Here is a 115,343-nt window from a genome sequence, read left to right as displayed (position 1 = left end):
CGCGATATACATGAGCGTTTGCTGCTGTGCATTAGGTGGCATAACAATGTGCCGACCTTCTAGTGCGAGGGCAAAAAAACCAACACTAAACTGATAGCTTGATTGATGAAATAACAACACACTGTCGGCATGCGTTTGGCGGATCACCTGCCGAGTATGGCTAATATCCGCATTAAATTGCTCAAAACTGTAGGCTTGCTTGTTAAGGTAAAAGCAAATATCACGCTGACATAGCGACAGTTCCGTCATTGCTTAAGCTTCCTTGTTCGCAGTTTCAATGCTTGAGTTGTCACTGATTTCGGCATTATCCTTGGCGTGCTGACGCTGTACAAACAGGCGCACAACAAATTCAACCGCACATAGACTGCCAATCAGGATATAAGCAATGAAACCGTTATAAAGAGTCCACACTTTAAATGAGCAATATAACGCCGTGTACAATGAAATACTGGCATTAATGATGAAGAAAGCACACCACACTAAGGTAACTTTACGGGTGTAATTAATCGCATGTTCAGGTAAGTTCGGATCTTGTAATCGCGCAAACGTTTCAATGACGGTGGGCGGTTTAAGGTATGAATACGCAAATACCGCCAGCATGGCAAAGTTGACCATCAGTGGGTATAACTTAAAACCAATATCAGAGTCCGTGAATAACGAGGTAACTATCGCTAAGCCACCCAGTGCGGTAGCAGGTAACAACCACGGCATTTTATTTAAGACCCCACGTAACATCACTAAACGCGACATTAACAAGGCTAACAAACCCAGGGCAAGCCAAAAAGGACTAACATAATTTAGTCCTAAATAGACAGCAAAGGGATAGAGCAATAAGCACAATCCCAACAGCACAGTAACTATTTTTTTCAACATAAAGTCTTCAACATATGACTCACCGATGCACTAAGCGAACAACGATTATTTCGTTAACGTTAGTTTTTCGATTTCGTTTACAACGTCTTCTACTGTACGTACTAATTTAAACACTTCAGGTTCAATTTTTTCGTTAGTAATGTCGCGTAATTTAATCACTAAATCAATGGCATCAATACTGTCTAAGTCTAAGTCAGTATATAAATTAGCTTCCAAGCTAATATCATCGGCTTCAATTTCAAATTCTTCAATTAAGATATCGGCTAGTGTTTGGTAGATCTGTTCTCTAGATTGCATGGAAAATCCTTAATTAAGCCGCTGTGCGAGTCTGAGTAATGAATGCACTTAATGCATTAATCGATGAAAAATGGTGTTTAATCTCTTCCGAGTTTGCATCGATTTTGATGTTGTAATGTTTCTTTAGGATCAGACCTAATTCAAGCGCATCGATACTATCTAAACCTAAGCCTTCAACAAACAATGCATCCGCATCGTTAATATCTTCAACTTCAATATCTTCAAGGTCTAGTTCCGCAATAATAAGCTGCTTTAGCTCAGTTTTTAATTCAGTCATGGATCTGTAGTTCCTGTTTAAAATAACTTTCAAGTTCACGGCAATAATGGCGAACTTGTTTACTCATAGGTGTTGCTGCAGTTGAAATTGACGGTACATTACGTGTTAACTGCAGCATAAATTTAGCTTTTTCGCTTGGGATCTGATACCAAGATTCTGCTTTGGTTAATGTACTTGGCGTGACATTAATTAATACTGTGGTAATTGGTACCTGACAACGTAAGGCGATATTGGCTGCTCCACGTTGAAAAACTACTTCTTTTCCCGGTACGGTACGTGTACCTTCAGGGAATATAATCAGATTATTACCCTGATCTAATGATGATTTACACGCATCGAGCAAGGCTTCGGGGTCAGCGTTACTGATATAACCGGCATTTTTTATCACCCCACGAATAAAGGGATTGCTAAATAAATGGGCTTTTACCACGCAATCAGCATTGGGGATAATAGACAGCAATACCACCACATCAATCAACGAGGGATGATTAGCAAGCACTAACTGACCTTGCAGTTGAGCCAACGTTGCTCTATCACGCAGATCAAATGCGAAGATCCGCGTAAACGCCATGGTGGCAATAAAAAGCCGGAAACTATAATGTACGGTTTTACGGGCTGCACGTTTTTGCGCTTGCTCACCACGAATACACAATTTCTGTAGCGGAAATACCAACACCGTCAGTATCAACCCACCCACGCCAAATAAGCTAAAGCACGTAGCCGTAGCAAATAAACGCCAAAGATAATTAAGCGCTTTATAAACATAGTTAAGTGCCTTAAACATTCATTGATCCGGAGATTAAATCACAAGTCCAAATATGGCGATCAGACGTATATTGTAACGTTGATTTTGATACTATTTTTGGTGTTAAACCTAAGTTGGTATCAAACCAGTTAATAAAACACAAGGCTGCGGGCAAATTCAATTCAGCCGTATCTTGTTGAACGCCTTGCTTATCGCCGTTGTCAGCGCCCGAGAAGGTGCTAAAATTAATGTCGATATTGGCAATTGTCGCTGGCGTAGGCGTTAGCGTCACCACCATAGCAACCGCATGATCCACTTGCTGTTCATCTTGAAACTGGGAATACAATTCTGGCAGTTCACGGTCAACATGCACGATAAGTAGCTTATTGGCTCGACCTGATTTTAGTCGCGCGTAGGCATCAACAAACGCATAAAAGAAGCTATCTTTACCTGCAGATATGGCGTTAATTGCTTGTTTATTTTGCTTGAGGATACTGTATAAGCCCGGCACCGCATTATGAACAGAAGTACTGAATGCGGTCGGTGAAATATCTTGCTCTGCAGCAAGATCAGTCAGTAATGTTGATGTTTTGTGTAAATCACCATGACGACTCGAGAATACAATATCAATTTGTGCTAATTGTTTTGATATTTCAAGTTCTGACATTTCAAGTTCTGGTGCTTCAGACACTGATGTTTCAGCCAATGTAGACGCTGCAGAGAGCGCATTTTCAGCCGTATACAGTGCAATCTTAGCGAAAGGGCTTAAACGTCGACGTTGCATTGCCGGCACAAACTCTAACTTTGGCCAAACTGATGATTTTTTTTGCATGCCGTCAGTATTGTTAGTTTTTTCAGCGCCGGAAGTTGACCAAGAGCTAATACTTTCTAGATGTAACTTCAACGGTTTCTCCTAAAACTAAAATGGCGGCAATAAATATGCCGCCATAATAATTAATCGTGAACAATAAATCAACAGCTAAATTTAAAACGCAATAACTATCAACTGGTTACATCGGATGGTTTATTCTATTTTATAAGCTGATAATGACTATTTGATTGTAAATGCAACAATAACAACGCTTACTTTCGCTTACAAAATATTACTGTCAATATTCTCGATTATTTCTTTTTACAAGCGAGAAGCGTATGGCCAAGACCCAAATCATCGGTATCTTGGTCAATATACATACCCGCTTCTTGGATCAAACGCATCATATCTTTAGAGTGATACATACGACTATTGCCATTGGCCATAGCAGTAAAGTAGATAGACGTAGCATTGACACAATAAGCACCCGCTTCGTAGGGCTGTCTATCCCAGAACGTTTCTAAGATATATAAACGACTATCGGCTGTCATAACGTCAGCAGCACGTTTAAGAATACTTAAGATCTCGCTTTTGCTAAAACAGTCTAAAAACTGACTCATCCAGATGGTATCGGCACCAGCAAAGAAGGTGCGGCTTTCATCAAGTAAATCGGTTTCATGGCCGTGAATACGATCGTCAACACCCGCCTCTTTCGCATTTGCCAATGCCACATTAAGCTGCCCCGGTAAATCCATGATAGTAACGTTGACGTTTTCATCATGCTTGGTACACGCTAATGACCATTTACCGGTATTGCCACCCACATCTAAAATGTGTTTTGGCTTGTGTTCAAACAATAATGCCAGTACTTCAGGAAAGGCATGGTCTGAATAGTAATGATCAAATTCAAACCAACTTCTTTTCGCTTCTTCGGGTAATTGACTCAGACCCGGATAAATCGTTTTCCAATCACCAAATACATGCAGGCCAGCAGGCGTGCCGGTTTCAATGGCTTTATCTAAATCAAACAGACCTTGGTAACAAACATGGTGGGTAAAATCGAGATTCTTTAATGCCATATCATCGTGAAGCAAAAAGTAACCCACTTTATCTAAAATAAAGTTGTCATCTTGTTGCCACACTAGCCCCATGCTTAATCCCATATCAAGCAATACACTGATACCGTATTCACTGGTATCAAGCTTGTTTGTCAATGCTGACAAACTAATGCCTTGCTTACCTTCGTCATCAACCGCTTTTAAAATACCAAACTTTAATAGGCAACGCGCCACCTGAAATGCAACGGGTGCAAAGGCAATCTTCTGTGCTTCAAACTTTGCATTAAACGCTGAGACTTCAGCTGGTTTATCATAAAAAGCCATTATTACTCCATGAGTTAATTCAACACGCTAATATATGTTTACGAGTCTAATATAAATAACTATTCGTTTCCTTATTAACATCATGTTTTCCGTCATAAAAAAAGCGATGACCACTAAAACTGTAATCATCGCTCATTCATTAATATATGAATTCACCTCGTTAAACTCAATAATTTACCTCACGGTACAATGTCGGTTCCGGTGTACATAACAGACAATGCCAACGGTATGACCAAGATTATGTCGATACAAGCGGGTTAATTACTTAAACCATCCGCGTTTAATACCTATTGCATTAACTAAGTGGTACTGGATTCAAGCAATAAGTACAATTGGCTCGGTGCGAGATCTAAGTAATTATGTTTAACACTCGAAAAGCTGTCATACTAGGTCGATAAAATTTAGTATTTTGATGACGAAGATTAAAGTGAGAACAAAATGATCAATATTTACCGTGTATCTTTTCCTGATGGTAGTGTATATATCGCAGCGAAAAAAACGCCACCAGCAAACGCAGTAAAAAGCTATGAATGGGCTAAAAATCACGCAGACCCAACACGTCCATTAGTTGTCGCGTACCTGAAAAGTAAAGGTCAAAGCACATTAGAAATGTTGCATTCAGATCTAACACCAGACATGGCTAAAAAGCTAAAAAGAAGATATATCGTTGAAGCAAGACAAGCAAAACAATACGTAGTTGTTTAATTAGGCGATACCGTCTGCAGCAATGCACACCGAAAACACACATGACAAGGGAACTGTATGTGTGTTTATGACTGCCACTGATTATTTGTGTTTAATGATTACTGAGCCATAGTTAGTTACTGACTCATTTTCACACGCCCTCCCGTTGAAGATAAACTCGGCATGTTCTGAAAAAGAATATAAACCAGGTAACAATCCCGAATAACTTCAAGCCATCCTCGAGCAAAAATTCAAACCCTTGTTGTTCTAACAATAAATCAGCCAAAACTGACAGTGCAAAGAAGCTAAAAGCGATAAATAAAGTTGCGTACTCGTGGTTCAATATTTCAGTTCTGAATTTAACCAGATAAACTAGAACGATTGTTACGTAGCCTAAGTAAACCAGTTTTTCAGGTATCATCAAATGATTAGGTAGCAATGAATCATGCAACATAAACATATCATCCAATAACAACCACAAGGTAAGTAACCCTGAATAGAGCAAAAATTGAGAGGTCGCTTGGTTATTGCCTTGCTTATGAATAACTGAAGAAAAAAGACAGATCGCCGCAGTAAAAGCCCAAAATAATATACCTATGTTAGATATAAAACCAATATACGAAGGCCCCCCCAGCACCACAGTTGGATCACGGGTAAACGACGAGATCGGTATATTGTAATAACCGCTTATCATCGTGATAGTAAACAATAAGCCAAACAGTACAATGTAGGTTGCAGATAGCAGCTGAACACTACGTTTCACTTGCGTGATGATGTTTTCAGTTGATAGCATATATACTCCTAACGTTTGAATATATGATTCAAAGATAGCAGCAGACCATTTATGTCGCTATAAATAATAAACTTGTAGGTAAGAAGTAAAGACATGTGGATGAGTAAACGCAGCCTGTTCATTACAACATAAGCCACGTTCACAGGGAGAGTTAATTAAAGATCAGCAAGCGTGATGTCATCAAATTGATACAACTGACCACCGAATTCCTGCATAAAGACTTCAGCATCCGATTTAATACTAAAGCTCGCTAACGTTTTCCCCATTGCACCAGTTTTAGTGGAACCGATGACAAACCAAGCCTGTTTGGCATCAATGAAGTACTCGTCGTTCGGTTGACCCCAAGGTGTTTTACTCATGTCATGAACAAACACCTCTTTCACTTGGCGTTTATTTTCGGGTTGTAGAATAAAACCAAACAGATCCCGTGTAGAGCAAAATTTATTAATATCGTCTTGGGTTGATGCATAGCTTTCCCCCTTCGGCCCTGGGAAATTACTGATTATCATGCCACATAAATGACAACTATCCGCTTGTTCAATCTTCATCGCTTGCTGTACCATCGCCTGCTGCTCAGTTTGTTCTCCGCAGCCAACAGCAAATGCCAGCAACATCCCGAGAGACAAGATTCTTAATTTTGAGTTAAACATAAATATTCCTTCATTAATTTAATGCAATTTTGTAATTATAATTTTTTATTCGCAAACACAATTCTCGCCACCGTCAACGGCACCACTATCCACGCCACCATGATCGTCATTAATACGGTAATAGATTGACTCGAATTAATCGCCACCGCGATCACGCCATTAACATCACCGCGATCAAGGGCGGCAAGGTTAATCAACCTAAACACATCGGCAGGATTAAACATCATCACATTCACTAGCCCCTGCTGGGTCAAACCATCGTCCACACTCACGAGTGCAGCCAGCACAGCCAGATCAAATACCAATACAAAGAAAAACCACACCAATAATGCGATACCTGCGGCTTGTGATTTCTCATTCACGGCAATGCTGATCACGTAAGCCACACTGATAAATACCAGCCCGAGCAAGGTGGCGGTAACAATAAATAACCCAAAGGCAGCAAATACCCCCTCAAACCCAGATTGAAAGCCCATCATCACCGCGGCACTACCAAAACCCAGCGCCGTCGCTAACGTAATAATAGCCCCTTGCCCGACAAATTTACCCAGTAACAGCTGTCCCTTACTCAGCGGATAAGTCAGTAACAATAACAAGGTGCCCGCTTCCTGCTCGCCGACAAAACTGTCGTAACTCAGTAATAATGCAATGAGCGGGATCAGAAATACCGCAAGACTAGACAAACTCGCAATCGTTGAAGACAGCGAACCGCCCCCTTCTCCGCCAGATGCCGCAGCGCCGTAATAACTCAGTCCTAACGATAAAATGGCAAACACAGCAGTAATAGACACAAACCAACGGTTTCTTAATCCATCTTGAAACTCTTTACTCGCAACCGCTAAAATTGCATTCATGATGCGGCTCCTTGAATTGGGGTACCATTCGCTAAATAGTACTGATACAACTGCTCTAAACTGGCCGGTTCCACACGCACATCAACCACGCTGTCATATGACATAATTTGTTTTAATACGGCCATCTTTTCGTGCTCCTGCACATGTAAGCTATCCTTGTCGCCCTTGTAACGCGTTAACAATGGGTCTGAATTTAACGGTTCCGTGATACCTAGGGTATGGATCACCACAGGTAAACTGGCTTGTGCACGTAATTGCGCCAAACTACCAATCGCGATCACTTGCCCTCCCGATAAGATCATCGCACGGCCAATATGTTGCTCAACCCCAGGCAATACGTGGGAGCATAAAATAATGCTGGCGCCACGCTGTTTCAAGCGATCAACAGAATGATAAAATTCTTGGGTCGCAGTGGGATCTAAACCTATCGTGGGTTCATCCAATAACAACAGTTTTGGCTCGCCAAGAAAGGCTTGCGCTAACCCTAATCGTTGTCGCATGCCTTTGGAATAGGTTTTAACCTTACGCTGCATTGCGTGAGTCAGCCCCACTAATGCCAGTAACTCGGCAACTTGTCGACGTGGTACCGATTTTAACTTGGCAAAATAACGCAGTACTTCTACACCGGTTAAGTGATCATAAAAACTCACGTTCTCAGGTAGGTAACCGATATGACGGCGGTCTTGCCATGCTTGTTTCGATTGCGGATCACGACCAAAAATAGTGACATCACCACTGCTGGTTTTTTCAATCCCTAAGATAATTTTCATCATGGTGGTTTTGCCTGCACCGTTATGGCCAAACAACCCCAGAACTTCACCTTCTGCAAGCTGTAGTGAAACATTGTTTAATGCTTTTAATTGCTGAAAATGCTTGCTTACATTTGTCATTGATACGATTGAAGCGGTCATAATAAGTCTGTTGCCTCGCTACTTGTTGTGAACGTATTTTTTGTTAAAGTATTGTTTGTTACAAAAGCGCTATTTTGTACAACATGATTGTTAGCTATCGCACTTTCTGGATCTAGGATGGTGACAATACGACTCGGCGTCATTAATGGATGGCTGTCTTTTACACCGCCGGGTTTTAATATCGGGAATTGATTTTGAACCCAACGTAATAACAGCACAGCAGGACTATCAAGCAAGACTTTCGCTTCTGGATATTGCCATATCATCTTATCAATACCGTCATTCGGCTCAAAGGCGGTATCACCTTTACCGTCACCATCGAGATCCCAGCCCAAATAGTTACTCCAGTAATTACCGACGCCATCAACACTCCATTCTTGGCGTTGGTTGGACACATATTTCACTTGGATGGGGTTATTAATAAAGTTATTACCGTATACCTTTGAATGCTCAGAACCCGCGGTTAGGTGAATACCAATCTCGGCAGTATCAACCGTATTATATTTGATGGTGTTATAACCCGAGTTATAGATGAATAAACCTTTACCATCCCGACCTAAAACCTTATTTTCAGGCTTGGTCCACACGTCTTTTATATGATTGTTGGAGATTTCCGAAAAGGTAATAAAATTGAGTAAAAAACCATAGTTTTCAGTATTCAAACTGCGATTACCAGACACAACCAACTGACGAGAGCTCATTAAGGCATAACCAACTCGGTTATTATAAGAAAAGTTATTCAATACCTTGTTGTTATGCGAATACATGTAATGCACACCAAAACGCAGATCGTGCAGGGTATTGTTTCTCAGCTCATTATCTTGGCTGGAAATAACATACAAACCATCTCGAGTTTCGCTCACCGTATTGCCTACTACTAAGGCTTTTTGAACCATAGAAAGCTGAATACCATTGCCGCGATCAGACGAACGTAATTTGGCATTCCCTTTAATGGTATTGTTTTTAACGACGACATCTTGGCTACGTTGGATCCAGATGCCAAAGCCATCACCACTGAGCTTATTATCTTGTATGGTGATGTTAGTGGATTTTTTATCCGTGTAGATACCTGAATTCTGCTCTGTTAAGTCACTGCCCCAGTTAATGATGGTCAGGTTTTGAATGGTAATATTTGAATTTCGTAACTCAATGGCATGACCTTCACCATTGGCATTAATCACAGCCCGTTTTTCACCGGTGACAGCATCCATTTCACCAGTGACAGTAATAGCATGATCAACGGTAAAATTACCGATATATTCACCCGCAGCAATTACAACGACATCACCATCATCCGCCAGATCTAACGATGTTTGCAGATTATCATCGCTGGTAACATAAATATTTGCCGCAAAAACAGCCAATGGCAAACAGAGGAATAAAATAAATGATGTTAATACGGTAAATGCATGTTTAGCCATTAACACTCTCTTTTCTATAATTAATATAACAACCATAATTAAACATAATAGTTAAATACCACAAAGGGGAGCAATAATAATGCGACTCCCCCTCATTTATCCAGCCTATTACTCGACCTTATTACGCCTTATTAACGGTTATGCTTCCACTAGCATACGACCACGCATTTCCATGTGTAGCGCATGGCAGAACCAGTTGCAGTAATACCATTGCACTCCCGGTTTATCCGCAGTGAAGGTAATTGAAGCAGTGGCTTGTGGACTGATCTCCATTTGTACACCGTGATTGGTCATACAGAAACCATGGGTAACGTCTTCAACCATATCTAAGTTAGTCACCACAACCGTGACTTCATCACCTAATTTAACCTTGAACTCGTTCAAGCCATAAACGGGCGCAACAGAAGTCATGTACACACGTACTTTGTTGCCATCACGAATAACTTTGTTATCCGCCATCACGTTAACACCGTCCGCTTGTGCCATAGCCACCGTTTCAGCAAACATAGGATCATCACGCGTCCACAGTTTATGTGGTTTCACTTTACTGCGATGAACAATGATAACGTCATGCGGTTCAGCGAACGCGGGACCATCATGTACCAGCTTCATTTCGTCACCAGAAATATCAATTAACTGATCGTTTTCTGCACGTAAAGGTCCCACATTTAAGAAACGGTCTTTCGAGAATTTACATAAAGCGACTAACCATTTACCATCAGCGTCACGCGTTTCACCTTGTGACGTGTGGTTATGGCCGGGTTGATAATGCACATCCAGTTTTTGTTTTATATAATTAATTTTTTCACCATTGTGGGCACGGATCGCTTCTTCTACATCCCATTTCACAATTTGGCTATCAAGGAATAACGTTGTATAGGCAAAACCACGGTTATCAAATGCCGTATGCAGTGGCCCTAAACCTAATTCTGGTTCTGCTACAATGGTATCCCGCGGTTTGATCTTATCACTGAACAAAGCATCCAGCTTATCAACAGCAATAATTGAAACCGTTGGCGATAACTTACCATTAGACACAAAATATTTACCATTTGGGGAGATATTAATACCGTGCGGTGATTTAGGTACTGGGATATAACGGGTAAGCTCAGAGCCTTTACGACCATCTAAAACAGGCACATTATTGCCATTATAAGTTTTGAATTTACCGGCTTTTAGCGCCGCTTCACAACGCGCTAGGCTGAATACCACCACATGGTCACGCTCAGAAGAGATCATTTCCCCTAAGCTCATGCCCATTTCGGAGTTATAACAGGTTGAGGCGAAATATTTACCATCGTAATCAGCATCGGTATTATCAAGGTTACCGTCTACCATCACCTGGAACGCCATTTCCATTGTTTCTGCATTTATCACATTAAACAGCGAACGGTATGTGCTTACGTCTTCCATCAATGCTTTACCATCATTGTCCATTGGAATTTCGAACTCACCATTACAGATCACGTATTTAGTGTAAGGTACTTTTTGCACACGTAAACCATGCACACCTTGTACGTTTGGAATAGTGAGCATTTTATCTGTTTTCATGACATCACAACGAATACGAGCAATACGTGAATTGGCTTTATCATTAATGAACACATATTTACCGTTATAACGACCATCCGTCATACTCATGTGGGGATGATGCGCATCACCCGCCAGAATATGCGCGCTTTCGCCTTTAATGCGTTTACTTTCGTTTGTTAAACCCCAGCCTGTCGCGCTGTCGATATTAAAAACAGGAATACGCATTAATTCACGCATTGAAGGTAAACCCATGATACGTACTTCACCAGATTGACCGCCACTCCAGAAGCCATAATATTCATCCAGTTCCCCTGGGTGTACTACTGGGCTATTTGCATATTCGACACGTTTTGCTTGTGCCATTGACGAAAACATTGCTGCTGACATCGGTGCTAATACCGCACCCGCACCTAACATAGCCGTTTTGCTAAATAAACTACGACGATCTGCATTCTCTAACGTTGTTTCTTCAGATACTTCAATATTGTTATTTTTAACATCTAGCATAAGATTCTCCGTGATATTAAAATTGTGTTTATTTCGATGCGATTAACTTCTATTTATGAGGTGTTAGCTGCTCTTTATTCAGTATTCGTAATGGCGATAATTTGCTCATCGCTTATTTTTCTTTTCTTTCTGGCCAATTTTTTCAATGGTGGACATTTTTCCTCGTTAAAATACGTCACCTGGCAATCCAGACAGTAATGGCACTCACGCATATTGATCTCGCCGTTTGGTTGTATGGCCTGGATCTCACATTCTTTGGCACATGTTTTACAGGGCTGACCACATTCAGAGCGGCGTTTAAGCCACTGGAACAAACTCAGTTTGCTGGGTACGGATAATGCCGCACCTAACGGGCATAAATAGCGACAGAATGTTTTACGATTAAATAAACTCGATAAGAGTAACAAGCTTGCCCAAGCAACGAATGGCCATTCACGATCAAATTTTAATAAGAACGTGGTTTTAAAAGGTTCAATTTCAGCAAGCTGTTCTGCGGCTGCCAGTGACTCGAGTGATACACCAAATAAGGCGAGTAAAATTAAGTATTTGATTGCCCACAAACGTTCATGCACGGCGTACGGCAATTCGATTTGCGGTAATTTAATAAAGCGGCCAAACACGTTGACCAGTTCTTGTAAGGCGCCAAATGGGCATAACCAACCGCAATATACTGCGCGGCCCCACAACAGCACGGTGACAGCCGCTGCGCACCATAAGATAAAGATGATCGGGTCAAGCAAGAACAGATCCCATGAAAAGTCATGCATCAGGGCTTGTAAGAAGGTAAACACATTAACAATGGATAACTGTCCGCCCCATGACCAACCGATAAGTACGACGGTGACCACCAGAAAACCATGACGCAAGTTATGCATGAACTTAGGATGCCTAACCAACACATCTTGGAAAAACAAGATCAGCAGTAATACCACCATGAGTCCAATAAGGAGGATGACTTCGGTATTACGCTCTTGCCATACCTGTTGAGTCAGGGTTAACTCAGGTGGAGGTATAATAGCTGGCGGGGTATCTACATACTTATCCAGCATGTCATACTGACCTCTAAAGCTATTAAACAAACTATCAACAGGACCGGTTTGACGGCGAACTAACAGTTCAAACGCCCACTCGGCACCGGGATCAAACTCGTGGTGTGCTGCGATTCTAAATACCGACATCTCTTTAAATTTCGGTGCCCCAGCAATAAAAATATCGGTGACACGTTCATGCTGCAGATCCCGAAAAGAGATCGAATTATCTTGTTGATGAACTTGGATACGGTCAAAAATACCACCGCGCACATAACCTGAGCCTTTAAATGAGTAACCGTTTCCAAATACCCCAACCAGATGCTCACCAGATTTAAGGTTGGCGGTTAGCCATTGGTAATCAGAAGCACTGAATAAGTTTTTACCTATGGTGGGAATATCAACAAGGGTGAAATAGATCTCAGCAAACATATCTTGCTTTTCATCACTATCGGCTTCGTCTACATGCTCTGCAGCAGTGCCGACAAAACTGTTATCAACGGCTTCACGGTTCAGGTATAACTTACGAATAGAGCCATCACCGGTTAGTTGCGTCCAGTCAGCGGGCTCAAATAACTCGGTTTTAATGGTTGAAATAGGTTGGATAATACCACTGGATTTTTTGATGATAGCCAGTGCTTGTGCGACTTTCTTGGCGGCCTTGGTGATCCCGACGTTCATCACCATTACGGTAACAGTTGCGCCTGATAGACCATCAATAGCGACGTAATTCTCACTATTATTACCACCCACTTTTAGCCTATCTCGCACCGATAAACCAGCATATTGATCAGTGAAAGCCCATAGTTTACTCTCTGGAATACCCGCTAGAATAATGGGTTCGTGATGTTCTAATACTTTTGCAGTAAGGTATGTGCCTTGTGGATCGATTGCCACCAACATATTAACTGGCTCACCAGAATAAGCAGGGATCCTAGCGATATCGTTGGTTTCAAAGGCATAACCTAAGACTTCATCGTTTTTACGAATAGTCCAGATAGGATAACCACCAACTTCCGTTGGGGTTTTATCAGAAATAGCGGTAGCATCGGGGAATAGCGCCTGAATAAACGGCATCGGATCTTTTGGCGGACTAACAAATAATGCATAACTTGGCGGTATAAAGAAAGTGGTCATCAGCATCATCACAGTGATACAAGCCGATACCCATTGCTGGAATCTACTTTTTTTATTAACTAAATAACTATAATTAACCACAATCGCCCCTTAATTTTGCAACTTATTACGAGTAAGTTGCAGTCATAAGGAGCATCATAAGTACCTCTTTGGAGATGACGAATGACTTAAGTCAATTTATCACTAACATATTTATTATTTCACTCACTATTTATAAATATGTTGAAGCTGATCACTGTTTCTGGAACGATGAGTACTTAATGCCTATTACCTCCGACCCCACCGTTGGCCAGTAGCGCCCTTGCCATTCGGATTATCTTTCCCTTAGTCAGGGTGACTTCACTTTCTTGCAAATGAACGGGGTTGCCAGCTTTGCTGGGCAAACAAAAAAGCCTGCTATTAACTAGGCTATATGCTAAAGATCACGATGTTATATTTCGGCTATATTAATGCCTCAACGCTATTCATCAGATTACATATTTCGTCAATTTTTTCATTCGCTTGCACATACGATTTTTGCAGTTCTTCTTCACCTGCCGCACTAAGTGTCATATTAATCATTTTCAATTCGCAGCCCATACAGGTTGTTAACCACAATTTTAGGTATTTAATAACAAAGTCTTCGTCTTCAGGCGTCCAGTTAAAGGTTAACTGAGGTTGAGTAACAACATCGATATAATGTTTCAAAACATAAGGTATACCCCAGTTCCAAGTCGGCGCAGCAATAATCACTAAATCTGCAGCGGCGAATCGATCGATATGTTCAGTCAAAGCAAACCAACTTGCCTGCTGCTGTGCTGTTAATTCCTGACCAGAAAAAATAATATACTTTGCATCTAAGATATCACCATTCATATGCGGTAATTCAACGTCCCACAAGTCAATATGGTCGACTATGTATTCAGCGCCTTACCAATAAAGTTATCGCACTTCGTTACAGGATTAGAGGTATACTACACGGGCTGTTACTGATGATGGAATATCAAAAATAGAACAATAGGATGTGAGAAAATGTACAACTTAAATTGGGGCTTGATCCGTTATGCTCTCTTCACTTATCGCAAAGGATCTGCATCAGGTGCAGCAGAAGCACTTAATGTGACTCACGCGACTGTGATTCGTGGATTAAAGAAATTAGAAACCGAAACCAATACAACATTATTTAATAAGTCACCCTCAGGTTATACACCCACAGATAATGGTAAGTTGCTTATTGCTGCTGGTGAAAAAATGGAGGCCGAAATATATCAGTGGAAAAGGAATATAGAGAGTGAAAATAACCACCCGAGCGGCTTACTGCAGATAACAACAACAGAAGCCATTCTAAACAGCTTGATCTGTCCACACCTAAGCTCATTCAATCTGCTATATCCAGACATCAAACTCGAGTTCAGCACATCATATGAATTCAATACAATTACTAATCATGCGTTTGATATTGCAATACGCTCAACATCCACACCGCCCGAGCACTTAATTGGTCGAAAAGTAAAACACGTTCAGTGGGGCGTTTATCATCACGTTTCAAATCACGCTGGAGATGACGAATGGGTTGGCTTTAATAATAACTCGGCTCCTGCATCTCAATGGCTGAGTACGCTTTTTCCTAACGCCAACGTGAAATGCAGTGCGTCCTCAATTTTAAGTCAACTTGAAGCGGTGAAGGCCGGTATAGGGCAAGCGATACTACCTTGCTTTCTTGCTGACACGCACGCTGATATTAAAAAAGTACAGTCTCTACCCGACGATTTCACGACTGAGATTTGGTTATTATACCATCGTGAATCCAGAGATAGTCCAAAAATACAAGCCTTTATTAACTGGTTAAAAACGTATATTTTTTAGTAACAGTCATTACGCATTAACGTCCTTTAACAGTTAATTATGCTGTTAATGGAAGCATACTGTGACTGCGCCCCACTTTCGTTAACTTAAGTGAAAAGTAAAACTGCGTATAAGGTGCACTTAAGTGATCATGCAATGCTTGTAGATCTACCCAGCGTTCCCAAAGCGTAAAGTTAAGCGGCACTTCCGTTGACTGACTAATTGAGAATTGAATATTACCCGGTTCTTTTTCTGTTGCCGTCTGTAGCTTCATTAGTTCGTTTTTTGCCTCGTTGAGCAGATTTTCATTAATAACGATGAGTTCAATCGACTTCCATATTTCAGACATTTTTATTCCTTTAAATACCAAGACAATAAAAAGATGGGCTAGTACCCACCTTGTTATTAAATTTAACTCATTAACTCATTAACTCATTAACTCATTAACTCATTAAACTCTGTGCTAATGCGTTATTTAAGACGGCCAAGTTCTGACACCAGTTCTTCCACAAAATTATCATGCAACCATGCAGGTGTAGAACGACGGTTTAGCGTTGTACTCCAGATAATCTCACGTTCAAACGCAATCACTTTATTATTACGACCAACAATAACCCAGCCCCAAGCACCCAGTTTTTCGAAAAAGAATTTAACTCTGACACCAGTCACTAGACATTTATGATCATTTTCATCTCGGAATGGGAACGGACTCTCATGCGGTATCTTGTTCGGTTCTTCGAGTTGGCGCATGATCCATTTGACTTCATAGCTATCAACTAAATCAGCTGCTACTTGCGGTAAAAACTCGATAGCTAGCTGTCTTGCCACATCATCTGTAGGTAAGCCAGGGCCACAATGCTGCTTTTCGATATGCATGAATCCCATCACTTTGGTCGCGGCTAGATCAATACTGACTGAAAAATGCTCACCACCTAATCCCTTACATACGCCATTTACATGCTCGTAACGGAATACGAATATAGGTTGATCATCATGATTTAAAAGCAAACAATTCACTAAAGCATAATCGTCAGGAATTTGAATGATACTTTCGAGTAACGTTAACGCTTTGTCCTGCTGTACTGCGATATTGTTGTTCTGTAACATAATTAAGATCCTAGATAATAATTTAGAAAAGAATGCCACCACGCGCTACACCACCTTGTGTTGTGCCGTAAAGTGGAGAAAACTCAGGTGCTAAATCTCTACCGGCGTAAGCGGCTAACCACAATCTCATTAGCAATCTAGATTGTGCTTTACTATCGGTATAGGCGTTGCGTGAATGGCATATGGTAAAGTTATTAATGAATTGCATGTCGCCTTCATCAAAGGCAAGGTTTAGACAAACATCTTCTTTTTCTAATCTTGCATCTAAATAATCTAACGCTTCAATTTGCAATGCCGTAAATCGCGGCACTTCAGGGTGATCTTGACCTAATTCAATAAATCGACGTAAGTAACGACTAGCAAACTTGCCCTGATATTCTGTAAATATGGGTAATGAATACCAAGGTTGCAACCCTCCACGTTCGAAGGGCGCTCGCCCATGAAAATAGGGAGAACAGAGAGTTTCTGCTAAGTCAGGTCGCTCAATTTTTATTTTGTTAAATACATTGGTTAAACTGGCTAATTTACTCTCGCCACCGGTCTCGGATTTACTAATACAAAGTAATGAGACAATATCACTTCGGTCGGTATGCCACGGTAACGGGTCACTGGAGTTAGTACCACGACCAGTGTTCGCGTAAAGGCTTTCACCTTTGTTATATACTTCTTGTAGCAGCTCGCCATCTAAACTTTGGCGTAGGGGATAACCTAAATAAACACCAATGCCGGTAAAAATCAGTGTTAATTCGTGACGTGAGTATCTGGCCACAGGTAAGCCTTTAAGCACTGTAATACCGCGGTCACTTTCAATCGCACGACGAATGTCTTTTAATTTCAAACCTAAACTAGGTAGCACAAAGTTATCCATGCTCATTAATTCGAGCGTAATATTATTGCTCACCACATAAGCCAACGCATTATCTAGTTCAGTGATATCTGCAGGCGTAAGATAATACTTCCAGCTGTCTTCACTTAGTAGATCCTGAGGTTCCCAAGCAGAACGGTTATTAACAAAGTCAATCATATTACTCATACGGCAACCTCACCTATTAACAAGTCATTCATAAAATCTTCGATTACCACGTCACCCTGTATAAAATCTAACGTTCGATTCGTTCTATGCGGGGTAATTATTGCAGCTAAAATAGTACTGACGACATCATCACGGGTAATAGTTGAATTAGTATTTTTAATATCATTCCAATCAAAATTGCTAGTGATCTTGCCTGTACCTTCGGTATCAAGTAACCGGCCAGGACGCAACAAGGTATAATTTAATGTGGAATTAATTAATCTATCGTCAGCACGGTTTCTTGCTACTAGATAATGACGAATTGGTTGGGGACCGCGAAGGGGATCGCAGGATTTTAATGAACTGACCATGATGAAATGTTTAATCCCTTGCTTTTCACTCTCTTCAACAGCGCGAATAGAGCCCCATAGATCAACTAACAAGGTTTTTTTAGGACAACTTTTAGACCCTGAACCAGCACTGAAAACCACCTGCTCACAACTATTGAAAGCATGGCTAATATCACCTTCTAGATCACCTACAACAGCGTCGACACCCAATCTTGTGAAATAGCTCATTTGGCTTTCATCACGGATCATCACGCGTATATCCAAACCTAAATCAATACATTCAGATACTAGTTTTTTACCAATCTGTCCGTTAGCACCAATAATAAGTGTTTTCATATTTCCCTCGTCTATAAACTAAAGTTATCGTTATGAAGCGAGGTTAGTATGTATAAAAGTATGCCTTTACTGAATGGTCATTATTAAAAAGGCGTTGTTCATTTTTGCACAGCGTTAACGTAGATTTCGGTAAGAAAAAAGGATATAAGAAAAGCACAGTATAATGACGGATATCGGGCGTCAGCTAAGTGACTAACAAAGATTATAACTTCAAATATGTAGTGGTATTACACGTTGATTCAGCAGGTGGAATGCCAATGATGACGAAGGGCACTGTTTCTAGAATAATGAGTACTTAATGCCTAGTACCTCCGACCTGCTGTAATAGGCATTTTTATATTTATCTTACAATCAATACATCATCACGAGCCATTAAACGCGAGTTACTTTATCCTTTTCCACACTCGGCTGATCACTTAATACTTCGACCAGTGTAGAGCGACACAAGTGCCCCTCAACCTCACCATCCTCGTTTAATACAGGCAGTGGTAATTGATTATCCAGCATTTCAGGAATCACACTTTCCAGTAACGCATCGCTTTGCACCGCAGGCACATCATCTAATAACGACGCATCAAGCGTATTGTTGTAATCACTTTTTTCAATATTATCCAAGGTATCTTGTGTGATCACGCCTTGATAACCATCCGCATTAATAACATAACCATAATCTTGTTTTGACTTGCGCATTTGTAATACTGCTTCACCGATTGTTGCAGCAGAGATACGACAAATTTGCGGCTGCATCACCGTTTCCACCGTCAATGCGCGCGCGCGATTTACATCTTTAACAAAGGCTTCAACATAATCATCAATCGGGTTAAGCAAAATATCAACCGGTGTCCCTTGTTGTACTAATACCCCATCACGCAAAATAGCAATGCGATCACCTAAGCGTAATGCTTCATCAAGATCATGGGTAATAAAAACGATAGTTTTATGTAGTTTTTCCTGCAACTCAATCAACTGGTCTTGCATTTCGCTGCGGATCAAAGGATCCAATGCTGAAAATGCTTCATCCATTAACAGAATATCGGCATCGGTACACAAGGCGCGGGCTAAACCGACACGTTGCTGTTGCCCACCAGACAGCTGTCTTGGGTATTGATTAGCATAACCATCCAAACCTACCGTTTCCAACCACTGTGTTGCGCATCGCTTCCATTCCGCCTTCTTGACGCCTTTCACTTGCAAACCATAACCAATATTTTCTAACACGGTGCGATGTGGCATTAAGCCGAAACGTTGGAATACCATCGACATTTTATTACGACGAAAACCTTGCAGATCTTTACTCGACAGTTGCATGACATCACTACCCGCGATTTCTATTTCCCCGGCAGTTGGTTCAATTAAGCGGTTAAAATGACGGATCAAGGTTGATTTACCCGAACCTGACAACCCCATGATCACGAATATTTCGCCCGGATAAATATCTAGGTTAATATCCGATAAACCCACGGTATGACCCGTTTCGGCTAGAATAGCATCTTTGGATTTACCCGCTTTGACTAGCTCCAGCACCTTTTTCTCATTTTTACCAAAAATTTTGTATAAATTCTTAATACGAATTAACGGGCTTTTCTGCTCATTCGAACTGCTCTTGTCATGCGAATTCATCTTACTGCCCTCCAAAATTTTGTAACGTACGTTTTGCGTAACTTTGCGAGATCCGATCAAAGATAATCGCTAGCGCGACAATGGCCAAACCATTCATCAAGCCAAGGGTGAAATATTGATTGGTAATTGATTTCAATACCGGTTGGCCTAAGCCTTTCACACCAATCATAGATGCGATCACCACCATAGCCAGTGCCATCATAATCGTCTGATTGATACCGGCCATAATATTAGGCATCGCCAGCGGTAACTGCACACCAAATAAACGTTGCATAGGGCTAGCACCATAAGCCGTCGCCGCCTCTAATACTTCTTTGTCTACCAGACGGATACCTAAGTTCGTTAAGCGAATAACAGGCGGCACGGCGTAGATAATAACAGCGATAACACCGGGTATTTTACCTATGCCTAATAACATCACCACAGGGATCAAATACACGAAGGCTGGCATGGTTTGCATAATGTCTAAGATGGGCGTCACGACGGACTGAACACGATCAGAGCGTGCCATCGAGATCCCGATCGGAATACCGATGATCACCGCGAGCATAGTAGAGATGAGAATAATACTCATGGTTCGCATCGTATTGTCCCACATACCAAAAAAGCCGATGAGGAAAAAGGCCACAACAACGCCTAAGGTTAATTTCCAAGAGCGACTAGCAATATAAGCAAACACCGCAAGCACCGCAATCACTAACCACCAAGGGCTGCTGAGTAATAATTTTTCAAACCAGATGAGAAAAGTAAGCAAGGGATCAAAAAATGCTTCAATACTATCACCGTATTCACGCGAAAAACTGCGATAAGCGCCATCCAATGTTTTTCTAATACCGAGTAATTGGTGACGATCTAGCTGCGGTATTTCCGAAAGCCATGAACTGTCTGACATATTATTGTTTCCTAAGATGAAAAAGCCCGAATGATTCGGGCTATATATACTCAAGCTACTTCAATCTGCATAATCAGCAAACTGAAGTAGTTTGCGTATAATGAAAGGCTATAGTGCTGAGACTGCTTTCTTGATTTTCTTCGCGGTTGCTGAATCAACCCACTGTGACCAGGTATCTTCATAATTGATAATGAAGTGTTCAACACTGTATTCACCATCAGCTTGTTGATCTTCCATCCAAGCAAGTAATTCATTCATCTGAGCATTCTTAAATGAACGGGCTGCAAGGTAAGCCATTACTTCAGGTGCTCTCGCTGCAAATGCTTCGGTAACTACAGAGTCTACTGCAGAAGGCGGATACATGGTTGCTTTAGGGGTTAAGCAATCATTTTGGGTGATACATTCCTTGAAATGTTTTTCATCGATACCGGTACCAAAATCAACCTTAACCATGTTGTATTTACCCAATACAGCGGTCGGTGCCCAGTAATAACCAAACCAAGCTTCTTCGCGCTCATAGGCTTTAGCAATAGAACCCGATAAACCCGCACCGGAACCGGGATCAATTAAATCAAAACCAGAAGCGGCTAAATCCATCGCCTCAAAGAGTTGCGATGTTGATATTTGACAGTTCCAACCTGCAGGGCAGCCCATAAATGCCGACTTACTCGGATCTTCAGGGTGTTCGAATAGTTTCGCATTAGCTTTAATGCCAGCAATAGTCGCTAAGCTTGGGTCTTTCTCAACCATATAGGCTGGCACCCAGAATCCTTCTTCACCGCCATCACTAAGAGTGACACCGGCATAACGAATACGCCCATCTTTAACACCTTGATCAAGCGCCGATTTCATCGAGTTACTCCAGAATTCAGGGGCAATATCAGGTTGGCCTTTTTCAATCATAGCGGTGCCCGTTGGCATCGTATCGCCGGGAACAAGTTCAGCGTCACAATCAAAACCATGTTCGAGAATGAAGCGGTCAATATTGGCAATTAAGGTGGCTGAATTCCAGTTCATGTCAGCAATGGTAACACTGCCGCATTCACTCGCATTAGCGAAGGTAGAAAGAGATGTAGAAGCAAGAAGTAGTGAGGTAGCGAAAATTTTCTGCATATTAATAATATCCTTATTATTGTAATGAAGTACCACTAATATTACAGGAAATAGCGACTAAAAGCTTATACAAGTACTAAAAACCGCAAACATGACTAAAACATCTCACGGCAATTAATACTAGAAAAAGGTAAAAGTGTTATAAAATCAGTTAAGTAAAAAAGTTATTCTTCCGCCTGAATTTGACCAACCAATAATACTGGCGCAGCATCTAATTTTTCTGCATCCATCATTGAGGCTATACGTTCGACAGCGGACAATAGCTGACTTTGTTCCCACTCTTCAAGATTTTGATAACGCTTGATAAAATGGTCTTGAAGCGGCTTGGGCGAACTACTCAGTAATAGTTTACCTGATTCACTCAGTGACAAATGCACTTTACGTTTGTCGGTTTTACTTCGCGTCCGGATCACCAACGTCCGACTCTCAAGTCTGTCGATAATCGTAGTGACGGTCGCGGCACTTAAGGCGATCTCTTTGGCTATGTCTTTCGCTAGTGGCGCATCAAGCGCTGCAATATTTTGCATCACCATAAGCTGAGGACCCGTTAAACCGGACTGTTTATTCAGCTGGCGAGAATGTATATCAATGGCTCTGATCACTTGGCGCAATGAAACTAATAATTCTTCATACTTTTCCATAACTCTTCCAAAATTCGCCCCTATTTTTCGAAACAATAACAGAAATGTGCACCAGACTCATACTGCAAATGTGAAAAAAGCAAAATAACACCTAAACGTTATTTTGCTTTTGTTGTATTCCTAACCACTATCGAACCAATTTATGCGTTCAAACGAGCGTGGAGACTATGTTAGTTCACTAATTCAATTTTATTAAAATCAATTTTATTTTCTTTAGGTGAACATTCAATCGCTGCAACCTGCTTGTATTTTTTCGCCATAATATAACCGAAACAGCCGATAATAAGTGCGATTGCTAATGCACCAACCCACTGAATTTGTAAGAAATCCAGTTTAAACAATAACGTCAAGCCACTCATTAATAGCACATTACCAATAATGTATTTAGCCTTACCGAAACGTTCTACAGTTAAGTTTAAATTATCAGTATAAAGTCGCACTAATGAATCCAGTGAGTTAATCACAAAGGTGATGCCCACTAATATCATCGCCAGGTTATAGAAACCAGTTGTCGCGATCTCATTCACACTGTAGTAGTAAAGTACCGAGAACCACACTGCGATTGGAATAGACGGGAATACCATCATTGCAATCAGTACTTGATAGGTTTTCATGCCACCAACAAAACGAGAGGTGAATTGACCAATCATGATGCTCCAAGAGAACCACCAGAATAAGTAAAATTCATGGTAATCATTCATAGGTAAAACAAAGTGATGTATATTACCAAAATAATCGCCAATCAACGCAAAGGTAGTTGCAAACTCACTGACACTTGATCCTTCAGATAAGAACGCGCCAGCCCACATCACGACGATCAGACCTAAGAATAACCAAGTACTAGCTAAACTTAATATACGCACATAACGAATACTGGTACTTGAATAAACCGCCGCTGCGATAACAACAAACACAATCAGATAGAAACTACCTACTATCGTTTCGCCATCACCTAGCTCTGGTAAATACCAAGGTAGATTGGTCAGTAACAAGTAAGCAGTAAACGCACAAGTACCAATAATAATAAAGTTATTGATGAATTTAATTAATGGGATCTCAAAGAATTTCACTCTTGGTTCAATAACACAAAAATAGAAACACGTTAAAAAGTAAAACGCCCAGATCAGGAATGCCCAGAAACCAAATTCAATGGCCAGCGGATTACTAAAGCTGTATTCAGGGCTTGCCGCAAGATTTGCATAACCAGCAAATTCGGTCAGCGGAAACATGATCAGTCCCACGTCCAAACCCGAGGTAAATAAAATAGCGATAAAGGTAAACGTACGAACAGGCGTAACGCCGACACAGCGCACATTACCCCAACGAAAAATTACAAATGCAATTGCAGCAAAGGTAAATAAAATACCGATGCTAAGCCAGGTAGTCATCATTTAAACTCCATGTAAATATCATATAAAGCACAAGCTTAATCCGTCTTGTGTTTTAAAATCCGCCCTCAACGTTTAAGCTAGCAACCTTTTTTAGATAGCATTAACCCTCAAACCTTAAATATCGTATTACCGATATTTAAACCCTGATAAATTGAGTTTGGTATTAAAAGACCATTCAGCCAGAGTGGCTTAGGCTGGTCTGATACCTATACCAAGCTACTTTCGGTTGCTGATTTTGCATCTTGAAGTAACTTGGTTATATATTGCTAATGCGCCGTTTACACAACGCATTAGGTCTATTTCATTAAAAATAGTTTTAAACAGTCTGCCGTTTAGGATCCTGTAACCTTTGTGTTTTCTGCCACTCAGGGGCCAAGGTTACATTGGCAGTACTTGCTGCAAGTGGTGTATTGCCCAAGATAAGATCAGCGGCGCGCTCTGCCAGCATAATAGTCGGTGAGTTAAGATTGCCATTGGGAATGGAAGGGAAAATAGAGGAGTCAACCACCCTTAGCCCGTCAATACCATGCACTCTGGTTTCTGAATCAACCACCGCCATTGGATCTTCGCCCATCTTGCACGAACAAGAAGGATGATAAGCACTTTCTACCGCGCTTCTGACAAAACGATCGATCTCTTCATCCGTTTGAATATCGATTCCCGGTTGGATCTCTTCACCGCGGTATTCATCCAGTCCTGGTTGATTAATGATCTCACGCGTTAACCGTACACAAGCCCGAAAACCTGCTATATCTTCAGCATGAGAGAGATAGTTAAACTGAATATGCGGCGCAACATGTGCATCGTTAGAGACCACTTTTACAAAGCCACGGCTCTTCGGTTTGTTATGACCAACATGCACCTGAAAACCATGCCCAGCAAACGCTTCTTTACCGTCATAACGCATTGCGGCAGGTAAAAAGTGGTACTGTATATCAGGCCACTCTAATCCCGGTTTTGAACGAATAAAACCACAAGACTCGAAGTGATTCGTTGCCCCTAACCCTGTCTTAGTAAAGAACCAGCGGGCACCAATAAACAGTTTGTTTAACGGATCGAGTTTGCCATTAAGGGAAATCGGCTTTAGACACTTGAATTGGAAATAGAATTCGAGATGATCTTGAAGATTCTCGCCTACTCCCGGTAATTCATGTACTTGCTCAATACCAGCATCAGCTAGCGTACTTGCTTTACCGATACCCGATAATTGCAGGATATGCGGAGAACCAATAGAACCAGCTGAAAGGATGACTTCTTTATTGCAATGCAGTGTGGTTAGCTTGCCCTTACGTTCAAACCGTACCCCTACCGCTTGTTTGCCCTCGACCAATACCTTGTGTACCAAAGCATGGGTGATCACAGTCAAATTACTGCGGTGCATGACAGGCTTTAAATACGCATTCGCTGTCGACCAACGCACACCATTCTTGATGGTCATGTGCATCGGGCCAAAACCCTCTTGCTGCGACCCGTTATAATCATCGGTCGCCATATAACCGGCATCAACACCGGCATCGACAAATGCTTTATACAATGGGTTTTTCATGTTGTTGCCGTTATTGACAGCAAGTGGTCCTGTGTCACCACGATAATCATCGCCACCAAATGCCCAGCTTTCCGCTTTTTTAAAGTAAGGTAAGCAATGGGCATAATCCCAATCCTTTGCCCCGCTTTGCTGCCACTCATCAAAATCACGGGCATGACCACGCACGTAAACCATGCCATTGATAGAAGATGATCCGCCTAATACCTTGCCTCGAGGGCAATGCATACGGCGATTATCCAAATAAGGTTCAGCTTGGGTTTCAAACTGCCACGCATATTTCGCACTATTCATCGGAATAGATAACGCAGTTGGCATTTGAATAAAAATACTTTTATCACTGCCACCGGTTTCTAATAACAACACCTTGTTGGCTGGATCTGCTGATAAGCGGTTGGCTAATACACAACCCGCACTACCCGCGCCAACAATGATGTAATCATACCGTTCCTGTACTTGACTCATATGCGCTCCTTAAAATGGACTTTCAAGTGGTTGCATACCAACATACACAGCTTTAATCTGGGTATACGCTTTTAAGGTTTCGCTACCGTTTTCACGACCAATACCAGACATTTTATATCCGCCTACAGGCATTTCTGCAGGTGACGCGCCATACGCATTGATCCAACAGATACCGGCTTGCATTTGATGAATAACACGGTGAGCACGGGTAATGTCTTGCGTAAATACACCAGCCGCTAAACCTAAGCGGGTATCATTAGCACGGCGAACGACTTCATCTTCATCTGTGAAGGTGAATACCGACATGACAGGACCAAAGATCTCTTCTTTGCTTAATGTCATCTCATCAGTGCACTGGGTGAAAATAGTGGGTGCAACAAAGTAACCATTCGGCGCATTGTCAGGTTGTAAGGCATGACCACCGGTAAGGAGTTCAGCACCTTCTGATTTACCTATTTCAATAAAACTCAGTACCTTGTCTTGATGCTCTTTCGAGATCAACGCACCAAAGTTAGTCTTAGGATCCATCGGATCGCCACAGATGATGTTGTTCTCGGTACGTTCACGTAATTTTTCGATAAAGCGCGGGTAAATGGCGTCTTGCACAAATACACGCGTACCGTTGGTACACACTTCACCTTGAGTATAAAAGTTTGCCAGCATCGCAGCCGATACGGCATTATCAATGTCAGCGTCATCAAAGATGATAAGCGGTGATTTACCACCTAATTCCATCGTCACTTCTTTCAGTGAGCCCGCCGCTGCTGCCATCACTTTTTTGCCAGTACCGACTTCACCAGTGAAAGATACTTTAGCAATATCGTCATGTGTGGTTAACCAAGCGCCAACACGACCATCACCTTGAACAACGTTGAACACGCCATCTGGTACGCCCGCTTCGGTAAATATTTCAGCCAACTTGATTGCGCCGCGTGGTGTTTCTTCTGATGGTTTAAAGATCATCACATTACCGCAAGCCAATGCCGGCGCGGCTTTCCAACATGCGATCTGCAGTGGATAATTCCAGGCGCCAATACCAGCGCAAATGCCTAATGGTTCACGGCGGGTATAATAAAAATCATCACCGACCTGTTGTTGATTACCTTCGATGCTTGGTGCGATACCAGCAAAGAACTCAATTGAATCGGCACCCGTTACCACATCTACCACTGAGGCTTCTTGCCAAGGTTTACCTGTGTCTTGCACTTCGATAACAGCCAGTTCGTCATTACGCTCACGTAACAAGGCCACTGCTTTTAATAAAATACGGTTACGTTCCATCGGCGTCATTTTAGACCAAGTAGCGAAACCCACTTTTGCACTTTCAATTGTCGCTTGCTGAATACTCGCATCAGCAACTTCGACGAGATAACTTACTTCTCCGTTAGCCGGATTAATGACTTCAAAGGTTTCACCCGAGTCATTGGAGAGAGGCTGTCCGTGGACATAATTTTTATAAGTAACTAACGACATTTATTTTCTCCGTGCTGCATGATCACAGCCTCGATAAAGGCTTTACATAAAATTTGGGCTTGTTCGAATTCTTTTTCAGGGCAACTACTCAAGGCACTTCGCAGCCAAAAGCCGTCAATCATCGCTGCGGTTTGTTTCGCAGCATTAATCGCCACGTCATCAGGCATTAATTGTTTAAATGCAAAGGCGAGGTTGCTATACAAACGCTGGCTGTTGATGTGTTGCAGTCTGGCTAATCCAGGATCGTGGACTGCTTGAGACCAAAAACTTAACCAAGTTTTAGTCGCTGCAGTTGAGCGTTGAAATTCAGTAAAATTAGACTCGACGATCATCGACAAGCGTTCCGCTGCTGATAAGTTTTTTCCTAAAATACGGCTTAATAATGCTTGTTTAAGTTCATCGAGTAAGTATTTGAGCGTTGCTTCAATAAGACCTTGCTTACCACCAAAATAATGGCTGATAAGGCCAGATGACAGTCCAGCTAAACCACTAATGGTATTGATTGTGGTGTGATGTAAACCGTAACGTTCAACAGAGATCAACGTCGCGTCAATCAGCTGTTGTTGTCTTACCGTTTTCATTGCTGGTCTGGGCATAAAAAGTAATTATCCATGTTTGGTTGTTGATAATTAAATGCTTAACTGTTGTTAAAAATTGTTAATTGAACGCTCAATTAACTACAACTATAATAGTTAGAGCTGTAACTATCAACCCCCAACCTTGTCGCTCAGATGCTTACAATAAAATAACTCATACATAAACAACCGATAAACAACAGGTTAAACAACTGTTTTAAAAGCATATTACCCTGTCGTAAAATCTATGTTAATCAGTGGTAAAATAGTCGTAAATAAATTAATAGTTTCAACCGTAATCATTAGAAATGTAACTATTAGGCGAGATTGCAACAAAGCACTAACACCAATGTTGATAGGTCAATTTTATTTAGAAAGGGAATATATTTTAATACTGCTTAGCGTTTAACTTGGTGAATATAACGTTGAGGAATTAAAACGACAAAAGCCTGCTTTCAAACAGGCTTTATCGTTATTTGTATCTGCATCGATCTAGGTTTAAAAAACTAATTCAATGCCAGTTTTAGTCTATTCATGCGATTGAACACAAGCCAATCAATAAACAATACTAAGGCTATAACGCCACCAGCCATAGGCAACATAAACGATAATACGGTGATAGTGATTAACCCTACTTTCCAAACACCCTCATGTTCAAATCGTGGTGGCGCACCAAGCACTTTCTTTCCTGTAGGACGGCGGATAAACCACATCACAGCACCGGATATTGCAATAAAGATAAACGCTAAACAAAAGAGTACATTAACGACTTTATTCAATACGCTGACATCACCTTGATGAAGTGCAATACCCGCCGCCATGAACTTGGCCATTGGGTTGTATTCATTCCAGGTTACATCTGCTAAGACCCGACCTGAGTACTGATCGATATGCGTGGTTCTATCTAATCTTGGATCGGAAATATCCCCGCTCATGGTATTCGCTGCTAGCGTATAAACCCCAGTCTCACTGCGAGGGAAGTTAAGCTTAAACTGAGTAAACCCAAGCATATCAGCTTGATCTAGTATTTCATCGATAGCAATTTTAGCCTTTGTGTGCATATTCATATCATGAGCCATCTCTGTATCATGCTGCATCGACCCCGCTCCTGCTGCTAACATCGCGGCATGATCATGTGATTCAGGCATCAGTGTTTGCTCTAAATTCCACGGCATTTCTTCTTCACTACCGTGGTTCATTGACGCATGAGTTTGTGTCGACAGTGGCACATCATCCCACTTTTCTGCAGGGAAACTACTCCACGCTTGCACAAATTTACCACCCCAAACACTTGCCCACGCGAGGCCTGAAATAAAGAAAAATAGCAAAACAAAAGACAACAATCCGCCAATATTGGCATGTAGGTCGCGCATGAGAATACGTGATCCACTTGTCATTCTCACTTTAAGAAAACCGGCTTTGCTGGCATTGTCTCGTGGTATCCACAAATAAACCCCTGTCACTAATAAGATCACGCCTAAGCTCGCCGCTATTTCAATAAGGTAATCACCCCAATCCCCCAGCAATAAAGTACCGTGTATATCATTCGCTAATTCATACCAGCTATCACTGCGATCAATCGTGCCGAGTATATCTCCGTTATAGGGATCCACAGTAACAAACACCGTTTTTCCTGATTCAAGCGTAATAGAAAAACGGTTAGCAAGATCGCGGCTTGGCGCCGGTATAAACTGAGTTACCCTTGCATTAGGATAAGCAGCAAGTACATTTTCCATTTGCAGAGATGTAGCTACGGTGGATACTTGTGGTGACACTTCTAATAATGACTGATAACGACTAAATTCAATTTCATCATCAAACAACATGACTAAACCGGTCAGGCTCAGCATTAACATAAACGGGATCACAAATAACCCGGCATAAAAGTGCCAGCGCCAAGTTAAAAAGTAACGTAATTTTGAGCGTGCAAGTGCCTCGCGGTTAGACGGCGCGATATTTACAGGCTGATTAATGGTCGACATTTTTTGCATTTTCCTTTCTACAAAATCCCTATCGAGTGAACGACGGTCATCCGTATTAATACCAATCACAATAAATAGATGGTCATTCTTTCTGGTTAAAACTGCCACTAACTGCGTTGTTAATTTTGTAATTAGAATAACTAGTTACGGCAATTAACGTCTGGTTATTGTCACTTTTTCCGGCGAAATAATTGATCACTTATTTAATGCAATTGGTATAACTAAATTTTTTCATCATCAATCCCCGATTAAACGCAAAGGTTTAACGGTACATTGATAACGTCAGTGTTGTAGTACAGTGATAATTTAAGTTACGAAAGAATGACAGGCGGTGCGCGAGGAACTTGCCATTGATAACGCACGTTATGCGCTAAAAACGAGTAATAATCTTGAATTGAAACACTAACACGACCCAATACAGGCAGGGTTAATAACGCAAGATCATGAAAAGAAGAATAATGGCTGAATGGGCAAGGTTTCCCCTCATGGGTTTGAGGTTTACCTTCTTCGATCTGAACCAGTTCCAATCCATTAACGGTACACAACGTCGCCCATACACCAACACCATTATTGGCGTTAATCACCGGCATCAGCGTGACTAAAACCCAACTAAGCAGGCTAGCAAGCAACATTGATTTTTTAAAATAAGAACTGTGTTTCATACGATACTCTATAGATTTGTATGGAGTGTACACAAATCTATAATATATCGCAAAATTAGTAACATATGGTTAACGTTTAGACATTAAAGTATTACAAGAACAAAAAAGCCTCGATTGAAATTTTACGTGGTTGCAATGCTTCTGGTACATTGCGATCTAGCTATAACGTAAGTAAGCCATTCGCCAGATCAGCCCCCTTCACTTCGATGTCTATTTCACTTAATTCAAAGCCAGCAACTGCGAGGGTAATTTCGTATTTGTTTTCTGCTAATTGAGCAATATTTCATGTGACATAAACCAGAACCAGTTTTAGTTTATAGCTTGGGCCTTAAGATTCTCGGTCGGATTATAAACATCACCAGCGCGCTGAGGTTGCAGAATATCGTCGATCGGAGCCGGTTTTCCGATCCCATAACCTTGGGCAAAATCGACGCCCATATCCTGTAATCGCTGCCTGATAGCGTCATTTTCAACAAATTCAGCTATGGTTTTCATGCCCATGACATGACCAATATCATTGATTGATTTAACCATAGCTTCGTCGATCGGATCGTCCAAAATATCTTTAACAAACATACCGTCGATCTTCAATGTACACACAGGTAGATTTTTCAAGTAAGCAAATGAAGATAAACCACTGCCAAAATCATCCAGCGCAAACTGACAACCAAACTCACTTAATGTTTTGATAAATAAGGTCGCATCGCGCAAGTTACTGATCGCCGCAGTTTCTGTAATTTCAAACTTGAGCATACTTGGCGGTAAGTTATGCAATGTGATCTGCTGCATAATATGATTAAGCAGCGTATTACTGCCTAATGATGCACCAGACAAATTGATCGCCAGATGATCAACATCATCGAGTTGCTGAAAATGCTGTTCCATCCAGGCAAAGGTATGATCAACAACCCAACGGTCGATAGCATTTGATAGATTATAACGTTCTGCAGCAGGCAAAAATGCACCGGGGGGCACTATGTCACCACTGCGTGTACGCAGGCGAAGTAGCACTTCGTAAATACGCTTTTGCGAAGGGTCTGAGAGCGACACGATAGGTTGTGCATAGAGTTCAAATCTATTTTCATTTAATGCATATTTTAGCTCATTAACCCAACGAAATTCACCATCGCGTTTGGCTAACAATTCATCCTCGGCGTGATAGATATGAATACGGTTACGACCTAAATCTTTAGCTGCATAACAGGCTGAATCAACACCAATTAATATTTCTGTGGTGTTTTTAGTTTGACTGTTAATCTCAGCTAAACCGATGCTCGCACCGATACTGAATATATTTTTTTCCCACATAAACTGAAAATTAGCAATTAATTCCAATATATTCTGCGCAGTTTTCTCGGCCTGCGCGAGGCCACATTGCGTCATTAAAATGGCAAATTCATCACCGCCTAAACGGGCTAATGTATCTTGGGGTTTAATATTTTCAGCTAACAGCAGGCCTAACTGGCGCAGCAGTTCATCTCCGGCCATATGCCCACAGGTATCATTGATAATTTTAAACTGATCCAGATCTAAAAAACATAATACATGAGTAGTATCGTGTTGTGCAGACGTGATGCTTTGCGCAAGTAGTCTTTCAAATTCATAACGGTTAATTAATCCGGTCAGCATGTCATGCGTTGCCTGATAGGATATTTTTTGCGACGCAATTCTGGCCTCGGTCACATCGGCTTGGATACCAATAAAATGGGTTATAACACCATCATTTGTGACTGGTACAATACAGACTTGAGCCCAAAATAGTTCACCATTTTTCTTGCAGTTTTTTAATTCTCCACGCCATTCTTGGCCTGATAATATCGTTGCCCACATATTTTTGTATACACGATCAGACGTATCCTTCGAACGAAAAACATTGGCTTTTTTACCGAAAACTTCGGCTGCAGTAAAACCGGTTATTGCGGTAAACTTAGGATTTACATACTCAATAATACCGTTAATATCAGTTATCAATATACTCTCAGGACTGTATTCAACAACCATAGACAGCTTTTTTAAATTAGCAGTACTGCGCTGTATTTCCGTTGTATCATTATATACGCCGATACCGCCTTCTATCTCTCCAGAACTGGAATAAAGCGGGACAAAATTAGCTTGTAAATGCATAAACCGTTGACCGGATACGGATGTATAAGGGCCTTCATAAACACTCACTTTACCTTGTAGTGACTGCTGCACCATGTTGAGCAACTCGGTCTCTTCAAGCAGTTCTAGCATATTAAAACCAATAAGTGTATCCCTGTCAGAATCGAGAATTTCTTCGAAACGTTTGTTGGTTTTTTGGATTATACCGTTATGATCATAGTGGAAAATGCCAACAGGAGAATACTCAAAAATGGAAGTGAGCTTAGCTTCACTTTCAACCAACTTAGACGTTTGTTTTGTTACCTTTTTTGCCAAAATTTTGACCTGCCGACGAGGTTCTAAACAGAGCACAACAAATAACGGACAGGCAAATAGTAGAAATAATGCCGAAACGATTAAGGTGTAATATAGGGTTTCATTTAATAGCGTATCAATATGACCAATTGAAAGATCGGCACCCACAATATATACGCGACCATCACCTGCCTTAATAGGAATGAGGATACTGCGAAAATCGCCCCACTTATCACGACTCTCATGAATTTGGCTTTGGTTTTGTTTAAAAATAGCCGCAATGTCCGGCGCCGCGTCGTCGTAATACTCAAAATAGTTAAACGCAAGTTTATTGGCATTTAGCTCAGTATCAGAAGCACTTGAAGAGGTATATAAAATTTCATTATCCCGCAAGATAAGCGTATAGAGATAAACAATATCAGAGCGTCGAGTATATTCTGATAACGCTAAGGTAATAGCAAGATCCTGTTGCTTAGACAGATCGACTTTGTTCATGTCCTTATGATGAAATCCCTTGGGTAAGATGGCGGGAATGATCAGCGCAGCATCTTCCAACCTTTGGTCCAGCTCAGAGTAAAGGTGTTGCTTTTCTTTCACATAATTAAATGCCGAAAAAACGATCACCCATATCACGTAGATCGCGATAGCAAAGTAGATCCGAAGGCTATTTTTTACTGGCGGGAACAATATAATATATCACTATGTATCATAAAAATGCATGTTGCCTTGTTTATAATAATATTGCAAATGACAACCGCGAATAACACACGTGAATATCCTACAATTATGATCTCGCACAACAATAATCTCGCACAACTATAATATTTTTGTTACAGCTTGAGATATTCAGTAGCTCAAACTACAAAACAGCAACTTGCAAGCTTTGTTGTTTACTTTCAATCATTCTTAACCAAGCTAAAGCGCGTTTTTCTACAGCGATGCTTAGTTCGAATTTACTGAAATAACCATCTTGGTCGCCACTGCTATTTTTACCGGTAATAACCCCACAGTTGCAGATTAGCTTTAACCACTGGCACTCTGCCATCAATTCAACCTGCGTCGATTTTCCTTCCGGTAAACTATTCGCAATATCTTTTAATACTTTGGTTTCCTGTCCCCAACTACGTCCCCAAATACGCAACGTCGCATCGCCTTTAAGCATTCCAAATGCCTAGATCAATTTATGGATACCTTTCGCGGGAATATCAGTACCGATATAACCGAAAGCAAATGATTGACCTACTATTCACGTGCGATTTTTCATGCGCTGGCGGTCAATTCCATAATCTAAATAGATGCTTTTATCCGCAGGAAGTCCAAAGTCATTTTAATATCGTTGTTTCAGATATTTTGCTAGTGAGATAAATAGATCTAGCTGATCAACAACCCCCTCTCAATCAAATCATAAAAGAAAGGTCGCTATAGCTACATATTTCTCTTTATCCATTTTATATATTTAACAATAGTTTGAGAACCACCTTGACGATATCCTTGCCACACAGCTAACAACAGAAACAATGATGACCCAAAACCAGAAAAGTCATCGCTTAACATTACCCATTCAGAAAATAATGGATTAATGGCGATGACTTAAACCGAACTGAGACTAAGTAATATTACGAAATGACGCCTAACGAATTAGCAATCTCATTCGTTAACAAAGGGTCACGAATAATACTTTGATGGTCACCAGTCAATATAGATATCGATACTGAGCCATAATCTTGCCACTCATTCTCTTTTGCACCTAACTGATACTCTCTATCGGTTAAAGTACCTGTCGCCCACCAGACTGCCATTGGAACTGAAACAGGCTGTAATCTATGGCTTTGCATTAATAGGTGACATTTCATAAACAGTTTCATCTGCATATAATGCATTTCACTGGCTCCCGAGTCTCTATTAATCAGAGGCTTATGGATAGCCAATAAATCACTTAAATATTCAAATGCAATGTCATCTCTCTCCTCTGTTTGTACTTGTTGTAAATCCGCTTCCAACGAACCTAATTCTAACCTGTATTTATCTAGTAATAACTCGCGAGTCTCATTATCTAAACAAGCTAGGTACCTTGCTACTATTGGAAACGCAGGTAAGTTAAGCTTGGCACGATGCGCATCGGCTCTAGCATCCACAATACCTAACCACTCCACAGTCTGACCAGACGCTTCTAGTTGATTGGTTACAGCAATCGCTAACCATGCGCCAAAAGACCAGCCCAATAGGCGGTAGGGTCCTTTAGGTTGAACAGACTGCAACGCTTTTACATACAATTTAGCAAACTCATCAACGCTATCTGGCACTAAAGATAAATCAAGTAACTGAGGTGACTGAATACCATATACTGTATTTTCAGGCGGTAATGACGCAACTAGCTCCGCATAAGCCTGAACGTGGCCTCCTGCAGGGTGAAATATAAATAAGGGTGATTGCTGTTGGCCATCGTCATTAACACCTTGTTTAAGTGCTACAACTAAAGAAGAGGCTGAAATAAGTTCTGATTTATCAACCTGCATAATAGCGGCAGCAAGATCACGTAGCACTGGATAGCGAAATAACAGCGTTAAATTCAGGTTTATATTTTTCTGCTGTTTTAATAATGCGATCATCCGCCCAGCAAGTAATGAATTCCCGCCTAAAACAAAGAAGTCATCATCAGCAAAAACCGATCCCCCCCCTAATAAGCTACCCCATGTGCTGGCTAACCAAAGCTCCATTTCAGAACTCGGCGGTAATCCGACCTTGGTACTTTGCTCCGGATTTGGTAAGGCTTTACGATCTATTTTATTATTCGCATTTAATGGCATTGCCTCTAATACGACAATGGACTGCGGAACCATATAAGATGGTAACGCGTCTCGGAGTTGAGCCATTAACGAACCAATATCAAGATGCATACTTTGAATCGCAGTCACATAGCCCACTAAACAAGCATGTGGCGTGTCGACATAACAAAGTTGAATGACGGCATCCTTCACGCCTGGGTACGCGTTTAAAATAGCCTCAATCTCCCCTGCTTCAATTCGATAACCACGCAATTTCATCTGGAAATCTTTTCGGCCAATAAATTCCATATTGCCTTGGTTATTTATGCATACCACGTCTCCTGTTTGATACATTCTTGCACCAGCAATAGTACTAAACGGATCGGGCATGAACACCTCTGCAGTTAAACTAGGTTGGTTAGTATAACCCCGAGCTAGACCTTCGCCTCCAATAAACAACTCGCCTTCAACACCGTTAACAACGGGATTGAACCAGTCATCCAATACATAGAAATCAGTATTTGCAATTGGCGAACCTAAATGTGGTTGTGCAGCACTGTGCTTATTTAGCGCTACAGCTGATGACCAAACAGTCGTTTCTGTTGGGCCGTAAACATTAAATAACCTTGCCCCCTTTGCCACAATACTCTGTGCTAATGACGGCTGTAGCGCCTCACCACCAGTGATAACGGTGAGGTTTGACCAATTTAAAGATGCTTGCTCTGTCAACATTTGCCACGTTATCGGTGTTGCCTGCATAACAGTGATGCATTGCTGTTTAATCAGTTCTGCCAGTTGCTGCCCATCACGTGAAGCATCATAACTTGCCATCACCACTTGGCCACCAACAAGCAAAGGTAAAAACAGCTCTAACCCAGCAATATCAAAGCCCAAAGTCGTGACAGCAAGTAGCTTATCTTTAGCACTAAGTCCTGTGATTTCCATCATACTCTGTAGGAAATTAGCAAACGCTCGTCGTGAAATTTGCACGCCTTTTGGAATGCCTGTCGAACCCGACGTGAAAATCGTGTATGCCAATTGTTCAGGGTGCGGTAATGGTTGTGCATCCAACCATGATTCATCCTTCGTACAATTTTGTAATAAAGATGCTAACGTCGTCTGTACACTCCCCGTTGATAGTTCGATAGCTTGCTCATCGACTAAAATGATATCCGGTTCTGCTTGCGCTAAAATCAATGCTAATCTTGCACTTGGTTGATTAGGATCGAGAGGGATATAGGCCGCGCCAGACCACAAAACAGCTAATAATGAAACGAGGAGTTCGGTATTTCGCTGCTGGCAAATTGCAACTGAACTATTCACCCCAATACCCCGCTCACTAAGCGCCTGGGCAAGGTGAGTCACTCTGCTTATCAACTGCGTATAAGTGAGTTCACAATCTTGATCACATATAGCGATAGCATCAGGCGAATATTTCGCAACATTGAGTATCTGCTTTTCAAGACACCAATTATCTGCCCACTGCTTTTGACTTTCACCCACAAATTCATTGCTAGCGCTGGCACCCTCAGCACCTAATAATAAGCCTAATGGTTGAGACTCTGCTTCAACCATCTGGGTCAAAATCGACTCTAAACTCGCCAGCATATGCTTAGATGCAATATAAGAAAGTTTGTCTCCATTACAACCGACTCTGAACACCAACTGCTGATCAGGCATAATGGTAATCGTTAGCGGAATGCTATTACGCTCATATCCACTTAAAGGGCGCACAGATAAGTGCTGTGATATTTCAGATGATTCAGACATAGCTTCATTTTCGAATACCAATAACGTATCAAACAAGCTTTGCCCTGCACTCAACTCACTTTGAGCATGAATATCAACCAATGGCGTATATTCATGTTCTCGTAATTCTGCACCTTGTTGATGAGTATTTTGCAGTAGCTGTGGCACTGTCATTGTCTCAATAAGGTTAACTCGAACAGGCAGCGTATTAATAAAAATACCAATGATCTGCTGAGCCTGCTCAAGATCTGCAGGTCGACCCGATGACGTCATTCCAAAAACAACATCATGCTTACCACTATGTCGTGCCAACGTTAATGCCCAAGCCGATTGGATAACCGCATTCAGCGTTACCCCTTCGCGCTTGGACATATCTTTGATATTTTGAGTTAATGACGCTGACAACTTATAATCATCAAGATAAAAACCATCATCTTGATTGCCTTTAGCTAATACTAACGGTGTATTAAAATCGGCTAATTGGTCACGCCAAAACTGGTGACTTTGTGTCATATCTTGACGCGCTAACCAATTAAGGTATAGCTCAAATTGCGGGCGTACCGGCGGCGTTGAAAGTACTTGCCCAGTTAAATTCAAATAACGATGCAGTACATCTTTAATCACTAATGAAGAACACCAAGCATCGACGATTAAATGATGACGGCTCCAAATTAACCAATACTGTCCCTCGGCTATATGGATCAAGTGCAATCTCATTAAAGGTGGCTGAGCTAGATTAAAGCCTTGCGCGCGATCTTCTATACACAAAGCATCAAGACGCTGTTGCTGTTCCCTTTTATCTAAACCGAGCCAGTTATAACGATGAACGGGTAATTCTGCGTCCTTAGCAAACCACTGTACTGGTTCTCCATTACTGGTTTCCTCAAATACCGCTTTTAGCGCTTGTTCAGCATTGACAGTTTGCAGCCATGCTTGAATGAATGCCGAAGTATCTAATTCGCCATTCAGTTCTACCACTGTTTGATTAAAATACAAAGATTCTGACGAAGATGAGCTATGTAAGAACATGCCCTGCTGCATTGGTGTTAGCGCATAATGTGGATTTAATGTCGGTGCTATAAGGTTACTGAGTTTCTCCTCAAATAACTTAACTAACCCAGCTAATTTGTTGTTAAGCACACCAGGGAATTGCCATGATATTTGCAACTGGCCATCTCTAATTTGCGCAGTTACGTCAATGAGCTGACGACGAATGCTTGATGGATGGCGAGACTGACCAGAGCCATTACTAACAAGTTGCCATTCACTACTATTTGTTCCCACTTGCCCAAGGAAATTGAAGACCAATTGTGGATGTTCAAAAGCGAACTCTTGTTGTAAATAACGTAGTACGCCATAACCAAGACCTTGATCTGGCACTTGAGATAACGATTTACCGACAGCTGATAACGAACAAGATTCAGCATTAAATGAAACCGGATAGCGCGTTGTAAACCACCCAACCGATTCACTAAGGTCTTGATCTTCAAGCCATGGATAACGGCCATGTCCTTCTAATTCAATCATTACCTTATCTTTATTAAATACCTCGCATAACGTTGTTGATAACGCCGTAAGCATCGCAACTTCGCAGCCAGAACGTTGTTCAATAATACCCATCTCGATGAGTGACTGAGTTAACGACGTACTAAAGATCTGCTCTATTTTTTCTGACTCAGCAATCGTGCCATTTTGTGCTCCAGGAATAAGTATGCCATCCAAAGAACGAGCCGCCATAGGAAGCCAGAACTGTCTAGCCAGATCTAGTTTATCTTTAGGGTAATGGGTTAAGCTTCGTTGCCATTCTGCCATCGACATATGTTCTGAACCTAGTTCTATATACTCACCACTGAGGTAAGCTTGATAGGCTCGCTGCAGATCATGACCAATAATACGCCAAGATACACCATCAACGACAAGGTGATGAGCAATCAGTAATAATCGCGCACTACCATCTTGTAAGTTGAACGTGACAACTTTAAATAATGGACCAGATGTTAAGTTTAAACTTTGCTGACATGCCTGTACCAAACTATCAATATTAGCTAATTGCTGATTATCAAAAGCGGCATAAATACCTGCGGTTTCACCACTATCCAACTGGCGGTACTGACGATGTTTCTCATCAAAAGTAAACCTTGCAGCTAAAGCTGGATGCTTTGTCACTATTGCGTCAATTGCCTGAGCCATTGCGCTATGGTCAACTTGTTCCGGTAATTTTAACATCACTGCTTGATTCCAGTGATGCATAACAGGTTGTTCAACTTCAAAGAACCAATGCTGGATAGGTAATAAATCAGACTCGATAGGTAAAGAAACAGGAACAACGCTATCTACAGTGATACTTTCTTTTGGCTCGACCACAACTTTCGTCATCATTTTTTCAGCTAATAGACTTAACTCACTGACCGTAGGCGCATTAAATATTTGCTTAGGTGTAAATTTAAACTGATGTTTACGCGCTTTAGCGATAAATTGTAAACATACAATTGAATCTGCGCCTAAGCTGAATAAATTGTCGTTTAATCCGACTTCACAACCTAATAAACCTTGCCAAAGTTCAGTCATAATATCGCTTGTTGATTTCGCGTCTTCAACAACCATTGTGACTTGGTTAATTTCAGCCTTAACAGGTATGTTCACTGTGATGCTTTCTTTTGACTCAATCACAACTTTCGCAATCATTTTGTCAGCCAATAGACTTAACTCACTGACCGTAGGAGCGTTAAATATTTGCTTCGGTGTAAATTTAAACTGATGTTTACGCGCTTTAGCGATAAATTGTAAACAGACTATTGAATCAGCGCCTAAGCTGAATAAATTGTCGTTTAATGCTATTTCACAACCTAATAAACCTTGCCAAAGTTCAGTCATAACATCGCTTGTTGATTTGGACTCTTCAACAACGGCTTTGACTTGACTAAGCTCAGCCTTAACAGGCGTATTCAGCAGCGCTATCACTTGTTGACGATCAACTTTACCATTACGATTTAAGGGTAGCGATTTAGCAACGTGCCACAGAGTAGGCACCATGTAATCAGGTAACATGCTTGATAACTGGTGCTTAATTTTGTCTAGTAACGCACTATCACTAAGTCCTCCCTGCATCACTTCATTCAGAACAATACAGGCTGCCAGTCGGTTTCCTGATGGACCCGGAACAACGACCGCAATTGCATCCACTAACATATCAATGTCTAATAGTTGCGCTGAAACCTCATTCAATTCAACTCGATAACCTCGGATCTTAACCTGATCATCCATTCGACCCAGGTAAACAAGTTCACCTTCTTGTGTTTGGTAAACCTTGTCGCCAGTTTTATAAACACGTATAGAACCAACCTCTTCACCTTCTTGACCTAGCTCAGGCATAAGCGGAATATTGACAAAACTAATCGCCGTCTGCTCGGGTTTATTCAAGTAGCCTTTCGCAATACCATGTCCTGCAAGCCATAATTCACCAGCCACACCTTGCGCAACGGGAATGCCATGACCATCAACAACCATCGCAGTGCTATTACTTAATGGTTTACCGAGTAATACTGGTTCTTCATTCTTGATAACTTTAGCTATACAACCAATCGTCGCTTCCGTCGGTCCATAGTGATTAACAATCGTCATCTTAGGTGCTTGCTTGGATAACCATGTTACCAGCTCTTCAGTCAAAGACTCACCACCAGAAATAAGACACTGACGCGGTAATAGCCGCTCTGGTTCATCTACGGCTAACATTGCTTTTAGATGGGAAGGTACAATTTTCAATACATCCACAGGATAACGAGCCAAATATTCAGCCAGTTCAGGTGGGTTGAAATTCAATTCAGCGGGTATCAGCATTAAGGCTCGACCCGTTGCTAATGCACCAAGTACCGAAGTAAGCCCTAAATCAGCAGAGACGGTAGCGAGCGTCGTCATACTGGCATCACTTGCAATATCAATTCTTGCGAAAAATGCATCAATATAACTAAGCGCATTACCATGGCTTACCGCTACGCCTTTAGGCTGCCCCGTTGAACCCGAAGTATAAATTACATACGCAGTATCAGACATATTCAATGGGGTGGCAGGGATTATACTGGCCACAGCGCCCGTGGTTTGAATCAAGGCTGCAGATGAAACATCGAACCAAGGGGTCGATAGTTGTTGCCAATATTCAGGCTGTTCAATACCAAGTACATAATCAACACCCGCATCCTCAAGCATGTATTTAATACGCTCGACAGGTAGCTCAGCATCAATGCATAACCATGCGGCCCCTTTCCACCACGCCGCCAACATAGCAATAATTTGTTCTTGTTGACGTGGTAAGCATATCGCAATAACAGACTCTTTATTGTTGAGTTCCGGTAACTTAGATGCGAGTAATCCGGCCTGAGCAATAAGTTGTTGGTAACTCATGCTCAATTGACTATCATCTTGACTAAATAGCAACGCCGGGGTCTCTGCAGGCTGACATCTGATCCGTTCTAATAAGGTCCCTACCGGAGCATCAGGTAAGTTGACCACGGTTAAACCAGAAACTAAACCGGTTAAGTGTGCATTTAACGATTTATCAAGCGCATTCTTCTCCGTCAGTACCATCTCAATGAGTTGTATTAACGAAGTAACCATTTGCGTCGCAAGCGCTAAATCGACCCTTTCTCTATCAATCAATAGATCAAATTGTAACTCTGTTTTTGGCACTACACGTAAGGTCAGTGGGAAGTTATTCCGTACATGATGTTCTTCCAATGCTAAAGACAAACCTTCTTGAGGTTTATTATCACTTGCTGGTAAGTTTTCAAACACTAACAAACTTTCAAATAAGCTCATTTCTTGAGGCACCGATGTCACCCGATGAATTTTAGCCAAAGGCGTCTGTTCAAAGTCTCTCATTGTGAGATTTTCAGTCTGGATATCAGTTAACCAATCACCTAATTTCCTCTCTGTGTCTAGCTTTAGGCGCAGAGGTAATGTATTAATAAATACACCCAGTATTTTGTCTGCACCCGGTAAATCAGCGGGGCGACCAGAGGTGGTAACACCATAAACAATATCAAGGCTCCCCATATAACGGGACAGAACCATTCCCCATAATCCCTGAATCATCGTATTTAAGGTCAGCGCATGATGTTGGCAAAGTGCATCTAGCTGACGAGATTTATCTTCACCAATCATATGATGTGAAATGCTATAACATTCCTCTGGTAGACAAGTGTTAGAAACAGGTTGTACATATGCTGCAGGTAACCTATTAGGTTGTTCAATACCGGCTAATTGCTGACGCCAATAATCCTCGGCGGCAGTTTCATCTCTCTTCTGTAACCAAACCATAAAGTCGCTAAACGGCACCGCGGGTTCTATTTTTTGCAAAGGGTTAGATTCTGGATTCGACTTTTGATTCGGCTCTTTATTCGACAATAAAGCATACCCTTGCATGACTTCACTGACCAATAAATTCAAGCACCAGCCATCCATAATCAAATGGTGAATAGTCCAGACCAATTGGAAGTCATCTTTAGCATGACAAATTAAAGCAACTCGCATTAATGGCGCGATATCCAACTCGATAGCGGCTAGCTCGGTATTACGTAATTCAGCAAGGGCTTCGGCTTTACGTTCAACAGAAAGCCCCTGCCAATCGTATTCAACAACAGATAAATCAGCCTGTTTTAGTACAACTTGATGCGGTTCATCAACACCATCGATAACCAATTCGGTGCGTAATGCGGGGTGATTATCGACAACCGCCTGCCAAGCTTGAGCAAAGACCGACGTATTTAACTCACCTTCGCATTTAACGATACTTTGGCTAATGTAAGCATCACTGTGATCTAAACAATGGAATAACATGCCTTGTTGCACCGGTGTCAACGGGTAGAGATCTTCCACAACTTGGTTGCTATATTTCTCAACGAGCGTTTGAGCTTGGATATCAGTGATGTTGGCAAGTGGAAAATCAGCCGCAATCGCACCCGGTAAACATTGAAGATTATTGCTAACTTGATTCACCCCACAGAGCTCATTAAGCATATGTTCTAAATGGCTTTGGTATGCTTGGGCTAAATATTCAATCGTTTCAGGTAAAAAGGCCTGTTGTGCATATTGCAGATTAACCTTTAACAACCCTGCTTGCATAAAGACATTTACTTCTAATAACCACGCTAATGGGTTAGCTAGGTCTCTAAATTCAGATAATTGTTCAGGCGCTTTCTGCATAAAGCCTTGCTGAGTATCAAGCTGACCTAAATAATTAAATACGATTTGTGGTTTAACCTGTGTAGTAAGCAAAGGCTGCGCTAAACTAAAAGGTACTATCTGCTCCGGTAACGCACTGAGTTGACGACGAGTTTGTAATATCTGTTCTCGCCAGCTATTTGGTTCAGCGCTAAGTACTGCTGGATATAAACGCGTAAACCAACCAACGGTTTGGCTCACATCCATATCTAATAGATCGCGACCATGACCTTCTAGGTTGATCAAATGATTGGGATTTGTGGTCCACTCAGTTAATGTTTTAGACAGCGCAGCTAAACATAATTCATCAATACGAGCGCGAAGAGGTTGTCCAGCCTCACGTAACAAGCGTTCAGAATGCGCTAAGCTTAAACTAAATCGCTGATTAGCCTGCTCTCCAGGTTGGAAACTGTTAACAATACGATCAAGCGGTAACTGTGACTTAATCGCTTGTCTATTCATGGTATTGCTCACCCATGCATGCCAAAGTGCCACGCCTTCAGCATCTATCGATTGCAGCAGTCCTTGTTCAGCCCAACGTTTAAAGGGGGTGGTTTGATAGACGATATCGGCCAATTTTCCGCCGCGTTCTAGACGCTGATAATCATGGCTGAGTTGATCTAATATGATCCGCCACGATACACCATCGATAACCAGGTGGTGGGCAACAAGCAGTAAGCGATAGTCCGTACGTCCATCTTGCAAAGATCCAAAACGTAGTAATGATGCACGGAAAACCGCACCTGTTTGTAGCTGTAGCTGCGTCTGCTCACGTTGACATAATTTGGTTATTTCAGCCTGTTTCTGTACCGAGCCACAATCAGAAAAATCAATAACATTGAATGCTATCGTCATTTCGTCATCAATAGACGTATTTTGTGTCCAAGCTTGTCCTTGCTTATTTTTAGACTCCATAAATCGAGCAGCCAGCATAGGATGAGATAATACAAGATGTGTTAGCGCCTGCTGTAGATATTCAGGCACTATGTCATTATTACTTGCCAATAAAATCGCTTGGTTAAACTGGTTAGGATTATGCAAAGGTTGCGCTAAATACCAATCTTGTATCGCCGTTAACGGGATATCGCCATAAACATCATCTTGGTTATAACTGACTTGAGCTTCTTGTGTTGCTACCGCGGACAATGCTTTGACCGTTTGGTGACGGAAAATATCTTTTGGTTGCAGTGTTAACCCTGCTTCACGCGCGCGAGCAACAACCTGCAAGCTAATAATGGAATCACCACCAATAGCGAAAAAGTTATCATTAATCCCAACCTGCTTGATATTTAATAGAGACTGCCAAATATCGACTAAAATACTTTCGTTGCTAGAAGTAGGTGCAATATAATCACTGCTATTTAGCGCAGCTAAATCAGGTTGTGGAAGTGCTTTACGATCCACTTTACCATTTTGACTCAACGGCATTTCGTCCAAAGCGACAAACACTGTTGGGATCATATATTCAGGCAGTGATGCTGAGAGCAGCGTTTGCCACTCATCAAGTTCCGGTAATGCTTTACGGTCAGATGCAACAACATAAGCAGCCAAGTATGTTGCACTTTGTTCCTCTTTACGTGCCATAACCACAACTTCTTTAACCGCATCTAACTCTGCTATACGTGCTTCAATTTCACCTAACTCAATACGTAATCCACGAATCTTCACTTGAAAATCGGCGCGCCCTACATATTCAATACTGCCATCGTGACGATAACGAGCTACATCTCCAGTACAGTACAAGCGACTATATTGGGCATCGCCAATAGCGCCAGACTCAGCGAACGGATTAGGAATAAAGGCTTCTGCGGTAAGGTCTGGACGATTCAAGTATCCTCTAGCCAAACCAATACCAGCAAGGTATAACTCACCACTAACCCCGACGGGTACAGGATTCAATTCACTATCTAAGATCCAAGTTTGAATGTTTGCGATAGGAAAGCCAATCGGGACCACATCTTTAATATGTTGCTTGCGGCAATCCCAATAAGTCACATCAATAGAAGCTTCCGTTGGACCATACAGATTATGTAATTCAGCCGTTAAACTAGATAGACATTGCTGCTGTAATTGATAGGGTAAAGCCTCACCACTACAGAATATACGCGATAAAGATACACAGCTATTCGCATCTGGGTTATCTAAGAAAACCTGTAACATCGCAGGCACAAAATGCAGCGTGGTCACTTTGTACTCATTGATTAACTCAATCAGTCGTTGACTGTCTTTATGCTCACCAGCCCCCGCTAATACCAGTGTTGACCCCGTCATTAATGGCCAAAAGAATTCCCATACTGATACATCAAAACTATAAGGGGTTTTTTGTAACACGATATCATCTGCAGACAAGCCATATTCAGCCTGCATCCACGCGATTCGATTCATCACGCCACTATGCGGTACAGCGACACCTTTCGGTTGTCCCGTCGAACCCGATGTGTACAGCACATAGGCAAGCTGGCTGCTGACATTAGATGACGCTTTAAACGCTGTGCTTTGTGATGCAATCAAGCTAAATGAATCATCCAACACCCATAGATTATGAGACTGATTTGACTCGGATAATCCTTGTTTAAATTCAGGCATCGCTAAAATCACACACGGTTTCGCGTGATCTAAAATATAATCAATGCGTTGCTGAGGATGTTCTGGATCTAACGGTAAATATGCACATCCCGCTGTTACTGTAGCTAAAATACTCACCACCATTTGCGGTGAACGGGTCATGCATATCGCCACTTTATCTTCTGGTTGGCAGCCTTGTTCCACCAGCCAATTTGCTAGCTGGTTGACTCTATCGCCGAGTTCTTGGTAGGTCCAACTAAGCGATTGGTAGCGTAATGCTATATTGCTTGGTGTTGCTTGTTGCTGTGCAATCAAAGCGTCGGTCAAGGTCGCAGGTGTATCGAACGCGGTGTTAGTGGCATTCCATTGTTGCTGCTGTTGCCACTCTTGAGCAGAAAGTGCGGAATGGTTCGCAAGCGGTTTATCTTGCGCTGACAATAGATACTTAAGCCCTGAAATATACTGTTCAGCTAATCGTGCGATAGTGCTAGATTCAAATAATTGCGTTTTATATTGGAATGATAGGTTAATTCCCTGTCCATCATTAACCACGAATAATGATAAATCAAATTTTGCCTGAAATTCAGGTATCGCCAATGCGGTAACACGCATGTCATCAATCATGACAGACTCAGCTGCATCAACCGCGAGATAATTAAACATTGTTTGTACAAGTGGCTCGTGCTCACCTTCGCGGGAATCGCTGAGTTCATCAACAAGTTTTTCGAATGGCATCGCAGCGTGTTTTTGCGCGCCTGATATCGACTTATGTACAACAGCTAGCCAAGCACTCACAGTCATCCCAGAACACAACTCTGCACGGACAACCATCGTATTTACAAATAAGCCTAGCATATGCTCAAGATCAGCATGACCACGCTCAGCTACTGGACAAGCGACTCGAATATCTGTCATTCCCGAGTGACGAGCCAATAACCACTGGTATGCTGCTAACAATATTGTATTGGGTGTACAACCGAGTGCAAGACTCGTTTCCTTTAAAGCGGTAAACGTTTCATGTTCCAACGTTATACTATACCTAGCACCCTGATGACCTGTGTCTAACGTTCTAGGATGATCAGTCGTCAAACTTAAACAATAGTCCTCAGTACCTAACGTTTGTAGCCAATAATCTTTTAACTTTTGATAATGATCTCCTGCTAATAATTGATTATGCCAATGCGCATAATCTAAATATTGCAATACAGTTTTTGGCTGCGTAACGCCTTTATCACAACCCAAACTATCCACGTTATTCTGACATTTTTGTACTGCTTTATATTTTTGTAATAAAAGTTTAGTTAATAATTGTAACGACCAATGATCAATAACAATATGGTGAAAGCTAAGTACCAAATGCGACAAACTATCGCTCATCTTCAATTGAACTAAACGAAATAACGGCGGTTCAGCCAAGTTGAACGGTGCTGACATCGCCTGTTTAATGGCATCTTGATAATCTTTGTGTTCAATATTTTGATCACAATGCTGCAAGTTTATCTCATCAATTTTTACCGCATCTGCAACTAATTCAGGCGACAGAAGTTGTACATCAGCACGCCCCATTTTCTCTGCAAATGCAGTATAAAAGATCTCATGATCAATAACCAAATCAGCAAAGGCTTGGCGTAATAATACCGTATTCACGTTACCTTTTAACGCCAATAATGCATTCACATTGTATTGGCTACTCTCTGGTTCAAGCTGCTGTAAAAACCACAATCGTTGCTGCGCTGATGACATAGGTAAATCACGTTGACTACGATCTACAGCGGTTAGCGCAGGCAATTGGCTAATATTTTGCTGCTCTTGCCAATAATCAATAAGCGCCTGTTTTTTGCTCATTAATTCTTGCTTAATCTCAGTCGTTATAGCCCCTTTCGGGGCGTCCACTTTTAATTTTCCATTTTCAAGGCTAATACGAATATTGCGCTGAAATAACTCTGTAATATAAACCGCAATACTCATAGCTCAAAACTCTCCCATTGCTCTTCAGATTCAATTTGTGATTGTGATTGTGATTGTGATTGTGATTGTGATTGTGACTGTTGTTGAGATTGTGCCATCAGCATATCGATGTAACTTGCTTGCTGTTCAAGCACCGTCATGGCTAACACATCCGTTAGACTAATATTTAAACTGAAAATATTATTTATCTGATTAACAAGACGCGTGATTAATAATGAATGTCCGCCTAACGCAAAGAAGTTATCTGTTCGTCCAACCGCTTCGACACCTAACAAGTCTTGCCACAATAAAGCGACTTTATGCTCTGTCGGGGTTGCTGGTGCCACAAAAGCGTGACCAGATGATTTAGGTTCAGGTAATGCAGAACGATCTATCTTGCCGTTATTGGTCACGGGCATTTGTGCTAACACAGTCACAAACGTCGGCATCATATAATCAGGCAGTTTGGTGAGTAGGAATGCCTGCCACATCAACAAGTCATCCAGCGGCCCCTCAGATGTCTCTTCTGCCACAACATAGGCGGCTAAATAATCATTAGTCTCGCCGCTACGGCGAGCAATCACGACAACTTCTTTCACTTCGGGATGTTCAGCTATGCAGGCTTCAATCTCCCCTAGCTCAATACGTAACCCTCTAATTTTCACCTGGAAATCAGCTCGTCCCACATATTCAATTGCACCATCAGGTCGATAACGCACAATATCACCAGTGCGATACAGACGACTAAATTGAGCGTCCGTATTAGCGCCTTCTACGGCAAACGGATTCGCAATAAATGCTTTTTCCGTTAAGTCATCACGGCCTAAGTAACCTCGCGCCAAACCAACCCCTGCGAGATAAAGCTCTCCTTCGACACCGACAGGGACAGTATTTAGTGCCTCATCCAGGATCCAAGTTTGCATATTGGCAATAGGATGACCAATCGGAACGACATTTGGGATATCTTGACTTCGACAGTCCCAAAAAGTCACATCAATAGAGGCTTCCGTTGGGCCATATAAATTATGTAGCTGAGCATCAAAGCTTTGGAAAAATTGCTGCTGTAGTTGATAAGGTAAAGCTTCACCGCTGCAAATGACTCGTTTGAGCGAACGACAATCACTCACCGTAGAGTGGTCAAGAAATGCTTGCAACATCGCAGGGACAAAGTGAATAGTAGTGACCTGATGCTGCTGGATAATTGCAGCTAAGCGCGCACTGTCTCTATGTGCATTCGGTTCTGCAACAACCAGTTTTGCGCCCGTAATTAGCGGCCAGAAAAACTCCCAAACAGATACATCAAAACTATAAGGTGTCTTCTGTAACACCACATCTTGATCTGTTAATGTATATTGCTGCTGCATCCAAGCCAGACGGTTAACAATACCGGCATGAGGAATCGCAACACCTTTAGGCTGACCCGTTGAGCCAGATGTATACAACACATACGCTAGCTGCGCTGGTGAAATACAAACTTTAGGTGCCGTCGTTGGGTAGCTCGCACAGATCTTCAATTCTGCATCCACAATAACGGCCGTTTTTTGAAGCTCACTCGATAACGTATTGCGGCATGTTTCTAGCGTTAATACTACTTTTGCATTCGCATCTTCCGCAATATAAGCTAAACGTTGTGATGGGTGCTCGGGATCAAGTGGTAAATAAGCGCAACCCGCTTTTAAAATAGCTAATAAACTGATCACCATTTGTGGTGAACGCGTCATGCAAACAGCCACTTTATCTTCTGATTTACAGCCGTGTTCATTAATTAAGTAATGTGCTAACTGAGCCGATTTTTCGTGTAATTGGGCATAAGTTAATACCATGTCTTGCTCATGTCCCTGAGGCTGACAAACTAACGCTATTGCATCTGGTGTCAGCTGAGCTTGTTGCTCAAGCCATGCAGAAAGCGTATCGGGGTGATGACTAAAGTCATACTGAGTTTGGTTCAATAACCAAGCTGGAGATTGCTCAGAATGAGTATTTAGCTCATCAACTAGCCCCTTACAACTTAATGCGTCACCTGTTTGTTCAGATCTATCACCTTTTGCTAATGTCGCTAATAACGTCATAAAGTCAGCAAGTAACGCATTCGCAATACTTGAATCTAACTGACTATTATTACTGACTATTCTAAAATCAAGGCGTTGGTGTGGAATAATAATCATCGTCAGCGGGTAATTATTCCGCTCTGTCGTTTCACGTACCGCTAATGTGAGGCTGCGATCGATTGGTTGTTTATCTGCTGGGTAATTTTCAAATACTAGCAAGTTATCAAATAAGTCTACTTGATGACCCGTTAAACGCTGAATATTCGACAAAGAAACATGTTCATGCTCTCGACTCTCAGCCATTTGTTCTTGCAGCTGAAGCGCTAAATCAACCCAGTTCTGTTCACCCGAAAGTTGTGCTCTAAGTGGAATACTGGTAATAAACACACCGACGATATCATTCGCATTAGCCAAATCATCGGGTCGACCTGCACTCGTAACACCAAAGACTAAATCATTACTGCCTGTATATCGTTGCAGTGTTAACGCCCATACTGCTTGGCAAAGCGAATTCAATGTTAAGCGATTTTTCGCGGCTAATAACTTCAGTGACGCTGTCTGTTCTATTGATAAATGTTCAGTTTGCTGAGAGACACCCGAATGACTATTAAAGGGTCTAGGCAATCTCGCCATCGTTTCATAACCATTCAGACAGTGCTGCCAATATGCTTCACTCTCCTTAAGTTCTCGATTATCTAACCATTCAATGAAATTTCGGAACGGTGGGCGGTTCGAAATAGCGGGGGTACGATTAGCACATATAGCAAGGTACGCTTGTTGTACTTCTCTTATAACCAAATTAGTACACCAACCATCCACAATTAAATGATGTCGAGTCCAAATTAGACAGTGATGATTTTCTGCTAATCTCACTAATTTAAAACGCATCAAGCCAGCTTTATTTAACTCAAACCCGGTATCAACCTCTTGTTCGGCTAATACCTTCAATTCAGCTTCTGCTTCGCTTGTTATTTTTCCAAGGTAATTAATATTTTGCCAATCAACTTGTGACTCTTTAACAACATATTGAATAGGTTCATCTAGTTGTTGCCAAATAAAACCTGTACGTAACATATCATGTTGATTGATTACCCACTGCCAAGCAGATTCTAATGCCTTAACATCAAGTTCTCCATCTAGTTCAACCAGACTTTGGTTTACATACATACCTAAGCTTTGTTCTGACAATGTGTGGAACAACATGCCATTTTGTAACGGCGTTAAAGGATATATATCCTTAATGGTGTCTTGGGGGGCTGGTATTAAGTCTACTAAGCTATCAAGCTCGGGTTGGGTTAACGTCAATAATGGTACTTCAGATTTTGATATCGCATTATCAGTATGCTCACAATGTTCAATCATTTTTGACAAGTACTCGATGACAGTCAATGCCAACAACTTGATCTCATCTTTTGTATTCACCAAGGTATTATAATTCCAGCGCATATTTAATTTACCGCCGGTAATCATTGCATTTAAGTCTAACCATTGTGGTCGAGTATTATCGCCGTGGCGTTGATTAGGAATTTGCTCAGGCGCGAGTCCAACGCCTTGACTCATCATGCCTTTATCAATTTGACCAAGATAATTAAATACTAAAGCAGGTGTAACAAGCTCCGTCACTTCATTATGCAGATACTTCAGCACACCAAAACCTTGCCCATAATCAGGCACTGCGCGTAACTGATCTTTAATAGACAGAATATGCTGACGCATCAGTAAATCTGATGAACAATTATCAATAGATGCTAATAACACTGGATAGCGACTCGTGAACCAACCTATCGTTTGTGATAAATCGAGGTCATCATGATGACGCCCGTGACTTTCTAGTTCAATCAACATTGTATTAGAACCACGCCATTGCGACATTGCGAATGTCACAGCAGCTAGCATTAATTCATCAATTTTTAGTTGGTAAGCAGACAAGGACTTAGAAATCAATTTTTCAGTCAAGTGAGCAGGTAGTTTGACTTCAATAACATCAACATCGCGGATATGATTTTCAATTGTTTGGGCATTGTCTAAGTTATTCATCGGCAATGACACCCAAGCTTGTTGCATTTCTTGAGCTTCGCTTGCCATCGGCGACCAATAATCACGTGCCGCCTTGATCTTATGTTCAGGCCACTGTAATAAATCATCAACCCATGCTTGATAAGATGTGGTTTGGTATGTTTCTAACGAACCATCAGTAGAAAGCCCATGACTCAATAACTGGTAAGTTTGCCAAATTTGCGTAACCAATATACGCCAAGAAACAGCATCGATAACCAAATGATGGGCCGTAAATAAAATACGTCCTTGTGGTTGATCACTTAACTTAAATAAATCGACTCGGATAGGTGCAGTTCCACTCAGTGATAACGTACTTTGCAGACTTGATAATTGAGATTGCAATGCTTCGCTATGAATAGTGTGTGAACAAACTTCAACCTGATGATTGCCAATAAACTGCTGATAATCGCTATTTTTAGTCGGTGTGAAATTCATCGCTAATTGCTGATGCGTTGCTAACACTTGTTCTACGGCTTTAGTAAAACAAGTAACGTCTAACACGTTATCGTGACTCAAGAGTACCGATTGATTCCAATGAGCGGCATGCTTAAGCTGTTGTTCAAAAAACCAATGCTGAATAGGCGCCATCGGATATTCAGATGGACTACTGTTATTATCGTTCAATAACTCATTGCCTATAATCTCGGACGGCCCCTCCTCAGCAGCGAGAGCTTGTGCGATATGGTAAGGCGTTTGCAGTGCGAAAACCTGCTTTGGCGTAACTTTAATCCCTTGTTTTTTTAGTTTCGCGACTAACTGCAGACTAAGGATAGAGTCACCACCATGCTCAAAAAAGCTGTCCTTCTCCGTTAACGCTTGATTACCAAGCAACTGCTTAAATGCAGCAAGTAAGGCCGGTAACTGCGAAGGTATATTTGTTACAGTCGGCACAGTTTTAGTTGGTAATTCGGCGATTATTGCAGCGGCTATCGCTTGCGGTGTTTGCGCCTTAAACAATAATTTAGGCGTCAAGGTTAAACCTGATTTTTTGGCTTTAGCGACCAATTGTAAGCTTAGAATTGAATCACCACCGAGCTCAAAGAAACTGTCATCCGCAGAAACTTCACGCCCTAGCATATCAGTGAATAGAGCAATCAACTGATTCGTTATTTGTAATTCTTGTTCCGTCGTTAACGCGTGATTAGCGGTAGCATCATGTGATAATGACTGTGCAACAGGACTTTTTACAGCTAAAGCCGGATCTATATCGATCAGCGTATCTGGCGTACTTAAACACGCACTTAATAGCTGTAAATATCGATTTAATAAGTCAACAACCGTTTCGTCGTTGAATAGTTCACGGCTATATTCTAAATCTAATCTCAACTTATTATCATCTTCAGTAAGGCGTAACGTGAGATCAAAACGAGCACGGTTACTCTGGTGCGGTACCTGAGTTAATTCCAGTTCCCCCAGTTGGAGTGCTTGACGAGGAACATTACGATGAACGAAAAGCACTTGGAACAATGGGCTCCACGCTTTACCTCGAGGAATATTCAATTTATCGACAACCAAATCGAAAGGTAACTCTTGATGCTCAAACGCCTCCCGAGTTGTTTCTGACACTTGGTCAATTAACTGTCTGAAACTTTGCTTATCTTGTAGCTGATGGCGAATAACAAGCGTGTTAACCAAAAAGCCAATCATGCTTTCCAGCTCAGGACGCTGACGGCTCGCTACCGACGTACCTAAGCATATATCTTGGCCTGCTCCCAGTTTATTTAATAGTAATGAAAAGCCTGCTTGCATCACTGAATAAAGCGTTGTGCCTTGCTCTCTCACCATATCCTGCAGTTTAAGATACACGTTGTCAGGGACATCAAGTTGAACTTCAGCCCCCTGATAGGTTCTTGATAATACGTCAGGACGAGGAAAATCAAGGGGTAAAGGCATACACTCAGGCATTCCTATTAGCTGCTTTTCCCAATATTTTAATTGTAACTCTGCAGCTTCACTTTCAAGCCACTCTTGTTGCCATAGCGCAAAATCAGCATATTGTAGTTCAGGTACAGACGGTGCTTGAGCGCTTCCCTGAGATGTAAAACGGGCATAACATTCAGAGAATTCTTTAACAAGCACAGCTTCAGACCAAGCATCAAAAGCGATATGGTGTGCAACAAACACCAAACGGGTCTGCTTGGACTTATCTGATAATAGATAGATACGCAAAGGTAGCTCGTTTTCTAAATCAAATACCGCATCAGCGACGGCCAAACTGCGTTGTTCTAAATTGGGCACATCCGATTCAGCCCAAAATGGTAGCGCATAGTCAACTTCGACTCGTTGCATCGGTTTACCATCTACAACATGATATGTACTGCGTAATATAGTGTGGCGGTTAAGCACTTCTCGAAGTGCTAATTTTAGCGCACCAGTATCAATATCACCTTTTATGTCTAAACACGTAAACAAATTATAGGCAGAACTCCCTTGCTCATAGTGGTTTATAAACCACAGGCGCTGCTGAGCATTAGACAAGACTTCCATTTTATCTTCTCTTGCTGCAGCAACAATAGGTAATTGCCAACTGTCGATATTTTTTTCTTTTAACAAGGCTCTAAACTGCACTTTTTTTTCTTTTGACAATTTGGCCAAGCGCATTGCAATATTGATTGAATTTATATTCTGATTCATAATTTACTCAAATTGGTCTAGTAGATCAGCCATCATTGCCAGATCATCTTGTTGCAACGACTCTTTTTCTAAAAGTGTGGCAAGTTCGGCAATTGTCGGATTATGGAATAACTCAGCTAATGGGATCTGTACGCTGAATGTTCGCTGGATTCTAGCTTGTAGACGAGTTGCAGAAAGCGAATTGCCCCCTAGTCTAAAGAAGCTGTCTTGGATACCTATCTGATCATGCCCTAGGATTTGTTGCCAAATATCCACTAATTGATGCTCAAGTTCAGTTTGTGGAGATAAGTAATGGCCCATCCCATGACTATCAGATTCTGGTAGCGCTTTGCGATCGATTTTGCCATTGCTGTTCAATGGCATTGCATCGAGGATCACAAGTTCAGTTGGTACCATATAAACGGGTAAATGCTCGGCAATCAGGCGTAACAGCAGTTCACTATCTAAGACTGCAGATTTACGTAACGTGACGTAAGCAGCGATATAGCCATGTTCAGTATCCGCTTGCCATACTAAAGCGATAGCTTCCTTAACACCGGTTTGCGCCTGAAGCACGGCTTCAATTTCACCCAATTCAATTCTGAATCCACGTAATTTCACTTGGAAGTCAGTTCTACCTATGTACTGCAACTCACCTTTCGAATCGAAATAAACGCGATCGCCAGTGCGATACATACGTTGTCCCGGAGCTTGTGAGAAAGGATCAGGTAAAAAACTCTCGGCGGTTAATTTAGGACTGTTTAAATACCCGCGAGCTAACCCTAATCCTGAAATATATAACTCACCTTCAACCCCTGACAATACCGGCTGAAGTGCGCTATCTAAAACATAAAACTGAGTATTAATTAATGGCTTACCTAGCGCCGCTAATTTACCTGTGACACGCTCAACACGCGAACTTGATGCCCAAACGGTCGCTTCTGTTGGACCATAAACATTGGTCACACTCGCTGCTTTTTTTATCAATAATTCAGCTAATGCTGCATTCAACGCCTCACCACCAGTCAGTACATTAAGTGATGACCACCAAGCACTGTCAATATCAGCCAAACTTTGCCATGTTGCAGGTGTTGCTTGCATCACACTGATTTTATGCTGTGATAATAGCTGACTTAATGCTTGGCTATCTTTACTCTGTTGTTCGTTAGCTAACACCAAGGTCGCACCGTGCACCAAAGGCAATAATAATTCTAATACAGCAATATCGAAACCAATCGTGGTCACGGCCAACAACCGATCTTCAGCAGATATATTCACTACATCCTGTATCGCTTGTAAGAAATAATTTAACGCGGAACGATCAATTTGAACACCTTTCGGGCGGCCTGTAGAACCAGATGTAAAAATAGTGTATGCCAATGTATTTGGGTGGCAGTCAACGACAGGGCCAGGCCCTTTAGACTGTTTTTTTAGTTCTGTAGGAGAGAGACAAGGTGCAGAGTCGAAAGTCCGATCCGTTATCACTAACTGAGGTTCAGCTTGATTAAAAATATCTTCCAAGCGGCGTTCTGGCAACAATGGATCTAATGGGATATAAGATAAGCCCAATTGATAAATCGCTAATAAAGTAACAACAAGATCAGCTTCACGTGTTAAACAAACAGCTATCGGCTGCTCATGATTGAGGTTGAATCCAGCCATAGCGCCAGCGAGTTCTGACACTTCAGCAACTAACTCTTCATAAGTTAACTGGCGATCGTCAGCAATCAGGGCTAGGCTTGCACCATCTTCATTCGCACGTAATTTAACTTGATCTAACCAATCCCACTTCGCAGGTAAATCCACTTGAGTTTCATTCACGACTGTCGATAACGTTAACAAATCAATGAGTTGATAAGTATAGGTATCTACGTCTTCAGAAAGATAGGTTAGCGCCGCGTCAAGCATGGTTAACATGCTAGTCGCTAAATCTTGTGAGACTTTTTGAGTATCAAAAGAACAATTGATATTCAGAATATGACTAGGCTCAACTTGTAACATCATCGGGAAATTACTTGATTCAGATACCTCCAGCAGCTCAAATTTTGGCGTGGTCATCTCCCTCAGTTCTTGAGGAAATGGGTAGTTTTGAAATACCAGAGCGGTATCAAACAGTAACTCTCCTGGCTCTAGATCAACATACGATTGGATCTCTGCAAGTGGCATGTAATCAATGCTTCGTAACTCAGATGCATCGAGCTGTAATTGCGTTGCACAATCAACTAATCGCTCAGCAGGATTGAAACGAGTTCGTAATGGTAAACTAGCAATGAACACGCCAGCCATATGCTCAATATCTGAAACTTCCTGCGGGCGTCCAGCAGACGTCATTCCAAATATCACATCATAACCACCAGTAAATCGACTTAACGTAATCCCCCACGCCAGTTGCACCAACGTATTTAACGTTAAACCATGTGCTCTAGCCTGCGCCTTCAACTTCTGCGTAACCGACTCGGCTATTTGATACTGGCAATGTTTTTGCCCTTGCATCGGGGTTTCTGGACCAGGTAAATGTGTCGTTTGGGTAAAATCAGCTAAGTACGCTTGCCACTCTTTTCCGGCATATGCCATGTCTTGACGACCTAACCAAGTGAAATAGTCGGCATAATGCGGCGCTGGTTGTAAATCTTTTTGCTGATAAATAGCCATCGCATCACCCGCAATTAATGCCGATGTCCAACCGTCTACGATCAAATGATGGCGCGTCCATATTAAGCGGTGATCTTGAGGAGATAATTTAACTAAAATCACGCGCATAAGCGGTGCATCAGTCAGTTTAAATCCAATTTGATGCTCTTCAGCGACGAGTTCCTCAAATTTAGCGTTCTGTTCCGCTATCGATAATGCCTGCCAATCTTGCATTACTGTGTTCATCTCAGTATGTCGGCATACCACCTGATAAGGATGTTCAAGATCATGCCAAATAAAACGGCTTCGGGTTACATCATGACGCTGCGCTGCGCTTTTCCATGCGGCAAGAAACGCGTCTGTATTTATGCTACCAGTGAGAGCCATACTCGTTACGTTTAAATACAATTCTGGTTGCGGATCCAACAAACAATGGAACAAGATCCCTTGTTGAGTAGGTGAAAGCGGTAACACATCATCAATTAAAGATGCCGGTATATCCTGACAAATGGTATTTAAATCACGGGCAGAAATGGTTGCCATCACATCATCAACGGTTAACGTTTCAGGTAATATATCCAGATCATAACGAGATACAGATTGCTCAGTCTTCATCACTGTCGTAGACGATATTTGCTCAGCACTCGCATTTTGTTCTTCTATCTGCGGCACAATAAACAAGGCTAAATCAGCCAGTGTTTGATATTTAAAAACATCCTGAGGACGCAGAATGATATTTTTCTTGCGTGCAGCAGCAATAAACTGCAGCGCTAAAATAGAATCACCTCCTATTTCAAAGAAGTTATCACTCGACTCAACATTTTGCTTTGATAACGTCTTTGACCATAGCTGAGCGAGTGCTGATATAGCTTGCTCATGAAGTTTTTCCTTAGGATCCGACAGCGGTAATTGATCTGCCATAACCTCTGCTAACTCAACAGGTGTTTGATGTTTAAATAACAACTGCGGTGTTAATTTAACGCCTTCTTTTCGAGCGATTGCCACTAACTGCAACGCTAAAATAGAGTCACCGCCAACAGCAAAGAAACCATCACGACTAGTTATCTCATTGGCCTGCTTATTCAAGACTTTAGCAAACAAGCGACAGAAAAATAGAACGCCTTGATCTGAACTCAATAAAGATTTTGAATCGGATTCATTCGTACTACCATTCAAGTTTAAGGCTAATTTTTTTCGATCAACTTTACCATTAATAGTACGCGGTATCTCGGCTACTGACTGCCAGTAATGCGGTTGCATATAACTCGGTAAACACATTGATAACAAACGAGATAATTCTGTTTTATCTTGCTTACTGACAACTACGGCAGTGAGTTTTTCACGCCCTTCAGTTTTATCGAATATAATGGCGGCTTCAACAACACCATCCAGCGCATTAAGTTGAGTTTCAATTTCAGCTAGTTCAACTCTATACCCTCTAATTTTAACTTGACCGTCAGCTCGACCAATGAATTTAATTCGTCCGTCTGCCAGCTGTTTAGCTCGATCTCCAGATCGATACATTCGCTCACCAGAATAAAACGGATCACTCATAAAATGCTGTGCTGTTTTCGCGCTATCTTGCCAATATCCTTGCGCTAACTGATTACCCGCTATGTACAAGTCGCCGATAGCACCAACAGGGACAGCTTGAAGCAAACTATCTAATAGATAAACTCGACAACCATCAAGCGGCGTTCCTAAAGCTGTAGGCTCACCAGCAAGTAAACGACCCGCAATAACACCTACCGTTGCTTCAGTTGGTCCATAATGATTAAAAACGTTGAGCTCAGAGGAATAAACGCGAAGCTGTTCAAGTAAGCTATTATTAACGTCTTCACCACCAAAGACTAAAGTGTGTCGAGGTAATATTTCACTACGCTCCGATGCCAATAATCCTTGTAAATGAGAAGGGACAACTTTAAGCATATCAACTGGATATTTAGCCAAGTGATCAGCTAATCCTTCAGCATCAAGCATGAACGCTTGATCTAAAATACGCACTTGATTCCCAGATAATAATCCAGCCCAAAGTGCCGTATAGCCTAAATCAGTAGCCACACTAGCAAGGCTCGCATACACACTATTTTTGGGTAGATCTAAGCGACGATTTACAGCTTCGACATACGAAGCCAGTGCACCATGACCAACAGACACGGCTTTGGGTATCCCAGTCGAACCAGAAGTAAAGATTAAATAAGCCGGATCCTCTGCACATAATACAAGAGGCTTAACCAAGGGTTGCGAGACTTGAGCTAAAACATCAGTCGCGTCTAACCAATGATAAATCTCGGGTAACCAATCAGGTCTGCTGCCAGCACCAACACACACTTCGACATCTGCTTCTTTAAGCATTATTTGTGTACGTTCATTAGGCTGACCATCATCTAACGGTACAAAAGCAGCTCCGACATACCACACGGAGAGCATCGCGATCACTTGCTCTACACCCCGTGGTAATAAAATAGCAACGCGATCGCGATGGTTCACATTGGATTGCGACAGTGCATAGGCTAAACGAGATGCTTGTTCACTTATCTCTGCAACAGTTAATACCTGTTCGTTATATAATAATGCTGGCTGCGTAGGCGTAATATCTTGCCACATCGCCAACCCAGTTTCGTAACGAGGGGTTACGGGTTTAGCATCCGGCAACCAAGCTTTGAACTGATGCTGAATAAGCAATTTATTAGGTGCTAACAGCAACTCATCTAAGAGCTCAAAGAATCCATCGGCAATCGCGGTGACCGTTTCCGCAGTATATAGTGAAGAATTAAAACGCCAGTGATAACGAAACGAGTTCTCATATTCATAGACAACTAAATTAAGTTCGTGTGCAGCACCACGTTGTCCCGAGTCAATTATATGATCGGATATCGGCATACCAATAATACGGTCATTAGCTCGTGTATAAGTAAACATATGCGAAGTCACCGCGGTACGTTCCGCACTTCTATTATCTATCAATGCTTCACTGATTTCTGTCAGAGGCATTCTTTGATGCCGCAATGATTGACGATAAAAACGAGCACGTTCAACGATCAACTCAGTAAAGTTACAAGGCTCTGTAAAATCAGCAGGAATAAGAAAAGGATTAACACAATAACCAACAATTTCTTTATGGGTTCGCTTATAACGCCCCATCGTTGGCGACGCAATCAGAAACTTAGATTGACCAGACAGTTTATGTAAATAGAACTGAAAAGCACTTAGCAAGACAGTATATGATGTGGTCTTAGTCTCACGAGCCAACGCAGTAACTTTATCCGTCAGCGCTTGATTACCATCGAATTGCAACTCACAACCATCAAAATTTTGAATATCTCCACGCTCAAAATCCGTACTAATAGACAAAGGTGCTGGTAAGGGAGCTAACTCACTTTTCCAAAACGTTAACGCTCTATCTGCCGCATCTGAAGCAAGGTATTGCTTTTGTTCTGTAACCCACTGACTATACTGCACTGACGGTGCAGGATCCGTTGTGCCATCAACAAGCTGAGAATAATACTTAGCCCAAGTAGCAACCATTTGCTCAATAGAATAAAAATCACCAGCAATATGATGCAATGTCACAATTAAATAAGGTGTTACCTTACCATCGGTGTCATTTATCAACACATTCGCTCGGCACACATAACCTTGCTCTAATTCAAATGGCTGATCAGCGCACTTTGCTATCCAATCATCCTTTTCTGTTTCTGTGAAGCTGTGGTTTTCAACAGAAAAATCCGCTGATTTATGCGGAGCGAGAAAAGCATAAACCCCCTTTTCATCTTGTTGATAACCCGTTTTAAGCGCATCATGGTGCTCTATCGTATGATAATAACTCTGCTCCAATAAATTAATATCAATAGCATGCTGCTCTCTGCCACCTAACAAGGTAGAAAAATACATATTGTAAGCGGAAGATTCAGGGGCTAGCTTATACAAAAACCACAGCGATTTCTGGTTCGAAGAGACATCTAGTCTAAGTCCTTTGTCGTTTTGTTCCACTTGAGTTTGTTCTAATTCCATTTTAAATCTTCCTAAACATTACCTTCGGCCATAGCAACCACAACTTTACGAGCACCAGTAAAACGCGAACGAGAATGAGCAACAAGCATATTATCCAACATCAGAATGTCTCCAGCCTGCCATGGAAATTTGATTGTGCACTCGTCTAACACACCACGAATTTCAGCCAAAATAGAGTCTTCGATAGGAGAACCATCTCCGTAATACACATTACGTGGCAGGTTTTCTTCGTCTACGACAGATAACAAAATTTCTCGAATATTGGCTTCAAGGTTAGAGATATGAAATAAGTGCGCTTGATTGAACCAGACCATTTCGTGAGTTTTAGGATGCTGAGCAACAGCCTGACATACCTGACTGGTTCTTAAGTCACCATCGAGATTCCATTCAAAGTTAATTTTATTGGCCAGACAAAAACGTTCAACTTGTTTTTTATCTTCGGTTCCAAATACTTTTTCCCATGGCAGATCGAGTCCATTCCCATAATTGCGAACGTATTTTAATTTTTTAGAATCAAAACGTTGGCGTATTTTAGGATCTATTTTATTGTAAATTAGGCGGCTATCAGCAATCGGGGTTTCACCTTCAGTTTCAGCTGGCGTAATACAGTGGAACCAAATTTTCATCGGCCAATTAAGGGTATAAGCCTGCTCATTATGCAGTGGGATCTGTTGATGTGCGGGATACTCTGTAGTGGTATAAACACCATCGCCAAGATCGGTTCTTGGCGTAGAAGCAAATTCATAATTAAGTAATGGCGAGCCAAACGAACGAGCAAACTCTTGAAATGGTTCTTCACCTATCGTGTCAAATCCTCGAAATAATACCCCACCAGCGCGTAGCAACTCTTCTTCAACAATCTGATGTGCATCTTGCAAATAGTCCGATAATCGCCCGCCTACAGTAGGGGTGACAATCTTCGGTAAATCATGTTCTGCAAACATAGGATTAATACGTAAATTAGTAGTTTTGCTCATAACTCAAGTCTCATGTGAAAAATAATAATAAAAATAAATTGAACTTTGAATGGTAATGATAATAATTATCAGTATCATATAGTCTTAAGTCACATTTTGAAACAAATATTAAACATTAAAGTGAGATGTAAACTAAGCATGAAACAACCAACTGCGTTATTTAACATAGTGATTAACACTGAAGAACAATTCTCTATTTGGCCGAGTTATAAACCAGTTCCAACTGGCTGGAAAAAAACAGGATTTGAAAACAGTAAAGAAAACTGCTTAGAAGAAATAAACAATGTGTGGACAGATATGCGCCCTGCGTCATTGAAGAACGCACTAGCATAATTTTAATTATCGTAAATCAGCATTAACATAGGATGTAGTATGCTCAAATCTAAACTAGCTAAAGCCATTAGTTTTTCATTAAAACCGCAATATCTAATGATGACTCTTCTCGCAACCTCAACATCTGTATTTTCATCAGAACAAGATGTAAATAAAGGCGTAACAGAAGACGTACAGGTTACGAGAGTAGTCGGAATTAAACAGACTTTAACCAGCAATATTGCCCAATCGACCATGCGTTCAGAAGCTGACTTATCTAGTGTTCCGCGCTCGGTACAAGTCATCAACTCAGAGGTAATGGAACAACAAGCTGCTTCAGACCTGAGTGATGTGGTGCAAAATGTCAGTAACGTAACAGAGCACAATAACTTTGGTGGTACACGCGATTTATTCAAAATCCGTGGTTTTGAAGCCAATGTTTATGAAGATGGGACTCGAGTTTACGGCGTAGCTCAAGACAAAGCCGTTATTGAAGATCTCGAATCTGTCGAAGTAGTAAAAGGCCCTGAATCTGTTTTGTATGGGAATATGAGCCCTGGTGGCCTGATTAATCTGATCAGTAAACGTCCAACTCCAATTGCACAAAATCAAGTAAAAGTGACAATGGATGAACACGGTAAACAACGACTCAGTGTGGACTTCAGCGGCCCTGCGAATGACGATGGTACAGTGCTATACCGTCTGGTGGGTGTGTTTGACGATTCTGAAAGCTGGCGTGATGCTTCTGACAGTAAACAAGTATTCATTGCACCAAGCCTTAGCTGGCTAGTCACAGACGATACGACACTCACATTCTCTTATAAATACAATAAAGAAGAACTTCCTTTCGATCGCGGTACATTAGCTGTTCGCAATAGTAGCAATACAGGTTGGGAATTTTTAGATATTGATGAGAAGCGTCTGGGCACTGATTTCTCTCGTCAGGAACGAGAAGTCCACAAGTTTGGTTTTGACATTGATCATGACATTAACGACTACTGGTCTATGCGCTTTAAAGCACGTAATTATGAAAGAAAATCGTCGGCCGAACGTGTACATTTTTATGCATCATCAGCAGCATCTCAAGCCTCCCCATATGGGTTTCCAATGTATTTTGAAGATCAATATAAGAAAGCTTTTGATGGCACGATCAACCGCTATATCAACGGCAGTGAGCAATCCAGTAATACTCAATTATATTCTTGGGAGAATAACATTGAATTTTATACTGGAGCACTCGAACATCGTACAATCATAGGTACTGATTATACCTACTATAAAGAAAAAGAAGACCAATCAGCATCGGCAAGCTGGAGTAAAAATGATTTTGCGCCTTACTCAAAAGGTGTACTACGTACCCCAAACACAGGTAGCGGAGTATTTGATTATTATAGTGATGATCCTTCCCAAGCATCTCATCCAAATGACATGTATGACGTAAGACAAACTGAGACCGAACTGACTGAATATAGTGTTTTCGTCCAGGATTTGATCGAATACAACAACTGGAACTTCGTACTTGGTGCACGTTATGACGTCTTTGAAGCCGAGTATGCGGAAACTTGGGATCCAACTGTACAGCAAGGCGCTCAAGCCCTTGGTCAGACCCTCAAAAATACCACTTCAAAAAGCCCTAAAGAAAAAAATATCAGTGTACAAGCGGGTGCTTTGTATAAATTAAACCGTCAAGTATCCTTGTTTGGTAACTTTACTGATTCTTACCTACCGAATCAAAAATTTGACAGTGTTGCAAATGAATGGGTTGAAGCCCAAAACGGCAGACAATTTGAAGTCGGTAGTAAATTATCGCTATTAGGACACCGTTTGAACTTCACTGCGACGGTCTACCACACAGAGCTAAAAAATGTGGCTTATGCGGGTGATATAACGGGTAGTTACGACGTTTATAAACAACAAAGTCAAGGCTTCGAATTAGATGGTGATTATACAATCACAGACGATCTAACCGCTCTATTCTCATATGGTTATACAGACGTTGAATTTATTGATGCTCCAGATGACATTAGCGAGCCTGTAAACGTACCTAAAAATAATGCAAGCCTTTGGTTAACATACCAGGCAAGCCATGAATGGGGGATTGGTAGTGGCGTTCGTTACGTTGGAGATCGCGCAGGTAACCGCCGTCTAGAATACGATTATACTTTAGATGCTTACACGCTAATCGATGCGGCTATTTGGTATGCACCAGACTTTGCTGATAACGATCTAAAACTTCAACTAAATGTGAAAAACCTATTTGATGAAGGATACTACACCGCGTCATCTGATTCATCTCAGAACGCAGTGTACTTAGGTTCACCAAGAACAATTTCATTGAGTGCAGCATATAATTTTTAATATTGTATGAGTATGAATGATTAAGACAGAGGGACTCATTGAGTCCCTCTTTTATTGGAGACTTGAATGAAAACACTTTTTTGCTTTCCTTCTTCAGGCAGTGCAGCCAGTATGTATCAGCCATGGAAAGTATTATTAGCACAACAAAATATTGAACTGGTCGCATTAGAATATCCAGCGAGAGGGACTCGCTTCTGCGATAACCCCGTTGATTCAATCGCAGCGTTAACGCATGACTTGCTCGATCAAATTAAACCCAAGATAAAGCATACAACAGGGTTTGCCTTTTTAGGTCATAGCTTAGGCGGGTTGGTGTGCTTTGAAACCACACGCTTATTAGGCAAGTTAAAACTGCCTTTGCCTTCACAATTGATTATTTCGGCACGTCAAGCGCCACTCTGTCATCTCCCATCATCCTTATCGAGTAGACAAACCGATGACGAGATAATTAAAACATTAAAAACAATGGGCGGGATAGCAGATGAAGTGTTAGCTCACACTGAATTGATGGCATTAATGTTGCCTATAATCAGAGCCGATTTAAAACTCAATGAAGAATACAGCTGCAGCGATACATCCGCAATATCAGTGCCAATCACAGCGATATATGGCAGTCATGATCCTGTCGTCGAAAAGCGTAATGTCGAGCAATGGTCTTCATTCACAGAGTCAGAGTTTGAATTAATAGAAATGCCAGGTGACCATTTCTATTTCAATCAGAATTTACCACTATTCTTAACCACAATTGCTCAACAACTCCGCAATAAAATGACTATTATTTAGTGAACAAAGGGGTTGGCGTGACGCCTAATCCCTGCCATTCAAAACAATATCTATCTGGCGACTGGCGTTTAATCTTTTTCACAAAATGAGGCTTTGGCGTGCCGACCGCAATCGCACCTACGACCTGATCTTCAGGCTTCATACCAAACATAGGTTTAACATCATCACTCGCTAAAAATGTATACCAAAGACCAGAATATCCCATTAAATGCAATCCGCTCATGATGTTCTGAGCTGCGGCTGCAGCGCACAATCGTTGGTCCCACAATGATACTTTATGTTCTGGATCAAGATCCGTTACCACCATAATCATCATAGGTACCGCAGCAATATCTCTTGCAGAACGGTACGCTTTATCTTTTAGCTCACAATTATCACTTTGACGTTTGTATAACTCCAACGTCAAATCACCTAATTTTTGCATGTTATCACCACGGGCAACAATAAAACGCCACGGTTTCACATTACCGTGATCTGGTGTTGTCATCACTAAGTCAAACAAATTCCGCAGTTCTGCTTCAGATGGCGCAGGATGACCTAACTTAGATAAGCTATATGAACGGCGATCAAGCAACGATTCCAATGGATTCATTATTAAATTCCTTCTCTTTTTTATCATATGTATTTTCAGTTGACAGCCAATGACCAACAGACTGACATTGTCCCTGAGTACCCTGCTCTAATATTAATACTTGATGGCATAGTGCTTGAAGTAAGGTTAAATCATGGGTAATCAATACTAGGCTGATTTGGCGTTGTTCCTGAATCGACTTCAGTAACGAGATCATTCGGTATCGATTTTCCTGATCTAACGCTGTCGTGGGCTCGTCTAAAATTAATAACTTAGGTGACAGAATTAAGGCTCTCGCGATCATAATACGCTGACGTTGTCCGCCTGATAATTGATGTGGATAACGGTTTAAAAACGCGGTAGGTAAACCCACATCAGCCATGATCGTATCGAGTCGAGATGATAGGTTTTCTGTTTGTAATTGCGCCAGACACCCTTCTGTGAGCGTTTGGGCAATCGTTAGTCTAGGATTTAAGCTAGAGGCGGTATCTTGAAATACGAATTGTATTTTATGCCGATGGAGTCGTAACATTCGACGTTTTTCATTAAGCCAATCATGACCATCAAAATAAATAGAGCCTGTCGCAGGCATCAGTCTTAGTAGCGCTTTTGCTAACGTGGACTTTCCTGAACCACTCGGACCTATAATTCCAATACTTTCGCCTTCATTCAACGAAAAATTAATGTTATCCAATAACCTCTGCGGTGCGCTCCACCAGCCTGTAGACTTCACATCAACAGTTAAATTATTTACAGTAAGCAAGGTTCGCTGACTAGGAGAAACAGGGGGATCAAAATGCATAGGTCTCAACAAGGCTTGCGTATATTCATGCTTAGGCGTGTTGAATAGAAGTAAGGCTTGGTTATGCTCGATAACCTTACCCTGTTGTAATACCATCACTTGATCTGCAACTTGCCTTACCATGTGCAGATCATGCGAGATGAGCACGATAGCCATGCCTGTTCGAGCTTGGATCTGCTTTAGCAACAGCAAAATTTGCTGACGCACCTCGGGATCAAGAGCCGTCGACGGCTCATCTGCAACAAGCAACGTCGGGTTATTCACAATCGCCAGCGCAATAAGCAATCTTTGCCTCTGCCCTCCTGACAATTGATGTGGGTAACGGGTTTTTAAGTCTGAAGATAAACCGACTTGTTCAAGCAACTCATCAATACGTTGATTTAATAATTCAGTATTACCCGCTCTAAATGACGTACCCGATTTATGATGTAATGCAATGGCTCGTTTAAGCAGCCATTCGATACGTTTCACAGGGTTGAGTGCTGATAAGGGTTCTTGCGACACCATTCCAACCTGCTTTCCTCTCACTCTCTGCCACTGAATATCAGAAAAGGTTCGACTATTTTCCCCATCAATATTGATGCAGCCACTAGCCACCCCCACTTTAGGTTCAATACCAAGTAATAACTTGGCTAATAGCGTTTTTCCAGCTCCACTTTCGCCAACCACAGCTAAGGTTTGGCCCCTATCCACTTGAAAATTAATGTTATCTAGCAGCTTAGCTTTTCCAATCGAATAACTTAGTCCTTCAACTTTCAGCATGATGTTTATCCTTATACGGGCTCAACCATTCTTGTATTGCTTCACTCATCAACACCACTAATGTGACAATAAGTAAAATAGCACCACAGCCCGTTAATCCTAACCAAGGGGCATGCAAATTGTTTTTACCTTGCGAAATCAACTCCCCCAAAGAAGGGTAACCGACAGGTAATCCGAACCCCAGAAAATCTAACGTAATGAGCGAGCCTAAAGCCCCTGAAAATACAAACGGCAAACTACTTAAAGTAGCAATAAGTGCATTTGGCATAATGTGTCGCCAAATTATCCGCCAATCAGGGACACCAACAATGAGTGCAGACTGGATATATTCCAACTGACGTGTTCTTAATACCTCAGCTCGCACTAACTGCGCTAAATAGTGCCAACCAAACAAGGCTAGAATCATACTTAAGGTGAAGAAACTCGGCTGAATAAGACTTGATACAATCATCACCACAAACATCACCGGGACCGAGCCCCAAATTTCACTAACACGCTGACCAAACAGATCGACTAACCCGCCAAAATACCCTTGTAACGTACCTGCAACTAACGCTAACAAGGCAATGTTGACAGTAATAAAAAAGGAGAAACCAAGACTAATCCGTATACCATAAAGAAGCCGTGCAAACACATCCCGCCCCTGATCATCCAATCCTAACCAGTTTTCGGATGTTGGAGGTGACGGATAACTCAGCTCATAATTAATGGTACTGTAGCTGTAATGCACAAACGGCCATAACGCCCAGCCTTGCTTTGCAATCTGTTCACTCAAAAAAGGATCGGTATAGTCTGCTTCTGAATCAAAATCGCCACCAAACTGAGTTTCGGGATAACTGACTAGAATAGGAAAAAATAACGCGCCCTTATAACTAATAAGTAGCGGTTTATCATTCGCGATTAATTCTGCAAACAGGCTAACAAAGAACAAGATTAAAAAAACAATCGCAGCGTATTTACCGCGTTTTAGTGTACTCAATCGACGACTGATCTTCTTTGAATTATCAGGCAAATTGACATCACCCTGGCTAATATCCATCATCCGTTTACCTCGGAAAAATCAACGCGTGGATCAACCCAACGATATATCAAATCACCAACCAAATTCAGAACAAGACCCAGTAACGAATAGCAATATAGAATACCTAATACCACAGGGTAATCTCGTTCCAATAGCGCCTCAAAACCTAATAATGCAACACCATCTAGCGAAAAAACAATTTCAACAAGCAAGGTGCCACCAATAAAAATGGACAGTAAGTCTGAAGGTAAGCGAGCTACGATCACTAACATACTATTCGGTAATACATGATTGAAGATTGCGCTTGTCCGACTTTCCCCCATGCAAATAGCCGTATCTAAATAAGGTTGAGCCATTTGGTCAATAATAGAATTACGTGTTAAGACAGTTAACGAAGCCAATCCACTGGCAACACAGGCTGCAACAGGTAAACATAAATGCCAAAAGTAATCGAGAAGCTGCCCTGTAACGGATAAATCAGCATGATTTGCAGAAACCAGTCCCCGTAGCGGAAACCAGCTAAAAACACCACCAGCAAATAAAATCAATAACATAATAGCGATAATAAAAGTCGGCACTGCATAAGCGATAAACAGCAGTAAGCTTGATGTCGAATCAAACATACCACCTTGTTTATTCGCCTTCATCACCCCTAATGGTATTGCGATTAAATAGGTTAGGAACAAAGTCCAAAACCCCAAGGATAAAGAGACTGGAAGTTTAGAAAAAATTAATTCAGTAACAGGACGCTTACTAAAATAACTGTTCCCTAATTCGAATGATAAATAACGACTGAGCGTTTCAGTATAGCGTTGCCATATAGGCTTATCAAAACCATATTCTCGCGCAATTTTGTCTCGCAACTGGTCATCAATAAGCTGACCATTAGTTATTTGGTCGGTCTCATCGAAAAGCGCATTGGCAGAACTATCAATACCTTGCTGCTTGGCTAAGGCGGCCTCTACAGGCCCACCAGGCAACCACTGAAGCAAGAAGAAATTTAACGAGATAATAATAAACAGCGTCGGAAATACTAACAGCAAACGACGAATAAAATAAAAATTAAGCATATTACTTCGAGCGCTCATCCCACCAGAATTCAACTTCATAACCATATTTTGGTGCTTGTAACGGTTTTTCAATATAGTGCTGATAAGCAACTAATTGAAAGTTACGCGCCCACAGTGGTAAATAGTAATAATTCCATTTCAATACCCGATCTAATGCGCGCCCGTAGGCTTGCGTATCCACATAACTGTCTGACTGAACAAGTCCTTCGACAAGGTTATCAACGGCAGGATCTTGAATACCACTGATATTATAACTTGAAGCAACACCCGCAAATTCAGATTTAAGTGATGAACGTAACTCAGTATTTGGCGGAATTCGAACCTTATATTGACTAGGGGTCATATCAAACTGACGTTGCATTAATAATTTGTAATATTCAGTACCTGTTTTGATTGTTATGTTTGAGCTAATACCCAATTTTTTCAGTGTTTGAATATAAGCGCCAATCGCAGGTTTCATGGTTGGTGATGGTAATAAGAAGTTAATCGTCATCACCTCGCCCGTCACACTATGGACCAACTTATTATGTTTAACTTTCCAACCGGCCTCTTTTAATAAGGTTTGTGCTGTTAATAAATTATTACGGTTACGACCTGAACCATCCGTGCTTGGTAGTGTAAATTCACTTGATAATACCTGTTCCGGCAATTGCGCAGACAAGGGGGTTAATATCGCTTTTTCCTGTGCGGTGGGTAATCCCTCTGCAGCCAAGAAACTATTATTAAACAGGCTTGTAGCTCGAGTATATTGATTATTAAATGCTTTTTTATTTAACCACTCAAAATCAAACGCAGTAACCAAGGCTTCTCGCGTTCTGCGGTCAGCAAATTTAGCTTGTCTTAAATTAAATACCATCGCTGTAACAAAAGAAGGGGCGTCGTAATTAATCTTATCTTTAACAACCGTTCCAGAGTCAAACACGTCACCTTGATATAACTTATTCCAGCGTAATAAATTGGTTTCAGCAATATAATTTACATCGTTGGTTTTAAGCGCTTGCACTGCTGCATTACGATCGCGGAAATACTCGACTTTGATATTCTTAAAGTTATATTTCCCCTTATTGACAGGTACGTTTTTACCCCAATAATCATCTCTTAATTCATACACGATCCCACGACCAGGATCCACAGAGGTTACTTTATAAGGGCCTGAACCAATGGGTATATCAAGCGATGGCTGCGTAAAGTCTTTATGTTGCCAGATATGCTTTGGCAATACAGGTAAGTTACCCGAGTTTAAGATTTGTAAGCGGCTACCATCACCACCAAAATTAATTTTTACCGTTAAAGGGTCAATAACTTCAACCGACTTAACCATTTTAAAACGTGATTTAATATTACTTAAACCACTTTCACGATACAGATTTAGCGAGTACGCCACATCTTCAGCAGTAACAGGATAACCGTCACTAAACTTTGCTTCTTTTCTTAAAAAGTAAATAACTGAAGAATAATCATCCGCAATTGTCATCTTTTCAGCTAACCAACCATAACGGGTTTTAATCTCATCTTTATCGTGACCACGAACAGTTAAGCGATCATAAAGCCAGAATAATCCTCTCGGCTTTTTACCTAAATCGATAAATTGATGTAAAGAATCAAAGCTTCCCATTTCCGCCATGACCAACTCACCTTGTTTAGGCGCATTAGGATTCGCATAATCAAAATTGCTAAAGTTCTCGGTATACTTTGGTTCACCATACAAGCTGATACCATGACTGGTATATTCGGCCAATACCGGGTGACTAAATGTTGCGATTAAAACTAACGCGCCCCCTAATAATCCACGAATAGATTGCTGTATATCCATTAGCTAGCTTGCTCCATAGTTAGTTCATTCACATCATTTTTAACGAGGGATAGTTGCCCTGCATCAACACGGTATAATTTATCTGCCAGGTGGAAGTAATGATCGTCATGTGTAATGGCGATAATCGTTTTACCGCGCGCTTTAAGCTCTGGCAATAACTCGGTATAAAAAACACGGCGGAAAGTCGGATCCTGATCGGCAGCCCATTCATCAAGTACTATGATGCTGCGATCTTCAAGGTAGGCTAATAATAATGCCAAACGCTTGCGTTGCCCTTGAGATAATTCTGTGGTGCTAAGACGACCATCAACAACTTCAACTTTATTATTTAAAGCGAGTTTCGTTAGGTAGTGTTCAACCAGTTCTGGATCGGGCTTAACCCCATTTTCATTAATAATATTCTTAAATAAATAAAAATCAGCAAATACCACAGAAAAATGATTACGATACCAATCCATATTATTTTCATTAATCACAGTATCAGAAAATGTGATGGTTCCACGGTGGGCGCTATATAAACCGGTAAGCAGGCGTGCGCAAGTTGACTTACCACTGCCATTCCCACCAACCCAGAAAATCAACTCACCTTGATTAATCGTTAAATTAATTGGCCCAACAGCAAAGCCTGATTCGCCATCTTCACTCGGGTAATCATATTCAACTTGGTCTAGCTGAAGTGTTTTCCATGATGTCTGAAGTGCAGGAAGTGAATTCAGTTCATTGTTGTCTTCTGCTAAATCTAACGATGATACTTTGGCATAAGCGACAGAACCAATGATCAGCGCAGGTAATGAACCAACAAATCCCGCTAAAGGCGAACGCAAGAACAGAATTGCCAGTGCATAACCCGTCACTTGTTCCGACGTCCCAATCTGGAATTGGGTATGCATAAGTAAAACAAGTGCAATCAAGAGTAAGACCGATGTATTTATCCAACTGCCATTAAGCACTGTAAGTCGATCTGCTTTTGTATCTAAGATTCTCGCTTGTTCTGCTGAAGTCTGTAATTGAGTGTGATAAAAAGACGTACGGCGTTCTTGACTTAATTTAAGCTCATTACGGCCTCGCAGCATGGCATCATAACTGTCAAATAATACGTCATCATTTTCTCGTACTCGTTTTTTATAATCACGAGATGCCATCATTAACCGGCGACCGAAAATAATCGATACCGTACTCATCACAAGCGTCGCGATAAAAAATGTTGCAGACAACCAAAACAAATACCCATACGTAAATAATACAACCGATGCTCCAAAAACAACAAAAGGTAAACTATTAAACGCTTGGCTGATAGCGGTTATATCTTTGGTTAAAGTGGCAAGAATAGTCGGCTGGCCTAACTGATCAATCCGCTCAACAGACATATTCATTAATCTGCGACTAATGCTCAGCCTTAGCTCATATACAACACGATGACCTAACCGAGTAATCTGAGATTGAGAGATATAACTCAATCCAAATAATAAGAATATGAGAGCAAAAAATAAAGTGATTGGAAAATCAGCACCGACACTTAATCGACTAATCGCTTCATTAATAAATGCGATAACTGATACACCTGCTGCAGCACTTAAAGCACTGAGAAATATTGCGACTATAAATTTTGAATAGTCACCTTTTAATAAAGACAGAATTAACTTCGCGTTCATGATAAACAACACTGCTTGTTAGAATTATGATCACAACACATTAAAATGTTGTTGTTTTACAAAAGTGTGAAGATGTTAACACTAATCATTCTTATTTTCACATTGATTTTATAAAAATAAAAGTCTGCTTAGTCTGGCATTCAAACAGGTGGGATAATCAAGGTTTATGAGAACCTTAAATTTAACCTAAAATGTAGTGATGTAATGGATGCCTCAGCATCTGTGTCCAATGTAACTTGGCATACAGTATTTATGAATTACAGACAGTTACAACCAAAAAAAGCCTGCTATCTCAGCAGGCTTTCATTTTTCTATTCACTAGCACTAACACCATCAACTCAAATATGACGCCACATTCAAGTTAAGACAGCCTTACAGCGCAGCAGCTTCTACTTCAGCTACAAGCGCGTTTATTTGCGTGATATTGTCTGTCATTTCAGCTCGGAAATCATCAGCAACAGTTTTAACAGGTAGCGTAAGGTAAGTTTCAAGCTGTACCACTAACAACTTCAATAACGCAGAGTAAGTCGCTGTATTTTGCTCTTCTTCTAGCGCTAGCAATGCAATGTTAATCGCAAAGTGTTTTGTTTCTGGCTGGTCTGCTTTAGCTAAATGTTTATTTACTTTTAACTCAGCGTAATCAACGAACTGTAGTTTGATGTCGATGTCATTGTTTAGCTTTTCTAAAAATTGTGTATTGTCAGTCATAAATAGGCCTTTGTTGTTAAATGCTTACTTAAACAATAAGTAGCACGATTTTGAGAAACGTCAAACGAAAAAAGCCTGCTCAATGAGCAGGCTTTTCCAGATTCCAATTGCTTGGAAAAATAAGTGGTCGGTGATAGAGGATTCGAACCTCTGACCCCCTGGTCCCAAACCAGGTGCGCTACCAAGCTGCGCTAATCACCGAACATGGTGCGGAAGGAGAGACTTGAACTCTCACACTTTGCAATACTAGAACCTAAATCTAGCGCGTCTACCAATTCCGCCACTTCCGCACTAACTATCAACTTATCAGCAGGTAATACTGACAAGGGTCGATAACATCACCTGAGTGAGTCATCAAATATGGGGCGACTGAAGGGGATTGAACCCTCGACAACCGGAATCACAATCCGGGGCTCTACCAACTGAGCTACAACCGCCACAAACTTATTGTTAATCTCGCTAGGCTATTAATAAAAATTAATGCATTAGCAAAACTAATCTAAAATATGGTGACCCCTATAGGATTCGAACCTATGGCCTACGGCTTAGAAGGCCGTTGCTCTATCCAACTGAGCTAAGGAGTCATTGGTCGGTGATAGAGGATTCGAACCTCTGACCCCCTGGTCCCAAACCAGGTGCGCTACCAAGCTGCGCTAATCACCGAACTTGTTGAAGACAACGTCTGTCAACGAGGGTGGATATTACAGAGTTGCTCTGTTCGCGTCAAATAGTTTATTAAACCGAAGAAACAACTGCCTAATAGTTATACACCAAGCGAGATTATAACCACAACATGCTCGATTTGAGTGCTAATTGCAGACTTTTTACTAAATAGTAATCCAAATCAATAACAAAGCAGGTCTAAATTAACCTGCTTATCGGCGTTCTAATCTATTTATACTAGCTCTGCAACCACAGTTTCAGACCAAGACTCTAAATTTAGCTTAGCTAATTCACCCGCAGTTAAGAAACCCGCTAAATTCAACGCGTCTTCTTTACTGGTTACAACAAGATCTGCGTGCACTTCAGCAACCAATACTATACCTAGATGTACTTCATCAACGGGGGTTAGATCTTTAGAAAGGTAACCAATGGTCGTCATACCAAGAAAATCACTCTCAGTTAGGCCTAACTCTTCATGTAATTCACGGTACATACCGGTACGTAACGTATCGGTTAATTGGAATACGCCTTTTTCATCATAAACCGCATCAACCGCATCAACGTGACCACCAATACCGATACTGAATAAGTTATGTAGACGAGATTCACCACCGGATTTAGAACGTTCGTATGCCAAGTATTTGTCACCCTGCTTTACCACTACATAGGGAATAAGCTGGCGAAATTTAGGGTTTGTTTCTAACAGCGCACGCTGCATGATAACGACATCTTTGCTTTGGATATTAACAGTAGCACTGTCAATTAAACGGGTTGAAGGTGCTGCAACGTCTGCAAAAACGGAAATAATATGCTCTTGGTGTTTCACTGTTATCTACCTAAATAATTCAAAGCATCTTTATAACCAAATACGCCCTGCTTGTCACTGCAATTAGATAATTATTTATCCACATCAATTGCTGACAAACTGGTGTTTTAGTGCGAAAATAGCGCAACTTTCTAACCTAGAGATGAATATAACTCAATGACTGCTCAAATCATTAATGGAAAAAATATTTCTCAGCAAGTTCGTCAGAAAGTTGCTGAAGAAGTGGCTACGCGTACCGCACAAGGATTACGCGCCCCGGGTCTTGCTGTGATTTTAGTGGGTGCCGATCCGGCATCACAAGTATATGTTGGGAGTAAACGTCGTGCCTGTGAAGAGGTCGGCTTCGTTTCTAAATCTTACGATCTTGAAAGAGATTGCTCACAAGAGGCTTTATTAGCATTAATTGATGAGTTAAATGCAGATGCCACGATTGATGGAATATTAGTGCAACTGCCTTTACCTGCGCATATTGATACCACGGTTGTGTTGGAACATATTCGCCCAGATAAAGATGTTGATGGTTTTCACCCGTATAACGTAGGTCGTTTATCTCAACGTATCCCTGCATTACGTCCTTGCACACCTAAAGGTATTATTACGTTACTTGAATCAACCGGTGTTGGCCTACATGGTCTAGATGCTGTTGTAGTCGGTGCGTCGAATATTGTTGGTCGTCCAATGACGCTTGAATTATTACTTGCAGGTTGTACAACGACAACATGTCACCGCTTTACTAAAGACTTAGAAGCGCATGTACGCCGTGCCGATTTAGTTGTAGTTGCAGTTGGTCGTCCTAACTTTATTCCAGGTGAGTGGATCAAGAAAGGCGCAATTGTGATCGATGTTGGTATTAACCGTTTAGAAAATGGCAAACTTGTTGGTGATGTTGGCTTTGAAGTAGCAAAAGAAAACGCTTCTTTCATTACCCCTGTACCAGGTGGTGTTGGTCCAATGACAGTGGCAAGCTTGATCGAGAATACCCTAATTTCTTGCCGTGATTATCATTCAAAATAATCGCTACGCAATAAGTTACGTATAATACGTAATGAATCATCACGTATTATAAATAGAAAAGCCGCATCACCTTTTGGTCATGCGGCTTTTTTGTAAGCTAAACGCTGCGTTAAACCTTTATTTAAAACTTAAAAGCTCTACTTCAAAAATCAGGGTTGAACCGGCTTGGATCGAACCAGCACCACGGTTACCATAGGCTAAACGGCTTGGGATAAAGAATCGACGTTTTTCACCGACTACCATTAATTGTACACCTTCAGTCCAACCTGGGATCACTTGATTTAAACCAAATGTAATTGGCTCGCCACGCTGCACAGAACTATCAAACACACTACCGTCTAGTAATGTACCGTGATAATGTACCGTCACTTTAGAACGACCCGTTGGGTGCTCAGTGCCGGTACCTTCTGTTAATACTGTTGATTGCAAACCAGAAGCCGTTTCTTCAACGCCTTCTTTTTCTAGATTCGCCGCTAAAAACAACTTACCAGCTTCAATGTTCTCAGCCGCTTGTTTCTTGTTACCACCCATGCGTTGCATAAGGAAAAACACCAACGCACAACCGATGATCACAGAAATAATTTTTAACATGGTTAATCCTTTATCTAACTCTTTATTAAGTAAATAAAATGCCAATGACTACTTAAATTAAAAATAAAAGTATCGGCCATTGGCACTTAACATCAATTAGAGGCTTTACTTACGACGCCAACTAGTACCGTTAGCACCGTCTTCCAATACGATACCCAGTGCGTTCAACTTGTCACGCGCATCATCTGCCATGCCCCAATCTTTGCTTGCACGCGCATCGTTACGCTGTTTAATAAGCGCTTCAATTTCAGCCACTTCATCATCTTCGCCCGCATCACCTTGCAAGAACGCTTCAGGTGTTTGTGACAGTAGACCAAGTACATTACCAAACGAAATTAACTGCGCGGCTAATTCACCAGCACGTTTTGCGTCAATCTCTTTAATACGATTAATTTCTTTTGCAAGTTCGAACAACACCGGGAATGCTTCAGGCGTATTGAAGTCATCGTCCATTGCCGCTTTAAACGTTTCAACATACGCTTCACAACCTGGCACAACACCTTCTACATATTCTGTCACATCAGCAATTTTTACATCACGCAATGCCGTATACAGACGCTCTAAGCTTGAACGCGCTTGCTTTAAGTTGTCTTCAGAATAGTTTAACTGACTACGATAATGACCAGAAAGTAAGAAGTAACGAACTGATTCGCCATCGTACTTTTCTAATACATCACGGATAGTAAAGAAATTATTCAGTGATTTAGACATTTTCACTTTGTCGATTTGTACCATACCTGAATGCATCCACGTATTTACATACTCACCGTTATTAGCGCAGCACGACTGTGCCACTTCATTTTCGTGGTGTGGGAACATCAAATCAGAACCACCACCGTGAATATCAAATACTTCACCTAGCAGTTTATTGTTCATTGCAGAACACTCAATGTGCCAACCTGGACGACCTTCACCCCAAGGAGAAATCCAGCTTGGCTCACCTGGTTTAGCCATTTTCCACAATGCGAAGTCCATTGGATTACGCTTATCAGCCTCAACTTCAACACGTGCACCAGCTTGCAGCATATCCAAGTCTTGACCACTTAACTTGCCGTAGTCAGCGAATGTCTTCACTTCAAACAATACATCACCACTGCTCGCAACATAAGCGTGACCTTTGGCCACTAACTTCTCGATAATCTCGATAATATCTGGCATATGACCTGTTACCGTCGGTTCCATATCAGGGCGGATCATGTGCAGCGCATCAAAATCTTCATGCATAGCTTGGGTAAAACGCGTTGTTAACTGATCGCAAGTTTCACCATTTTCATTTGCACGTTTGATGATCTTATCATCAACATCGGTAATGTTACGGATAAACTTAACCGCATAACCGCGATGGCGAAGGTAACGCACCACAGTATCAAACGCCACAAAAGTACGACCATGACCAATATGACAATAATCATAGATAGTCACGCCACATACGTACATACCTATTTCACCTTCAGTAATAGGTTTAAATTGTTCTTTTTGACGAGTCAGTGTGTTGTAAATCTTCAGCATCGAATAGTGATCCTTGCGCAAACAGTAAAAATGCAAATAATTGACTGATTTTACCATCAGCATTAATGATTACTAGCTTTGCAACTGCATAAAAGGCCAAAATTTAACTGAACAACCAAAAAAGTGCATAAATCAGCCAAATTAAAGCACAAAAATAACCCCTTCCCACCCCTTCGTTCCCTAAAAGCTTTGCCATTGTCGACCTTTAGGATAGAATTTACCTCGTTAATTAACCAAAGGATCATTAAGATGATAACTCTACATACAGATTTCGGTGATATCAAAATCGCACTTAACTTTGAAAGTGCACCAAAAACAGCAGCTAACTTCCTAGAGTACGCAAAAAGCGGCTTCTACGAAGGTACTATCTTTCACCGTGTAATCGATGGCTTCATGGTTCAAGGCGGCGGCATGCTTCCTGGTATGGAAGAGAAAAGCTCAAATGCATGTATCGAAAATGAAGCAGACAATGGTCTGTCGAATAAATTAGGTACATTAGCAATGGCTCGTACTTCTGATCCGCATTCAGCAAGTTCGCAGTTCTTCATCAACATCAAAGACAACAACTTCCTAGACTTCACAAGCAAGACGTCACAAGGTTGGGGTTACTGCGTATTTGCTGAAGTTGTTGAAGGTATGGACGTGATTGAAAAAATCAAAAAAGTAGCGACTGGCAACAAACTTGGCCACGGTGATGTACCACTAGAAGACATCATCATTACTAAAGTAACTGTAGAAGAAGCTTAATCGCTCACTCAGTTTCTGAAAAATAAATACACTGCTTAGGTAGTGTATTTTTTATTCCCGACAAGGATGATACCAGCACATGACTACTTTGTTTATTTCAGATCTGCACCTTGATGAACGCCGTCCGCAAATTACCGAGTTATTTTTACACTTTCTTGCGACCGAAGCGCGCCAAGCTGACGCACTCTACATTTTGGGCGACCTATTTGAATTTTGGTCAGGTGATGATATTCGCAATACACTTAATGACAGTGTTAAAAATGGACTTAAAACCTTAACCGACAGTGGCATCAAATGCTTTTTAGTAAAAGGTAATCGTGATTTTCTGATCAGTAAGCGTTTTGCTAAAGAAACGGGGGTGACGATACTTGGAGATTACACGGCAATTGACCTTGATGGCCAACAAGTATTGATCGCACATGGTGATACCTTCTGTACGCTTGATGAAAAATACCAAGCATTTCGTACCGCAGTAAACATCCCATGGCGTCAAAAATTATTCACCTGTTTACCTATCTTCGTACGCGAAGCTATTGCCGATAAAATACGCGGAAAAAGCCAACAAGGTAATCAGCAAAAAAGCATGACAATCATGGACGTGACAGAGTCTGAGGTGGTCAGTAAGATGCAAGAATATCACTGTGATATTTTAATTCACGGTCATACTCACAAACCAAATATCCATGATGTTCAATTGACAGCAGATAAGCTCGGAAAGCGGATTGTACTCGGTGATTGGTTTGACCAAGGCAGTGTGCTTATTTGGCGTGACGGTCAATATGACCTCCAGCAACGGGCCTTTCTGAAGAATACGGCAGAAAAATAACACCACGAATAAACCAAATAACAGAATAAAATGGCAATAAAAAAGGAGCTTCACGCTCCTTTTACGATCTATTTATGATTAAAGCAAAAAACTACATAATTCAACTCATATTAAGCTTACTCGCCTTCGTTATGAATTTCTAAATTAGCAATTTCTTCTTTTTCTTTGACTATTTTAGCACCATCGTTACGAACATCGTTAAGACGCTGTAAATAATCCGCATCAATATCACCCGTCACGTATTCACCGCTAAACACTGAGGTTTCGAATTTTTTAATCTCAGGGTTACATTTTGAAACCGCAGCGATTAAATCATCTAGATCTTGGAAAATAAGTGCATCAGCACCGATCATCGTTGCAATCTCATCGACGCTTCTACCATGGGCGATTAGCTCGTCAGTGCTCGGCATATCAATACCGTAAACGTTCGGATAGCGCACTTCTGGTGCAGCTGAAGCTAAATAAACATTTTTAGCACCCGCTTCACGAGCCATTTCGATAATCTGCTCTGATGTAGTACCACGTACAATGGAGTCATCGACTAATAGTACATTTTTACCAACAAATTCTGATGAAATTGCATTTAATTTACGGCGTACAGACTTACGACGTAACGTTTGTCCTGGCATGATAAACGTACGGCCAATATAACGGTTTTTAACAAAACCTTGGCGGTATGGTAATTCCAGCACTTTTGCAATTTCTAAGGCACTATCACACGACGTTTCAGGAATTGGGATCACCACATCAATGTCAATATCAGCCCATTCACGCTTAATTTTATGACCGAGTTTCTCGCCCATTGCAAGACGTGATTCGTAAACCGATACCTTATCAATGGTTGAGTCTGGACGTGCAAAATAAACAAATTCAAAAATACATGGGTTATGCTTTGCATCTTTAGCACAGTGCGCGCTAAATAGCTCACCTTCGTCAGTAATATAAACCGCTTCACCAGGTTCAATATCACGTACAAAGTTAAAACCGACTGCATCAAGTGCAACAGATTCAGAAGCAACCATATATTCTTTTTGAGTGCCTTCGTCACGCATACCTAATACTAACGGACGAATACCATTAGGATCACGAAAAGCAACCAGACCATGATTAATAATCAGAGATACCACAGCATAAGCACCGCGTGCCTGCTTGTGTACAGCTGTAATTGCAGTAAAAATATCTTCTGCAGTCAAATGTAAACTTGGGCATTTATCTAATTCATGCGCCATAACATTAAGTAATACTTCTGAATCAGACGTGGTATTAATGTGACGACGGGCTTTATGAAATTGATCTTCTTTTAATTGGGCGGCGTTGGTTAGATTTCCGTTATGAGCAAGGGAAATACCGAACGGAGAGTTAACATAGAAAGGTTGAGCCTCTGCGGCACTAGAGCTTCCTGCTGTAGGGTATCGAACATGACCGATACCAATATTACCTTTCAAACGCTGCATATGTTTAGCTTCGAATACATCGCTCACTAAACCATTTGCTTTGCGCTGCCTAAAGTTTCCATCACTTAAGGTTACAATCCCTGCAGCATCCTGTCCTCGATGCTGTAATACTGTTAATGCATCATAGATAGACTGATTAACAGGGGTTGTAGAAACAATGCCAACAATTCCACACATAACCTAAATTCCTCGTTTACTGTGCTTTCGATAAAATGCTAGTTATACCCAAATTACTTCAAGACACTATATTGCATCTTGAGGTAGCTTGGGTATATAACGTTTCACTTGTCATAAACCCTGCATGTTGTCCCATGCAGAAGCTTGATGTTCAAAAAACCATTTAATGAGTGGTTTTAACTCAGCTATTAGTGGCGAGCCCTGCCACCAAGCCGTTTCCGGGAAACTGGTGAATAACTGTAAAAATAACAGTAACACGCACACCACTAATACTCCTCGGGCAATACCAAAGCATACACCGAGTAATCTATCCGTACCTGACAAGCCCGTTTTATCGACTAGCTGACCAAGTATGTAATTTAGCAAAGCCCCTAACATAAGGGTCGAAATAAATAATAGCGCTATCGCCACGCCATTTTTAACTAATTGTTCGCTAAACGCGGCACTAAACGCATCGAAATTTTCTAAGTAAGCAGCGATATCTTGATAATAAAAACGAGATATAAAGAAAGCACAAAACCAAGTACAAAGAGAGAACGCTTCCTTGACAAAACCACGTACTAAACTTATCACTGAAGATAAACCAACAACACCTAAGATAAGGTAATCAATCCATGCCATGTTTTGTTCCACTCATTTGAAATTCGCGCCATTGTAACAAGTTAAATCCGAGATTGATAATAGTTAAAAACAAAAAAAACCGACATAAATGTCGGCTTTTTAATTACTTGTCTCGTGGGTCAAATTTTTCAATGACACCTTTCAAACCAGTGATTTTTTGTAATGTTGGCAATAAACGTTTTAACTCATTTTTGTCAACATTCGGGCCCACATAGAGTCTGTTCAACTGACCCGCCTTTTTATAACGCGGGAGTCGGTAGGCATCAAATCCAGCCTTCCTGATTTTTTTAACTAAATCATCGACGGCGGCTGAATTTTTAAACGTACCCAAACGAAGACTCCAACTATTACCGACTGGTGGTATCACCTTTACGGTTTTAACTGGCTTAACCAATGGGGCGAGCTTCTGCTTTTTAGCGATAGCCGTTGGTGTTGAAATCCTTTTTTCAACTTTATCTACTGACGTTAAGTTGACTGTCGGCGCTGGTTCAATTAATAACTCAGTATCGACTACTTCATTATCTAATGAATCATGTTCTAACGAATCAAAGTTAACGGGATCCGCAAGTTCAACAAGCGAAGGGCGCAAAGGAATACTCGCGGTATTCTCACGATACGTTATCTTCTGACCATCAAGTAAGTCAGGTAAAAAGATAATACCAATCGCCACTAAAATGATAGTGCCGACTAAGCGATGTTGAAATGTCGATGTCACGTTTATTTAACCACTTATATGTTGGATAATTTCCGCTACCGTGAAAAATGAGCCGAAACCAATAATAATGTCATTACAATCAGCACTTTGGTTTGCTGACTGCCAAGCTTTCGCTATTGTATCATGACTCATAGGTTGCTGCCTAAGGCTATCATGGCTTTTACTATTCTGTTGCATTGCAGCAACTAATCCCTGCTCAATTTGCTGACAGGGCGCAGCTCGATCCCCCTGCAATGCCGCCAAGTGCCAACAATCTATAACGTCAGTTAACGCTGCCAAGCTTGCCGCAATATCTTTATCTTTAAGCATACCGACCACAGCAATGATCTTCACTGGTGCGCTAGCCTGTTGTTTTAAACGTGTAAGCTGCGTGGCTAAATAACGTGCTGATTCAGGATTGTGTGCGACATCTAAAAACTGTTGCGGAGATGTGCCTAATTGCTGCAGTCGACCCGCTAATCTCGCACTGGCAACACCACTGCGGATCGCAGTATCAGGCACTGTTAACCCTAATGCTTGAATAGCGGCGATCGCCGTTGCCGCATTTTGTAATGGTAACTGCGGAATTTCGAGCGCCGTAAATGTTAATGCACTAGCATCTTGCTGCTCGGTTGAATTTGATCGCCAGTCCCAGGTGTCGCCGTGCTGCGTATAATAATAATCACGATTAACGGCAATCAGCTCCGCACCAACTTCTTCAGCATACGCTGCAATTGTCGATGGTGGGTTGATGACGCCACAAATGGCTTTTTTACCCGCGCGAAAAATACCGGCTTTTTCCCGTGCAATCACCGCTTTATCTGTGCCTAACCAATCAGCATGGTCAATATCAATGGTGGTCACAACGGCAACATCAGCAGATACAATGTTAGATGCATCTAAACGACCACCTAACCCCACTTCGAGGATAACCACATCGAGTGCCGCATCTTGAAATAACTTCAGGGCTGACAGTGTCGTAAATTCAAAATACGTTAATGTCGTATCGCCACGCCCCGCTTCGATAAACGCAAAGGAGTCAGCATGAGCTTGCGCGGTGAGCATTTTACCGTTAACGCGAACACGCTCTCGATAATCTTGAATATGGGGAGAACTTGTGACCCCGACATTGAAGCCTGCATCAAGTAAAATACGCTCTAAGAAGGCGCAAGTAGAGCCTTTGCCGTTGGTGCCTGCAACCGTAATCACTTTAGCAGCAAACGTCGTTAATGCGAGATCCGCAGCAACACGCCCTATACGACCTAATCCCATTTCAATATTAACAGGATGAATACTTTCTAAGTAGCAAAGCCAGTCTGCGAGAGACTGGCTTTTATTAATACTGTTCAACATCGGTAATAGTTACTCGTCAGTGTTTACTCGTTAATTTTTTGAGCGTCACTTGGCGTCTTAATTTCATCGGCTGCGGGCACAATAACAGGTGTCGTTTCTGTACTTGCTGCTGCAGTCGTGATGTGATCAGACGTTTCCAAGTTCATCATCTTCGCTAATAAGCCTGCAAGTTTATCACGCATTTCACGACGATCAACAATCATATCGATCGCCCCTTTCTCTAGCAAGAATTCGCTGCGTTGGAAACCTTCTGGTAATTTTTCGCGTACTGTTTGCTCAATAACACGTGGGCCGGCAAAACCAATCAGTGCTTTTGGCTCAGCAATGTTAACGTCACCTAGCATGGCTAAACTGGCAGATACGCCACCCATGGTTGGATCTGTCAGCACCGAAATATAAGGTAAACCTTTGGCTGATAGCTTCGCTAACGCTGCACTCGTCTTCGCCATTTGCATTAATGAGAATAATGCTTCCTGCATACGCGCACCGCCACTGGCAGAAAAACAAATTAACGCACGGTTTTCAGCCATACATACATTGATTGCAGCAACAAAACGAGCACCAACAACGGTTGCCATCGAACCGCCCATAAATGAGAATTCAAATGCACAAACAGCAACGGGAATACCTTTAACTGTCCCTTTCTCTACGACCAACGCATCTTTTTCGCCGGTTGTTTTTTGCGCGTTAGATAAACGATCTTTATATTTTTTGGTATCGCGGAATTTCAACTTATCACTTGGCTCAAATTCAGCACCTATTTCAATTCGGCCATCTTTATCAAGCAATTTATTGAGGCGTTCACGTGCATTCACGCGCATATGATGATCGCATTTAGGGCAAACGCCTAGATTACGCTCAAGTTCTGCATGGTATAAAACCTGATCACAAGAGGAACACTTGGTCCACACACCTTCAGGAATATTACGGCGCGAAGTTGCGCTCTTGCTTTTTGGTAGTATTTTTTCAATCCAGCTCATGAACCCTACTTATAATTTGTTCTAATTAATTGAAGTATATGATGTTAAATGCGTTGTTAATACGATAATGAGAAAAATTTCAAAATCAATTAACAAAAATTAATGCGTTAAGTCTATGTTCATCAAACTCAACAATACTTCACATTTATCGTGTAATACAATTAAATCACAAATTATCCAATAAGTTTATATAAAACTGGTCATACCCTTGTGACTTCCCATCCAAATTTAATAAAAAGTCACCTCCCAGAATCAATATTAGCGATTTAAAATCGCTTTATTCTGCACGCTGGTAATGATTAATTCTTTAAATTAAAATCAACTTAATTGCAACTAAAGCAATCAGTTAAAATTGTTCTGGTAAAAACAGTGGCCCTACAGCAGGTCTCGGCAGGTTAAACTGACTTGGGTAATCAACTTCGACCATGTACAGACCTTCCGCTTTACTTGTTGCAGCGGCAACAGAACGATCTTTACCGGCTAATAACTCAGCAATCCAAGATACTGGTTTGTTACCTTTACCGACTTCCATTAATGAACCGGCTAAATTTCTCACCATATGATGTAAAAATGCATTCGCCTTCACATCAATAATAATGTACGAATTTTGGCGAATCACATTAATATGGTGCATGGTTTTAATCGGACTTTTGGCCTGACAATGTTTCGCACGGAAAGCGGTGAAATCATGTTCGCCCACTAATTGCTGCGCCGCTTCATGCATCAATGCAACATCAATATCACCGTAGTAATGACTAACACCAGCACTCAAAATTGCAGGGCGTAACTGGCTGTTATAGATAATATAACGATAACGTCGAGCGGTAGCGCTAAAACGGGCGTGAAACTCTTCATCGACTTCTAGTGCCCAACGAACAGCAATATCGTCAGGTAGATTAGCATTCACACCCAGCGTCCAAGCAACGTCTTGACGTACAGCGTCAGTATCAAAATGCACAACTTGACCGGTACCATGAACACCAGAGTCGGTACGTCCAGCGCAATGAACTCTCACGGGGTGGTTCGCAACGCGTGACAATGCATCTTCCAATTTCTCTTGTACACTGATCACGTCTTTTTGTCGCTGCCAGCCGTAATATTTACTACCGTCATATTCTATACCGAGTGCAATTCGCATTTATCTTCCAACTTTAGACTTTCATTAATTTTAAAAAAACAAAAAGCGGTGACTTTCGCCACCGCTTTACTCATTATTACACAATAATTATATCACTCAATTATACCGCTTCAGCTTACAAGTTGAAAGTAGCTAAAGTTCGATAACACCACTAATGTTTTACACCACTAATAGTGAGTCATCATAATCGGCTCAGCAACTTGTTCACTTCCGCTTGCTGAACAGCATCACCAGCACCGGCTAATGGCTCTAAAATTGATTTCGCGCCGTCTTTATCTTCAATTTCAAGATAAGCACGGGCAAGGTCTAATTGCGCACTAAAGCGATTACTCTCGTCATCAATAACAACTGCATTACTATCCAGCAATGTATTGCTGTACTCATCAAGTCCTACGTCTAGTTTTACTTGATCGTAAGGTTCATCGACAATAGATGCAGGTTGTTGAGAAGCTTCATTTAACAATTTATCAATATCAATAAACTCTTCAGCTTGTGCAGCTGCAACATCAATTGGCGCTTGGTCACTTGGCGCGTCGCTAAATGCGTTAGGGCTGTACTCCGCCAGCATAGCGTCAATATCATTTAATGGTTCATCGCTAGAAGCAGGTGGTTTTGTTACTTCAGGTGCTTTATTCGCAGTGCCGTCAAGTTCAGCTAGCATTTCATCGACCGTCTGGCCATGCGCTTGAGGTAGTTCATCGTTATATGCCGCTATATCCTGCGCTGGCTCATCAACCCCTGCACTTGCTAAAATACTATCGACATCATCAACATCAAGGTTATTGTCATTGCTCGATAATTCTGTGTCTGTGGGTGGCGCTATATTGGTGTCGAATCTCGTTTCAGCCAATAGACTATCGATGTCGTCCATATCGACTGTTTGCTGGTTATCTAAATTAGCCGAGACACTCTCAGCGTTAGATTGCGCGATAGCATCCAGCCCGGCATCAGCTAAAAGACTATCGATATCGTCCATAGCAACGGCTTCGTTCTGCGCCGGAACCTGCGGCTCATTATATGAGACGTCCTTAGTTTCTGCTTGAATGGCGGCTTCTAGCTCAGCTTCTGCGAGGATGCTCTCAATATCGTCCATGTTCACAAATTCATCATTTACTACAGACGGTGATTCAGGAACTTGTGCTTTACTTAACTTAAATTGCTCTAACATTGAATCAACTTCAGCTAAGTCTTCATCTAGCGTTGGGGGCTTAGTTGTCGGTTGCTCTGGGATCAGGCTTGGTTCGTCAAGCTCTTCACGCCAGCTTAAATCGGGTGTTACACTGTCATTTTCAAAACTGGTACTTTCATCATCCAATGTTAAGTCAATATCACTAAAATCGTTATCGTTCAAATTTAACTCTGGCATAACAGGCGTTTGTTCAATCACTCCTGCCACAATCGGCGCTGTAGCCTGGGTTACAATAGGCTCAACCGGCGAGTTATCATGCGCATCGGTAAATGAAGTCGTTTCCTGTTGCATCTGTAAATTGAAATTTGGTTCCGCCAACGTATTTATTTCGTTATTGGGTTTATCTTCTGCTACTCGCGACTCTTCAGGCATAGCACTATCAACAGCCGAGTCAGTAGAATAGTTGTCGGCATTAAGATAATCACTGAGTTCGTCAACCGTGTTGTCCGTATCAAACATCACATTATCTTCAATGTTATGTTTCTGGTCATTTCGATTTTTTAACCATAAAGCTAACCAAATAAGAGATAACAACGAGAATACGCCCGATACGCCGCCGATTAGCCACCAGTTATTTTGGGATTCAGCTTCCAGAGCCGCTTGTTGTTTCGCCTCTTCAAGCGTTGCTTGTTGTTCACTAATCTGTGCATTTTGTTGCTCAATTAAGGCTTTCAAATCTGCTTTTAATTGATTATCTATCGCCATTTGTTCTTTCAGTTCAGCGAGTTCCATACGGATACTTTCAAGCTGTAACTTAAGGCGGCGATTAGTTTCACTTGATAATAGGAGGTGTTCATTACTTTCTGATAACTCACCTTGCAGTAAAGCCAGTTTATCTCGGCCGTGTTCATTTTTAGGGATAGCTTTCGAATTTGAAGTTGCAGGTTTACTTGCGGCAGTCGATTTAGCTTTCGAATCTGATTTCTTTGTCAGCTGGCGCTTTAGCCTCGAACCGTCTGTGGCTTGTATTTCAGCTACACTGGGGATCTTCAGTATGCTGCCATCAATCATCTTGTTGATGTCACCGTTTAAAAATGCATGAGGGTTAAGCGCTAAGATTGCAGCCATGGTTTTGTATAAACTCAAGCGGTTATTGGGTCTTGTCGCCGTTGCAACAGACCATAATGTATCAGCTCTGACAACAGGGCCATAGCGTCCAGGAGATGACGGAGTATGTACTTCAGGACCTTTTAATTGGAGCACAAATCCATTTGAATTAGCTGCAATACTCGCCATAGGCATCAGCAGAAATAAAACAACCCATTTTAACTTAGATAAACCCGATATCATTGCTAACCCTTACTATGAAACAACACCAACACACTTAAAATTAATATAACATATTCAAAATCCCAGTATACACATGAATTCACTGGTATCTTCATATATACCCAAGTTACTTCAAGATGCTAGTCTCTGGAAGTAGCTTGGGTATAACTATTCTAATGGTTAATTTCAATAAAAAAAACTTGTGAATTGAAATTATGATATAAATCAGGAAAATAAAATTAAAATAAAAAAATAGCACCCATATTGGGTGCTAAACATGCAATTAAAATAAATGCCTAGACAAAGGCTAAATTTACTCTTATAGGTAATCGCGAATTAATAGCTCTGCAATTTGCACACTGTTCGTTGCGGCACCCTTACGGATGTTATCACCAACAACCCACATGTTGATACCTCTCGCGTGTGAGATATCTTCACGTATACGGCCAACAAACACGTCATCATGACCCGCAGAGTCCGACACAGGGGTAGGATAATCTTCTTCATTTTCAATCAGTTTAACACCAGGTGCATGACGCATCAGTGAACGTACTTCTTCAGCACTGATCGGTGTACGCGTTTCTAAATGGATCGCTTCTGAATGACCATAGAATACCGGAACTCGTACCGCGGTTGGATTAACCATAATACTGTCGTCAGCAAAAATCTTTTGCGTTTCCCACACCATTTTCATTTCTTCTTTGGTGTAGCCATTATCCGTGAACACATCAATTTGTGGGATCACGTTAAATGCAATTTGCTTTGGATATACTTTAGTTTCAACTTCACGTGCATTTAATAGACTGGCAGTTTGGCCTGCTAGTTCATCAATTGCGCTTTGACCAGAACCCGATACCGCTTGATATGTAGCTACGTTGATACGTGAAATACCTACTTCATCATGGATAGGTTTCAATGCCACTAACATTTGAATTGTAGAGCAATTGGGATTGGCGATAATGCCACGATTGGTATATTGCGCAATTGCTTCTGGGTTTACTTCTGGCACAACCAGAGGAATATCATCGTCATAACGGAAGTGTGAGGTGTTATCAATAACGACAACGCCTGCATCAGCTGCGATTGGTGCCCATTTTTCTGATACAGAACCACCCGCAGAGAACAAACCAATTTGAACTTGGGTCCAATCGAATTCTTCAACATCTAATACTGTAACTTGTTTATTATTGAAGGTGATTTTACCACCCGCACTACGGCTACTTGCTAATGGATAAATATTACCGATTGGAAATTTACGTTCTTGTAAAATTTCCAACATCATTTTCCCTACAGCACCTGTTGCGCCTAATACTGCAACATCATATAGTTGACTCATCAACGACTCCTAAAAAATTATTTGGCAAACCCAAGTTGATATAACGACTCTACCGCATAATGTGACTCATTTACTAGCCTCAATGAGGAAAACTCCCTTCTTTCTAAGTAATTTTTACGCATTTCATCAAAACTACCGGCTTTCATTATGTTTTTTCTAAAAATAGCGTCATCTCGGCGCACATCATATACCAAATGAACCAAATTTTTAGCGAATGTTTGATCTGCACTTTGGTTAATATCGACGCGGCTAACCGCAGGCACAGGTAGGATATCACTGATACTCCGATCCGCTTGCTGGCCTAAAAACTTAGCGTAGGCCTGATAAATCATTTCCGTACCACGCGCTTTGCCTTCAAGGCTATAGCCCGCAATATGCGGTGTAGCAATAGCCACGTGCGGGATAAGCTCAAGCAGTGGTGTTGGTTCATTTTCCCATACATCCAATACCAAGGTAATCCCATGTCCTGCTTGTTTTAATGCCAATAGCGCCTGATTATCAATCACATCACCACGACCGCTATTAACCAAAATCGCATCTTGCGCAATATTTTCCAGTAATTTAGCGGTTAATAAATGCTTGGTTTGATAACTGCCCGTTTTAACTAATGGCACGTGTAAACAAATGATATCCGCTTGCAATGCTTGTTCTAAGCTAACAAATCCCGTTAAGTCTTCTTTTGTTACGCGAGGTGGATCGCATAACATCACTTGTGCACCTAAAGCCGTTAGTCTACTGACCGTTTGCGAACCGGTATTACCAACACCAATAACCGCAATAGATTTATCTGCTAAGGCGAAACTTTGCTGCTCAGCTAATACTAATAATGCGCTGCAAACATAGTCGCCAACGGATACTGCATTACACCCTGGCGCATTGGTATATTCAATATTTCGTTGCTGTAAGCAAACTTGGTCTAAATGGTCGATACCAATCGTGGCGGTCCCCACGAACGCTAATTTATTGGCTTGAGCAAGTAATTCGTCGTTCACTTGCGTGACAGAACGTACCATTAAGGCATCTACATCGTGTAAATCCTCTGCTTGAATTGTACGGCCAGATAAAGGCACTACTTCACCAAACTGAGAGAACAACTCGGTTGCATAAGGCATATTTTCATCAACTAGGATCTTCATTTAAGTATTCTCTTAATAATACGATTAGCGTTATTTTACGCGTTGTAACAGTAAAGAACCATTTTGCGCGTTGTGAAGATTAAAAAAAAGCCCATTTATCAATAATCTGATAAATGGGCTTACATTGTTTTAATCACGGTAGTATGTACCGTCACTGACACATTGTTATTTAAGCGCTTTAATGCACAATTATTTAGTAAATTTACTAAATACTAGCGTCGCATTCGTACCGCCGAAACCAAAGCTGTTCGACATTACGTTCGTTAGTTCGGCATCAATTGCCTGACCTGAAACGATGTCTAGACCTTCTGCTTTTTCATCAAGGTCTTCAATGTTGGCACTTGCTGCGATAAAGCTATTTTCCATCATGATCAATGAATAAATAGCCTCATGTACGCCTGCCGCACCTAATGCATGGCCAGTCAATGATTTTGTGGCACTGATTTTTGGTGACTTATGACCAAATACCGCTTGAATCGCTTCAAGTTCTTTTGTATCACCTACAGGTGTCGATGTACCGTGTGTATTGAGGTAATCAATTTCACCGTCTACTGTTTCTAATGCTTGTTTCATACAACGAATAGCACCTTCACCCGATGGCGCGACCATGTCGTAGCCATCTGATGTTGCACCGTAACCGGTGATTTCAGCATAGATAGTTGCGCCTCGAGCAAGTGCATGCTCAAGTTCTTCGACGACAACCATACCGCCGCCACCAGAGATCACAAAACCATCGCGGTTTTTGTCATAGGTACGTGATGCTTGTTGTGGTGTGTCGTTATACTTGGTTGATAACGCGCCCATTGCATCGAACTCTAATGCTAATGTCCAATCAATCTCTTCACCGCCACCAGCAAATACCACGTCTTGTTTACCCAATTGGATTTGCTCTACGGCATGGCCAATACAATGCGCACTTGTCGCACATGCAGACGTAATTGAATAGCTTGGGCCTTTAATTTTGAATGGTGTAGCAAGACAAGCAGAAATTGTGCTCGACATAGTACGAGTCACCATATATGGACCCACACGCTTCACGCTTTTATTACGAGCGATATCAACAGAATCAACAACATTCTTTGATGATGCACCACCTGAACCTGCAATAAGGCCAGTACGTACGTTAGATACTTGCTCTGCTGTTAAACCTGAATCATCAATCGCTTCTTGCATAGCAATATAACTAAAAGCGGCTGCATCACCCATGAAACGCATTGCTTTACGATCAATGATTTCCTTAGGATCAAGATTAACAGAACCGCAGACGTGGCTACGTAAGTTTTGTTCAGCGAATTGTGGTGAAAACTCGATACCACTGTTGCCAGCTTTCAGTGACTCACATACTTCTGCTTTGTTGTTACCGATACTTGATACAATACCGATACCTGTTATAACCGCTCTTTTCATGATATTCCCTAATATAAAATTATTACGTTATTCTTACTTATTTTTTAACGTCATCTGGTCTGCTTTCCCTATAATCGGATAAGATTATGACCGTTTTATTAATTTTTCGCTTAAGGACTCATTATTTTTCATCCAAAAACAGAACCTTCCCTTAACAGAAGTCCAACTAGACTCATTGCCCTATCTAACGTCATTATAGCAAAGTGGTCGTTAACCAGTATCCCATTGCTATCAATGATTGTCACCGCCTAAAGATTTGTGTGATCAAATCATCTGCAATTGTTGTAATTTTTGCTGTTAAAACAACCATGATAGCTTTTTGAATGGTGCTAACAACAAGCAAAGTTGGCAATTTAAGTCAATGTAAACAATCATTAATAATCACACTTTATTAATGATTTTTGTGAACACCATAACATCGATTTAACAGATAGTGTCTAGGGAGTCGGATATGATCAGGCAAGGATTTACTCATTTACCGAGCGTGAGTGTTAAACACTTTCGCCCACTACTATTGTGGATTACGCTACTGTTTAGTTTTCCGATCAGCGCCGAAATCAATCTTATTTTTGGTCTATATACATCCGATAAACCAACCACTATGGTCACTAAATTTCGTCCGTTTATTAATACGCTCGAAGCGCAGTTGACACATAAGTTACAACAGCCCGTTCATATTCGAATGCATATATCGAGTAATTATAATGATGGAGTCGAGGCCCTTACCAGTGGCAAAGTTGATTTTTCTCGTCTCGGCCCGGCCTCATATATCACCGCTAAAAATACCAACGCCAACTTACAACTGCTTGCTATCGAAGCTAAAAAAGGTAAAAAACGCTTTGATGGTGTGATTGCGGTCCAAACGGATAGCTCGATAACAAAGCCTGAACAATTAGCTGGTAAGCGATTCGCATTTGGCTCTGAACAATCCACTATTGGCCGCTACTTGTCACAAACTTACCTTGCAGACCATCATATATTCGCCACAGATTTAGCCAAGTTTGACTATTTAGGCAGACACGATGCAGTCGGCGCAGCTGTCGCGGCGGGACGCTATGATGCTGGCGCATTAAAAGAAAGTACGTTTAATAAATTACGTACTAAAGGCGTGTTACTACGTGAAATAGCACGTTTTCCCAATGTGACTAAACCTTGGGTGGCAAAAGCGGGATTAAACGATGAAATTTTTCAAGCTTTATCAGCATTGTTAATCGCAAGTAATGAGTCCAATGCACTATACAAAAATTCACTGAGTAAAAATGGCTTTCTAGCAGGTGATGATAGTGACTATGATATAATACGTAAATCAATGAAAGATAATCGATTTTTTTCAGCCAATGCGATTAAATGACCAAGTTAGATAAATATTTCCCACTCTGGTCCAAGATCCTATTTGCCACCTTGTGTATTACCATCGTCACAAGTTTGGCTGCAGGAGAATTGGCTCGGCGCTTTGAATATAATTACCTAACTAATAATCTAACCTCACAAATACAACAAACATTTAATCTCTTATCTGCAACAACTATTGATAGTCTGATCACAGAAGATATCCCGTTACTTGAAACCATCATGTTACAAATATCATCGAATTATCCCGATATCGAGTTTTTCGCAATTTATAATGAGCTGCAGACAGTGTTAGTCACTTGGGGGGCGCTACCCGCAGAAGATAGCCTGCAGCACCAAGTATTTCAACAACCTGTTATTTTTGGTGGTGAAACCTTTGGCTATATGAAAATAGCAGTCAGCACTGCGCGTTTACAAGATGATATAACTAAACACGTAAATTTAATTCGCCTACTCATTGCCTTAATATTATTATGTTTAGCGCTCGCGATCTCGTTATTTCTGCACTCCTCAGTACTAAAACCAATAACAAATATCAACAAGCGACTATTACACTTATCACAACTCCATCATACCGATGAACAAATCATATTAGTATCAACCAACGAATTAGACCGTTTAAATGAATCTGTCGACCTTATTCAAGCGTTTACCCATAAGCAAAAACAACGTGAGCAACAATTACACGCAGCAAAAGAACAGGCCATTAATGCGAATACCACAAAATCGACTTTTCTCGCGACCATGAGCCATGAAATAAGAAATCCAATGCATGCTATTTTGGGGGCATTGTCGCTAATCGACAAAAGTGAAATGAATACAGAGCAGCAGCACTTTATCGATACGAGCCTAAAGTCAGCGCATATATTACTTGGTTTATTAAACAACATCCTCGATATGTCTAAAATCGAAGCTGGAAAATTACAGCTCGAACATCGCCCTTTTAATATTCAAGAGATCTTGCAAGGTGTCACGAGTGTCCTTGAACCACTCGCGCAGCAAAAACAGATCATCTTAAATCATGCCAGCAATATAGAATCGCCTTTATGGTTGCTCGGTGATGATAATCGCTTAACACAAATACTCATCAATTTGGCCAATAATGCCATTAAATTCACCCTGCAAGGTCAAGTCAATGTGATGATGAACGTGGTAAAAGAGTCAAACTATACACAAGTCTGTTTCACCATCAAAGATAGCGGGATTGGTATCTCGGAACATAAGCTAAGCCACATTTTTGATGACTTCGTTCAATCTGATAGCTCCTTTTCACGAGAATACGGCGGTTCTGGCTTAGGTCTTGCTATCTCAAAACAACTAATTACCTTAATGAAAGGAACCATCACCGTCACCAGCCAATTAAATAAGGGCAGTGAGTTCAGGGTTAAACTAAAACTAGAAAATACCATGGCACCAGTTGCTGAGAAACCGGTATCACAAACTCAAGTTGTCAGAGAAGGTCCCCCCCCCCGCCTGCTTCTCGTTGAAGACAATAAGGCCAATCAATTTATTACCAAAACTATTTTACAACGTGCGGGTTATACTGTGGATGTTGCAGGTAATGGGTTACTTGCGATTGCAGCCTGTGAGAATCAGCATTATCAATTAATATTAATGGATTTACAAATGCCTGAAATGGATGGTTTTGACGCGACAAAAGGCATACGTCAAATGTCTAATATTAATATAAACACACCGATTATCGCAATGACTGCCAACGCCACCACCGAAGACCGAGAAAATACCCTGGCTGTTGGTATGAATGACTTTTTAATGAAGCCTGCTAGTGAAGACCAATTAATGAAAAAAATCCATCATTGGTTACATTGAATATTAACGCAATCTAACCAATGACATTGATTAACTAAATTTTAACTAAATTGATGATTAAACTTGGCTACCGACGTCGCCGTATCTTGCCATAAACGGCTATTTTTAAGCTCCGCTAATGAAAAATTACTGGTATGCTTAAGGCCAAAATCATCCGTGGTTAATTTATTATCTAAACCATCGAGTAATGCTTCAACACCCTTGCGATCATTACATGCCAGCAATAAATTACAGCCAGCCCACATCGCCTGCTCCGCACGCGCTAAATAATTACCCGCAACACTGGCACCGTGCATCGATAAATCATCAGAAAAAATCGCACCTTTAAAGCCCAACTGTTGTCTTAGCACTGTTTGTAACCAATATTGAGAAAAACCAGCCGCCTTACTATCGACTTGCTGATAAATAACATGGGCAGGCATAATTGCATCAAGTTGCGCGTCGGCAATAAGGGATTTGAATGGCAATAAATCCGTTGCGGTTATGTCCGCTAGACTCCGTTCATCAACTGGCAATGCAATATGTGAATCGGCTAACACGCTGCCATGACCCGGAAAGTGCTTACCCGTGGTTTTCATACCGGCTTTATGCATACCAATACAAAGTTGTGTGGACAGGTCTGTTACCCAACTTGGGTCGGCATGAAATGAGCGGTCGCCGATAACGTGACTCCCACGCTCTAAATCAAGTACAGGGGCGAAGCTTAAATCAATATCAAACGCTAATAGCTCAGCGGCTAACATCCAACCACATTGCTGGGTAAACTGTTTGGCGGTCTCACGATCATGCGCATATAATTCCGCGATCTTACCCATTGCCGGGATCCGGGTAAACTGTTCACGAAAACGTTGCACGCGGCCACCTTCGTGATCAACCGAGATCACAATCGGTGCATTAGCGGCGTTACGAATTGATTTAATTAATGCGGTTAACTGAGCATGATCACCATAGTTCCGACTAAATAGGATCAATCCGCCCGTTAATGGGTGCGCTAAGATCTCTTTATCTTCAGGCGTTAATTCATAACCGTTAACATCTACTACTACTGGTCCCACTGCAATTCCTTACTCAATCGGTTAATTTTATCTGTTATGGCATATTCAGATTGTTGCCATAGTCTTAAGTAGGTGACATCTTTATCTTGTTGATACATGACAATACACCACAACAACGTCATCATTTCCACGACAACCGCCATCACATCTAATTGCTCTAAAGTCACTTTCGCGGCGGGATAATACTGATTGTAATACCTTAAAACAGCGCCTGTTGTACGTCTTGCCACTCGAATGTCTGAAACAAGGTGGCAATATCAAAATCACAATGACCCGCAGCGGCAAATTCCCAATCCAACAAATATAACTTAGTCTGCTCATTTTCAATAAAATTCAATGGATTCATATCATGATGACAAAAACCCCATCGATTAGCAGGTAAATGTTGCTCGATTAAATTAATCACAAGTGTCAGCTGCTGTGCGAGTTGTACCGTTTTAAATTCAGCATTAAGTGTCTGATCATAATGCTGGAGGCGTTCGACCATATCAAGGTGATGGTTAGGCGTAGGTTGTTGATGAAGCATGGCGACTAATTGGGCTAATTTTTCAATGTTTTCATCGCGTATTTGCGCAGTATTATCCCAATGCTTACCCGTGATCCAATCACAAATCATCCCCTGTTTATGCTGGACAATAACGTTCGGCGCTAAACCAATATTTGCAGCTTGAATTTGCGCGGCGTATTCAAGCTCAACAGCATTATCCATACCAAGATAAGTCGCAGCAAACTGGCGGACAAAGTAGCTGTGGTTCCGCCCATGTTGTTGAAACTGCAATCGATAATTATGATTGCTTAAACCACCGAGTACCGGCGTTAAAGAAAATGATTCAGGGCTAAATTGCACGACAAATTCAGGTGCTTTGTTCATCATATATGTAAGGTCATAATGAGATCACCCGGCTAACTTGTGCTTCAACCGTATTAAAACGATTATTAATCAATTTAATCATTAACGTATGCTTATTGCTGGTATTTTCAACTTTAAAAATATTAATCACTAATGAATAACTACTCTCTGTTCTTTCTGTACTTCCTGTAAAATCAGTATTGTGGCTACGCTGGCGTTGTTGCGCAGTGACAATCTGAATATCAAACCAGTTTAGTTGCGCGAGTGTTTCAGCACTGGCACCTTGTAGTTCTTGATGAGTAATTGGGAGCGTAACCGCACTATTAGGATAGGTAATATAAAGGCGTTGACCATGCTCAAAAGTGCCTTGCACAAAGAAAGGTTGCTGCAATAACACCCAGTTTAGCGCTCGCACTTGTGTGGTTAACGGGTGTTCTTGCATCGTCTCAAGCTGGATTGGCATCACTTGTTGAACAGGTGATGTACAAGCGGTAACGAATAATGCACTCAGCAGATACATTAATGTGAGAATCCATTTCATTTACACTGCCCCCAACGTTACTGATAGTGAATAAGATGACCGAAAAAAGTGTCATGAGATAAGCGGTCATCTTGATGCGGTGTGACGAACTGTCAATAAACCGACTTTATTTGCTCATTGTATTGCGTACTATTTTATAGTCACCATAGCACCGAGCTGTTCGCCACCAACCAGATGCATATGTAAATGGTAAACCTCTTGTCCACCATGCTTGTTGCAATTAACGATAAGACGGTAGCCATTTTCAGCGATACCTTCCTGCTCGGCAATTTTTCGTGCCACAGTAAACAAACGCCCAAGTACTAATTCGTCTGCTTCGCATACGTCATTCGTCGTCGGGATCAGCTTATTAGGGATAATTAATACATGTGTTGATGCTTTGGGATTAATATCACGAAATGCAGTCACTAACTCATCTTGGTAGAGAATATCGGCTGGGATCTCTTTATCAATGATCTTGCGAAAAATCGTTTCTTCTGCCATTTTTTAACTCCATTTCAAAATTAAGTAACTCAATAATAAGTGAAAACAAATACAAATACACCTGTTATCCGCAATCGTTCATTATCTATGCCTGATTCAGTGATAAGCACAACAAAAAAGCCCGCTAACAGCTACAATATGAGTGTAGTGGCTAACGGGCTTATTAATTAATTTTAACTGTAAATGGCGTCTCAGCTAAGGACGATTAAGCAGAAGCAATCGCGCCTTTACCAACACCTTCATAAGCAAACACAGTCAGTGAATCATTGCCGTCTTTTGCTAATGTATCGGCAATAAACTGGGCAATGTTCTCAACCGTCGTTTCAGTCGGCATAATTTCGACAATTGATTTGCTAAGCGCAAGTTGGAACTCACCTTGTGGTGCTTGATATTTAAAGCAGTAATGCTCAGGCGTTAATGCAGCCATACCGGCTCGTGAAAGTGATAATTCAGATGCTGAGACCATGTCGCAATGTTCAGCAAGGTAGATGTCTCTCCAACGCTCAGCCCAACTAAATTCGAGGGCAGTATCACGTTCATTATTACGCAAAATTTCAATCGTCGAGCGATGACCATGCGCAATACGCTGGCAATTACCTAAATGTTTACGTAAACCATGACTGTAACAATAATCTGCACCATCAATTTTTTCTTCACGTAATTTCACATCTAGCTGTTTAACGTTATTTGGTAGGCGTAACATTAACTGCTCAGTCAAATACGTTTCTAAACTAGCTAAAGTAATTTGCTCTGCGGGGATAAGTGCAAACGCTTGGTCAGGGCAAGCTAAGTGAATTGATTCACTGTGTTCACGCCAAGCATCAACATAGGTAAATGCACCGTCACTCATCACATCACAAAATTTAGCATGTGCTGGTACGATCAATTTATGATCAACGAGTTCATCAACCGTCGACTTAATTAACTTTTTAACAATACCAAAATCAAGGATCATGCTTTGTTCATTTAAGTCACCATGCAGAACAATATCCACTAACCAACTCTGGCCAATAATACCACGTGAATAATCCAATACTGACGAATCAATAACAGTAAGATCTTTGACGAATAATTTCATCTAAATTATGTCCTTTATGCTAACTAAAATGGGTAAAGCTGTTGGGTTGGTACTATTATATCAGTACTATTTTTGAGCGTCGTATTCATCTTTAAATGAAGCAATAAGCTCTTCACTATCAACAACAACTACTTCTTGGTCTGCTTTTGGAAATACTGAAATAACCACACCATCAGCAGCAAGACCTGGTAACCAGTTGTTACGCCAAGCACCCATTTCAATTTTAAGCGGTTGACACGCAGACCAATCACCTTGGATCCATTCACTAGCAAACTCAGCATGTGGCCAAACAGGGATACTTCGCTCACCGTCAGCTTCGCTAACAACAAAACCGTTTTCATCCGCTAATGTCCATACTTCTTCAGACTTAACCGCACGAAATATGAAATAGTTGAAACGCGCTTCAGGTGATTTTTCAACTGCTTCAGCAGTTTGCTTGTCATGAATTTTAAATGTCATATTCTTCTCTCAAGAAACCGCTGTTTGCAGTTTCAAATAATGTTTATAATAAAGCAGCAGCGGATTGTACGCTGCACAATAATAAATACCAATAATAAATACCAATAATAGTAAATAATAAAAGTTAAACCAACGTAATCTTATTTTGCCAATGCCAACTTGCGTAAATAACGCGGTATCATGGTTTCATTACCCTGCAATCCACCTTGGTGGATATAAAGAATAGGGCGTTTATCGGTGCTTTCAAGCCCTGCAGCTATATTGGTATTATCGGCAATAAACTCCCGCTGTAAGCATAACCAAGCGAGCGGATCGTAGAGTAAATCAAACTCGATATTAGTGGTTTTTTTTAACTCCGTCCAAATGTGATAAAAAGGCAGGTAAAGTTTACCAAAGTGATACTTTTTCTCTGTTGCGATAATCGTTGGATGTAAAGATTCATCCGCGCACAATTCCAAGAACTGCTGTTTTAAATAACCATCGCCACCAACACACGCACAGGCTTGCACTTCGAAGGGTAAATGTTGTTGTAAAAATAATGCGGTAGTGCCGGTGCCAGCAGGTAATACCACGCGAATATCCGAGTACGCTTTTGATTCCGCCCACGCCATAATTTCATCGGCAAGTATTTTCAATCCCGTTTCAGCATACTGACAACGTCCACCTTCAGGAATGAACACCGTGCTCAGACCTTGCGCAACTAACGCCGGTAATACTTGCTGCTGTATATGCTCAATGACAATGCATTCAGAATCAACAACGATAATATTAGCGCCCAACGCTAATGCTGCACGATAATTACCTTGGGGGTTATCAGTAAGATATTGCGGCAGGTGAGCAACATAATAATGCAGCTGACATTGCTTTAATTTAGCTAATACAGACAAGGAATACAGAGAGTTAGCTTGAGCAGAGCCATGACCGACAAGGATATCGACTGATGATAAATCTTGTTGTAAAAAGTGATAAAACTTTCGCGCTTTATTACCGGTAAAAGCCACGTCCAATAAATCATCGCGCTTAACGTAAACTTGATGGCCTAAAAATTCGATCTCATCAACAGGGGTATTACGGAGTTGCATAGAGCTTCCCAAGTTTTATTACGTAGCGTTAAGAGTCTAACTAAACTGATACAGGCAGCGCTGCAGATACAATAAATTGGCGGCCATTAACCGCCAGCAACTCGGTATCAACATCATAGACTTGTTTAATGGCATCAACCGTTAATACTTGTGCTGCATCACCTTGCCCAACCACACGTCCCGCCTTTAACAATAACACTTCAGAGGCATGATTAAGGGCAAGGTTAAGATCATGGATAGAGGCAATCACCGTAATACCAGACTCGGAAAGTTCAGTTAATATTTGCAGTACTTCAATTTGATGTTTTAAATCAAGTCCTGTTAGAGGTTCATCTAACAAGCACAACATTGATTGTGGATTTAGTCGCGGTGATACTTGCACTAAGGTACGGGCAATCAATACCCGCTGCCATTCACCACCGGATAATTGATCACAATTACGCTCAACTAACTTAGCGATATCCAAACGCGATAATAACTGATTAATCACCTGACAAGCTTGTTCATCTTCCAAGCTTATCCCCAATGGATGTAAGCCTAACGCAATGAATTGGTATACAGGGATCGCAAACGGTGGCGGTGATGCTTGTGGTAGCCAAGCACGCTGCAGCGCTAATTCGGCAATAGGGTAATCAGTGACGCTACGCTCCGCCAATCGATATTCGCCATCGCAAGCTTGCGTATGACCTGCAAGCAATGCTAATAACGTGCTTTTACCACTACCGTTAGGCCCCAATAAAAACAAACAACCACCGTCATCAATTGAGATATTGATATCAAACAAGCGTTGTTGATAGTTAACGTCGACAAGCGTTAATATTGCCGGTTTCTTCATCGTATTTTTTTATCCATACTAATATGCATTAAGCTACTTGCTTACGTAATAGCAAATAGATAAAAAAGGGGGCGCCGAGACTGGCAGTAATGGCCCCAACAGGTAACTCAGCAGTAGCAAATGCACTGCGGGCAATCAGGTCTGCCAGTAATAAAAAACTCGCCCCAAGTAATGCAGAAGCAGGCACCAGAAAACGTAATTGACTAGTCACTAATATGCGGAGAATATGCGGAATAACTAAACCGATAAAACTAATTACCCCCGCCATTGAAACAGATATTCCTGTTAATACCGCAACGCATAAAATAAGCTGAATACGTAATTTAGGCACATCAATACCCGACTGGAAAGCGCCCTGTTCACCAAACTGTAAAAGATTAAGTGCATCAATACGGCCCATTATCCATATAAAACTCAAACTTAAGGGGATCACCGCAATATAAATCAGATCTGCGCCATAAGCTAAATTCCCCATCATCCAGTACAGCATTTGGCGCATGCTACTGTCATCAGAAAAATACAACAGCCAGGTCATAATGGCACCAGAAAAGATGCCAATCGCCACGCCAAGTAATAATATTTTTGTCGTCGGCAAGTTATTTTTGGTCACTTGATACAGTAAATACGTGACTAAACTGGCCCCAATAAAAGCCGATAATGGCAAAATATAATGCTGTAGACCGGCCCACTGTGGGAACAAGGTATCAAGAAAAACAATCGATAACACCGCAAACAAACTGGCAAACGATGAGATGCCGATCACACCAGGCTCGGCGAGTGAATTAGCCAGCAAGACTTGTAAAATACAACCCGCAACAGCTAACGCAGCACCGACCAAAATAGCGGTAATAATACGTGGCAGACGTAATTCAAATAATACTTGTTGTTGCAAAGGCGATAAACCATTAACAAGATCATCGACACCAATACTAAAGTTACCCGACGCGAGTGAAATAAAAGTAACAGCAACAAGGAAAATGGATAACAAGATAAGGGTAGTTCGACTTTTTTTCGTACTAGCACGCTGTAATTTAAGTAGGTCGATCATAATTTAAGTGGGGGATCTAAAAGAAACAAACAAGGCACTTCAAATAATGTCAGCATAACGCTTAAGCACATTTCAAATACCTTGTCAGCAGGCTGTAATTAAATAGATTGGCTTACAGCATCAATTAACGCATGGGTATAGCCCATTTCAGCCATCAGTTGCGTAATTATATTACGTTTGCGTCCCGTATTGGTATTAGTAATAACCCAATATGGCGTATGCTCAATATGACGCGGCTTCGTGGTATTACCAGCACTTAACAATTCACTTTCAGATTTTGCAAAGTAAATACGTTTACGGCCTTTAATATCAGTCGCACTATCAAACTCTTTCGGGTTTTCAGCATAAAGCACAGATAAAATCTGAATAAACTTAGTCACCGAAACCGTCGTTTCTTTAAATTTCTTATTTTTAATAAGCTTAGCGATACTGGTTGGCAATGTAGAATGGCTAACTACCTCTACTTCTGTATCGACCACAATAGGTGCAGATACAGGTGTAGGTTCTACTATTACCGGTGATTTAGTTACCGTTTGCTTAGTCTCACTGTTGGTGTCCACTACATGCTGCTGCAATGCTTCAACATTCGTCAAATCTGCAGAAACATCTGTTGATACATCAAGTAAGCGACGTAAAATATCTGATGCACTTTCGCCAATATCTTTCGTTTGACTAGCAATATAACGATATAGGTCGTCTTCAAGCTCAATCGTTTTCATATTTAACTAGTAAATCCTTGCTTATAAATTTGGTTTAATTATACCTTGAGAATAGATTTCTCTCTATGGTTAAAAGAAAAATATTACCTCTGTGATGCATTTATCGACAATTCATACACGACATTAAGCTAATTATTGCGGTAGAATCAGCCACAATAACGGAGAGATATATGTTACTTAATCACAAAATATACGGTCAGGGTGTTCCTGTTATCGTTATCCATGGTTTATTTGGCAGTGCCACTAACTTAGGCATGTTAATTAAACAACTAAAAACTGACTATCAAGTCATCGCAGTTGATGTCAGAAACCATGGCTTATCTATGCGCCATGATAGTATGCATTATGATGATATGGCAAATGATATTATTCAGTTGATGGATCATTTAACAATTGAACAAGCGCACATTGTCGGCCATTCAATGGGCGGTAAAATTGCGATGCGTACAGCACTAAACTTCCCGACTCGCGTGACGAGTTTGGCGGTAGCTGATATTGCACCAGTGAATTACCCACCTCGACATAACAATGTCTTTGCCGGTTTAAAAAATATACAGTTAGCAGACATCAGCAGCCGCAGTGAAGCGCAAGCAAAACTGGCTGAGCATGTTGAAGAAGCTGGTGTGCAACAATTCCTGCTCAAAGGCTTATATAAAAATAGCCAAGGCCAGTTTGATTTTTACTATGCGTTAGACACAATTATTGCCCAATACGACGCTATTTCGGATTGGCCAGAAGTGAATAAACAGTATGATAAACCCGTGTTATTTATCAAGGGGATGAATTCAGATTATATTACTAATGCGCATAAATCGGCGATCGCCAAATACTTCCCACAGGCAAAAGCAAAATTAGTACAAGGTACAGGACACTGGTTACATGCCGAAAAACCGATGATATTTAATAAAATAATAGTCGATTTTTTATTTAGTCATTAGTCACATTGTGATATATTTGCCCATTCGTACTTTAGGTGAAAATTGATATGTTGTATGAATACATTGACTTAATTGAAGCTGTAGGCATTAAGCTATTCTTTGTCGTGCTGTTTTTCTTGATCGGTATGGCAATTCACGACGTACTAAAAAAAGGTAACGTACCTCGATTCGGACGTATATCGGTTTGGTTTGTACTCTGTTTTGGTATGGCTGGCTTTGTGTTTAAAGAAATATTGATCACTGTCTGGGAAACCCAGATTTAATTACTAATACTATTAACTGCAATGGCGAAAAAACGTGGCAAAGGAAAATTTAGATAGAACCACGATTGACCTTTTTGCTGAAGAGAAGCGTGCAGGTAGACCTAAAACCAACCCACTCTCACGCAAAGAGCAGTTGAAACATAATAAACGTAATCAATTGAACCGAGATAAGGCTAATGGATTAAAACGTATTGAATTAAAAGTCGAACAAGACTTATTTGATATGTTAAATATGAAAGCAAAAAGTGCTAATATGACACGCAGTGAATATATACAACAATTATTGCACACTCATGTAGCAAGATAAGTTTAAATTAAAACTATTAGGATAATTTAAGAATGGCTAGCGTAGGCTTATTTTTTGGTAGTGACACTGGTAACACTGAAGTAGTTGCTAAGATGATCCAGAAACAACTGGGTAAACAGCTTGTTGATGTTAAAGATATTGCAAAATCAACAACTGCAGATATTAACGAATTCAGCCTATTAATATTAGGTATTCCGACTTGGTATTATGGCGAATCCCAATGTGATTGGGATGATTTCATGCCGTCACTAGAAGAAATTGATTTTTCTGACAAACTAGTTGCAATCTTTGGTTGCGGTGACCAAGAAGATTACGCTGAGTACTTCCTCGACGCAATGGGCACACTACGTGACGTTGTTGAAGCAAAAGGTGGGACAATAATCGGTGAATGGTCAACTGAAGGTTATGATTTCGAAGCGTCGAAAGCGCTCACTGATGACAATCACTTTGTTGGTTTAGGTATCGACGAAGACCGCCAACCAGAATTAACAGCAGAACGTGTTAAAGCTTGGGTAAACCAGATCCACAGCGAAATGTGCCTTGCTGAACTAGAAGATTAATCTTTGAGTATATTAAGATAAAGGTAAAACGACGTACTAACACGTTATTTACCTTATCTTCTCTCCTTATATTTACCTCTTATACTTACAGCATCACGCTAGCATCTCATTACGAAACTGCAGTTTCAGGTATGCAATACTTCTCTTTTTTACGAATATAGAGCGTACGCATAATTTTTTCGACTTCGTGCCATTGATGTTTTTAATTAACATCTCAAACTGTGGCCATATTTTGTTGCATTTAACCCTCACTAAACGCCACCTGGTCATACCAGTATTAACAAATTGCAGGTTAATACTTAAATATCTGTAATTATATCCCGCTTTAACAAATATGAGGTTTATTGTTTTTGCGTCTCGTCATATAATGGTTAAGAATATAAAGAAAAAATACTTTTCTCTATTTTAAAATGAGAACGTTATGACTGATAGAAAAAATGCATTAAAAAAAGCAGGGTTAAAAATAACACTGCCACGAATTAAAATTTTAGAATTATTACAACTCCCTAGCAGTCAGCATACTAGTGCCGAAGACTTATACAAACAATTGCTTAGCAAAGGCGAAGAAATTGGTCTAGCGACAGTATATCGAGTACTTAACCAGTTTGATGATGCCGGAATTGTGACACGCCATTATTTTGAAGGCGGTAAATCTGTTTTTGAATTGGCAACTCAAGAACACCACGACCATCTTGTATGTCTTGATTGTGGCCACGTAATTGAATTTCATGATGACTTGATCGAAGATCGTCAACGTGACATTGCGGCCGACAATGGAATGTCATTGCAAGCCCACAGTTTATACCTGTATGGCCGTTCATTAGATGGCAAGTGTAACCACAAATAGGCGCACTCTAAACACCAGATAAATAAAAAGGAGCCTATAGCTCCTTTTTTTATACGTCTTTTTTACGTTGCTATAGCACCAAGAAAAACCCCAAGAAAAAAAATATTATGTCTGAGGTTATATTGCCTAGCTTATAAACATGCTTAACCGCGTAAAGATACGGTACGGTTAAACACCAGTTTATCCGCTGTTGAATCTTTACTGTCGGCACAGAAGTAACCTTCACGTTCAAACTGGTATGCGCTTTCAGCTTTCGCTGTAACAAGACCTGGTTCAACTTTAGCTTTTTTGATCACAACTAATGATTGTTCATTCAATGCTTCTTCTAATGTTTCAACACTGGTAGGATCTTCTATTTTAAATAGGCGATCATAAACACGTATTTCCGCATCAACAGCGTCAGCAGCAGATACCCAATGAATAACGCCTTTCGCTTTACGTCCATCACTTGGGTTCTTACCCAGTGTTTCATCATCGTAAGTACAGTGAATTTCAATGATATTACCCGCGTCATCTTTAACAACGTCATCGGCTCTAACAATGTATGCATTACGTAAGCGAACTTCTTTGCCTAATACTAAACGTTTATATTTCTTGTTCGCTTCTTCACGGAAATCCGCACGATCAATAAATAATTCACGGCTAAATGGCAGCGTACGGGTACCCATATCTAGTTTAGGGTGTGCTGGTGCAATTAATTGCTCAGTTTGATCGTCTGGATAATTAGTAATAACTAATTTAACTGGATCAAGAACCGCCATTGCACGTGGTGCTGAATTTTCAAGATCTTCACGGATACAGGCTTCTAACATACCCATTTCGATGGTATTGATTTGCTTCGTTACACCGATACGTTTACAAAATTCACGAATTGACGCAGCGGTATAACCACGACGACGTAAACCAGCAATTGTTGGCATACGTGGATCATCCCAACCAGTTACATGATTTTCTGTCACTAGTGCGTTAAGCTTACGCTTAGACATCATCGTATATTCAATATTTAAACGTGAGAATTCATACTGACGCGGACGACAATCAATTGAGATATTGTCTAATACCCAATCGTAAACACGACGATTATCTTGGAATTCTAATGTACAGATAGAATGTGAAATACCTTCTATCGCATCAGAAATACAATGGGTGAAATCGTACATTGGGTAAATGCACCATTTATCGCCAGTCTGGTGATGATGAGCACGTTTAATACGGTAGATAATTGGATCACGCATACACATGAATGATGAAGTCATGTCAATTTTTGCACGTAAACAACATTCACCATCAGCAAAACCAGCATCACGCATTTTATTGAATAGCGCTAAATTCTCTTCCACGCTCGTGTCACGGTATGGGCTGTTTTTACCTGGCTTATTCAAGGTTCCACGATATTCACGAGTTTCTTCGGCATTTAAGAAACAAACGTACGCTTTACCCGCTTGAATAAGTTCAACTGCATACTCGAATAACTTATCGAAGTAATTTGATGAATAGCGAACTTCGCCATCCCAGTTAAACCCTAACCACTTTACGTCTTCTTGAATGGCATGAACGTAATCAATGTCTTCTTTCTCTGGATTAGTATCATCAAAACGTAGATTACACTGTCCCTGGTAATCGTCAGCAATACCAAAGTTCAAACAAATAGACTTGGCATGACCAATATGCAAAAAGCCATTCGGCTCTGGCGGAAAACGCGTATGCACATTAGTATGTTTGCCGGAATTTAAATCTTCATCAATAATCTGACGAATAAAGTTCGTTGGGCGTACTTCGGCCTGACTCATTCCTTACCTCAAACAGTAAATTTTTAATAAAATAGTGAGTAATAATCTAACAAAATGGCCCCAGACACAACAACTAAATGCTAATGCGGGCCAGTTAACCTTGTTCCAGCGCCATTAACCTTCACCTAAGCCTAATCACCATCACAACGCTGTTTAAAACATCATCAACAGTTGATTTATTACCTAGACTCAAGCCAACTTGATAATAACGGGGAACATAATGCTAAAATTGTTTAGATCATCAGGGTTTACGCTCATTGAATTGCTAATCACACTCGCCATCATGAGTATTTTAGTGGGTATAGCGGCACCAAATTACCACCACAACATATTAACCACATATCGCGATCAAGCTAAAATGAAGTTGGCAACCATCAGCTTATTACAAACGGATCATTTTAGTCGGCAGCAACAATACGTTGAGTTGAGTAATTTAGCGATTGAGCTCAGTAGCAGTAAATACCAGTACACGATTGTCATCGCAACAAACAATCAGTACCGAGTAACCGCAACAGCGATAAATGATCAACGTCATGATAGTGAGTGTCGAGAATTGAGTTTAGATCATAATTTAACGCGGTTACCTGCAATCTGCTGGTAACCAAAAAGAAGCGTTGTAACTTAAAAATGATGTTGTGAAGAGAAGCCTTAATGTCGGCCAAATACTTAATGTTCGTTGTCTGACTTACTTTTTATCTCACCGTTAGCGACACTCATTGTTGTGGTGTTATTGATCAAATTAATCAATAACATCGAACGTTCTAGTCCATCTTTACACTGATAAATAGCCTCAATTCCTTTAAAGGCACCATCTTGAATGATCACTGTTTCACCTTCGCTAAATACCGTCACTTCGTTTGCCGATTTATCTCGGTATCGTTGTTTTGCTCTTAACTCCGTCACCAATGCCGCTGGCACTTTCGTGTAATTTTCCCCACATTTAACAAAATCAATGACGCCACGGGTAGAACGAATACTATTAAAATTTGCCGTGTTCTTATCTATTGCAACAAATAAATAATTGGGAAAAATAGCAATGTCTTTGAAAATCAACTTGTTGCGCAGTTTCTTCTCAACGGTCATCGTAGGGTAAAAACTGTCAATCCCTTGATTTTTTAGGTTTGTTAATGCCCTAGGTTCTTCTTTTCCTTTACAGTAAAGTAAGTACCAGTCTTTCTTATCATCCGCCATTTTGACTTGATTATCCTAATCATGATCTCACTTTTAATTTTACGTCAACTTCAATGAAATTAAAGTCAAAATGAAAATTACTTTTAAATGTATATATATCAACCACAAATATTCATAAAAACAACACTTACTTAACACTTTCGTTTCAACAACAGAACAACAGCTCAAATTAGGGTGATACAGCTCTTAAAATTGATATCCACGCTTGTCAGTCTCTACCAAAAGGGATATAAAAGAATGAATCAACTGATAATAGATCAATTATCAGCATAAAATTGTAAATATAAAAAAATACAAAAATACAAAAATACAACACAGGCGATATTATGAATCCTAATAATTCAGATACATTTATGGGTCATCCAAAAGGATTATTCCTTTTATTTAGTACAGAAATGATGGAACGCTTTAGCTATTATGGCATGCGTGCAATTCTGGTTCTTTTTCTAGTCTCAGTAACCCAAGACCAACAAGCGGCTGCATTATTAACCGATCCTAACTACCAAGCAGGTATTCCAGGTTTAGGCTGGACTCAAGCAGATGCGCTTTCTCTTTATGGTACATATACCGGCTTAGTTTATATCACCCCACTTATTGGTGGCTGGTTAGCTGATAACTTCCTAGGACAACGCAAAAGTGTGCTCTTTGGTGGTATCTTGATGGCAATTGGTCAATTCCTTTTGTTTGCACCACTAGAAGTATTAGCACTCAGCACGACAGCAAGTCTTTACTTGGGTCTTGCTTTCCTGATCGCTGGTAACGGTTTGTTCAAGCCAAACATCTCAACCATGGTTGGTGATCTATATGAAGAGGGTGATCACCGTCGTGATGGCGCGTTCACTATCTTCTATATGGGTATTAACATTGGTGCTTTCCTATCCGGTATTCTGGTCGGCGCAGTTGTAGTGTACACCGGCGATTACAAATATGGTTTCTTAATGTCTGGTATCGCTATGGTACTGAGCGTGGTATTGCAGAAACTATTTGCTAACAAATACCTAGGTAACATTGGTATTGAAGCTGCAGCTAAAAAAGCACTTGCTGAAAATAAAGGCAAAAAACAAACACTGACAGCGATTGAAGTTGACCGCATTAAAGTTATCTTAGTTTTAGGTCTATTTGTTATCATCTTCTGGGCTGGCTTCGAACAAGCCGGTGGTCTAATGAACCTTTACGCAAATGATTATACCGACCGTATGATTGGTAGTTTTGAAGTACCAGTTGCTTGGTTCCAATCACTCAATCCATTCTTCATTATTACCTGTGCACCTATCGTAAGCATGATTTGGATTAAAATGGGTCCTAAAGAGCCGACATCACCAGTTAAATTTGCAATGGCACTATTGATGTTAGCCATAGGTTTTGTGTTCATGATCTTTGCAACACTCGAGCAAGGTGGTGACTTAACCGTTAAAACAAGCATGTACTGGTTAGTCGGTGCGTACTTCTTCCATACCATGGGTGAATTATGTCTTTCTCCAATCGGTCTATCTATGATAACTAAGTTAGCACCACTACGCTTAGCATCACTGATGATGGGTGCATGGTTTGGCTTTCAAGCAATTGCGAGTAAAGTGGCAGGTATGATTGGTGCACAAATTGGGGCGGTAGGTCCGATGGCTATCTTTGGTGGCATTGCCATCGCCGCGGTGATTTCATCACTGATCCTATTTTTCTCAGCACATAAACTAATTTACTGGATGCACGGTGCAGAAGGTCAAGTAATTAGCAAAGAAGATACAACGAATCAAAAACCAGCTACAGCAACAGCTTAATACTGAATCATTGATTTAAAAAAATGTAAAAACAGCCTCTTCGTGAGGCTGTTTTTTTATCTGCGATTTTCATGATAAACTAGATGACATCGTTAGCCGTGAGTCAAAAACTTTATGAAACAATTTAATGAATTTCTTCCCCTGATCGTCTTTTTCATTATTTATAAAATGTACGATATTTATTCCGCAACAGCAGCGTTAATAGCAGTAACAGCATGTACATTAATCTTTAGCTGGTTTAAATACCGTAAAGTTGAAAAAATGCAATTAATCACCTTTGCAATGGTCTCTGTATTTGGTGGCATTACCTTATTCACTCAAGACTCAAGCTTCATAAAATGGAAAGTAACGGTTATTTACTGTCTATTTTCAATTGTTTTATTGGTTAGTCAGTATGGCTTCAAACACAATCTACTTAAAAAGATGTTAGGTAAAGAAATGGTTTTACCTGAGTTTGTATGGTCACGTGTCAACACAGCGTGGGCAATATTTTTCTCAGCCCTTGCAGGTTTAAATCATTACATTGCGTTTAACATGTCAGAAGAGCTATGGGTAGATTTTAAAGTGTTCGGTGTACTCGGTATCATGTTAGTCTTCACGATATTAACTGTTGTTTATCTCTATCGCTACATGCCAAAAGAAAACAGTGATAATAAATAAGATTCCGTAATCACTGACTATACCCTATTTGAGTACTGCATTTAATTGCACTATGATTACACTATGATTAGTTCATTGAATGTAGTACTTCACCTAAACTCCCCCTTCAGGTAACACCTAATACTTTCTTAATACTCAAAATTTGAGCATTCATGAAATTCCTCACTCAAAGATGTGATAGCGCCCACAACGAGGCTATTGTTGATAACAAAAAGACGCATTATTACTACAGTTTGATTCTGAAAGAATAACTCATTGTTATCACTATAAAGGAATTAAAATGCTAAAAAAAATGAATCGCTTAGCCCTGTATATTGCTGTTACCGCACCGTTACTTTTATTATCACAGGCGAATGCAGAACAAGCCGCCATATCAGAACTGACATCAATAAACCTTGATCCTATTGCGACAACCGAAACCACAGCATTTGATCTCAGCCACTCCTCGACATCAGCAGATGCGCTATTAATGCCATTAAATATTAATACAGCCACTAAATTAGAGCTTACCGCCTTACCAGGTATTGGTGCATATAAAGCAGCCCAAATAATACAATGGCGTGATCACCATGGTGAATTCGTAACAACAACAGATTTAGTTAACGTAAAGGGGATAGGAAAAGGGACTATCACCAAGTTGGCAGGGAGAATTACTGTGACTGACTTATAGTCGTCGCTATAAAATTGGCTCCGAGCGATGCGTAACGATAAAAAAAGCCTGAAGCAAAGGCATTCAGGCTTAATTAATTTATTAACGTTAGACGCTTAGTTTGATACGTTAAAATTCAACATACGTTCTAATGGAATAAGTGCTTTAAGACGAATTTCTTCATCAACAAAAATTTCATGACCTTCATCATTAACCAATGAATCTTCAATCGTTTGCAGGCCATTCATGCCCATCCAAGGACACATAGCGCAACTGCGACAACTTGCGCCATTACCACCGGTTGGAGCCGGAATCATTTCTTTTTCAGGACACGCTTGTTGCATCTTAAAGAAGATACCTTTATCCGTAGCAACAATCAGTTTTTGTTGTGGTAGTTCTTTTGCCGCTTTAATCAATTGGCTCGTTGAACCAACCGCATCGGCAAGATCGATTACATCGGCAGGTGATTCAGGATGAACCAAAACCGCAGCGTCAGGATTTTCTTCTTTCAAGCGTTTTAATGCTGATGCTTTAAATTCATCATGGACGATACAAGCACCCTGCCAGCGAACCATTTTCGCGCCAGTTTGTTTTTCAATCCAAGCACCTAAATGGCGATCAGGACCCCAAATTAATTTTTGACCGTCACTATCCAGGTGCTCGACCACATCCAATGCAATACTTGATGTTACAATCCAGTCAGCGCGCGCTTTAACGGCGGCCGATGTATTTGCATATACCACAACGGTATGATCAGGATGCGCATCACAGAATGCTGAGAATTCTTCAACAGGACAACCAAGGTCTAATGAACACGTCGCATCTAATGCTGGCATGATAATGCGTTTATTTGGCGCTAAGATTTTTGCCGTTTCACCCATGAAACGAACACCGGCAATGATTAGCGTTTTAGCGGGATGATTATTGCCAAAGCGAGCCATTTCCAAAGAATCTGCAACACAACCGCCGGTCTCTTCAGCAAGTGCTTGAATTTCAGGATCTGTATAATAGTGTGCAATTAATACTGCATCTTTTTCTTTTAAAAGCTGTTTAATTCGGGCTTTATATTCCAGTTTTTGTTGTGCCGATAACGGAACTGGTTTTTTTGGGAATGGGTATTCCATTTCTACTACATTGGGGATCATAGCTAATTACTCAGTGCTCAAAAAATATATCTTCGCGTATTATACATGGCATTGTCATGAAAACGTAATTTAGCGTGATTTTTTTTCGACGCAAACAAAAAAGCCTCGCTATTAGCGAGGCTTTTTTGTTTATTATTACAATAGTTTTATCTATCGTTTTAACTGGTTGCGGGAGCAGGATTTGAACCTACGACCTTCGGGTTATGAGCCCGACGAGCTACCAGACTGCTCCATCCC

88 protein-coding genes and 5 tRNA genes (1 of these 93 running past the window's edge) are annotated in these 115,343 nt (G+C 41.1%); 19 read left to right on the top strand and 74 right to left on the bottom strand.

Translation table 11 applies throughout. The annotated features are described in order from the left end of the window. The 7 genes from HRT96_RS08390 to HRT96_RS08360 form a co-directional block, all read right to left on the bottom strand. On the bottom strand, positions 1–249 hold the start of the coding sequence (locus tag HRT96_RS08390; RefSeq protein ID WP_293154859.1) for an AMP-binding protein. Its footprint begins 1,203 nt before the window's first position; the window shows 249 of its 1,452 coding nt (coding positions 1–249); it begins with the start codon at positions 247–249; its stop codon lies off the left edge, out of view. Positions 250–252: 3 nt separating this feature from the next. Continuing rightward, a complete protein-coding gene (locus HRT96_RS08385; RefSeq protein ID WP_293154856.1) occupies positions 253–873 on the bottom strand; it encodes a hypothetical protein in 621 nt (206 codons plus the stop codon). A 45-nt stretch (positions 874–918) separates the two neighbouring features. Next, positions 919–1,170 (bottom strand): acyl carrier protein, encoded by a 252-nt coding sequence (locus HRT96_RS08380; protein WP_293154853.1) that lies wholly within the window; start codon positions 1,168–1,170, stop codon positions 919–921. Between the two features lie 13 nt (positions 1,171–1,183). Further along, entirely contained in the window at positions 1,184–1,447 is a 264-nt protein-coding gene (locus HRT96_RS08375; protein WP_293147017.1) for a phosphopantetheine-binding protein, read from the bottom strand. Beyond that, a complete protein-coding gene (locus tag HRT96_RS08370; protein WP_293154851.1) occupies positions 1,440–2,231 on the bottom strand; it encodes a 1-acyl-sn-glycerol-3-phosphate acyltransferase in 792 nt (263 codons plus the stop codon). Before HRT96_RS08370 ends, HRT96_RS08375 begins: the two co-directional genes overlap by 8 nt. Then, positions 2,224–3,096, bottom strand: coding sequence for a beta-ketoacyl synthase chain length factor (locus tag HRT96_RS08365; protein WP_293154849.1), 873 nt, complete (start codon positions 3,094–3,096; stop codon positions 2,224–2,226). Before HRT96_RS08365 ends, HRT96_RS08370 begins: the two co-directional genes overlap by 8 nt. A 218-nt stretch (positions 3,097–3,314) precedes the next feature. Further along, positions 3,315–4,385, bottom strand: a complete 1,071-nt coding sequence (locus HRT96_RS08360; protein ID WP_293154847.1) for a methyltransferase — start codon at positions 4,383–4,385, stop codon at positions 3,315–3,317. 438 nt (positions 4,386–4,823) lie between these two features. On the opposite strand from HRT96_RS08360, the gene HRT96_RS08355 reads away from it, so the two are divergent. After that, positions 4,824–5,090 (top strand): hypothetical protein, encoded by a 267-nt coding sequence (locus HRT96_RS08355; RefSeq protein ID WP_006030621.1) that lies wholly within the window; start codon positions 4,824–4,826, stop codon positions 5,088–5,090. A gap of 130 nt (positions 5,091–5,220) precedes the next feature. Here the strand turns inward: HRT96_RS08355 and HRT96_RS08350 are convergent, their stop codons facing one another. The 8 genes from HRT96_RS08350 to HRT96_RS08315 all read right to left on the bottom strand — a co-directional run bounded on the left by HRT96_RS08350 (position 5,221) and on the right by HRT96_RS08315 (position 14,788). Continuing rightward, complete coding sequence (locus tag HRT96_RS08350; protein WP_293154844.1) at positions 5,221–5,862, bottom strand: hypothetical protein; 642 nt, start codon at positions 5,860–5,862, stop codon at positions 5,221–5,223. 155 nt (positions 5,863–6,017) lie between these two features. Beyond that, positions 6,018–6,512 carry a nitrous oxide reductase accessory protein NosL gene (locus tag HRT96_RS08345; RefSeq protein ID WP_293154841.1) on the bottom strand — a complete coding sequence of 165 codons (495 nt, stop codon included), beginning with the start codon at positions 6,510–6,512 and terminating at the stop codon, positions 6,018–6,020. A gap of 35 nt (positions 6,513–6,547) precedes the next feature. Then, entirely contained in the window at positions 6,548–7,366 is an 819-nt protein-coding gene (locus HRT96_RS08340; RefSeq protein WP_293154838.1) for an ABC transporter permease subunit, read from the bottom strand. Then, on the bottom strand, positions 7,363–8,277 hold the full coding sequence (locus HRT96_RS08335) for an ABC transporter ATP-binding protein (RefSeq protein ID WP_293154835.1): 915 nt from the start codon (positions 8,275–8,277) through the stop codon (positions 7,363–7,365). The genes HRT96_RS08340 and HRT96_RS08335 overlap by 4 nt, the downstream gene beginning before the upstream one ends. Further along, complete coding sequence (locus HRT96_RS08330) at positions 8,274–9,698, bottom strand: nitrous oxide reductase family maturation protein NosD (protein WP_293154832.1); 1,425 nt, start codon at positions 9,696–9,698, stop codon at positions 8,274–8,276. The genes HRT96_RS08335 and HRT96_RS08330 overlap by 4 nt, the downstream gene beginning before the upstream one ends. 138 nt (positions 9,699–9,836) lie before the next feature. Further along, a complete protein-coding gene (gene nosZ / locus HRT96_RS08325; RefSeq protein WP_293154830.1) occupies positions 9,837–11,738 on the bottom strand; it encodes a TAT-dependent nitrous-oxide reductase in 1,902 nt (633 codons plus the stop codon). A gap of 74 nt (positions 11,739–11,812) precedes the next feature. Beyond that, positions 11,813–13,984: a transcriptional regulator NosR gene (gene nosR, locus HRT96_RS08320; RefSeq protein ID WP_293154828.1), complete on the bottom strand. Its 2,172-nt coding sequence runs from the start codon at positions 13,982–13,984 to the stop codon at positions 11,813–11,815. A 360-nt stretch (positions 13,985–14,344) separates the two neighbouring features. Further along, entirely contained in the window at positions 14,345–14,788 is a 444-nt protein-coding gene (locus tag HRT96_RS08315; protein WP_293155058.1) for an NAD(P)H-dependent oxidoreductase, read from the bottom strand. A gap of 126 nt (positions 14,789–14,914) precedes the next feature. Here HRT96_RS08315 and HRT96_RS08310 point away from each other — a divergent pair, with 126 nt between their 5' ends. Then, positions 14,915–15,748: a LysR family transcriptional regulator gene (locus HRT96_RS08310; RefSeq protein ID WP_293154826.1), complete on the top strand. Its 834-nt coding sequence runs from the start codon at positions 14,915–14,917 to the stop codon at positions 15,746–15,748. A 37-nt stretch (positions 15,749–15,785) separates the two neighbouring features. Here HRT96_RS08310 and HRT96_RS08305 read toward each other — a convergent pair whose 3' ends face one another. From HRT96_RS08305 to HRT96_RS08210, 20 genes are all read right to left on the bottom strand, one after another. Next, the gene (locus HRT96_RS08305; protein ID WP_293154824.1) at positions 15,786–16,076 is read right to left on the bottom strand and encodes an antibiotic biosynthesis monooxygenase; all 291 of its coding nucleotides are present in this window, start codon (positions 16,074–16,076) and stop codon (positions 15,786–15,788) included. A gap of 122 nt (positions 16,077–16,198) precedes the next feature. After that, on the bottom strand, positions 16,199–16,834 hold the full coding sequence (locus tag HRT96_RS08300) for a hypothetical protein (protein WP_293154821.1): 636 nt from the start codon (positions 16,832–16,834) through the stop codon (positions 16,199–16,201). Positions 16,835–16,856: 22 nt separating this feature from the next. Further along, positions 16,857–17,867, bottom strand: coding sequence for a TauD/TfdA family dioxygenase (locus HRT96_RS08295; RefSeq protein ID WP_293154819.1), 1,011 nt, complete (start codon positions 17,865–17,867; stop codon positions 16,857–16,859). Continuing rightward, entirely contained in the window at positions 17,864–18,532 is a 669-nt protein-coding gene (locus HRT96_RS08290) for an SDR family oxidoreductase (RefSeq protein ID WP_293154816.1), read from the bottom strand. The genes HRT96_RS08295 and HRT96_RS08290 overlap by 4 nt, the downstream gene beginning before the upstream one ends. A 372-nt stretch (positions 18,533–18,904) precedes the next feature. Next, entirely contained in the window at positions 18,905–20,152 is a 1,248-nt protein-coding gene (locus HRT96_RS08285) for a glycine betaine/L-proline ABC transporter ATP-binding protein (RefSeq protein ID WP_293154813.1), read from the bottom strand. Between the two features lies 1 nt (position 20,153). Then, positions 20,154–21,044, bottom strand: a complete 891-nt coding sequence (locus tag HRT96_RS08280) for a proline/glycine betaine ABC transporter permease (RefSeq protein WP_293154809.1) — start codon at positions 21,042–21,044, stop codon at positions 20,154–20,156. 108 nt (positions 21,045–21,152) lie between these two features. Beyond that, positions 21,153–22,157, bottom strand: a complete 1,005-nt coding sequence (locus HRT96_RS08275) for an ABC transporter substrate-binding protein (RefSeq protein WP_293154806.1) — start codon at positions 22,155–22,157, stop codon at positions 21,153–21,155. A 164-nt stretch (positions 22,158–22,321) separates the two neighbouring features. Then, complete coding sequence (locus HRT96_RS08270; RefSeq protein WP_293147062.1) at positions 22,322–22,798, bottom strand: MarR family transcriptional regulator; 477 nt, start codon at positions 22,796–22,798, stop codon at positions 22,322–22,324. 170 nt (positions 22,799–22,968) lie between these two features. Further along, positions 22,969–24,186, bottom strand: coding sequence for a BCCT family transporter (locus HRT96_RS08265; RefSeq protein ID WP_293147115.1), 1,218 nt, complete (start codon positions 24,184–24,186; stop codon positions 22,969–22,971). Between the two features lie 319 nt (positions 24,187–24,505). Continuing rightward, entirely contained in the window at positions 24,506–26,197 is a 1,692-nt protein-coding gene (gene betA / locus HRT96_RS08260) for a choline dehydrogenase (RefSeq protein ID WP_293147064.1), read from the bottom strand. A gap of 9 nt (positions 26,198–26,206) precedes the next feature. Further along, entirely contained in the window at positions 26,207–27,670 is a 1,464-nt protein-coding gene (gene betB, locus HRT96_RS08255; RefSeq protein WP_293147066.1) for a betaine-aldehyde dehydrogenase, read from the bottom strand. Then, on the bottom strand, positions 27,661–28,266 hold the full coding sequence (gene betI, locus HRT96_RS08250) for a transcriptional regulator BetI (RefSeq protein WP_293147068.1): 606 nt from the start codon (positions 28,264–28,266) through the stop codon (positions 27,661–27,663). Before betI ends, betB begins: the two co-directional genes overlap by 10 nt. Positions 28,267–28,751: 485 nt before the next feature. Continuing rightward, positions 28,752–30,227, bottom strand: a complete 1,476-nt coding sequence (locus HRT96_RS08245) for a PepSY domain-containing protein (RefSeq protein ID WP_293147070.1) — start codon at positions 30,225–30,227, stop codon at positions 28,752–28,754. Between the two features lie 311 nt (positions 30,228–30,538). Continuing rightward, entirely contained in the window at positions 30,539–30,889 is a 351-nt protein-coding gene (locus tag HRT96_RS08240; RefSeq protein WP_293154804.1) for a hypothetical protein, read from the bottom strand. Positions 30,890–31,198: 309 nt separating this feature from the next. After that, positions 31,199–33,973: an EAL domain-containing protein gene (locus HRT96_RS08235; RefSeq protein ID WP_293154801.1), complete on the bottom strand. Its 2,775-nt coding sequence runs from the start codon at positions 33,971–33,973 to the stop codon at positions 31,199–31,201. Positions 33,974–34,145: 172 nt separating this feature from the next. Beyond that, entirely contained in the window at positions 34,146–34,448 is a 303-nt protein-coding gene (locus tag HRT96_RS08230) for a hypothetical protein (protein ID WP_293154798.1), read from the bottom strand. A gap of 454 nt (positions 34,449–34,902) precedes the next feature. After that, positions 34,903–48,549, bottom strand: coding sequence for a non-ribosomal peptide synthetase (locus HRT96_RS08225; RefSeq protein WP_293154795.1), 13,647 nt, complete (start codon positions 48,547–48,549; stop codon positions 34,903–34,905). Next, positions 48,546–55,268: a non-ribosomal peptide synthetase gene (locus HRT96_RS08220; RefSeq protein WP_293154792.1), complete on the bottom strand. Its 6,723-nt coding sequence runs from the start codon at positions 55,266–55,268 to the stop codon at positions 48,546–48,548. Before HRT96_RS08220 ends, HRT96_RS08225 begins: the two co-directional genes overlap by 4 nt. Positions 55,269–55,271: 3 nt before the next feature. Continuing rightward, positions 55,272–61,892, bottom strand: coding sequence for a non-ribosomal peptide synthetase (locus HRT96_RS08215; RefSeq protein WP_293154789.1), 6,621 nt, complete (start codon positions 61,890–61,892; stop codon positions 55,272–55,274). A gap of 11 nt (positions 61,893–61,903) precedes the next feature. Then, a complete protein-coding gene (locus tag HRT96_RS08210; RefSeq protein WP_293154786.1) occupies positions 61,904–62,869 on the bottom strand; it encodes a TauD/TfdA family dioxygenase in 966 nt (321 codons plus the stop codon). Between the two features lie 138 nt (positions 62,870–63,007). Between HRT96_RS08210 and HRT96_RS08205 the strand changes: the two genes are divergently transcribed. From HRT96_RS08205 to HRT96_RS08195, 3 genes are all read left to right on the top strand, one after another. Beyond that, positions 63,008–63,202, top strand: coding sequence for an MbtH family NRPS accessory protein (locus HRT96_RS08205; RefSeq protein ID WP_293147086.1), 195 nt, complete (start codon positions 63,008–63,010; stop codon positions 63,200–63,202). 39 nt (positions 63,203–63,241) lie between these two features. Further along, entirely contained in the window at positions 63,242–65,539 is a 2,298-nt protein-coding gene (locus HRT96_RS08200; RefSeq protein ID WP_293154783.1) for a TonB-dependent siderophore receptor, read from the top strand. 66 nt (positions 65,540–65,605) lie between these two features. After that, positions 65,606–66,322 carry a thioesterase domain-containing protein gene (locus HRT96_RS08195; RefSeq protein ID WP_293154780.1) on the top strand — a complete coding sequence of 239 codons (717 nt, stop codon included), beginning with the start codon at positions 65,606–65,608 and terminating at the stop codon, positions 66,320–66,322. Here the strand turns inward: HRT96_RS08195 and HRT96_RS08190 are convergent. The 13 genes from HRT96_RS08190 to HRT96_RS08130 form a co-directional block, all read right to left on the bottom strand. Next, the gene (locus HRT96_RS08190) at positions 66,315–66,914 is read right to left on the bottom strand and encodes a nitroreductase (RefSeq protein WP_293154777.1); all 600 of its coding nucleotides are present in this window, start codon (positions 66,912–66,914) and stop codon (positions 66,315–66,317) included. The two genes, HRT96_RS08195 and HRT96_RS08190, sit on opposite strands and share 8 nt — an antisense overlap. Then, entirely contained in the window at positions 66,889–68,457 is a 1,569-nt protein-coding gene (locus tag HRT96_RS08185; protein ID WP_293154774.1) for an ATP-binding cassette domain-containing protein, read from the bottom strand. The genes HRT96_RS08190 and HRT96_RS08185 overlap by 26 nt, the downstream gene beginning before the upstream one ends. Beyond that, positions 68,444–69,499 (bottom strand): ABC transporter permease, encoded by a 1,056-nt coding sequence (locus HRT96_RS08180; RefSeq protein ID WP_293154771.1) that lies wholly within the window; start codon positions 69,497–69,499, stop codon positions 68,444–68,446. The genes HRT96_RS08185 and HRT96_RS08180 overlap by 14 nt, the downstream gene beginning before the upstream one ends. Then, positions 69,496–70,548: an ABC transporter permease subunit gene (locus tag HRT96_RS08175; RefSeq protein WP_293154768.1), complete on the bottom strand. Its 1,053-nt coding sequence runs from the start codon at positions 70,546–70,548 to the stop codon at positions 69,496–69,498. The genes HRT96_RS08180 and HRT96_RS08175 overlap by 4 nt, the downstream gene beginning before the upstream one ends. A gap of 1 nt (position 70,549) precedes the next feature. After that, positions 70,550–72,361 carry an extracellular solute-binding protein gene (locus HRT96_RS08170; protein ID WP_293154765.1) on the bottom strand — a complete coding sequence of 604 codons (1,812 nt, stop codon included), beginning with the start codon at positions 72,359–72,361 and terminating at the stop codon, positions 70,550–70,552. Next, the gene (locus tag HRT96_RS08165; protein WP_293154762.1) at positions 72,361–74,013 is read right to left on the bottom strand and encodes a cyclic peptide export ABC transporter; all 1,653 of its coding nucleotides are present in this window, start codon (positions 74,011–74,013) and stop codon (positions 72,361–72,363) included. The genes HRT96_RS08170 and HRT96_RS08165 overlap by 1 nt, the downstream gene beginning before the upstream one ends. 372 nt (positions 74,014–74,385) lie before the next feature. Beyond that, a complete protein-coding gene (locus HRT96_RS08160; protein ID WP_293154759.1) occupies positions 74,386–74,721 on the bottom strand; it encodes a hypothetical protein in 336 nt (111 codons plus the stop codon). 124 nt (positions 74,722–74,845) lie between these two features. Beyond that, positions 74,846–74,922 (bottom strand) — tRNA-Pro (locus HRT96_RS08155). Between the two features lie 4 nt (positions 74,923–74,926). Beyond that, positions 74,927–75,011: transfer RNA gene (locus tag HRT96_RS08150), tRNA-Leu, on the bottom strand. 71 nt (positions 75,012–75,082) lie between these two features. After that, positions 75,083–75,158, bottom strand: a tRNA-His gene (locus HRT96_RS08145). Positions 75,159–75,228: 70 nt separating this feature from the next. Next, positions 75,229–75,305: transfer RNA gene (locus HRT96_RS08140), tRNA-Arg, on the bottom strand. Positions 75,306–75,307: 2 nt separating this feature from the next. Then, a tRNA-Pro gene (locus tag HRT96_RS08135) sits at positions 75,308–75,384 on the bottom strand. A gap of 232 nt (positions 75,385–75,616) precedes the next feature. Beyond that, positions 75,617–76,210: an NUDIX domain-containing protein gene (locus HRT96_RS08130; RefSeq protein ID WP_293154756.1), complete on the bottom strand. Its 594-nt coding sequence runs from the start codon at positions 76,208–76,210 to the stop codon at positions 75,617–75,619. Positions 76,211–76,366: 156 nt separating this feature from the next. On the opposite strand from HRT96_RS08130, the gene folD reads away from it, so the two are divergent. Further along, a complete protein-coding gene (folD, locus tag HRT96_RS08125) occupies positions 76,367–77,224 on the top strand; it encodes a bifunctional methylenetetrahydrofolate dehydrogenase/methenyltetrahydrofolate cyclohydrolase FolD (protein WP_293154753.1) in 858 nt (285 codons plus the stop codon). A 117-nt stretch (positions 77,225–77,341) separates the two neighbouring features. Here folD and HRT96_RS08120 read toward each other — a convergent pair whose 3' ends face one another. Further along, entirely contained in the window at positions 77,342–77,815 is a 474-nt protein-coding gene (locus HRT96_RS08120) for an FKBP-type peptidyl-prolyl cis-trans isomerase (protein WP_293154750.1), read from the bottom strand. A gap of 105 nt (positions 77,816–77,920) precedes the next feature. Next, entirely contained in the window at positions 77,921–79,324 is a 1,404-nt protein-coding gene (gene cysS / locus HRT96_RS08115) for a cysteine--tRNA ligase (protein WP_293154747.1), read from the bottom strand. Between the two features lie 249 nt (positions 79,325–79,573). On the opposite strand from cysS, the gene HRT96_RS08110 reads away from it, so the two are divergent. After that, on the top strand, positions 79,574–80,071 hold the full coding sequence (locus HRT96_RS08110) for a peptidylprolyl isomerase (RefSeq protein ID WP_293136075.1): 498 nt from the start codon (positions 79,574–79,576) through the stop codon (positions 80,069–80,071). 79 nt (positions 80,072–80,150) lie between these two features. After that, entirely contained in the window at positions 80,151–80,897 is a 747-nt protein-coding gene (gene lpxH / locus HRT96_RS08105) for a UDP-2,3-diacylglucosamine diphosphatase (protein WP_293154744.1), read from the top strand. A 116-nt stretch (positions 80,898–81,013) separates the two neighbouring features. Here lpxH and purF read toward each other — a convergent pair whose 3' ends face one another. The 10 genes from purF to fabB form a co-directional block, all read right to left on the bottom strand. Beyond that, positions 81,014–82,528 (bottom strand): amidophosphoribosyltransferase, encoded by a 1,515-nt coding sequence (purF, locus tag HRT96_RS08100; RefSeq protein WP_293154741.1) that lies wholly within the window; start codon positions 82,526–82,528, stop codon positions 81,014–81,016. Positions 82,529–82,639: 111 nt separating this feature from the next. Next, positions 82,640–83,149: a CvpA family protein gene (locus HRT96_RS08095; RefSeq protein ID WP_006032848.1), complete on the bottom strand. Its 510-nt coding sequence runs from the start codon at positions 83,147–83,149 to the stop codon at positions 82,640–82,642. A gap of 103 nt (positions 83,150–83,252) precedes the next feature. After that, on the bottom strand, positions 83,253–83,864 hold the full coding sequence (locus HRT96_RS08090; RefSeq protein WP_293154738.1) for an SPOR domain-containing protein: 612 nt from the start codon (positions 83,862–83,864) through the stop codon (positions 83,253–83,255). 6 nt (positions 83,865–83,870) lie between these two features. Then, complete coding sequence (folC, locus tag HRT96_RS08085; RefSeq protein ID WP_293154735.1) at positions 83,871–85,196, bottom strand: bifunctional tetrahydrofolate synthase/dihydrofolate synthase; 1,326 nt, start codon at positions 85,194–85,196, stop codon at positions 83,871–83,873. A gap of 23 nt (positions 85,197–85,219) precedes the next feature. Beyond that, positions 85,220–86,176, bottom strand: coding sequence for an acetyl-CoA carboxylase, carboxyltransferase subunit beta (gene accD, locus HRT96_RS08080; protein WP_293154732.1), 957 nt, complete (start codon positions 86,174–86,176; stop codon positions 85,220–85,222). Positions 86,177–86,522: 346 nt separating this feature from the next. After that, entirely contained in the window at positions 86,523–87,314 is a 792-nt protein-coding gene (gene truA, locus HRT96_RS08075; RefSeq protein ID WP_293154729.1) for a tRNA pseudouridine(38-40) synthase TruA, read from the bottom strand. 181 nt (positions 87,315–87,495) lie between these two features. Continuing rightward, positions 87,496–89,793: a FimV/HubP family polar landmark protein gene (locus HRT96_RS08070; protein WP_293154726.1), complete on the bottom strand. Its 2,298-nt coding sequence runs from the start codon at positions 89,791–89,793 to the stop codon at positions 87,496–87,498. Positions 89,794–90,091: 298 nt separating this feature from the next. Further along, complete coding sequence (locus HRT96_RS08065) at positions 90,092–91,108, bottom strand: aspartate-semialdehyde dehydrogenase (RefSeq protein WP_293154723.1); 1,017 nt, start codon at positions 91,106–91,108, stop codon at positions 90,092–90,094. A 17-nt stretch (positions 91,109–91,125) separates the two neighbouring features. Further along, the gene (locus HRT96_RS08060) at positions 91,126–92,244 is read right to left on the bottom strand and encodes a 4-phosphoerythronate dehydrogenase (RefSeq protein ID WP_293154721.1); all 1,119 of its coding nucleotides are present in this window, start codon (positions 92,242–92,244) and stop codon (positions 91,126–91,128) included. Positions 92,245–92,433: 189 nt separating this feature from the next. Further along, positions 92,434–93,651 carry a beta-ketoacyl-ACP synthase I gene (fabB, locus tag HRT96_RS08055; protein WP_293149049.1) on the bottom strand — a complete coding sequence of 406 codons (1,218 nt, stop codon included), beginning with the start codon at positions 93,649–93,651 and terminating at the stop codon, positions 92,434–92,436. 451 nt (positions 93,652–94,102) lie between these two features. On the opposite strand from fabB, the gene HRT96_RS08050 reads away from it, so the two are divergent. Next, on the top strand, positions 94,103–95,002 hold the full coding sequence (locus HRT96_RS08050; protein ID WP_293154718.1) for a PhnD/SsuA/transferrin family substrate-binding protein: 900 nt from the start codon (positions 94,103–94,105) through the stop codon (positions 95,000–95,002). Then, positions 94,999–96,831 (top strand): response regulator, encoded by a 1,833-nt coding sequence (locus HRT96_RS08045; protein WP_293154715.1) that lies wholly within the window; start codon positions 94,999–95,001, stop codon positions 96,829–96,831. The genes HRT96_RS08050 and HRT96_RS08045 overlap by 4 nt, the downstream gene beginning before the upstream one ends. 41 nt (positions 96,832–96,872) lie before the next feature. Here the strand turns inward: HRT96_RS08045 and nagZ are convergent, their stop codons facing one another. From nagZ to seqA, 11 genes are all read right to left on the bottom strand, one after another. Then, entirely contained in the window at positions 96,873–97,886 is a 1,014-nt protein-coding gene (gene nagZ, locus HRT96_RS08040; protein ID WP_293154712.1) for a beta-N-acetylhexosaminidase, read from the bottom strand. Then, on the bottom strand, positions 97,874–98,116 hold the full coding sequence (locus tag HRT96_RS08035) for a hypothetical protein (RefSeq protein WP_293154709.1): 243 nt from the start codon (positions 98,114–98,116) through the stop codon (positions 97,874–97,876). Before HRT96_RS08035 ends, nagZ begins: the two co-directional genes overlap by 13 nt. Beyond that, a complete protein-coding gene (locus HRT96_RS08030; protein WP_293154706.1) occupies positions 98,086–98,760 on the bottom strand; it encodes a phosphotransferase in 675 nt (224 codons plus the stop codon). The genes HRT96_RS08035 and HRT96_RS08030 overlap by 31 nt, the downstream gene beginning before the upstream one ends. A 10-nt stretch (positions 98,761–98,770) precedes the next feature. Next, entirely contained in the window at positions 98,771–99,277 is a 507-nt protein-coding gene (locus HRT96_RS08025; protein ID WP_293154702.1) for a penicillin-binding protein activator LpoB, read from the bottom strand. 129 nt (positions 99,278–99,406) lie between these two features. After that, the gene (locus HRT96_RS08020) at positions 99,407–99,760 is read right to left on the bottom strand and encodes an HIT domain-containing protein (protein ID WP_112711776.1); all 354 of its coding nucleotides are present in this window, start codon (positions 99,758–99,760) and stop codon (positions 99,407–99,409) included. A 205-nt stretch (positions 99,761–99,965) separates the two neighbouring features. Beyond that, the gene (locus HRT96_RS08015) at positions 99,966–100,838 is read right to left on the bottom strand and encodes a 6-carboxytetrahydropterin synthase (protein WP_293154699.1); all 873 of its coding nucleotides are present in this window, start codon (positions 100,836–100,838) and stop codon (positions 99,966–99,968) included. Positions 100,839–100,904: 66 nt separating this feature from the next. After that, positions 100,905–101,297 carry a DUF2750 domain-containing protein gene (locus HRT96_RS08010; RefSeq protein WP_112711772.1) on the bottom strand — a complete coding sequence of 131 codons (393 nt, stop codon included), beginning with the start codon at positions 101,295–101,297 and terminating at the stop codon, positions 100,905–100,907. A 140-nt stretch (positions 101,298–101,437) separates the two neighbouring features. Beyond that, on the bottom strand, positions 101,438–102,379 hold the full coding sequence (locus HRT96_RS08005) for a 1-aminocyclopropane-1-carboxylate deaminase/D-cysteine desulfhydrase (RefSeq protein WP_293154696.1): 942 nt from the start codon (positions 102,377–102,379) through the stop codon (positions 101,438–101,440). 40 nt (positions 102,380–102,419) lie between these two features. Beyond that, complete coding sequence (locus tag HRT96_RS08000; protein ID WP_293154694.1) at positions 102,420–103,214, bottom strand: ABC transporter ATP-binding protein; 795 nt, start codon at positions 103,212–103,214, stop codon at positions 102,420–102,422. A gap of 28 nt (positions 103,215–103,242) precedes the next feature. Next, positions 103,243–104,262, bottom strand: a complete 1,020-nt coding sequence (gene btuC, locus HRT96_RS07995; RefSeq protein WP_293154692.1) for a vitamin B12 ABC transporter permease BtuC — start codon at positions 104,260–104,262, stop codon at positions 103,243–103,245. 98 nt (positions 104,263–104,360) lie between these two features. Then, positions 104,361–104,981 carry a replication initiation negative regulator SeqA gene (seqA, locus tag HRT96_RS07990; RefSeq protein WP_006032869.1) on the bottom strand — a complete coding sequence of 207 codons (621 nt, stop codon included), beginning with the start codon at positions 104,979–104,981 and terminating at the stop codon, positions 104,361–104,363. A gap of 170 nt (positions 104,982–105,151) precedes the next feature. On the opposite strand from seqA, the gene HRT96_RS07985 reads away from it, so the two are divergent. The 5 genes from HRT96_RS07985 to fur all read left to right on the top strand — a co-directional run bounded on the left by HRT96_RS07985 (position 105,152) and on the right by fur (position 107,896). Next, positions 105,152–105,919 carry an alpha/beta fold hydrolase gene (locus HRT96_RS07985; RefSeq protein WP_293154690.1) on the top strand — a complete coding sequence of 256 codons (768 nt, stop codon included), beginning with the start codon at positions 105,152–105,154 and terminating at the stop codon, positions 105,917–105,919. A gap of 47 nt (positions 105,920–105,966) precedes the next feature. Beyond that, entirely contained in the window at positions 105,967–106,182 is a 216-nt protein-coding gene (locus tag HRT96_RS07980) for a DUF2788 domain-containing protein (protein ID WP_293137069.1), read from the top strand. A 34-nt stretch (positions 106,183–106,216) separates the two neighbouring features. Further along, positions 106,217–106,489, top strand: coding sequence for a LexA regulated protein (gene ybfE, locus HRT96_RS07975; protein ID WP_293154688.1), 273 nt, complete (start codon positions 106,217–106,219; stop codon positions 106,487–106,489). Between the two features lie 32 nt (positions 106,490–106,521). Further along, positions 106,522–107,049 carry a flavodoxin FldA gene (gene fldA / locus HRT96_RS07970; RefSeq protein WP_293137065.1) on the top strand — a complete coding sequence of 176 codons (528 nt, stop codon included), beginning with the start codon at positions 106,522–106,524 and terminating at the stop codon, positions 107,047–107,049. A 421-nt stretch (positions 107,050–107,470) separates the two neighbouring features. Continuing rightward, the gene (gene fur, locus HRT96_RS07965) at positions 107,471–107,896 is read left to right on the top strand and encodes a ferric iron uptake transcriptional regulator (protein ID WP_293154686.1); all 426 of its coding nucleotides are present in this window, start codon (positions 107,471–107,473) and stop codon (positions 107,894–107,896) included. 143 nt (positions 107,897–108,039) lie between these two features. Here fur and glnS read toward each other — a convergent pair whose 3' ends face one another. After that, a complete protein-coding gene (gene glnS, locus HRT96_RS07960; RefSeq protein WP_293154684.1) occupies positions 108,040–109,686 on the bottom strand; it encodes a glutamine--tRNA ligase in 1,647 nt (548 codons plus the stop codon). A 220-nt stretch (positions 109,687–109,906) separates the two neighbouring features. Between glnS and HRT96_RS07955 the strand changes: the two genes are divergently transcribed. Continuing rightward, positions 109,907–110,287: a type IV pilin protein gene (locus HRT96_RS07955; protein WP_293154682.1), complete on the top strand. Its 381-nt coding sequence runs from the start codon at positions 109,907–109,909 to the stop codon at positions 110,285–110,287. A 65-nt stretch (positions 110,288–110,352) separates the two neighbouring features. Here HRT96_RS07955 and rfaH read toward each other — a convergent pair whose 3' ends face one another. After that, positions 110,353–110,877 carry a transcription/translation regulatory transformer protein RfaH gene (rfaH, locus tag HRT96_RS07950; protein ID WP_293154680.1) on the bottom strand — a complete coding sequence of 175 codons (525 nt, stop codon included), beginning with the start codon at positions 110,875–110,877 and terminating at the stop codon, positions 110,353–110,355. Between the two features lie 326 nt (positions 110,878–111,203). Here rfaH and HRT96_RS07945 point away from each other — a divergent pair, with 326 nt between their 5' ends. The 3 genes from HRT96_RS07945 to HRT96_RS07935 all read left to right on the top strand — a co-directional run bounded on the left by HRT96_RS07945 (position 111,204) and on the right by HRT96_RS07935 (position 113,982). After that, positions 111,204–112,652: a peptide MFS transporter gene (locus HRT96_RS07945; protein WP_293154678.1), complete on the top strand. Its 1,449-nt coding sequence runs from the start codon at positions 111,204–111,206 to the stop codon at positions 112,650–112,652. Positions 112,653–112,766: 114 nt separating this feature from the next. Beyond that, complete coding sequence (locus tag HRT96_RS07940) at positions 112,767–113,312, top strand: septation protein A (protein WP_293137251.1); 546 nt, start codon at positions 112,767–112,769, stop codon at positions 113,310–113,312. Between the two features lie 280 nt (positions 113,313–113,592). Then, positions 113,593–113,982: a helix-hairpin-helix domain-containing protein gene (locus tag HRT96_RS07935; RefSeq protein ID WP_293154676.1), complete on the top strand. Its 390-nt coding sequence runs from the start codon at positions 113,593–113,595 to the stop codon at positions 113,980–113,982. Positions 113,983–114,077: 95 nt separating this feature from the next. On the opposite strand, the gene nadA is transcribed toward HRT96_RS07935, so the two are convergent. Then, positions 114,078–115,085, bottom strand: a complete 1,008-nt coding sequence (gene nadA, locus HRT96_RS07930; protein ID WP_293155055.1) for a quinolinate synthase NadA — start codon at positions 115,083–115,085, stop codon at positions 114,078–114,080. Positions 115,086–115,343 lie beyond the last annotated feature (258 nt).

Source organism: Moritella sp. (assembly GCF_013215705.1).
Classification (GTDB): Bacteria; Pseudomonadota; Gammaproteobacteria; order Enterobacterales; family Moritellaceae; genus Moritella.
Note: the sequence above shows the minus strand (reverse complement) of the source record. Positions and strands in the feature narration are given on the sequence as shown.

Bases quoted from the DNA above. Each gene is read 5' to 3' on its own strand.
- HRT96_RS08385 (WP_293154856.1), bottom strand. From the start codon at position 873: ATGTTGAAAAAAATAGTTACTGTGCTGTTGGGATTGTGCTTATTGCTC.
- HRT96_RS08380 (WP_293154853.1), bottom strand. From the start codon at position 1,170: ATGCAATCTAGAGAACAGATCTACCAAACACTAGCCGATATCTTAATT.
- HRT96_RS08375 (WP_293147017.1), bottom strand. From the start codon at position 1,447: ATGACTGAATTAAAAACTGAGCTAAAGCAGCTTATTATTGCGGAACTA.
- HRT96_RS08370 (WP_293154851.1), bottom strand. From the start codon at position 2,231: ATGTTTAAGGCACTTAACTATGTTTATAAAGCGCTTAATTATCTTTGG.
- HRT96_RS08360 (WP_293154847.1), bottom strand. From the start codon at position 4,385: ATGGCTTTTTATGATAAACCAGCTGAAGTCTCAGCGTTTAATGCAAAG.
- HRT96_RS08355 (WP_006030621.1), top strand. From the start codon at position 4,824: ATGATCAATATTTACCGTGTATCTTTTCCTGATGGTAGTGTATATATC.
- HRT96_RS08350 (WP_293154844.1), bottom strand. From the start codon at position 5,862: ATGCTATCAACTGAAAACATCATCACGCAAGTGAAACGTAGTGTTCAG.
- HRT96_RS08345 (WP_293154841.1), bottom strand. From the start codon at position 6,512: ATGTTTAACTCAAAATTAAGAATCTTGTCTCTCGGGATGTTGCTGGCA.
- HRT96_RS08340 (WP_293154838.1), bottom strand. From the start codon at position 7,366: ATGAATGCAATTTTAGCGGTTGCGAGTAAAGAGTTTCAAGATGGATTA.
- HRT96_RS08335 (WP_293154835.1), bottom strand. From the start codon at position 8,277: ATGACCGCTTCAATCGTATCAATGACAAATGTAAGCAAGCATTTTCAG.
- HRT96_RS08330 (WP_293154832.1), bottom strand. From the start codon at position 9,698: ATGGCTAAACATGCATTTACCGTATTAACATCATTTATTTTATTCCTC.
- nosZ (WP_293154830.1), bottom strand. From the start codon at position 11,738: ATGCTAGATGTTAAAAATAACAATATTGAAGTATCTGAAGAAACAACG.
- HRT96_RS08310 (WP_293154826.1), top strand. From the start codon at position 14,915: ATGTACAACTTAAATTGGGGCTTGATCCGTTATGCTCTCTTCACTTAT.
- HRT96_RS08305 (WP_293154824.1), bottom strand. From the start codon at position 16,076: ATGTCTGAAATATGGAAGTCGATTGAACTCATCGTTATTAATGAAAAT.
- HRT96_RS08300 (WP_293154821.1), bottom strand. From the start codon at position 16,834: ATGTTACAGAACAACAATATCGCAGTACAGCAGGACAAAGCGTTAACG.
- HRT96_RS08295 (WP_293154819.1), bottom strand. From the start codon at position 17,867: ATGAGTAATATGATTGACTTTGTTAATAACCGTTCTGCTTGGGAACCT.
- HRT96_RS08290 (WP_293154816.1), bottom strand. From the start codon at position 18,532: ATGAAAACACTTATTATTGGTGCTAACGGACAGATTGGTAAAAAACTA.
- HRT96_RS08285 (WP_293154813.1), bottom strand. From the start codon at position 20,152: ATGAATTCGCATGACAAGAGCAGTTCGAATGAGCAGAAAAGCCCGTTA.
- HRT96_RS08280 (WP_293154809.1), bottom strand. From the start codon at position 21,044: ATGTCAGACAGTTCATGGCTTTCGGAAATACCGCAGCTAGATCGTCAC.
- HRT96_RS08275 (WP_293154806.1), bottom strand. From the start codon at position 22,157: ATGCAGAAAATTTTCGCTACCTCACTACTTCTTGCTTCTACATCTCTT.
- HRT96_RS08270 (WP_293147062.1), bottom strand. From the start codon at position 22,798: ATGGAAAAGTATGAAGAATTATTAGTTTCATTGCGCCAAGTGATCAGA.
- HRT96_RS08265 (WP_293147115.1), bottom strand. From the start codon at position 24,186: ATGACTACCTGGCTTAGCATCGGTATTTTATTTACCTTTGCTGCAATT.
- betA (WP_293147064.1), bottom strand. From the start codon at position 26,197: ATGAGTCAAGTACAGGAACGGTATGATTACATCATTGTTGGCGCGGGT.
- betB (WP_293147066.1), bottom strand. From the start codon at position 27,670: ATGTCGTTAGTTACTTATAAAAATTATGTCCACGGACAGCCTCTCTCC.
- betI (WP_293147068.1), bottom strand. From the start codon at position 28,266: ATGCCCAGACCAGCAATGAAAACGGTAAGACAACAACAGCTGATTGAC.
- HRT96_RS08245 (WP_293147070.1), bottom strand. From the start codon at position 30,227: ATGTCGACCATTAATCAGCCTGTAAATATCGCGCCGTCTAACCGCGAG.
- HRT96_RS08240 (WP_293154804.1), bottom strand. From the start codon at position 30,889: ATGAAACACAGTTCTTATTTTAAAAAATCAATGTTGCTTGCTAGCCTG.
- HRT96_RS08230 (WP_293154798.1), bottom strand. From the start codon at position 34,448: ATGCTTAAAGGCGATGCGACGTTGCGTATTTGGGGACGTAGTTGGGGA.
- HRT96_RS08225 (WP_293154795.1), bottom strand. From the start codon at position 48,549: ATGAGTATTGCGGTTTATATTACAGAGTTATTTCAGCGCAATATTCGT.
- HRT96_RS08220 (WP_293154792.1), bottom strand. From the start codon at position 55,268: ATGAATCAGAATATAAATTCAATCAATATTGCAATGCGCTTGGCCAAA.
- HRT96_RS08215 (WP_293154789.1), bottom strand. From the start codon at position 61,892: ATGGAATTAGAACAAACTCAAGTGGAACAAAACGACAAAGGACTTAGA.
- HRT96_RS08210 (WP_293154786.1), bottom strand. From the start codon at position 62,869: ATGAGCAAAACTACTAATTTACGTATTAATCCTATGTTTGCAGAACAT.
- HRT96_RS08205 (WP_293147086.1), top strand. From the start codon at position 63,008: ATGAAACAACCAACTGCGTTATTTAACATAGTGATTAACACTGAAGAA.
- HRT96_RS08200 (WP_293154783.1), top strand. From the start codon at position 63,242: ATGCTCAAATCTAAACTAGCTAAAGCCATTAGTTTTTCATTAAAACCG.
- HRT96_RS08195 (WP_293154780.1), top strand. From the start codon at position 65,606: ATGAAAACACTTTTTTGCTTTCCTTCTTCAGGCAGTGCAGCCAGTATG.
- HRT96_RS08190 (WP_293154777.1), bottom strand. From the start codon at position 66,914: ATGAATCCATTGGAATCGTTGCTTGATCGCCGTTCATATAGCTTATCT.
- HRT96_RS08185 (WP_293154774.1), bottom strand. From the start codon at position 68,457: ATGCTGAAAGTTGAAGGACTAAGTTATTCGATTGGAAAAGCTAAGCTG.
- HRT96_RS08180 (WP_293154771.1), bottom strand. From the start codon at position 69,499: ATGATGGATATTAGCCAGGGTGATGTCAATTTGCCTGATAATTCAAAG.
- HRT96_RS08175 (WP_293154768.1), bottom strand. From the start codon at position 70,548: ATGCTTAATTTTTATTTTATTCGTCGTTTGCTGTTAGTATTTCCGACG.
- HRT96_RS08170 (WP_293154765.1), bottom strand. From the start codon at position 72,361: ATGGATATACAGCAATCTATTCGTGGATTATTAGGGGGCGCGTTAGTT.
- HRT96_RS08165 (WP_293154762.1), bottom strand. From the start codon at position 74,013: ATGAACGCGAAGTTAATTCTGTCTTTATTAAAAGGTGACTATTCAAAA.
- HRT96_RS08160 (WP_293154759.1), bottom strand. From the start codon at position 74,721: ATGACTGACAATACACAATTTTTAGAAAAGCTAAACAATGACATCGAC.
- folD (WP_293154753.1), top strand. From the start codon at position 76,367: ATGACTGCTCAAATCATTAATGGAAAAAATATTTCTCAGCAAGTTCGT.
- HRT96_RS08120 (WP_293154750.1), bottom strand. From the start codon at position 77,815: ATGTTAAAAATTATTTCTGTGATCATCGGTTGTGCGTTGGTGTTTTTC.
- cysS (WP_293154747.1), bottom strand. From the start codon at position 79,324: ATGCTGAAGATTTACAACACACTGACTCGTCAAAAAGAACAATTTAAA.
- HRT96_RS08110 (WP_293136075.1), top strand. From the start codon at position 79,574: ATGATAACTCTACATACAGATTTCGGTGATATCAAAATCGCACTTAAC.
- lpxH (WP_293154744.1), top strand. From the start codon at position 80,151: ATGACTACTTTGTTTATTTCAGATCTGCACCTTGATGAACGCCGTCCG.
- purF (WP_293154741.1), bottom strand. From the start codon at position 82,528: ATGTGTGGAATTGTTGGCATTGTTTCTACAACCCCTGTTAATCAGTCT.
- HRT96_RS08095 (WP_006032848.1), bottom strand. From the start codon at position 83,149: ATGGCATGGATTGATTACCTTATCTTAGGTGTTGTTGGTTTATCTTCA.
- folC (WP_293154735.1), bottom strand. From the start codon at position 85,196: ATGTTGAACAGTATTAATAAAAGCCAGTCTCTCGCAGACTGGCTTTGC.
- accD (WP_293154732.1), bottom strand. From the start codon at position 86,176: ATGAGCTGGATTGAAAAAATACTACCAAAAAGCAAGAGCGCAACTTCG.
- truA (WP_293154729.1), bottom strand. From the start codon at position 87,314: ATGCGAATTGCACTCGGTATAGAATATGACGGTAGTAAATATTACGGC.
- HRT96_RS08070 (WP_293154726.1), bottom strand. From the start codon at position 89,793: ATGATATCGGGTTTATCTAAGTTAAAATGGGTTGTTTTATTTCTGCTG.
- HRT96_RS08065 (WP_293154723.1), bottom strand. From the start codon at position 91,108: ATGAGTCAACTATATGATGTTGCAGTATTAGGCGCAACAGGTGCTGTA.
- HRT96_RS08060 (WP_293154721.1), bottom strand. From the start codon at position 92,244: ATGAAGATCCTAGTTGATGAAAATATGCCTTATGCAACCGAGTTGTTC.
- fabB (WP_293149049.1), bottom strand. From the start codon at position 93,651: ATGAAAAGAGCGGTTATAACAGGTATCGGTATTGTATCAAGTATCGGT.
- HRT96_RS08050 (WP_293154718.1), top strand. From the start codon at position 94,103: ATGATCAGGCAAGGATTTACTCATTTACCGAGCGTGAGTGTTAAACAC.
- HRT96_RS08045 (WP_293154715.1), top strand. From the start codon at position 94,999: ATGACCAAGTTAGATAAATATTTCCCACTCTGGTCCAAGATCCTATTT.
- HRT96_RS08030 (WP_293154706.1), bottom strand. From the start codon at position 98,760: ATGATGAACAAAGCACCTGAATTTGTCGTGCAATTTAGCCCTGAATCA.
- HRT96_RS08025 (WP_293154702.1), bottom strand. From the start codon at position 99,277: ATGAAATGGATTCTCACATTAATGTATCTGCTGAGTGCATTATTCGTT.
- HRT96_RS08020 (WP_112711776.1), bottom strand. From the start codon at position 99,760: ATGGCAGAAGAAACGATTTTTCGCAAGATCATTGATAAAGAGATCCCA.
- HRT96_RS08015 (WP_293154699.1), bottom strand. From the start codon at position 100,838: ATGAAATTATTCGTCAAAGATCTTACTGTTATTGATTCGTCAGTATTG.
- HRT96_RS08010 (WP_112711772.1), bottom strand. From the start codon at position 101,297: ATGACATTTAAAATTCATGACAAGCAAACTGCTGAAGCAGTTGAAAAA.
- HRT96_RS08005 (WP_293154696.1), bottom strand. From the start codon at position 102,379: ATGCAACTCCGTAATACCCCTGTTGATGAGATCGAATTTTTAGGCCAT.
- HRT96_RS08000 (WP_293154694.1), bottom strand. From the start codon at position 103,214: ATGAAGAAACCGGCAATATTAACGCTTGTCGACGTTAACTATCAACAA.
- btuC (WP_293154692.1), bottom strand. From the start codon at position 104,262: ATGATCGACCTACTTAAATTACAGCGTGCTAGTACGAAAAAAAGTCGA.
- seqA (WP_006032869.1), bottom strand. From the start codon at position 104,981: ATGAAAACGATTGAGCTTGAAGACGACCTATATCGTTATATTGCTAGT.
- HRT96_RS07985 (WP_293154690.1), top strand. From the start codon at position 105,152: ATGTTACTTAATCACAAAATATACGGTCAGGGTGTTCCTGTTATCGTT.
- HRT96_RS07980 (WP_293137069.1), top strand. From the start codon at position 105,967: ATGTTGTATGAATACATTGACTTAATTGAAGCTGTAGGCATTAAGCTA.
- fldA (WP_293137065.1), top strand. From the start codon at position 106,522: ATGGCTAGCGTAGGCTTATTTTTTGGTAGTGACACTGGTAACACTGAA.
- fur (WP_293154686.1), top strand. From the start codon at position 107,471: ATGACTGATAGAAAAAATGCATTAAAAAAAGCAGGGTTAAAAATAACA.
- glnS (WP_293154684.1), bottom strand. From the start codon at position 109,686: ATGAGTCAGGCCGAAGTACGCCCAACGAACTTTATTCGTCAGATTATT.
- HRT96_RS07955 (WP_293154682.1), top strand. From the start codon at position 109,907: ATGCTAAAATTGTTTAGATCATCAGGGTTTACGCTCATTGAATTGCTA.
- rfaH (WP_293154680.1), bottom strand. From the start codon at position 110,877: ATGGCGGATGATAAGAAAGACTGGTACTTACTTTACTGTAAAGGAAAA.
- HRT96_RS07945 (WP_293154678.1), top strand. From the start codon at position 111,204: ATGAATCCTAATAATTCAGATACATTTATGGGTCATCCAAAAGGATTA.
- HRT96_RS07940 (WP_293137251.1), top strand. From the start codon at position 112,767: ATGAAACAATTTAATGAATTTCTTCCCCTGATCGTCTTTTTCATTATT.
- HRT96_RS07935 (WP_293154676.1), top strand. From the start codon at position 113,593: ATGCTAAAAAAAATGAATCGCTTAGCCCTGTATATTGCTGTTACCGCA.
- nadA (WP_293155055.1), bottom strand. From the start codon at position 115,085: ATGGAATACCCATTCCCAAAAAAACCAGTTCCGTTATCGGCACAACAA.